We start from the raw sequence: 115,343 nt of genomic DNA on the forward strand, positions 1-115,343 counted from the left end.
CGACGAAATGATCGCCTTCATCGATAGGCATCGCGATCACTTCGGGGTCGAGGCCATCTGCCGCGTCCTGGGCGCGACGGAACGTGGGTTCCTCACCTCTCGCGGATACCGTGCCGCGAAGCAGCGCCCGGCATCGGCCAGAGCGGTCCGTGACGAGGTGCTCGTCGAAGAGATCCGTCGGATTCATGCCGAGAACTACGGCGTCTACGGGTATCGGAAGATGCATCACGCGATGCGCCGTGCCGGATGGGAAGTCGGCCGCGACCAGACCGCTCGGCTGATGAAAGCTGCTGGTCTGTGCGGGATACGCCGTGGTCGAAAGGTGTTCACGACGAGCCCTGCTGGTGGCCTGGACCGTCGTCCTGATCTGGTCGAGCGGAACTTCACGGCTGCCGGACCGAATCAGCTCTGGGTCGCTGACATCACCTACGTCCGGATCCCGTCCGGGTTCTGCTACACCGCGTTCATCACGGACGTTTTCACGCGAAGGATCGTCGGCTGGGCAGTGGCCACCAGCCTCCGCACTGAGGCACTGCCACTGCAGGCTCTCGAGCAGGCCCTCCAGACCTCCCCGGCAGAAGCGTCTCGGACTGGGCTGATCCATCACAGCGATAGGGGCAGCAACTACGTCTCGCTGGCCTACTCCGATGCGCTGATCACCGCCGGAGTCCAGGCCTCGGTCGGATCCGTCGGAGACAGCTACGACAACGCCCTGGCTGAGACCGTCAACGGCCTCTACAAAGCCGAGCTCATCCACCGACGCCGCACCTGGCCCTCAGCGACCGCCGTCGAGATCGCCACTCTGGACTGGGTCACCTGGTGGAACACGAAGCGCCTGCACGAAGCACTCGACTATCGCACCCCGGCCGAAGTCGAAGCGTCCTACACTCACCCCACGACGACCGCGCCCGCGACCGTCTAACCACGGAACGGAACCCAGGGCGCTTCAGTGTGAGTCATGGACATGTTGCGGTTCCTGTTCTGGAGCGGGTGGGCTGACTGCGGAAGTTCTGTCCTACCGCGACCGGGAAGACATTCTCCGATGGCAGGGAGGGATCACGTGTCCTCGTCGACGAGGCCCTCGAGTGCATTGTGAGCGGCATGCTCGCGCAGATGGTCCGCGGTGTAGGGGATGGTGAAGCGGACTTGTCCGTGGCCGGCCGACTCGATGATGCCGTCGCGGATGAGGCGTCGGCGGTACTCGCCGGCGTACTGGGCGCTCACGCCCATCCGCTCGGCGATCTTCCCTGTGCGGGAAGGGCCGTCGTCTTGGGCCATGGCGAGCAGGTAGGTGCGGTCGACGCTCGATAGCGGACGCAGGGCGGGGGTGTGGACGTGCCGGCCGAGGCGGCGTCGTGCAGCGGCGATTCCAGTGTCGACGTCCTCGGTAGTAATCGGGCCAGCGGTCGTGTGGGCCTTGAGGGTGTGGTAGCCCACGAGCTGGATCATGAAGGGATACCCGTCGACGGCATCGGCCGCCAGGTCGAGCCCGTGGACGTCGATCTCGTGCCCGCTGTCGGCGATCGTCCCCGCAAGTGCGGCTCGGACCTCTGCGCGGCTCACGCGGCCGATGGGGTGGTGTTCGGCGCGGCGCAGGAACGTCGCCCCTGGGTGGTCGAGCAGCTCTTCGATGGGAGTGGAGAGTCCCGCCGCTGCGAAGGCGAGCAGACGTTCCTCTCGGCGGCCGTACTGGATGATCTCGCCGAGCTTGCGGAGATCTTCGATGTCAGCGGCCTGGACCTCGTCGATGGTGATGACGAGGCCTTTCCCGTCGGCCTGGAGAGCGTCGGTGAGCTCGGTGATCTGCGATCGGAGCGTCGACTCTGCGGGGTAGCGCTCGGTCCACGAGGCGCTGCCCCCGAGGGGGCCGATCGTTCCGCTCGCGGACCCGAGCTGTGCCGGCGGCTTGCTGGAGTGCTCCTGGAGCAGGCGCGGCAGATGGTCATGAGTAAGGCGCTCCAGGAGTCCGCTGCTCGAGCTCTCGGTGATGACCAGCCATCCGGCGCCCTCGGCCGCTCGTCGGTAGGCGTCGAGCAGCACGGTCTTGCCCATCCCGCGCTGTCCGGACAGGAGGACCGTTAGGCCAGCAGGGTCTAGGATCCCGTCGAAGGTGTCCTCGAACTCGTCGATCAGCTGGTCGCGGCCGACAAGGAGGTGTGGGTAGGTGCCGAACGACGGCTTGAATAGGTTGCGTGGCATACAAAAAGTATAAAGGGCAGCGCCCACATCAAAAAGGATCAAAAGATCCTCGGACTACGTTCAGGCTGACGGGGCGGGTGACGAGCTATCCGGCGATCGCGGTAGAGGCCTCCTCGAGCTCCGCGGGCAGTGGCGCCTTCTGCTCAGCCCTGAGCTTGCTGGGGGAGAACCATTCCTCGAGCGTGCCCTCGGTCAGGAAGGCCAGTATCCGATTGTGAACCTCACCGCCAGCATCTCGCGCCTCACCAGCCCTCATCGGCCGCACAGATCCAGACATCCGAGAGGACGGCCGCCGTGGGCGAGGCTCTCGGCTGCATACCGCTCGCGCATCTCGCGATCGGATTCAGGCCCCGGCGCCGCCGTCGACGGGCACGATCGCGCCAGTGACATACGAGGCGCGGTCGCTGAGTAACCAGGCGGCGACCTCGGCGATCTCACGCGGCTCGCCGAGCCGGCCCAGGGGCACGGAAGCGGCAGTAGCCGCGAGGGTTCCGGGCGCCGCCTCCTCCCATATGTCCATCATCTCGGTGGCCGTGGCGCCCGGGGTGATGGCGTTGACCCGGATGCCGCCGGCCGCCCAGCTCACGGCTGCCGTCTCGGTCAGGCTGTTCAGGGCGCGCTTCATGGCGCCGTAGGCGGGCAGTGCCGGGCTCGCTCGGCGGCTACCGATGCTCGACGTGTTGACGATGGCGCCGCCGCCGTTGCTGCGCATGAGAGCGGCTTCGGCGTTCATGGCGATCCAGTGCGCGCGGAAGTTCACGGTGAACTGCTCGTCGATGTCGTGGTCGGTCGTGGTGTCGGCCGGACCGAACTGCTGCTGAGGGGCTGCACCGTTGTTGAACGCTCCGTCGAGGCGTCCGTGCAGCTTCTCGACACTGCCGACGACGGCGCGGATGCTCGACGGGTCGGCGAGATCGAGGGCGAGGGCGTCCGCAGTGCCGCCGGTTTCGCGGATCTCATCGGCGATGCGGTCGAGGGCTTCCGTGCCACGAGCGGCGAGGACGACCGAGGCGCCCTCAGCGGCGAAGAGGCGTACTGCGGCCGCGCCGATGCCGCGGCTCGCGCCGGTGATGAGAATGACCTTGCCGGCGAGCAGGCCGACGGGAGTGGTGTTGATGTTGTTCGTCATGGTGACAACTCTGCGCTCGGGCGAGCGCCAGATACAGGCACAGGCTGTACCAGGCTCACACTGACCCGGTCAGCGTCTGATTCTGACGGCTCGTCACTGTCGCGAGGCGGAGAACCGCTGAACCCCCAGCACGCCGAGCAGCCTGATCTTCTCCTCGTCCTCGCTGTGCGGTTCGGCGGTGAGAACCAGGAGCGCCTGCGACCAGTCCTCGGTGAACAGCGCTTGGCAGTCGACCTCGATCGACCCCACCTCGGGGTGGATGATCACCTTGTGGTCGGCGAAGCGCTGGGCGACCTCGTGCTGCTCCCAGAGTTCGACGAACTCCGCACTGCTCCCGTGCAGCTCCGAGACCAGCTCGGCGGCCCGCGATGAGGTTCCCATCGCACCGTACGCTGCGCGCAGACCGGCGACGAGGGTCCGACTGTGTCGAGCGTGATCGCTCTGCGGATAGTGCTGCCGGCCCGTTTCCGGGTGGACGAACCATCGCCACGACTCATACCTCTCCCACCCTGTCGCGCCAGCGTTATTGCCGAGCAGCGCCGCAGCGAGTCTGTTCTGCAACAGGGTCTCCCCGAGGGCGGAGATGATCAACGCAGGTGTGTCGGAGAGCCGATCGAAGACGCGGTGCAGCGCCGGTGCGACGTGCCCGGTGGCCCCCAGGCGATCGGGGACGGCGTGCCCCGCCGTGCGGTAGAGATAGTCGCGCTCGTCGGCCGTGAGCCGTAATGCCCGGGCGAGCGATGAGAGAATCTGAGTGCTCGGCTGCGGTCCGCGTTGCTGTTCGAGGCGCGTGTAGTATTCGGTCGACATGAGGGCGAGCTGCGCGACCTCTTCACGTCTCAAACCCGGCGCTCGGCGTCGCGGTCCTGATGTGAGGCCGACATCGCCGGGTTGCAGTTCACCGCGACGACGGCGGAGGAACTCGGCCAGGGCTTCACGATCCATGCCTCCATGATGCACGCACTGCGAGACGGCATCCAGGGATCGACGATCCCTCGATAAGCGGTCCCTGGTAGGGCTCTCCTGCGCGGCGGAGACTCTGAACATGCGAATCAACGGAAACACCATCTTCATCCCGGGCGCGACGAGCGGCATCGGCCTCGCTCTCGCCGAACGACTGCACGATGCGGGTAACACGGTCATCGTCGGCGGACGTCGCCGCGAGCTGCTGGCCGAGATCGCCGCCCGGCATCCGGGGATCGACACGGTCGTGATCGACACGACGGATGCCGCATCCATCGCGTCCGCAGCATCAGAGGTCATCGAGCGTCACCCCGACCTGAACGTTCTTGTGGCGATGGCGGGCATCATGCGCATCGAGGACTGGACCCGTCCGTCCGGTTTCGTCTCGACGGCGGAAGAGACCGTCACGACGAACCTGCTCGGCCCGATCAGACTCATCGGAGCGTTCATCGAGCACCTGCAGACTCGCGAGGATGCGACGATCATGACGGTCTCGTCAGGGCTTGCGTTCGCACCCCTGCGGGTGACCCCGACGTACAACGCCACGAAGGCCGCGATCCACATGCTCAGCGAGTCGCTCAGACTGCAACTCGCCCACACCTCGGTGCGGATCGTGGAGCTGGAGCCGCCGTCGGTGGCGACCGACCTGATGCCAGGTCAGAGCGAGAGCTCGTTCGCGATGCCGCTCGACGCGTTCGCCGACGAGGTCATCTCGATCCTGCGCGACGAGCCCGACGTGACCGAGGTGCAGGTCGAGCGTGTGAAGTTCCTGCGATACGGCGAGGCGCGCGGCGACTACGCCGAGGTCGTCAAGACCCTGAACGCGAGCGACCCGCACGCGGCGGAGTGATATGTAGTTCGTCAAGCGGGCAGGATGATGCGCCGCCAGGCCGGGTGCCGGGCGGCGCATCATCCTGCTTTCCGGGGGGCGTCCGCGCCAACCCGAGCCCCGTCCCGCGTCAGGACGCCGGGAACTCAACCCCGGCCAGACGCTCCGAGACATCCCAGATGCGCTTGGCATCTTCGGCTCCGCGCAGACGCGAGTACAGTCTCTGCTCGGCCGGTGCCCCTCCGAGATGGCCCGGGCCGCTCGGCCCGTACAGCGCGCCCGGCTTCGCCGCCGGATCGGTCGCCGCCGTGAGGGCGGGCATGCCCGCCGTCTCGACAGTGCCGAACAGGATGCCGCGCTCGGATAGCTTGCGGATGAGCCTGCGGCGTGGCGTCTCGCGAGAACGGCCGAGTTCCGGGCGAGCTGCCAGCAGATTGGTCGGAGCCACTCCAGGATGCGACAGGTTGCTGCTGATGCCCCAGCCGTTGGCCCTGCTGCGTCGATCCAGCTCGAGCCCGAACAGTCCGAACGCGATCTTCGACTGGCTGTACGCACGAGCACCGTTGTACGACCGCTCCCAGTTCAGATCGTCCCAGTTGATGGAGTTCTGATTCGCCGCGACACTGATCTGCGAGGTCACCCGTGCACGCCCCTCCTTGAGGAGCGGCAGCAGGTGCGCCACGAGCGCGAAGTGCCCGAGGTGGTTCGAGCCGAACTGCAGCTCGAGTCCGTCGGCGGTCTCCTGCCGTTCGGGCGGGGTCATCACACCGGCGTTGTTGATGAGGATGTGAATCGGCGCACCCTCATCACGCAGGGTCTCGCCGAGGGCGGCGACGGAGGCCAGTGACGAGAGATCGAGGTCGCGCAGCGACACGTCGGCCCCTGGAACGGCCTGCACGATCTTCGCCATCGCGGTGTCTCCCTTGCGGAGATTGCGGACCGGCATGATCACCTGGGCGCCGGCACGGGCCAGGCGGGTGGCGATGCCCAGGCCCATCCCGTCGCTCGCGCCGGTGACCACGGCGCGCGTACCCGACAGATCCGGGATGCTGATATCGACCTTCTTGCGTGCCATCTTCTCGCTCCTGACTCTCGACTCGACCAAGGTTCTCGCGGATGCTATTGGACGGCGCCGCCGCTGACGAGCAGCGCCTGTCCGCTGACCCAGGCGGCGAGGTCGCCGGCCAAGTACTCGGCGGCGTCGGCGACATCCTCCGGAGTGCCGGGTCGCCCGCCGAGCGGCCGCATCCCGGCGTTGACCTGATGGAACTCGTCGTCCTCGGTGACCTGTGTGAACACACCCGCCCCGGCGATCACCGTCGGGAGGATCGTGTTGACCGTGATGTTCCGCGGGCCCAGTTCGAGGGCGAGCACCCGTACGAGCTGGCGCGAGGCGGTCTTGCTCGACGAGTACAGACCGGTGCCGGGTACGGGGCTCACCGTCGAACTCGAGCCGATGTTGATGAGCCGGCCGCCGTCTGTCAGCAGTTTCGCCGCCTTCTGCAGCGTGAAGAACGCGCCCTTGGAGTTGATCGCGAACAGCCGGTCGAACTGCTCCTCCGTCGCGTCGAGAACCGGTTCATCGACGATCTCGACACCGGCATTGGCCACGACGATGTCGAGGCTTCCATACGTCTCGACCGCGGTTGCGAACAGCCTGTCGATCTCCGCCGGCGTCGCGATGTCCGCCTGCACGGCGATCGCGTCGCCCCCGGCCGCTTCGATCTCCTCGACGGTGCGGCGCGCGTTCTGCTCGTCGCTCGAGTAGTTGACGACGACGCTCGCGCCCAGGCGTGCGTACCTCTGGGCGATCGCCTTGCCGACGCCGCGGGCCGATCCTGTAACCACCGCGACCTTTCCAGCCAGATCCGACATCTTCTTCTCCTCTGCGAACTGTCTACGTGTGTGTATTGCTTACGTAGTTCAGGATCGCGCGGGCCCGCAGACCTAACCAGGGTCTGTCGATGCCTGGTATCGACGAGAAGCGAAACGAAGGGACGGCGCTGCCCGTTCCGGAGTGCGCCGCCTCGCAACGCGCCACAGGAGGCCGCATCAAGTCGGACTTGCGATTCTCTGCCACAGTCGTCTGGAGCAACCTGCCACTCCCGAACCCCACTGATCGTGTACGGCAGCAGATCATCGAAGCAGGCAAAGGCATTCTCGAGGCAAGGGCCCAGTACCCGGACCGCTCCCTCGCCGACCACTACAACCCACTCGCTATGTCCCCCGCCCTCATCAAGGCGCACGACGCACAGGGGACTGATGCGCGATCAGGTGTCAGCTGGGGTTAGGCCGCCAGACTGACGGTCGGGTTCATGATGGTCTCGTACTCGATGGGGGTCAATCGACCCAGTCGGGCCTGCCGGCGTCGGCGGTGGTAGGTGCGTTCGATCCAGGTGATGATCGCGGTCCGCAGCTCTTCTCTGGTCTGCCAGCGCTTGCGGTCCAGGACGTTCTTCTGGAGCAGGGCGAAGAAGGACTCCATGGCGGCGTTGTCACCGGCGGCACCGACCTGGCCCATCGAGCCGATGAGGTGGTGGCGGTTCAGAGCATGGACGAATTTCTTTGCTCTGAACTGCGAACCTCTGTCGGAATGCACGATGCAGCCAGCCGCATCTCGGCGCCGCGATACCGCGTTGCCCAGGGCGTTCACTGCGAGGCGAGCCTTCATTCGGGAGTCCATGGAGTAGCCCACGATCCGGCCGGAGAAGACGTCCTTGATAGCGCAGAGATAGAGCTTCCCCTCGTCGGTCCAGTGCTCGGTGATGTCGGTGAGCCAGAGTTCGTTGGCGTCGTCGGCGGTGAATTCGCGCTTCACGAGGTCATCGTGGACCGGTGGACCGGGCCGCTTTCCATTCTTGCCGCGCTTCTTCCCGAATACGGACCACCATTGGTTGTCCCGGCAGATCCTCCACGCCGTGCGCTCACACATCTCTACGCCTGCTGCTGCGGCTTCGCCGGCCAAGAAGCGGTAGCCGAACTCCGGATCGTCGCGATGGGCATCCAGCAGGGCATTGGCTCGATAGGCCTCGGTCAGCTCAGCTGCAGTGACCTGCTGGTGCAACCAGCGGTAGTAGGGCTGGCGGGAGAGCTTCAGGACCCGCAGGGACACCGCGACGGGAATGCCGTCTGCGGCGAGCTCGCTCACGAGCGGGTAGAACCTTTTCCCGGCAGGTTCGCTTGGGACAGGTAGGCGGCCGCGCGGCGCAGGACCTCGTTCTCCTGCTCGAGCAGCCGGTTCCGGCGACGCAGATCGCGCAGCTCGGTCGATTCCTCCCGAGTTTTCCCGGGCCGGGCACCGTCTTCGACGTCAGCCTGACGCATCCAGTTCGTCAGGCACGACTCGGAGATCCCGAAGTCCTTCGCGATCACGGCGAGCTTCTGACCAGGTTCACGGTTCCTCGCGACGCGGACGACGTCGTCCCGGAACTCCTGGGGGTAGGGAGCAGGCATGGTGCACATCCTTCCCTGCAACGCTCCTCAGCGCCACAGATCACGTGACACCTACCTGCGCATCAGTCCCCCCAGATTCCCGGGGCACGGCATCGTTCGGCCCTGCACTAATCCTGCGGTGGTGTTGCTCGGAGTTCCGGATAGGCACCCCAGGTCGCGTTCGTGCGAGCCGCGTGCCTGATGGCAGTGTTGATGCTGATGCCGAGGGTGTCCGCGACGATGCTGGCCGGTACCTGTTGGACGAGTTGGTCGATCCGTGCCTGCTGGGCCTTCCGGATCTGGATCCGGTGGCGGGCGAGATGTAGGGCGACGTTGGCTTCGCTGGTGTGGTGCTGGGGCGTGGCTCCGGGGAACAGCCATTCTGGTGCATCCCCCACGAACGGTCGGTGACCGCTCAGCTCCTCGAGATGTCGGCTAAGCAGGTCCGCGATGGCTTCGGGCAGCGTGAGCGGAGTCGTACCAAAGGCGATGCGAATGGTTCCATCGTGCGCCGTGATGTCGGAGAGGTGCAAGCGGACGCAGTCGGAGAGCCGTTGGGCGAACACGAGGGCGAGCAGGCCGATGATGCGGCTGCTTAGAGGGATGCTGTCGTCCTCGATGAGGAGGTCAACCTTGCTCCAGAGGGTGTCGTCCGGAACCGTAGTCGAGGGAATGGTAGGTGTGCGACGAGGCACGGTGACTGGGCCGGTTAATCCCCGGCGCACTGCCCAGTTCAGGAACGTTCCGACGGCAGCTTGCGAGCTATGGCCGGCGAAGTACCGATCCACCGTGGCCTGACTCAATGAGGGCAGGTCAAGACCGTGGTTGGTTATCCAGTACAGGAAGTTCGCGATCTTGCGCAGATCGGTGGCGCGTGTGTCGTAAGCGCCGGTCGAGAGAGTCCGCTTCGAGGATCGCTGGCGGAGCTTACGGAACACTTCCCAGTTGAAGTACTGGCCGACGATGGCCGCGTGTTCGGCAGGAAGGTCAGCGATGAACGTGGCGGCGAAGTTTTCGAGGTCGTTCAGTCGAACATCGATCGCGGGTAGCGTGCCGGCGCTGATGAGCATGCGTCGTAGGTAGCGCACTCGAGGCGAGGGGGGTAACGCGTCGAGCGTGGTGTGGCTGATCGGGGCTTGGTCTGTAGCCATTGCGCGCAGCGTCTCTCCGATGGGGTTCCGCCGTAGCCACCGTACGACCGAGCGTGGATCACGAGCCGTCAGGAGATGGTCGTACAGCGACGTCAGGCCCCGGTGAACGCCACCGTGACCGTCCGCAAGCACGTCACGGAGGCGAGCAGTCAGCCGGCAGGTGCCGCACTGCGAACCGGTGAGCTGCTCCTCGCCCCCACAGGTAGTACATGCGAATCGTGGCGGTACGCCAGCGCAGGCCGCACAGACGATCTGCCGAGATGGATCGTAGAAGGCAAGAACCTTGATGTAGCCGCAACTCGGGCAGCGACCGGGGTGCCGACGAAGCCTGGAATAGCAGGCGTTGCAGATGCGCTGCTCGAGGATCACGTACCGGGCCGCGACTTCTCGAGCACAGCGGTCACAGCCGATCTGAACCGTGACCTTCTGCCGACTCACTCGTTTGGGCGGTGCAGCCGAGGCCGGACGGGGCGCAGATCGCCTATCGTCGGCCCGGTGTGCTGCGCTGCTCCTGCTGCTCGGCGTGGTCGCTGGACCTGGACCTGGGGGATCTCGATGAGGTCGTTTGGAGTGCAGTCAAGGATTCGGCAGAGTGCGGCGAGCACTTCGACGTTCAATCGCTCGGGAGTCTTGGTCACGAGGCGGTAGATCTGTTCGCGGGAGAGCTGTACGCCTTGGTCTCGTAGGGGGTCGATCAGATCGGTGGTGTTGAACATCCCCGAGGTAGCCATGATCTGGCGCAGCTTCCAGGTGATCGGGGCGTCAGGTGTGGGAGTCGTCGGCATGGTTTCCTCCGTAGATGCGTGATAGTGCTTGGCTGATCATGCGGTTTTTGAAGTCGTCGCCGACAGAGGTGTATATCGCGGTGGTGGACGCGTAGGCGTGTCCGACCTGGTCCTGCACGAACTTTTCGGCGTACCCCCACTCGATGAGGTTCGTGACGTAGGTGTGGCGTAGAGCGTGCACGCTGAGCTCCCCGGGTAGCCCGGCTTCGTCACGGATCTGGGCGAAGCGAAGGTCGATGTAGCGCAACGAGACCCGAGTCCCTCGTTCGGTCAGCCACAGGGGGCCCGTTGATTCGGTAGTGAAGCGGGGACGAGCCTGGTCGATCCATTGGGCCAGACCTTCCGTGATCCAGTCGAGTTCGGGAAGTGTGCACCGAGCGGCGCCTTGGGCCCGATCCGTGAGCTCCCTTCCCCCAGCGCACCTCCACGGCTCCGAAGCGTCCGAACCGCGGGGCCGCACCGTTGGGCCTCAGGTCCGCTACATCTAGCCTTACCGCCTCGGCGCGACGCAGCCCGTATGCGTAGATGGTCTTGAAGATCTGGGAATCGCGCAGCGCCGCCAGGGCCCCCTTTCGACCGCGTCGGAGGATGACTTCGACTCGCTGGTCGGCCGCGGAGAAGAACGTCTCGAGCTCGTCGTAGGTCAGAGCGCGCCGCTGTGCGCGTCCTTCATAGCCGAGCAAATGTGCGAGCGTGTTCCACTCATGGCAGACCTGCTGCGGCGTCGTTCCGAACCGCTCCTCGCAATCCACCGACCACTGGTAGCGAGGGTCGGTGAGGTAGTCGCAGAACAGACGGATGATGGAGTGGTAGCCCCGGATCGTGGACCGAGCCGCCGGATGCGTCCGCGACATCACGCGCGTGGTGTAGTCCTCAAGATCTCCAGGAGACCACTCCCACGGGTATCGGCCAGCGAACTCCTCGAAAGACCGGACGACTCGCTCCCTACTCCCGATGGTCCGCTCGGAGAGCCCTCGGCTGCTCTGCTGATCCGCCCAACCGGAGAGCATCGCGTCGAACACGAAGCGATGCTCGTCCAGCGCACGCACGTTGCGGAGCTCGCGAAGCGGAGATACACCAGGGCGGTTCTGATCCACGACGCCAGTATTGCATCCGTTGCAACAATGATGCATCAAGCCTGGCCAGACGGGGGCAGATTCTGCCTTCGTCGACGTGCGCGGGGCTGGGGCTCTGCCAGCGGCGATGCAGCATCTGGATCTGCCCGGCGATGACGTGACTGATCGAGAGCCCCGACAGACCATTGAAAGGAACCCAGCCGAACCCTCATAGGCAGAAACAAGGTTCAGCCTGCCCTGTTGCGTCCGCTAAATAATGCCCAGTTGGCACAGCGACCACATCCGGCCGCACTCGGCCGGAGGACATACCTGCCTGGACAACGGGCAGGGACTCTGCGCGTACTGCAACGACAAGGAGAACCAGACCCGCAGCGTCGCGCGGGATCTCGACAGTCCTGGCCATCGCGTGAGATGGACCAGCCGCACCGGCACCACTCGCACCGTCGGCCCCACAGCCTTCACCACCCCCGAGCACGCGGTGCCCGACGGCGAGACCGAACGGGACCACACGACGCGAGGTGACACGAAGAGTGTTGGGGAGCCCAGGACATCGGGACCCCGCGCGGAGGGCGATGACTCCATCGCGGCGAGCGACGGCCACGACACGGAGCCGGCCATCGCTGCGCACGGCACGAGCCACGCCACGCGGGTACCGGACCTGCACACAGGCGGACCTGCGGCACCCGCGAGGCGACTCTCTCGCCGCCGCGGAGCACTGACCAGGCAGCCGGAGCCAGGTGCCCGGATCCGACCGTGCAGCGGTCGCCGTCCGGTCACCGCCCGGGCGAGAGCACCGCCCGGATCACGCCGAGGCGGCGGCCCTCGCGGCGCCCGGCAGCGCCGACGCGATCCGGTCCAGGACTTCCGGAGTGTGGGCGGTCGAGACGAACCAGGCCTCGAAGGCCGACGGCGGCAGGTAAACCCCCGCTTCGAGCATGGCGTGGAAGAAGCGAGTGAAGGCCTCGGTGTCCTGAGCCTTCGCGTCCTCGTAGCCCGTCACAGGCTGCTCACGGAAGAACACGGAGAACAGGGTCCCCGCCGTCTGGACGACGTGCGGAACCCCCGCCGCGGTGAGCGCATCGGCCACCAATTGCTGCAGCGCGCGCGAGGTCGAACCGAGCCGCGAGTACGCCGTCTCGTCGAGCCCGGCGAAGGTGGCCAGGCCTGCCGCCGTCGCCAGCGGATTCCCTGACAGCGTGCCTGCCTGATAGACCGGGCCGGACGGGGCCAGCAGACCCATCAGATCCCTCCGGCCACCGAAGGCCCCGACCGGCAGACCGCCACCGATCACCTTGCCGAAAGTCATCAGGTCCGGTGCCCAGCCCTCCCCGTCGACCCCGTAGTAGCCCTCGCGGCTCGCGCGGAAGCCGGTGAGCACCTCATCGCTGATCAGCAGCGCCCCCTCGGCGTGCGCCGTCTCGGACAGGAAGCGGTTGAAGCCGATCCCGTCCTCCTCCTGCGGCGGCACGACACCCATGTTGGCGGGCGCGGCCTCGGTGATCACGGCGGCGATCTCCCCACCACGCTCGGCGAACAGTGCCGTCACCGCGTCCCGGTCGCCGTAGGGAAGCACCACGGTGTCGCGGGCGGTCGCGGCGGTCACCCCGGCCGAGCCGGGCATCGCGAAGGTCGCCACCCCGCTGCCGGCTTCGGCCAGCAGGGCGTCGACGTGCCCGTGATAGCAGCCCGCGAACTTCACGATCACATCGCGGCCGGTCGCGGCGCGGGCCAGCCGCAGCGCGCTCATCGTCGCCTCGGTCCCGGAGTTCACCAGGCGCAGCTGCTCGAGGGGGCCGACCCGGGAGATGACCTCCTCGGCGAGCGTGACCTCACCGGCCTGCGGGGCCCCGAAGGACAGCCCACGCCCCGCGGCCTCGCGGACCGCCTCGACGACCCGCTCCTCGGCATGACCGAGGATCATCGGCCCCCACGACCCGACCAGGTCCACGTACTCGCGCCCGTCGGCGTCCTGCAGCAGGGCGCCCTTCGCGGAGGTGAGGAACGGCGGGGTCCCGCCGACGGAGCCGAAGGCACGCACCGGCGAGTTCACCCCCGACGGGATCACCTGCTGGGCGCGGGAGAACAGATCGGCGGACGAGGTGCTGGAGGTGCTGGTCATCAAGGGGGCTCCTTCGGGAAGTGCGGGGCGGGCTGTGGGGGTCACTGGAATTCGCGCAGGTGAGCGGGCAGCCCTTCCCGGTACCACCCGGCGACCTCGCTCGCGTAGTAGGTCAGCACGGTCGAGGCCCCCGCGCGACGGAACGCCAGCAGGGACTCCAGCACGGTGCGGTCGCGGTCGGTCCAACCGTTCGCGGCGGTCGCTTCGATCATCGCGTACTCCCCGGAGACCTGGTAGGCCCCCACCGGCACCGGAGAGGCCGCGGCCACCTCCCGCAGCACGTCGAGGTAGGGCAGGCCGGGCTTGACCATCGCCAGGTCGGCCCCCTCGGCCACGTCCAGCTCCAGCTCTCGCAGCGCCTCCCGGCCGTTGGCGGGATCCTGCTGATAGGTGCGTCGATCGCCCTGCAGCGAGGAATCGACGGCCTCGCGGAAGGGCCCGTAGAACGCCGAGGCGTACTTCGCCGTGTAGGCGTAGATCGCGGTCTCGAGGTGCCCGGCCGCATCCAGCGCCTCGCGGATCGCGGCGATCTGACCGTCCATCATCCCCGAGGGCCCCAGCAGGTGGGCGCCCGCCTCCGCCTGGGCCAGGGCCATCTCGCGGTATCGCACCAGCGTGGCGTCGTTGTCGACGCGCCCATCGGCGTCGAGCACGCCGCAGTGGCCGTGGTCGGTGAACTCGTCCAGGCACAGGTCGGCCATGATCACCGTGGAATCGCCCAGCTCGGAGCGCAGTCGGGCCAGAGCCTGGTTGAGGATGCCGTCCGGATCGGTCGCGCCGGAGCCGACGGCGTCCTTGTGCTGGGGCACGCCGAAGAGCATCACGCCGCCGACGCCGCGCTCGGTCGCCTCGGTCGCGGCGCGCACGAGGGAGTCCATCGTGTGCTGGAGGACGCCGGGCATGGAGGAGATCGGCGTGTTCTCCTGCGCGCCCTCACGGACGAACATCGGCAGCACCAGGTCCGCCGGACGCAGGGTGTGCTCGCGCACCAGGGAGCGCATCGCCGCGCTCGAACGCAGCCGACGAGGGCGGTCGATCGGGGTGGGGCCGAGGGGGTCCGGGACGGTCATGGTGAGCTCCTTGGGACGCAGGGATGGGGAGAGTCGAGGGCGGTCAGCACCGCGCGGACGAGCGCCTCGTCGGTGGGTTCGTCGGCCTGGACGGTGGTGAGGAGCCCGGCCGTGCGGGCAGCCTCCTCGGTGGGCGTGCCTATCGTGACCACGGCGGTCGAGGCGTGCACGCCGGTCCCGGCCGCGGCGCGGGCGATCATCGGACTGGTCAGCACGATCGCGGCGTGGCCACCGCTGCGCAGGGCCGTGGCGGTCGCGGCGGGCAGGGGGAGCAGCTCCGGACGGTACGCGGTGACCCGGTCGAGGCGGTAGCCCTTCGCGGCGAGCCCTTCGGGCACGGTCGGGGACGCGGCGGCCGACGCCGGGAACAGGACCGCGGTCTCCCCGTCGGCCGGGGGCATCGCCTCCACGAGCGCCGCACCGGAGCCCGCTGCGACCAGGTCGGCCGGGGCGCCGGCGGCGGAGAGGGCCTCGGCGGTGCCGGCGCCGACGGCGAGAACCCGGGTGGTCGCCGGGACGTCGAGGCGCGGCGCTCCCGGCGGGAGGGCCGCCAGCAGCGCCTCGACCGCGGTGCGGGAGGTGATCACCAGGTGCGTGTACGCACCGGCGGCGAGGTGCCCGCACGCCGCGGTCAGCTCCGAGCTGTCCTCGAGCGTGAGGCGGACCAGCGGCCGATGCTCGACGACCAGGCCCTGCTCCTCGAGCAGGTTCACCAGGGCGTCCGCGCGCCCGGCCGGTCGGGTGACCAGGACGGGCCGGCGCGTCGTCGGCATCGGCGCGCTCATCAGGCCTTCGCCTCGGCCAGGATCTGGCCGGCGCCGCGCTCGAGCAGGTCCGCGGCGAGCTCGGTGCCGAGCCGGAAGGGCAGCGATCCGACGCCCGAGGCCGGGTCCTCGTCCGGATCGAAGGCGACGCGCGCCGACCCCTCGACCACGTGGGAGCCGTCGGGCCGGATCGCGAGCGCCCGCAGCTGCAGCTCGCCCTCGAGGATCTCCCCGTAGGCCCCGACCGGGGCGGAGCAGCCCGCCTCCAGGGCCCGCAGCAGGGCCCGTTCGGCGGTGACCGCGGCGCGGGTGACGGGATCGTCGACCGCGGCCATCCGCGCTCCGAACCAGGCCGGGGCGGTGTCCGGCGTGGTGCCGTCGAGCGCGGCGACCGTGGCCTCGACGGCGAGGGCGCCCTGGGCCGGGGCGGGGAGCATGATCTCCACCGGCAGCAGCTGGCTGATCACCGCGTCGCGGCCCACGCGCTGCAGGCCGGAGGCGGCCAGCACCACGGCGTCGAGGTCCGCGTCCTCGCCGAGGGCCCGCGCCAGGCGGGTCTCGACATTGCCGCGGATGGCCCGTACGTCCAGGTCCGGGCGGGCGCGCAGCAGCTGCGCGGCCCGGCGCGGGGAGCCGGTGCCGACGCTCGCGCCCTCGGGGAGCCGGTCGAGGGTCAGCCCGTCGCGGGCGCAGAGGGCGTCGCGCGGGTCCTCCCGCGGCGGGATGCACGCCAGGCGGATGTCCTTCAGCGACGCGGTGGGCAGGTCCTTGCAGGAATGGACGACCACGTCGACCTTCTCGTCCAGCAGGGCCTGACGCACGGCGGTGACGAACACGCCGGTGCCGCCGATCTGCGCGAGCGGGCTGGTGCGGTCGACGTCGCCGTGCGTGCTCACGTGCACCAGCTCGACCTCACGGCCGGTGCCCTCGACCAGTGCCTCGCCCACCTGCCCCGACTGGGTCAGGGCCAACGAAGAGGCGCGGGTGCCGATCCGGAGCGGGGCCAGGCCGGCCGTCATGAGGGCGCTCCCGCCGTGGCCGCCTCCCGCTCGCGCAGGTGGGCCGCGATCTCCGGGAGGGTGTCCACGCTCTCCCCGGCCGGCACCGCGGTGTCCGCAGCGACCTGGCAGCAGTTGTGGCCGCACACGTCCTCGACCGCCCCGAGCTCGGTGACCGCCACCCGCTCGCGCCCGGGATCGAGGTGCTCGGCGACGATGTCCGCGAGCGCGGCGATGAAGCGTGGATCGGTGCCGGCGGTCGCCACGCGGCGGAAGGCCAGCTGGTTCTCCTCGGCGGTCTCCTTCGCCTCGGTGTCCAGGTCCCAGATCACCTCGACGTGGTCGCTGACGAAACCGATCGGCACCACGACCACCGCCTCGGCGGAATCGTCCTCGGCGACCCGCTCGATGACGTCGTTGACGTCGGGCTCGAGCCACGGGGTGCGCGGGGAGCCCGAGCGGGACTGGTAGACCAGCTCCCACTGGGGCGTCACGGGCAGGTCGTCGTGCAGCTGGTCCATGACGTAGCGGCAGGCGGCCAGATGCTGCTGCACGTACCAGTCGCCGGCGGTCGCCTGGTCCGGGGCGACGGGCCCGGAGGCGTCGTTCATCGCAGTGGGGATCGAGTGGGTCGAGAACAGCACTCGCACCTGGTCGGTGTCGTGCCCGGCGCGCTCGAGGTCGTTCAGCGCCGCCCGCACCCCGTCGACCATCGGAGCCAGGAAGCCCGGGTGGTTGAAGTAGGAGCGGGACTTCTCGATGGTGATCTCCTCCAGCAGACCTGCCTCGTCGAGCCGGCGCGCGAAGTCCTCGCGGTACTGGCGACAGCCCGAGTAGGAGGAGTAGGCGCTGGTGATCAGGGCGAGCACGCGACGGTGGCCGCCGGCGTGGAGAGAGGAGATCGCCTCGGCCGTGTACGGCTCCCAGTTGCGGTTGCCGAAGTAGATCGGCAGGTCGATCTCGCGGGCGTCGAGCTCGGTCTCGAGCGCCGCGATCATCGCGCGGTTCTGCGCGGTGATGGGGGAGCGGCCGCCGAGGGCGCGGTAGTGGCCGGCGACCTGTTCGAGGCGCTCATCGGGCACGCCGCGTCCGGCCGTGACGTTGCGCAGGAACGGGATCACGTCGTCCTGCCCCTCGGGGCCGCCGAAGGAGGCGAACAGGATCGCGTCGTACTGGGTGGTGGTCATCGAAGAATGTCCTCCGTGGACGGGGTGGGGTCTCGGGTGCTCAGGCGAGCAGGGCGGCGACGTCGTCGAGGGCGGGGAGGCGACGACCGGTGTGGAAGGGCAGCTCGTCGCGCACGTGCAGACGGGCATCGGAGTAGCGCAGGTGGCGCATCATGTCGACCAGGTCGTGGAGATCGTCCGCCTCGAAGGACAGCAGCCACTCGTAGTCGCCGAGCGCGAAGGCGGCCACCGTGTTGGCATTGACCTGCGGGAAGTCGCGTCCCAGCAGGCCGTGCTCGCGCAGCATCCGATTGCGCTCGTCCTCGGGCAGCAGGTACCACTCGTAGCTGCGCACGAAGGGGTAGACGGTGATCCACTGCTTGCGCTCGGCGCTGGGCACCATGAAGGAGGGCACGTGGGCGCGGGCGAACTCCGCCATCCGGTGTACGCCGACGGAGGCCCACTCGCGGTTCAGCCAGGTCCCGGGCAGGGAGTTCTCGAACTCGCGCAGCGCGGACTGCAGCGCCTCGGGCGCGTCGGCGGCGAGCCACAGCATCAGGTCGTCCTCGGCCCGGAAGCCGGAGACGTCGTAGAAGCCCAGGATCTCGGCTCCCTCGGCTTCCATCAGCGCGGTGACGTCGCCGAGCGCGGCGGTGATCTGCTCCGCGGTGACCTCGCCGTCCTCCGTCAGCCCGGAGATCCGGCGGAAGACGGTGTAGCTGGTGTAGCGGGTGTTCTTCGCGAGCTCTTCGGGAGAGGTCATGAGCGGGGTCCTTCCGTGGTGGATGAGTCGGCGCGGACGATCGCGTCGATGCCGGTGCCGGCCCGCCAGGAGCCGACGAGTTCGAGGGTGCCCGCGAACGACTCGGCGGCGAGCAGCCCGCCGAGGGCGTCGAGGGCGGCGCGGTGCCCGGGGAGGGCCTGCCGCATGGCACGGTCCCAGTCGATCACGCGCGCGTCGCGCAGGTGCTCACGGCCGAGGACGGTGCCGAGGATCCGGGAGGCGTCGGCGAGGGCAAGATCGACGATGTCCTCCCGCGGCGGCAGCTCCTCCCCGGGACGGCCGTAGGACAGCCGCACCACGTGCGGGCTCGCAGCCGACGGGAGGGCCTCGCGGGCCAGGTGCCGGACGTGCTCCCACTTGGCGCTGGCATGGGTCAGGGCCTTCGCGCGGATCCCGGCGGTGCCGGGCGCGACCAGGGCTCCGGTGCCGGAGGGGAAGGCGTCCAGCGCCGGGGCGTCGAGCACCAGGGCGACCAGTCGCACCGCGGCCGACGGGGCCTGCGGCACGGCCTCGGCGATCGTCGGCGCCGCATCGGCCAGCAGCGTGCGGGCGGTGTCGGGCGGGCAGGCGAGGACCAGGCGGTCCGCCGTGAGGCTCTCGCCGCCGTCGGTGCTGATGACCCAGCCGTCGTCGGTCCGGTCGACCGTCTCGACCCGCACACCGGTGCGGAGGATGCCGCCGGCGCCGAGGATCCGCTCCTGCAGCGCCTCGGGGAGCGCGGCCATCGTGGGGGTGAGGGAGTGCACGCGGGTGCCGGCACTGCCGGCAGTGGCGGTGCTGCCGCCGCGCAGTCGCCGCACGGCCCCGGTCAGCGAGCCGTGCTCGGCCAGCCCGGCCGCCAGCTGGGGGGAGGCGGCCGCGAACTCGACCGTCGCGGGATCGGCGGAGTGGACCCCGCCGACGATCGGGGCCACCAGGCGCTCCAGCACGGCCGGGCCCAGACGCCGGGTGACCACCTCGGCGACCGTGGCACCGGGGCGGGAGCCGACGGCGGCCGGCAGGAATCGTTCGAGGCTCGCACGAAGGGCGGCCCGGGTACCGAGCACCGCACGGACGTCGGCGGCCAGCGGACGGCCGGGGACGCCCAGCAGCGAGCCGCCCGGGGCGCGGTGCACACCGGCGTCGGAGACAACACGGCTGCCCAGTCCCTCGCGGGGGGAGACGACGCGATCGGCCAGCCCCAGCTCCTCCACCAGAGCGTCGACCGCGCCGGAGCCGGTCGCATACGCCTCGGCGCCCGCGTTCAGCGCGAGGCCCGCGGCTTCCGTGAGCTCGGTCGCCGCGATCGCCCCGCCGGCGGTCGTACCGGACTCGAGGAGCACCACCCGGCGGCCGGCGCGCTGATGACGTCGTGCGGCGAGCAGCCCGGCGAGGCCGCCGCCGACGACGAGGGTGCGTTCACTCATGCCCGCGGGACGCGCTGCTCGTGGAGGAAGCTGACCAGGTCGGTCAGGACCTGCGGATCGGTGTCCGGAGGCACGCCGTGACCGAGGTTGACCACGTGGCCGCTGGCCCGGGCGCCGGCTGCCAGCACGGCGCGGGCCTCCTCGTGACGGGCCGGCTCGGAGGTGAACAGCACGGCCGGGTCGATGTTGCCCTGGATCGGGGTGCCGGCGGGGAGGACCTCGAGCGCCCGGTCCAGGCGCAGGCGGTGGTCCACACCCATCACGGTCGCCCCGGCCTCGAGCATCGGCGGCAGCAGGTGCGCCGCGCCCACCCCGAAGTGGATGCGCGGCACGGGCAGGTCGGCCACGCGGGCGAGGGCGGCGGCCGAGTGGGGCCGGACGTGTCCGGTGTACATCTCGGCGCCGAGCGCCCCCACCCAGGAGTCGAACAGCTGCACCGCGGACGCCCCGGCGAGCACCTGGGCGCGCAGGAAGCGACCCGAGAGCTCGGCGACCCAGGCGGCCAGGCGGTCCCACACCTCGGGACGCGAGCGCATGAGCGCGCGGGTGCGCAGGTGGTCCCGGCTGGGACCGCCCTCGACCATGTAGCTGGCCACCGTGAAGGGGGCGCCGGCGAAACCGATCAGCGGCGTGGTGGCGAGTTCGTCGACGGTGAGGCGCACGGCCTCGCGGATCGGCTCGAGCGCGGCGTCGTAGTCGTCGCCGAGCGGGGGCAGGGCGTCGACGTCGGCCTCGGTGCGGATCGGGTGATCGAAGACGGGCCCGACGCCGGGCCTGATCTCCACGCCGAGCCCCGCCAGGCGCGCGGGGACCACGATGTCGGAGAAGAAGATGCCCGCGTCCACGCGGTGGCGGCGCACGGGCTGGAGGGTGATCTCGGCGGCCATGTCGGGGCGCACGCAGGAATCGAGCATCGTGGTGCCCTCGCGCAGGGACCGGTACTCGGGAAGGGAGCGTCCGGCCTGTCGCATGAACCACACGCTGGGGGTGTCTGCTCGGTCACCTCTGAGCTCCCGCAGGAGCGAGGCGTCGGCCACACCGCCGGCGGCGACGGGGCGCGTGGCGGGGTGCCCCTCCGGCAGCGCGGAGGCACTCGCGGGGGCCGACCCGGAGGGGGACGGGGAGGGTGAAGGCGCGGCCGCGGCGGAGTCGTCAGGGGTGCTGCCACCGTCCGGGCCTGCGGCGATCCCGGGTTCTGACACGCGTCGCGAAGGATCTGACGCGATGTCGGCAAAAGGTAGCTCTGACATGCTGTTCGGTGTCATGACGCACCCATTGTGCACATGCTTCCCGAAAGGTCGACCCAGCCGTCGCGGAGGGACGACCGATGGGCGGCGGACGCGCCGCGGGCGGGCCTAGACTGCGATCATGCTCGCCGCTCTCCGTGCCACCCACGAGCACCTCGACCTCGAGGTGCTGGACGCCCTCACGCGGGGCGCCGGCACCCTGCCCCAGGCGATCGACGAGCTGCAGACCGCACGGGCGCGCGAGATCGGTGCCGCCCCGGTGGTGGCCGGCCAGGTCGTGGTCAGCACCTGCAACCGTCTCGAGGTGTACCTCGACACCGACCGCTTCCACGAAGGCGTCGACCTGGTGATCGACGCGGTCGCCCGCACCAGCGGCCTCGAGCGGGACGTGGTCTCGCTGTGCTTCGACGCCGCGATGGACGTGCCCGTCCCGCAGCACCTCTACGAGGTCACCTCCGGGCTGCGCTCCCTGGTGATCGGCGAGGCCGAGATCGCCGGTCAGGTGCGCCAGTCCTACGAGAGCGCCCGTCGCGACGGGCGCACCACCTCCATGCTCCACGACCTCTTCCAGCACGCGTTCCGCTGTGCGAAGCGGGTCGCCACCCAGGCCCCCGTCGGCGCCGCCGGACGCTCCGGCGCGGCGGTCGCGGTGGACCGGGCCGGTCTCGAGCTCGGCGGCTTCGAGGGGCGCACCGCGCTCATCGTCGGCACCGGCGCCTACGCGCGCCTGGGCCTGGCCGAACTGGCCCGCCGCGGCCTCTCCGATCTGCGCGTGTTCTCGCCCTCGGGGCGCGCCGCCGGCTTCGCCGAGCGCCACGGCGCCGAGGTCGTCGCCGCCGAGGATCTCGATCACGCGCTGCGCGCGGCCGACCTCGTGCTGGCCTGCTCCGGTCGCGGCACCTCGCTGTTCCCCGAGCAGTTCCTCGGCGCCGGACGCACCGTCGTCCTCGACCTCGCCCTGCACTCCGACCTGCACCCGCTGGTGCGCCACCTCAAAGGCGTGAGCGTCCTCGGCCTGACCGACCTCAAGGTCGGGGTCGAGGCGACCGACGATCCGGCACTGACTGCGGCGCGCGAGATCGTCGAGGAGACCGTCGAGGCCTTCCGCGTGCAGCAGGAGGTGCGCCGCATCGACCCCGCGATGGCCGCCATGCGCCGCGAGGTCGCCGACGCCGCCGACGACGAGGTCGACCGGCTGCGCCGCGACGTCTCCGGGGAGACCGCCGACGTGCTCGAACGCAGCGTGCGCAAGATCCTCGCCAAGGTGATGCATCAGCCTGCCGAGCGGGCCCGGCACCTGGCCGAGACCGGCTTCGCCGACGCCTACGTCGAGGCCTTCCACACCATCTTCGGGATCGACATCTCCTCCGGGAGGGAAGCCGAGGAGACGCCGGAGTCCGAGGACATCGCCCCCGCCGGCTGGATGCGGGTGGACCGCACGGTGCCGCCGCGGCTGACCGGCCGCGCGCTCGGCGCCGACGCCGCACCCCGGGAGGCGGTCCCGGCCTCGACCCTCGCCCGGGCCGCGCTGCGCGAAGGGCAGTGCCCCGTCGGATTCGGCCCCGGGGGGACCGGGCGGATCAGCCCCGACGCCTGAACAGGCCCCATCGCCGGGCAGGACGATCGCGCTCCGCGGGGTCGGCGACGCTCTCCACGGCCGGCTCCGTCGACGGCTCCTCGATCCGCAGCCCGTCCTCGTCCACCCACTCGTCGGTCCAGCCGACGTCCGACTCGTCGCGCGGACGATAGTCGCGGCGCGGACCGAGAACGCTCCCGAGGTCCGTCGGCTCCTCCTGCGGAGCGGCGACCTCCTCACCGCGGTGCGGGACCGGGCAGGTCCAGAAGTACGGGCAGCCCGGACAGCCGGCGGTCTCCTCGTCCGGGGTCGCCTCGCGCTGCATCTGCACCCCGTCGATCTGCTGCAGCATGCGCAGACGCGACTCGTAGGGATTGATCTCCATGACCTGTTCAGACTACTGCCCGGGAGCGGATGGAGGCGGGCCGGGACGAACCGTAGGATCGGATCCATGATGAGCACCCCGCAGCAGCGCGTCCACGACGCCACCCGTCGTCTGCTCGACCTCCTCGAGTCCGGGCAGTCCCTCACCCCGGAGGCGATCGAGCTGCGGGCCGAGCTCGCCGAGGCCACGGCCGAGGCCAGGCACCTCGAGGACGCGTTCTACCAGGCCGAGGAGCTGCTCAAGGACGCCCAGCGCGAGCACGGCCCCGACCATCAGGCCGTGACGCGGGCTCGTGCCGCCCGGGCCGCGGTCGAGGAGATCGCGCGTCGCAGCGTCGAGGGGATGTGAGGGTCGCTCACCAGCGGAATCCGCTCTCGGCGAGCTGGTCGTCCACACCGTCCTGCATCGAGGTGGCGTAGGTGCCGGTGAGGTGGTCGCCGTCGAGGAAGACCCGCACCCTGCCGATGACCGGGGAGCACGTTCCCTCCGGGCAGACCAGCGGGTTGGGGTCGACCGGCACGGCCGCGTCCTCGGCCGTCGCGAGCAGCTCGGCGTCGGGCCGCTCGGCCGTCAACGGCTCGGGCAGTGGGAGCTCGCAGCGGTCGGAGTCGGCGCCGTGCTCGGCCGCGCACGCGGTGGGGTCGGTCCTCAGGCGCGGCAGAGCGCGCACCGCCAGCGCCGTCGTCCCGCGTCCGGTGATCCGGGGCAGGGTGGTGTCCATCCCCGGGGTGAGCGATTCGGTGCCGTCGCGACCGAAGGCGGTGGTCGCCAGCGCCACGGCCTCGGGATCGACCCGCTCGAGGTAGTCCGCGGAGGCGCGGGAGAAGGCGTCGCAGTCCGAGCTGATCTCGGCGTCCGGGGCGAAGGTGCACCCGCCCCTCCACAGTGTCACCAGGGTCCAGCCCTCGCGCTCCGCGAGTGCGATCAGGGACCCGGAGAACTGCTCCATGCGGGAGTCCCCGACGCTCACGAGCACGGGGGAGTCCTCGCTCGCCCCCGGCGCGACGCGGCAGATCGCTCCGAGCTGCTCGGTCTCCGATCCGGTGGGCGCGAGCTCGCCCGTGCACTCCTCCTCCGCGCTGACCCAGTCGTCCGCGACCAGTGCCTCGGTGGGGATCACGGCGGCGGACGGATCCGCGTCGGGGGCGGGCTCGAAGTCCGGGGCGAGGACCCGGGCACCGGGATTGTCGCTCGCGGCCTGGGCCTCCGCCGCGCGCTGGCCGGCCAGCAGGTACTGCTGGGCGCCGAGCACCGGGGCGAGGCCGAGCACCAGGACGACCACGGCGACCAGACCGGAGCGCCGCGCCCGGGCGCCCGCCCAGGGCCAGCGCCGGATCGGCGTGTCCACGAGCCGGGTCAGCAGCCAGGCCGTCACCAAGGAGGCCAGGATCAGCACGAGGCCGTCGAGCAGTCCGGCGCGCTCCTTCCCGGTGTGGGCCAGGTACAGGGTCAGCAGCGGCCAGTGCACCAGGTACAGACCGTAGGAGATGTCCCCGAGCACCTTCGCGGGGCCCGTCGCGAGCAGGCGGTCCACGGCCAGACGGTGCCCGGTGGTGCCGACGACGAGCACCAGGGCCGCGGCGGCCAGCGGCCAGATCGCGATCCAGCCGGGGAAGGCCCCCTCCACGTCGATCAGCAGCCCGCAGGAGACCAGTCCCGCGATGCCCAGCCACCCGGCCACCACCCGCGGCGCCACGGGCACGGGGGCCTCCGCGCGGCGCCGGCCGCGCCCGGCCCGGCGGGCGGCGCTGCGAGCCTCCCACCAGGGCAGGGCCAGGCCCAGCAGGCTGCCGGCGGCGAACTCCCACAGGCGGGCGAAGGTGTCGAAATAGGCGATCTGCTGCTGGGTGGCGGTCGAGTACACCGACCAGACGAAGGAGGCCACCATCACCGCGGCGAACACGACGGCGAGCACGCCGCGCACCGGACGGCCCAGCAGCCGCGCCACCACCACCGCCAGGGCGATCAGCAGCGGCCAGGCCAGGAACACCTGCCCCTGGATGGACAGCGACCAGAAATGCTGGAAGGCCGAGGGCCCGGCCTCATCGGCCGCGTAGTAGTCCACCCCGCGCCGGATCAGCACCCAGTTCTGCACGTGCAGCAGGGAGCCGGCCGCGTCGGTGAGGGCGGGCAGCCAGCGCTGCGGCGGCAGGATCGCGTACACACCGGCGAGGGTCGCCAGGGAGACCACCGCGGTCGGCGGCAGCAGGCGCTTGAAGGTGCGGGCCCAGTAGGCGAGGGGCCGGGTCGGCCCGCCCCGGTCGATGATCCGCAGGAAGGTGCCGACCAGCAGGAACGAGGAGATGAACAAGAAGACGTCGACGCCGCCGGAGACCCGGTCGAACCACACGTGGTAGAGGACGACGAGGCCGATCGCGAGGCCGCGCAGCCCGTGCAGCTCCGGCCGGAACCGGCCGGCATGGGTCGCGGCGCGGTCCGCCCCGGCAGCCGGGGAGGGCGTCGTGGCGTCGAGGACCATCGAAGAGCGGGCCCCGTCAGCCGCGCAGGAACGCGGTGCAGGCCTGCTGCAGCAGGAGCGGGTCCGCGGTCGCGCACATCTCCCGGGCGGAGTGCATCGACAGCAGCGTGAGGCCGACGTCGACCGTGGTCATCCCCAGGCGGGTCGCGGTGATCGGTCCGATGGTGGACCCGCAGGGCATGGCGTTGTTCGAGACGAAGGTCTGGTGGGGCACCCCGGCGCTCTCGCAGGCGGCCACGAAGGCGGCGATCCCCACCGCGTCGGTCGCGTACCGCTGCTGGGCGTTGATCTTCAGCATCGGCCCGTCGCCGAGGCGGGGGCGGGTCACGGGATCGTGGCGCTCGGGATAGTTGGGGTGGGCGGCGTGGCCGGCATCGGCCGACAGCACCATCGAGGAGGCCAGGGCCTGCCGCCGCGAGGCCTCGTCGCCGCCGAGGGCCGCGTGCATCCGCACCAGCACGTCCTCGAGGAAGGGACCGCCGGCCCCGGAGCGGGAGGCCGAACCGACCTCCTCGTGGTCGTTGGCGACCATCAACGCGATCGGGGCGGGATCCGCTGCCCGGTCCTCCGCGGCGACGGCGATCAGCGCCTGCAGCTCGGCGTGGACGGAGGAGAGATTGTCGAGGCGACCGGAGGCCAGGAACTCCTCGTGGGCGCCGAACAGCGCCGGGGGCTGGGAATCGACCGTGACCACGTCGAAGCCGACGACGTCCTCGGCGGCGACGCCGGCCCGCACAGCCAGCAGCTCGAGGACGTCGGTGTCGCCGAGACCGAGGATCGGCTGCAGATGGCGCTGCGGGTCCAGGCGCAGCCCGTCCTGGTTCACCGCGCGGTCCAGGTGCACCGCGAGCTGCGGGATGCGCAGGATCCCGGGGGTCTCCACCAGGACGGTGGTGCCGTCGGCCAGGGCGAGCCGGCCGGCCAGGCGCAGCTCGCGGTCCAGCCAGGAGTTCAGCAGCGGGCCGCCGTAGATCTCGACGCCCACCTGGGCCAGGCCCTCGGCGCCGAGCTCCGGGTTCGGCTTGAGCTTCAGGGCGGGCGAGTCGGTGTGGGAGCCGACGACGCGCCAAGGCGTGGCGGCCTCGGCGCCCTCCGGGGCGGACCAGGCGATCAGGGAACCGTCGCGGAGGACATAGCGGTCCCCGGCGACGTCCCCCGCCTCCCAGCGGGCGGTCTCGTCCAACTCGGTGAAACCGGCGGCGGCGAGCCGGCGAGCGCTCTCGCGGACGGCGTGGAAGCTCGAGGGGGAAGCGGTGACGAAGTCCCCGAGGTCCAGGGCGGTGGTGCGGGCGCGGGGCGAGGGGGCGGCTGCGGAGAACGAAGTCACCCGCTCATTGAACCATCACCTCAGCAGGCGGTGATCTCGTACAGGCGGGTGTCCCCGAGCTCATGGACGAGCTCGAAGCCGGGAGTGTCCTCGGTGATGCCCGCGAAGCCCAGGTATCCCGAGTCCTCGATCTCGTTGCCGCCGAGCCGGTGCTCCTCCAGGTCCAGGTAGTACAGGGGCCGATCCTCCGGGAGGGTGTCGCAGATCCGAGGATCCGAGGCGATGTCCGCGAAGTGGCGGTCGAGGTAGGCCTCCTCGTCGGTGCGCTTGACGGTCATGTAGATCCGGGAGACCTCGCGGTCGCCGAGGGCGTAGGCCAGCCCGCCGCCCTCCCACGGATCGGTGACGACGTACCCGTCCTCGGGGACGTGCTCGGGCAGGTCCTCGAACATCTCGAACTCCGTCCCCGAGACGAGGTCGGCGATCTCCCAGGTGCGATAGGCGTCGGCCGCGTCCGTGAAGCGCTCCCGGACCTGCGGGTCCGAGGAGATGTGCCAGGACAGCGCGGTCGAGGCCAGCACCCCGACCACGAGTGCGGCCGCGGCCGGCAGCTTGGCAGGCCCCCCGGCCGGGGTGGCCTCGTCACCGTCCCGGCGCGCCCGCCAGGCCGCGTGGGCGCGCCGCAGACCCCGCACGATCAGCTCGGCACCGGCCACGACCAGTGGCACGGCCGCCAGGGTGAGCGCCGCGGCGGTGCGGTAGTTGTCGCGGTAGAGGAAGCCCGAGAGCAGATTGCGCCAGGTCGCGTCCTGCGCGGCCGAGGAGGCCCAGTAGACCGCGACCGGGCCCAGCATCGCGAGCAGCACCAGGCGGTCTCGGCCGCGGCCGAGCAGGGCGCCGAGCAGTCCCAGCGCGCTGAGCACGACGATCACCGGGAGCGTGTAGCGGCCCATGGCCCCGCCCAGGAAGGCCTCACCGAGGGCCTGCGGCGTGGACTGGAAGGCTGTCCACGGGGCGGTGTCGGTGGTCGGGGCCATCGTCGCCCACACCGCCACGATGCCTGCCACCACCACCGCCAGCACGGCGGTGCGGGCGAGGTCCCCCGCGGGGATGCTCCGCAGGGAGGATCCCGAGGAGGCATGGCGCGAGGTGCTGCTGGTGGGCCGGCGCAGGGAGCGCAGCACCGAGCGGTCCAGGTGGCGCACCAGGGTGAGGAGTGCGATCGGCAGCGCGAGGATCAGCGCGGCCAGTGCGGCCCCCGGATGGGCGATGCCCACGCCGATGCCCATCGCCCCGATGATCGCGGCGATCCGCACCGGGGCCGCGAGCAGCTCGTGGTCGATCGCGAGATGGATGACCGCCGCCGCCAGGGCGGGAGCGGCCGCGAGAGCGAGGATCGTCGGGTACACCAGCCCCCAGTCCAGCAGCACCAGGGGGAAGCCGGCGAAGGCGAGGGACAGCGGGCCGGTGACCAGGCGGGCGATCGCCCCGGGTCGCACCAGCACCTCGACCAGCAGCCACATCGACAACGGCCAGACGCCGAGCACCGTCACCAGGGCCAGGGCGTGGACGCTCTGGGCGAGCCCGATCCCGCTGAGCTCCTGCACCAGCGCGGCGGCGGTGTGCCAGCTGTTGGGGTACACGGAGCCGCGCAGCAGCTGCCCGGTGTCGAAGGGGGTCGCCTCACCGGTGCGGATGATCGCCTCGATGGCGTTGAGGTGGAACGCGTTGTCGTACCGCTGGGCGATCGTGGTCGGCTCGACGAAGGCCGTCAGATACAGCGGCACCAGGAACACCAGGGCGATGACCTGGCCTACCAGGTACTGTCCGGCGGCCGCGGCCGACAGCGGCGACCAGCGCGGGATGCGTCGGCCCCAGGGCGTCGCCCAGGACCACAGCGCGCAGATCCCGATCCCGAGCACTGTGGTCCCGATCAGCCAGACCAGCCCCCAGTCAGAGCCGAGGAGGGCCGCCAGGAGAGTCGAGACGGCGAGGAGGGCGAGGGACATGGGCGGCGCGGCGACCAGCGCCGTCGGCCATGACACGCGGCAGCACAGGAGGACTGACGCTCCTGGCACCACGAACATCGCGAGGGCGACGGCCACCCCGGGGATCACGTCGGTCCACATATCTGCTCATCCTGTCATGCGGTGGGGGCCGGGAAACGCTCGTCGAGCTCCTCGGTCATCGGGCCGACGAGGACGGTCTCGACGAAGGTCCGGGTGAGATGGTTGTCGTCCATGTAGACGGAGGTCTCCCCGAGGATCGGTGAGCACCGTCCGTGGGGGCAGATCGTTCCGCTCAGATCGATCAGGGCCAGTGCGTCCTCCGCCCCGGGCAGCTCGGCGAGGCCGGCGGCGGGATTCTCGGGCGCCAGCTTCTTCTCGGCGTCGGCCCCGCAGGCCGCATCGGCGTCGGAGGGGGCGCCGCCGCCCTCGATCACCGCCTCCGCGCAGGCGAACTGGTCCTGCTCCCAGCGCGGGGTGTCGCGCACGCCGATCACGTGGGCGTCCCGCTCCAGCAGCGCACGGACCGCCGCCTCGGTGCCCGCGGGCACCGTCTCGTCCGCGCCGAGCCCGGTCAGGGTGACGGTGGTCAGCACCAGCTCGGGGGAGTGGGCCTCGACGTAGTCCAGGACGTACTGGTCGTATCCGCGGCAGTACGGGCTGGCCTCCACCTCGGTGGTGAATCCGCAGGCGTCCATGGAGAGGTTCACGATCTGGAGGTCGTGCGCGCTCGCGTACGGGATCAGGGCGGGGATGAACTGCCGGGCGTGCGAGCTGCCGACCACCACGATCGTCCCCTTCGCGGTGGCGTCTGCGGGCAGCAGCTGCTGGCAGTTGACGTGGTGGAAGTCCTCCGCCGGGGCCCAGGGGCCGCCGCAGCGCTCGGGCAGGTCCGGCCACTGCGAGCCGAGCTGCCAGCCGTGGGGGAGGATCTCGCGCGGGGCCTCGGTGGCGACCTCCGTGGCCGCCTCCTGGGTGGCCGGCTCCTGCGCGGCGGCGACAGGCGTCGGGGGCTCGGCGCGGGTGAGGCCGATCCACCAGCCGCCCGCGGCGGCGGCCACCAGGGCGAAGCTCGCCGCGACCGCGGTCAGCGCCCGGCGCGGACGGGCCTCGAGCCAGACCGAGCGGCGCACCGGCGCGTCGACCGCGCGGGTGATCAGCCAGGCCAGCAGCACCGAGCCGACCAGGATCACGAGACCGTCGAGCAGCCCGGCGCGCTGGCGGCCGCTGTGGTGCAGCCACATCACCAGCACCGGCCAGTGCACCAGGTAGAGGGCGTAGGAGATGTCCCCGACGAACGCGGCCGGCCGCGTCGACAGCAGGGCGTCCACGCCCCAGCGGCGTCCGGAGTGGCCGGCGATCACCACGGCGCCGGCGGCGGCCAGCGGCACGCTCGCGATCCAGCCGGGGAACATGGTCGACACGTCCAGCACGATGCCGCAGGCCAGCAGCGCGCCGATGCCCGCCCACCCGATCAGGGCGCGCCCCGTGCGCAGCTGCGGGACCTGGCCCTCCTCGGGTCGACGAGCGCCCGTGAGGCGGTCGATCGCCGGCAGGGCGAGGGCGAGCAGGGAGCCGGCGGCGAACTCCCACAGCCGGGCGGCGGTGTCGAAGTAGGCGACCTGCTGCTGGGTCCCGGTGCTGATGATCGACCAGGTCAGCGAGGCCGCGCCGAGGACGAGCAGGAGCACGGAGAGCGGGCGGCGCACGTTCCGGCCCGCTCGTGCGCGGCGCACCATGAGCAGGAACAGCAGGGGCCACACCACGAAGGCCTGCCCCTGCACGCTGAGGGACCAGAAGTGCTGCAGCGGGGAGGCACCGCCGGCGTCGCGGGCGTGGTAGTCGACCTGCAGGAACACCAGCAGCGCGTTCTGCAGGTAGGCGGCCGAGGCCACCGCCTCCTGCATCACCGCGGGCCACAGCGAGGAGGGCAGGAAGGCGGCCGTCCCGGCCAGGGTCAGCAGGATCGTCACCGCCGCGGGCGGCATCAGGCGTTTGAAGGTGTGCAACCAGTAGCGAGGCACCCCGAGGGGCCGCCCGCTCTCCAGCCGGCGTACGAAGGTGCCGGTGAGGAAGAAGGCCGAGAGGAACAGGAAGACGTCGACGCCGCCCGAGACCCGTCCGAACCAGATGTGGTAGATCGCGACCAGGCCCAGGGCGACCGCGCGCAGACCGTGCAGCTCGTGGCGGAAGGCGGGCCCGACGCGCGGCGGGGCTCCCTCCTCGGTGACGCGGGCCCCGCCGGTCCCGGCCGGCGCGGCGCCGGCCGAGACCGAGCCGGCGGTGGACCAGGCGTCCTCCGCCTCCCGCTCGGCGCGGGCCTCCCTCGGGCCCTGCAGCCAGTCGTCGAGGGAGGAGGCGGTCGACGGCAGGGCACCTGCGGTCCACGCCGCCAGGCGGGGACGGGCGGGAGGCGCCGGCTCGGTGTCCTGGGTCCAGTCCTCGAGGTCGTCGCCCGGCTGCTCCCAGGCGGAGGCGCGCGCGAGAGCGCGCTCGCGGGCGAGCTCCTCCCCGCTCAGCGACCGCGCCCGTCGGCCGCCGCGGGAGGATCCGGAGCGCGGGGAGGGGGGATCACTGGGCGAGCTGATCGTGGTCCCCTCCCGTCGCTGTCGGCCCTGCCGCGGAAAGGCGGGAGCCATGCCGCCCTCGCGGTGCTGCGCTGGATCCTAGTGGATCGAGGTGGATGCGGAGAGGGCCGGCACCGCGGACGGCGGGCGGGGTCATGGGATCATGGGCCGGTGACCGCTCAGAGTGCCGACCCCTCCGCCGCCCCTGCACCGTCGGAGACGGGCTTCGAGATCCTCGCCCGGGCCGGGGACAAGGCCCGCGCCGGTGTGGTCGCCACTCCGCACGGACAGATCGCCACGCCCGCCTTCGTGCCCGTGGGGACCAAGGCCACGGTCAAGGCGGTGCTGCCGGAGTCGATGAGAGAGCTGGGGGCGCAGGTGCTCCTGGCCAATGCGTACCACCTCTACCTCCAGCCCGGCCACGACCTGGTGGACTCGGCCGGCGGGCTCGGGGCGTTCATGAACTGGCCCGGCCCTACCGTCACCGATTCCGGCGGTTTCCAGGTGATGAGCCTGGGCGCGGGCTTCAAGAAGGTGCTCTCCAGCGAGTTCTCCGGCGGGGAGAAGGCCCGCACCTCCTCCGGGGAGGACGACGCGGTGGCCGAGGGCAAGGAGCGCCTCGCGCACGTCGACGACGACGGCGTCACCTTCCGCTCCATCATCAACGGTGACGAGCACCGCTTCACGCCCGAGATCTCCATGCAGATCCAGCACGGGCTGGGGGCGGACATCATGTTCGCCTTCGATGAGCTGACCACCCTGATGAACTCGCGGGGGTACCAGGAGCAGGCGCTCGAGCGCACCCGGCTGTGGGCGATGCGCTGCCTGGCGGAGCACACCCGCCTCACCGCCGAGCGCAGCCACCGGCCCTACCAGCAGCTGTGGGGCGTCATCCAGGGCGCCCAGTACGAGGACCTGCGCCGTCGGGCCGCCCGGGACCTCGGCGCGATGGACGTCGACGGGCAGGTCTTCGACGGATTCGGCGTCGGTGGGGCGTTGGAGAAGGAGAACCTCGGCACCATCGTCGGCTGGGTGACCGATGAGCTGCCCGAGGACCGGCCCCGCCACCTGCTAGGCATCAGCGAGGTCGACGACCTGTTCGTCGCGGTCGCCGCCGGGGCGGACACCTTCGACTGCGTCTCCCCCTCCCGGGTGGCGCGCAACAGCGCCGTGTACACCGCCACCGGGCGCGTGAACCTCACCGGCTCGAGGTACCGCCGGCAGTTCGCCCCGATCGACGAGACCTGCGACTGCTACACCTGCACCCACTACACCGCTGCGTACGTCCACCACCTGTTCCGCGCCAAGGAGATGCTCTCCTCCACCCTGTGCACGATCCACAACGAGCGTTTCGTGGTGCGCCTCGTGGACCGGATCCGTGCCTCCCTGCTCAGCGGCGACTTCGAGGCGCTGCGGGAGGAGACGACCGGCGCGTACTACGGCTCCCCGCGGTGAGCGCGCGATGAGCGAGGAGTCCGAGGCCTCGGGGGCCACCACCGCGATCGGACTGGCCGTCGTGCTGCTCTGTCTCGCCGGCATCGCCGCGCTGGTGGGCGAGCAGTTCCTGATCGGGGCGCTGCGCCTGGCCGCCGGGATCCTGACCGGTGCCGGAGTCGGACTGCTGCTGCTCGCGCTGCTCGGCGCCCGTGGGAGCCGGCGCCTGCGCCGCCTGCTCGCGGGGACGCTGGCGCTCGCCGTCGCCCTGGCCCTCACCGTGCCCGCCGTGATCGCCACCCGCGTCCCACCGCCGGCGGACGCCGCCTCGGCGAACGTGCCGGCGCTCGGCGAGGGGGACGACGTGCATTCCGTGCCCGCCGCCGGGGCTCCGGTGCTCGTGCGGCGCGCCGACGGCTCGGCGCAGCTGCTGCCGCAGCAGGGGCAGCCGGTCGCCGTCCCCGCGGCCCCCGAGGACGTGGTGGCGCTCTCCGCCGACGGCACCCGGGTGATCACGGTCGGCGGCGGCGGGACCACCGTCGCCGCCGTGACCGACCCCGGCGCGGAGGAGGTCGGCGTCGAGGGGATCCCGCTCGCCCTGGCGGGGGACCTGCTGGTGGTGCGGCAGTGCGACGAGGCCGGCGCCGGGACGTGCACCCTCAGCGGCTATGACCTCACCGACCCGGAGCGGCCTCGGTGGACCGTCTCCGCCCCCGGCGAGGACGAGGCCCGGGGTATCGACCCCGCCGGTGTCGAGCTGACGGCGATGCCGGAGGCGGCGGCGGGGCCGCTCGACGCCGTGCGCGCGAGCGGGGTGCTGCCCGCGGTGCCGCTGCGCTTCGACCCCGCCCAGGGCTGGTTCCAGCTCGACCCGGCCACCGGGTTCCCCGTCGGGAAGGTGCTGGCCGAGGCGGACCAGCGGTGCCGGCTCGCGGTGACCGGCCGGGCCCCGCGGACCGACGACCCCGTCGTCCTCACCGTCTGCTCCGCGGCCGACGGGGCCCTCACGGCCACCGCGCACGTGCGCGGGGAGGTGCTGTGGACCTCGGAGCCGTCACCGGCGGGACGGTGGAGCGTGCGGATGGACCAGGGCCGGGTGCTCGCCACCGGCACCGAGGAGGGGACGGACACGGCCGGCGAGATCGTCGCCTCCGAGCTCCGGGCGGCGTGGACCGAGCCCGGGGCGGGCGCGCTGGACGAGGCCGTCGACGCCACGGCGCGGCTCGGGATCGACGGCTCCCGGATGGTCCTGGCCAACACCTCCGGGCAGCTGGTCGCCTACGACACCGCCGACGGCACGAACACCTGGACCCTGCCGCTGTCGGCTCCCGACGCTCCGGTGCACGGCACGCTCGAGGCCGACACCGCCGTGGTGCTCGATCCCGCTTCGCGCACCCGCTCCCTGCAGCCGCGAGGAGCGCAGCGCCTGCGGGTCGTCGACGCCGGGACCGGCACCGTCACCGCGGACGCGGTGGTGACCGGTGAGGTGCGCGGCGTGCGCGGCGTCGGGGACGGCCGGGCGCTCGTCACCCTCGGCGAACGGACGCTGCTGCTGGGGCGCTGACGCGACGCGACGGACGGGCAGGAGACTTCCGGTCAGGCGTTCTGCGTCGCCCAGCGCCGGGCCATCACGGCGCCGACGATCAGGGCGGCGAAGATGACCAGGGAGCGGATGACCTCGAGGACCCCGTAGACGATGGCGATGACCCCGTAGGTGGACGGGTCCCCCACGCCGCTGATCACGGCGAAGTAGATGCCGTAGAGGATCCAGTAGAGGATGACCGCGAGGATCACGGCCCCGGCGACGATGATCGCGCCGGTGCGGCCCCGCCCGGTGGCCTGGACCGCGACCCAGATCGCGATCACCAGCAGCGCCAGGCTGACGACGATGTTCAGCAGCAGGAACAGGATGCTCAGCACCCCGCCGACGCCGGCGACCGCCATCCCGCTGTCCGCCGACCCGCCCGAGGCGGCCATCCCGGTGAGGAATCCGGCGCCGAAGGTGATGATCCCGCGGACGATGCGCACGAGGATCACGACGATCACGACGTACATCATCCAGCGGGCGAGCTTGCCCGCGGTGGACGTCCCGCCGGTCGCTGCCGGGGCGGCGTATCCCGAGGCACCCGGGTAGGCCGCCCCGCCCGGCGCGGCGCCGGGGGCGGGGGGAGCGGCCGGGGACGCCTGGCTCCACTGCGGCGGGGCCGCCGCCGGGCTGGCCTGTCCCCACTGGGAGGGGGACTGCGCCGGCGGCACGTCCTGCTGCGGGGGCTGTCCCCACTGGGGTGCGGCGGGCGGCACGTTCTGCTGCGGGGGCTGGCCCCACTGCGGCTGCGCGTTCTGGTCTCCCTGACCCCACTGGCCCTGCTGTCCGTCGTGCGGTCCGTACCCCTGAGTCATGCGTCTCCCTCTGGCCTGCGTCGAACGGACACCGCGCGGCGCCCCGGACCAGGTTACCGGTCCGCGGCTCAGGGCCGCTGCGCCTCCAGCCGGAAGGAGAAGGTCTCCTCGCGCGCCGGGAGCACGTACTGCGGCAGCGGAATCGGGCCGCAGGCCGCCGAGCCCACGCCGTGCAGCGCCGCGGAGAGCGTCACCCAGGTGCGGCCGTCGGGACGCAGTGCCCCGTCGTGCGCGCGCTCGTCGAGCTCCGCGCTGGACCACGGTCGCACCGCGAGCCCCAGCCCCGCCGCGGCCCGCAGGCCGAGAGAAGGCCCGGAGCCGCCGCTGAGGCAGGCGCGGACCACGCCGGCGCGGTTCCCGTTCTCCTGCGGGAACACATAGGGCACCTGGAGGTCCGCGAGCGAGGAGTGCCAGGTGGCGAAGGTGGTGCCGCCGCCGGTGTCGGGATAGGACTCGTGCGGCCCGTACCCCGTGTACTGGACCTGGTCCGGCCGGGAGGGCAGGGCGAAGGTCCACCCGATCCGCGGCAGCGGCAGGTCCTCGGGCCAGAACGCCGACGGCGTCACCGTCACCTGCACGTCCGCACCGGAGGCGTCACCGCGCCAGCGCTCGGCGACGTCCGCGCCGAGGGCTGAGCCGTCCAGGCCGAGGCGGGTGCGGATCACCAGGGCGTCACCTTCTGCCTCGATACCGACCAGGCGGCGCCGTGCCACGTCCAGCCCGATCCGCTTCCAACGCGCCTCGAGGGGATACCGGGTGCGGGCGCGCTCGTTGTCGACGGGGGCCCGGTACAGGTCCGCGCCGGCGCTCTCGACCTGCAGGTCACCGAGAGCCACCAGGCGGCCCAGGTCGTCGAAGCGGGCCGGGCCGAGAATCCAGGAGCCGTCCTCGCCCTGCGTCGGAGCGAGGGGCTCGGCGACGGGCGGCGTGAGCCCGCTGCGCAGTCGCTCGGCATCCACGTGGTCCGCGGAGACGATCAGGTGACCGGCCGGGACCGGACCCTGCTCCTCCCGGGTGGTGAGCCGCACCGTGGTGGTCGCGCCGTCGTGCACCGGAAGTGGCACCTCGGCGCTCCCGCCCGGCGCGGTCGCCGGCAGCTCGAGCTCCTGCCAGCTGCTCTGTGCATCCAGGGACACCTCGGCCCGCAGGTGGGTCAGGTCGCTGAAGGCGTAGCGGTTGGTGACGCGCACCCTGCCCGGCCAGACCTCGAGGCCGACGGGGGAGTAGTGGTGCTTGGCGTCCAGCAGCGCCGGGGACGGAGTGCGGTCGGGCAGCACCAGGCCGTCGGCCACGAAGTTGCCGTCGTGCAGGCGCTCGCCGAAGTCGCCGCCGTAGCCGTGGATGCGGTTGCCCTCGGCGTCGGTGGTCTCCAGGCCGTGATCGATCCATTCCCAGATGAACCCGCCGTGCAGCGCCGGGTAGCGCTCGGTGAGCTCCATGTACTCCGCGAGCGAGCCTGCGCCGTTGCCCATCGCGTGGGCGTACTCGATCCACAGGAACGGCTTGGACAGCGCCGGCGGGCTCGCGAAGTGGCCGTCGGGCACGTCGAGCGCGAAGCTGCGCAGCATGCGGGTGAGCTTGTCCTGGTACCCGGGGGACAGCTCGCGCCTCCCGATCTGCTCGGTATCCCCGACCGTGGAGTACATCAGGGAGAACACGTCCACGTACTCCGCGGCGTAGTCCTGCTCGTAGATCACCGGGCGCGTGGGGTCGATCTCGCGCACCCGGGCCACCATCGCCTCGGTGACCGGGCCGGAGGCGGCCTCGTTCCCGATCGACCACATCACGATGGAGGCATGGTTGCGGTCGCGGCGCACGAAGCGGTCCGAACGCTCGAGGAGGGACTCCTCGAACAGGGGGTTCTGCGCCGGGCCCTCGGCGGCGCCGGTGCCGTCCTCGCCCCCGGTGGAGTCGGCGTGGAAGCCGTGGGTCTCGAAGTCGCCCTCGCAGATCACGTACAGCCCCGCCTCGTCACACACCTCGAGGAAGCGCTGGTGGGGTGGGTAGTGGGAGGTGCGGACCGCGTTGAGGTTGTGCTGCTTCATGAGCGCGACGTCGAGGTCCTGGTTGCCCGCGTGCTGGGCGCGGCCCACCACCGGATCGGCCTCGTGGCGGTTCACGCCGCGGAAGACGATGCGCTCGCCGTTGACGCGGAAGATCTCCCCGTCGACCTCCACGCGGCGGAATCCGAGCCGCAGACTCACGGTCTCGCCCGCGGTGCGGACGGTGGCCTCGTAGAGGTGCGGGTCCTCCGCGGACCACGGGCGCACCTCGTCCGCCACGAGCATCTCCTCGCCGGTGGAGGCGGACAGGCCGAGGGCGGGGATCTCGACCCTCGCCTCGAGCGGCGAGCCGCTACGGTCGTAGGCGGCGGCGCGCAGGCTGCCGCGACCGGTGGCGGGGTCGTAATCCGCGACGGTGACCAGGTCGTGGATGCCGTCGGCGGGGCGCAGCAGCAGGTCCACGCTGCGGAAGATCCCCGAGGCCCACCACATGTCCTGGTCCTCGACGTAGGTGTTCACCGACCACTGCACCACCCGTACGTCCAGCCGGTGCTCCCCGGGGCCGGCCAGCGCCTCGGTGACGTCGAACTCCTGGGTGAGGCGGGAGCCTGCGGTCACCCCGATCTCGGCGTCGTCGATCCAGACCTTCGCCGCGGAGTCCACGCCCTGGAAGCGCAGCAGCACACGCGCGCCGGCGGCGAGGTCCTCGGCCCAGCCGGCGGGGACGGCCACGGTGCGGGAGTAGTGCCCGGTGGGGTTCTCGTCGGGCACGTGGGGGACGTCGCGGGGGATCGGGTAGACGACGTTGGTGTACTGCGGAGCGCCGTGACCCTGCAGCTGCCACAGTCCCGGCACCTCGATCTCGGCACGCTCGCCCAGGTCGGAGCCGTCGGCACGCGACCCGTACCGGAACTCCCAGATGCCGTCGAGACGCAGCTCGGGCGCGTCGGAGTGCAGGTGGGCGCGGCCGCGCAGCCGGTTCCGGCCGGCGGGCAGCTCCTCCCACCAACGGTCGGTCCGATCGGGGGTGGGCAGGGAGGTGGTGGACATCCGGCAGGGCTCCTCGGCGAGTTTCGTGAACGTTCCCGAACCCAGGTTACCCGGCGCATCCGGCGCCCGGGCCCCCGGACCGGGGTGCGCCGGTAGACTCCCCCCTCGTGACCACGACCGAGCCGAACCGGTGGACCGACCGCCGCAGCGACGCGGTGTCCGCGCGCAAGGAGGCCTACGAGCAGCTGCGCCGAGCCAGCACCTGGCGACTGCTCGCCGCGACCAAGGCCCCTGCCGTCCTGGCGATCCTGCAGTCCGTCTTCCCGGCCGGTGATCGTCGGCTGCCGCGCAGTGAGCTCGTCGCCCGGGTGGGCGCGCATCTGGCCCTGCTGCACGACGACGAGCAGGCCCCTTCCGGCAGGGACGAGGACGCCGACGGCGGTGAAGGTGGTGGCCGCGGCGGCCGCACCTCGGTCGAGTACGTCGACACCTGGGTGCGCGAGGGCTACCTCACCCGCCGCGACGACCCGCAGCGCACCGAGACCACCTTCGAGCCCTCGCCCGCCACGATCGACGCGATCCAGTTCATCGCGTCCCTCGAGGAGCACCGGCCCACCACCACCGAGTCGCGCCTGACCCTGGTCGTCCAGCAGTTCGAGCGACTCGCCCAGGAGACCGAGACCGACCGGGACGTGCGCCTGGCGGACCTGCAGCGCCAGCGCGAACGGGTCGAGGCGCAGATCCGGGAGCTCGCCGAGGGCGAGCTCATGCTGCCCAGCGAGGAGGCCTCCACCGACCGTCTGCGCGACATCCTCCAGATCGCCTCCGAGCTGTCGGGGGACTTCCTCCAGTACCGCGAGGACCTGCGCGGCGTCGACCTGCACCTGCGCGAGCAGATCCTCTCCCCGGAGACCTCCCGCGGTGAGATCCTCGAACAGCTGCTGGCCGGGGACGACCTGCTGGGGCAGTCCAGCGTGGGCCGCACCTTCACCGCGTTCTTCCGGATGCTCAACGACCCGGCCCGGACCCGCACCGCCCAGGAGCTCGTGGACCGGCTGCTCGAGCGCGACTTCGCCCGCAGCCTCAGCCGGGACGAGCGCGAACGCCTCGCCAACGTGTTCAGCGACCTCTACGAGCCCGCCCAGGAGGTGCTGGACGTCAAGACGGACCTGTACCGCTCGCTGGCGCGTTTCGTGCGCTCCCAGGACTTCCGTCAGCACCGGGTGCTGCTCGAGGCGCTGCAGGAGGCGCAGGGCGTCGCCCTGGCGCAGAAGGACGAGGTCCCCACCCGCACCTCGTTCCCGCTCGACCTCGAACTCTCCCGGGTGCTGCTGTCCTCGGTGGCCCAGCACCGGCTCAAGGACCCCACCGACCCCGGTGCACCCGCCGAGGCCGAGGTCCACGACGCCACCGCGCTCAGCATCGAGGTGCTGCAGGACCTGGTGCGCACCCACGACATCGACGTGGTGGGTCTGACCGGCCACGTCAACGACGTGCGGGGCCGCTCCGGGCAGGCCTCGATCGGCGACGTGCTGCGCGAGAACCCCGCCCAGCAGGGACTCGCCAGCGTCATCGGCCTCATGTTCCTGGCCACCTCCCATGCGCAGGAGCGCGAGGGATCCACCGAGATCGTCACCTGGCGGGAGCTGGACGGGAACGACTACGCCGCGAGGATCCCCTCGTTCTACTTCCTGGACGACGTGCCGGTGGAGTGAGGCGGGCCGTGCCCCTCCGCTGTGCGTCGACGAGGTGGTCGAGGACCAGTTCGTCCGATTCCGTCGATTCCCGAGCACTTTCGGACAGGTGTCGATATGGTGTGGGTCACGCGACTCGTCCGATATGTCGCCCGGCGCACCGCAGCGCCGACGGGGCCCATCGGGCACAGGGGGCACCAGACCGATGCGCACCGTCTTCCTCGTCCTCCATTCCCTCGGACGCGCGGGGCGTTCGGCGGCCGTCATCGAGCAGTGCCGGATGTTCCTCGCTCTGGGCTTGAAGCCCGTCATCGTGACTTTCACCTACGAACCGCGTTTCACGTCGGGGCTCGCCGCGCGGAAGGGCGACTTCGCCCTCCCCGCCGGGGTCGAGGTGCGCAACATCTTCCACGATCTCCAGCAGGCGGCGACGCAGGACCAGGACGCCGACTGGTCGCGCGAGCAGGACCTCGACCGGGAAGGCCTCCTCGTGAGCACGATCCGGATCGAAGGCGGGGAGCGCTCGGAGTACTTCGACCGCGCCGGACGCCTCGTGAAGCGTCGGGAGGTCAAGGACGGGCGCACGGCGAGTCTCGCGCTCTTCGAGCACGCCCGGCCGGTCGTGCGCCGCGAGTACGAGGACTCCGGGGCGTGCGGCCGGGAGCGCACGCTCGATCCCGCCACCGGTGCGACGATCGAGGAGCGGTACTTCACTCCTGACGGGATCTGCTACGTCACCCGGTATCTCGAGCCGGCCTCGGGTCGCCAGCTCGGGGCGTACGTGCACCACGCGACCTCCGGTCAGAGCGTGCGCTACTCGCACAACACGCCGTGGCACGCGGCGTGGCTGGATCAGGTCCTCGCGGCCGAGAGCCCGCGGCCCCTCGTGATCGCCCAGCATCCCACCGCGATGACCAAGCTCCTGGACACCGACCCGGCGCACTCCAGCCGTCTGTTCCTCTCCCACGTCAACATCTACCAGGAGCCCTACGGCCCCGGAGCCCCCTTGCGCACCGATTACGCGCAGCCCTTCCGACGGGTCGAGGAGATGCCGGTGGTCCTCTCCCTCACCGAGGCCCAGGCGCGCGACATGAGGACGACCTTCGGTCCGGACCGGTGCGATCCGCTCGTGATCCCCAACGTGGTGCGCGACCGCCGGACCGACACGTCCATCGCGACCGTCAGCGGAAGGGTCGGGATCGTGTGCCGGTTGAGCGCCACCCAGAAGAGGGTCGACCACCTGCTGTGCGCCTGGCCGAGGGTGGTCGCCGCAGTGCCGAGGGCGCACCTGGAGATCGGTGGTCACGGCGGGGCGCGCCAGGACCTCGAGGAGCTCTCGGCAACGCTTGGGATCCGTGACAGCGTCACCTTCCTGGGCTGGCTCGACGACAGCGTCGACCTCATGGCGAGCTGCGTGCTCACCGTCTCGACCGGCCGCAGCGAAGGGTTCGGCCTCTCGATCGGGGAATCCCTCGCGGCCGGGACCCCCGTGGTCTCCTACGACATCGACTACGGTCCCTCCGACCTCATCCGGGACGGTGTGGACGGCGCACTGGTCCCCGACGGCGACCACGAAGCGCTCGCCCGGGGAATCATCCGACTGCTGCGGCGCGAGCGGCGCGCCGCGAGGGCGGGACGGAGCGCTGCCGAGCGCATGGCGCGGGAGTTCTCGCCGGAGGTGCTCGCCGCGCGGTGGAGCACTGCCTTCGCGCTCGCCGACACCCGGAGCTGAGCGCCGCCGCCTGCGTCGGTGGAATCGCTCGCGCTCCCGGTCCGCATCGCGAGGACGTCGAACCCCGGGGATCACTGCTCCGTCCCGTCGGCGGAGGCCCCCTGCCCTCCCGCCGTCAGCTCCGCGAGGCCCGCGCTGCTGTCCTCCCGCAGTTGTTCGAGGTCCGCGCCGAAGTCCGCCATCCGGCATCCCTGGCCGTTGGGCTTGACCACGATGCCCTCCGTCTCCCAGTGGGGGAGCGTGCGGGCGAGCAGCGGATGGTCGCCGGAGGCATTGGTGACGCGCCACCACGGAACCCCGGAGCCCCAGGTGCGCAGGATGCGCCCGACCAGACGGGGCCCGACGCCGACGACGGCGCCCACCTCGCCGTAGGCGGCGACCCGGCCCGGTGGGATGGCCTCGACCACGCGCAGCACCCGCTCGACCGTGAGGTCGTCCATCCGGGTGTGGGGGCGTTCGAGGGGCATGGGGCAATTCTGGCACTCGGCCGTCGTGTCCCCCGTGACACCCGGGTTCCGCTTATGGAGCACATTAGTTAGCGTGTCGGGATGATCCTCACCGGCCTCGTCCTCGGCGCCGCGCTGGGCTATGTCCTCCAGCGCTCGCGCTTCTGCGTCACCGGCGCCTTCCGCGACCTGTACATGGCGCGCTCCGCCCGATACTTCATCCCGTTCCTGCTGGCCATCGCCATCCAGGCGATCGGTGTGGGCGTCCTGACGGGCCTCGGCGTGATCGCCCCCGAGCCCGCGAGCTTCGCCCCGCTGGCAGTCATCGGCGGAGGTCTGCTGTTCGGCGTGGGCATCATCATGGCCGGCGGCTGCGCCACCGGCACCTACTACCGTGCCGGCGAAGGCCTGCTCGGCTCCTGGGTCGCCCTGATCTTCTACGCACTGTTCGCCGCGATCATGAAGTACGGGCCGCTGGCCGGATTCAACGAGGCCGCGCGCGCTCGCACGGTCGGCGACGCGACGCTCCAGGAGACCCTCGGCGTGAGCGTGTGGGTCCCCATCGTCGTGTTCGCCGCGATCGTCGCCGTGCTCGTGGTCCGTCAGGTCCGTCGCAACGCCCGGCACCGGACCGCGACGCTGCCGGCCCGCCGCTCCGGCCTGGGCCACTACCTCGCCGACGTCGCCTGGAGCCCTTGGGTGGGCGGCGTGCTGCTGGGCCTGATCGCCCTCGCCGCCTGGCCGCTGTCCACCGCGGCCGGACGCAACGGAGGCCTGGGGATCACCACGCCGTCGGCCAACATCGTCACCTTCCTGACCACGGGCGACGTGACCCTCGTGGACTGGTCGATGATGCTGGTGCTGGGCATCCTGCTGGGCTCCTTCGTCGCCGCCAAGCTCTCCGGCGAGTTCCGCTGGCGCGTGCCGGATGCGTCCACGATGCTGCGCAGCGCCGGCGGCGGCGTGGCGATGGGCATCGGCGCCTCCCTCGCGGGCGGTTGCACGATCGGCAACTCCCTCGTGGAGACCAGCCTGTTCAGCTACCAGGGCTGGGTGTCGCTGATCGCGATCATGCTCGGCACCTGGGGCGCCGCCTGGGTGTTCCTGGTGCGCCCCCAGAAGGCCGCTGCCGCGAACCGTCCCGCCCCGGTGCTCACGCCCGCCGCCTGAGACTGGCCCGCACCGGCCGGCCTCCCAGATTCCGCAGACCACCACCCGACAAGGAGTCCTCATGACCGCCTACACCCTCGAGACCAACGGGGCCGTCTGCCCCTTCCCGCTGATCGACGCGAAGAGCGCGATGGAGCAGCTGAGCTCCGGTGATGACCTGGTCATCGGATTCGACTGCACCCAGGCCACAGATTCCCTGCCCCAGTGGGCCGCGGAGGACGGCCACGAGGTGGTCGCCTTCGACCGGGTCGGGGACGCCGGCTGGTCCATCACCGTCCGCAAGGGCGTCTGAGCGTCACGACCTCGCACGCCAGTGCCCGGGGCCCCGCATCGGGGCCCCGGGCACTTTCGTCATCGGCAGCCGTCAGCGGCGCGGCTCGGTGCCGTCCTCCGGGGTGCCTCCCTCGGCGGAGTCGTCTCCCGGGGCCCGGAACTCCGGCGGCCGCGGCGCGAGGTCACCGCTTTCGTCGGTGAGCGGCTCCTCGCCTCCCGGCTGCCCCTCCTCCTCGCCCTGCAGACGCTGCTCGTAGCCGTCCTGCCGGAACTCGTCGGGCTCCGCGCCGTACTGGCCCTCACCATAGGGAGAGGTTCCGGTACGGGCGGCCTGGGAGTAGCCGCCCGCGGGGCCCGCCTCCGGGCCGGACCGGTTCTGGCCCTCCGGCTCGGTGCGGGCCGTGCCGGTCGCCGGATCCTGCGCCCCGGACGGGCCGTCGCTCCCGAGCGGCCTGGCGCCGCCCTCCTGCGGAGAGCCGGCCGTGTCGCCGGAGACGGGCACCCCCGGAGAGCCGACGATGTCCTCCTCCCGGCTCACCCCACGGGTCCGGCGCTCCTGGTCGGAGGGCTGCTCGGGAGCGGTGGCGCCACCCGGATCCGACGAGCGCTGGACCGGACGCCCGGTGTCCTGGATCCGGTGGTCCTGCTCGCTCCCCGCCTCACCGTGTGCGACGGGTGCGTCGAAGGCTTCCTCGTCGAGGGGGTCCTCGGTGATCGTGGCGCCATCAGTCTGGTCGGGCCGCTTCGTGGTGTCGTGGACCGGTGTGGCGGTGCCGGCGTCGTCCTGGGGCGCCGAACGGTCCGCGGCGAGGTCCTCGCCACCGGGACGTCCGCGGTCGGTGTCGGGCTGTTCCCGGTTGTCATTCCCGTGCACTGAGGCGGCTGCGGCGCCGGTGCCGACGCCCGCTGCGCCGGCGACGCCCGCCGTGGCGGCGCCGGATCCGGTGCCGCGACGGTCCTCGCCGCCCCGGGTGTCGTGGCCCTCGTGCTGCGGGGCGTCTCCGTCGCGGGCAGGGCCGCCGGTGTCCGATCGAGCGCCGGTGTCCTGGTTCCGGGGTTCCTGTGCGGTCTCTTCCTCGCCCTGTGCGACGCGGTCCTGGAGGGTCTCCTCGTCGAGGGGCTCCTCGGTGATAGTGGCGCTGTCGGTCTCGTCCCTGGGGGAGGAACCCTCCGTGGCGGGGTCCTCGCCACCGCGACGTCCGTGGTCGGTGTGGGCCTGCTCCTGGTCGTCGTTCCCGTGGGCGGAGGCGGCTGCGGCGCCGGTGCCGACGCCTGCTGCGCCGGCGACGCCCGCCGTGGCGGCGCCGGATCCGGTGCCGCGAGGGTCCTCATGGGCGCCGGTGTCGTTCCCGCGCGAGGCTTGCTCCTGACCGACGGGACGGTCTCCGGCGTGCTCTCCGGTGGTGCGCTGGTCCGCGGTGCGTCCGTCCTGCGGGGAGACCCCTGGATCGACCTGATCGTCGCGGTGCGAACCCGTGTGGGCGTCCTGCGGAGCGGCCGTGCCCGCTCGGGCCGCTTCCTCCCGCGGGGTCTCGGCGGCCTCGCCGCGGTGCGCGGGGGCTTCGTCGGCCGCGGCATGGTCCTGCCGGGCGCCGGGCTCCTGGGTGACATCACGCGTGGACGACTGCTCCCCGCGCGAGCCCTGGTCCTTTCCGTGGTCGTCGTCGCGTCCGTGCGCCGACGCCGCGGCGGCCCCGCCGCCGACGCCGGCAGCCCCGGCGGCACCGGCCGCGGCCGCGCCGCTGCCGGAGCCCTCCTTCTCGCGACCCTCGTGGTCATCCCGACGGGTGGGGGCGGCCGAGCCGTCCTCGTCGGCACCGACCGGTCCGCGTCCGTCATCGGGGGTGTCGGGATCGAGACGGTCGGCTTCGTCGCGACGCTGCTGGACGTCGTGGCGATCCTCCTCGACGGCGGAGCGCTGCTCCTCGGCCTGGGCGCGTCGGCGCTCGGCGGCGAGCTGCTCCTCCTCCGCCTCCGTGGCCTTCTGGTCGGCCTGCAGACCGGCGCGGTCGGCCTCGAGCTCGCTCTCCTTGGCCGTCAGATCGCGCTGCTTGACTGACTTCTCGTCTTTCTGCGCCTGCTCGCGGAGCTCGGCGGCTCGCCGCCGGTCCTCCTCCTGCTGGCGGGCCTTGCGTCTCTTCGACGACAACACCCCCGCCACGATCAGCACGATCAGTATGACGAGGACCACCACGATGATCCCGATGAGGAGAGGGGTGGAGATCGGAAAGTCGTTCATGGTCGGCTCCTTGCATCTGGGACAGGGCCCTGACAGACCGGATGTGATCCGGCTCTCACGGGTGATTCCACCAGATGTGCGGTCGCGATGGTGACATTTCCGCAACGATCGACCATTCGGACGGGTCCGGGCGGCAGTGGCAGACGCTTTCCCGAAGCGGCATCGCGGACGCCGGTAGGGTGTGTCCCCGTGACCAGCTCAGTGCCCCGTACCGAAACCGATGACGCCCGGGAGGCCGGTGTCGAGGACGCGACGTCGCTGCCCGGCACCGCGCTGGTCGAGGATTCCCGCCGGGTCCTCGTGCACCTGCTGCAGGGTCCGTTCCTCGACGGTCGCCGCGACCCCGCGCGCTATGCCCAGCTGCTGCGCGATCGCGCGGGCATCGAGGCCCGCCTGGCGGATCTCTTCCTCGAGCTCGTGGTCGACGACGACGCCCAGGTCGCCTTCGTGCGCCAGAGCGAGGCCGACCCCGACGCCCCCAAGCTGCTGCGCCGGCTGACCGGACTGAACCGCCTCGATTCGGTGCTGCTGCTGGTGCTGCGCCAGATGCTGCTGACCCAGTCCTCCCGCGGGCAGCGCACCGTGGTCTCCGAGGCAGAGGTCCAGCAAGCGCTGGCCGCCTATCGCCGCACCACCTCGACCGATGAGGCCGGCTTCGCCAAGGAGGTCCGCGCCTCGATCGCCAAGATCCAGCGCGCCGGACTGCTCGACGAGCAGGGCGACGACTACGAGGTCTCCCCGGTGCTGCGCCTGATGATCGGCCCCGACACCGCCCGCGAGTTCATCGCGCTGTACCGCCAGGCGGGCGTCGGCGGCCTCGAGGATCCGACCGATGACGGCGCCGACGGCGAGGACGAGGGCGCCGGCACCGCCGGTTCCGGCGGGAGCACCGAGACGGACTGACGGATCAGTTTCCCGACCGAGCGGTAGGGCCTCGACAGGTGAACAGGGCCCACCTGGGGCGGGACCGCTGCCGTCGCGGTGCTCCTGCGGCACGGGGATTGCCTGATCGCTCGCCGTATGAGGGCATACCCTCATGCGGCGTCCAGCAGGGGTGATGCCGCGCGATCCGTGAAGAGTCGACGGGGGCGCGGATCCGAGGAGGTTCTCGACGTGGGCCAGCACAGTGACGTGGGCCAGCACAGTGACGAGCGCCCGCTCGTGTCGCTCGTGATCCCGGTGTACAACTCCATGCCGTATCTCCTCGAGACGCTCGACGCGATCCCGGGGCAGGGGTTGAGTCCGGCGGCGCTCGAGGTGGTTCTGGTCGACGACGGCTCGGACGACGGCTCCGAGAGGGTCCTGGCCGAGTACACGGCGAAGAACCCGAACTACCGTCTGCTGGCCCAACCCAATTCCGGCGGCCCGGCCGACCCCTGCAACAAGGGGGTCGCCGCCGCACGGGGGAAGTACTTCTTCGTCCTCGGCTCGGACGACGTGCTCACCCCCGGGTCGCTCGGTGAGCTCGCGGCCTACGCGGAGGCGGAGGGGTCCGACATCGTCCTGGCGAAGATGGCAGGACTGAACGGCCGTCATGCTCCGGGATCGATGTTCACGAAGTCCACGGCCGATGCGCACCTGGTCAAGGACCGTCTGTTCAACTCGCTCACCGCGATCAAGCTGTTCCGCACCGACCTGGTGACGAAGACCGGAGCCCACAATCCGACGCACCTGAGGATCGGCTCGGACCAGCCGTTCACGGCGGCCTGCTATCTCGTGGCCCGGAAGATCAGCGTGCGCGCCGATCGGGACTACGTGCTCATCCGGAAGCGGGACGACGGCAAGAACGTCACCTCCACCCCCCGGACCTCGAGGGAGTACGCGGACCTGCTGGCCGCCACCGTCGAGGTGATCGTCCGCTGGAGTGAGCCGGGTGAGCTCCGCGACGGCGTGCTCCACCGGCCCGTCCACGGGGCGCTGCGCAAGACCCTCCTGCCGCGCTTCCTCGACCTCGACGAGGACGAGCAGGACGCGGTGGTGTCCGAGATCCGAGGGGTGATGACCCCGGTGTTCTCCCCGCGGGTGGCCGGGCATCTGGGTTCCCTGGACCGTCTGAAGGTGCGCCTCGCCCTGGCAGGGCGCACCGACCTGCTGCGGAGGCTGATCGGCTGGGAGCAGCAGGGCGGCACGGACAGGCTCGTCCACGACGAGAACGGCTTCCGTCTGGACCTGCCGACGGATCTCGTCGCGTCGATCGGGCCGGAGCGGCTTCGCGACGTCAAGGTCGTCGGCGTCGCGACCCTCGAGGACCTCACCGTCGAGGGCGGGGTGCTCCGGCTCGAAGCCAGCGCGCACGTCCGCCACGGCGTCGACCCGCCGGACTCCGTCGCGCTGCGGCTGCGCCGACGGGGGAGCGAGGACTGGTTCGATGTGCCCGCCGCCCCTCTGCGCATCATCGGGCGGGGCGGGGCCAGGGCTCTGTCCTTCCGGACCCACGTCGAGACCGGGCGGCTCGACCGGGGGATCTGGGACCTGTCCGTCCTCCAGCGGTCCGGGGACGACGAGCTCGAGAACCGGCTCGGCCGCAACCGGTCCGATCGGGTCCCGGGGGACCGTCGGCGCCTCGTCGACGACGACGCGCCGCGCGAGATCGGTGTCGCCTACTTCACGCAGGGCTATGGCAACCTGTCGCTGGACATCGGATTCACCCTCCAGCCGCGAACGGGCCCCGAGGTGAGCCTCCTCGCCCTGCTGCGGACCGGCTCCGGCGCCCGAGTGGCTCTGCTGCGCCTCATCACGACGGAGCCCGTCACGCTCACCGCGCTCCTGCCCGGTGCCTCGGGACAGGCAGGAGTGGAGCTCCCTGCCGTCCAGGTCGGGGATGGTGTGCTCGCCGTCCATCTGCCCAGGAATCGTGACCAGGAGGAACGGCGGATCCAGGTGGAAGATTCCCTGGGTGCGGCCGTGCTCCGTCTCCCCGAGGCCGTCGAGGTCCCGGGCCTGGGGTCGCCGGAGGAGGCGCTCGCGGCAGGGGCACGAGCGGCCCGCGGTCTCGCCCGCCGCGCGGGTCTGCGACGTCCGCACCTGCTCTCGCGCCCCGCCCTGGGTGCCCGCCGATAGCTCTGGGCGTGGCAAGATCGTGCGGTGCCCCGTGCGATGACGGGACACGTCCCCCTGCCCCAGGAACGAGAGGTGCGACGGCGTGAAGGTGATCAGTGCGCAGAAGGCCGCGGAGATGCTGTCCCTCTGGTCCGTCGTCGTGAACACCCTTGCGGTGCTCTCGATCGTCGTGGTCGTCGGCCTGGGCGACCAGCGGCTCGCCGTGATCGCCCCGCTCGTGCCGCTGGTGATCATCCTGGTGCGCCAGCGCCGCGCCCTGACACGTCCGCCGCGCGGCATCGGAGGCATCGGGCGGTACCTCACCGCCCGCTACCTCCTGGTCGCGACGGCAGCGGTGCTGCTGTACACCGTCGGCGACCTGCGGACCTTCGAGATCCTCGTCGCCGTCCTCGCGATCGCCGCCCTCACCCTCGAGCCGATGCTGCGTTCCCTGAACGGCGTCGCCGTGCCGTACGCGGCGAACTTCCCGGGCCACGAGGCTCGTCAGCGGGCCTCGTTCCGCTACGGATGGATCTTCCCGCTGAACCTGCTGGGGCTGCTCGCACTCACCCTGACCGCCCTCGCTCCGACCGTCCTGCTGCTGGTCGCAGCGCTGATCTCGCTCGCCTCGCTCGTGACCTCCCTGCTGGCGATCGTGGACATCCTCGGCCGGATCCGGGAGCGTCGCCGCTTCCAGGCGCAGCTGCCCGAGACCCTCGAGGCGATGGAGCCCGGGTTCTACGTGTACTGGCACGCGCCGCCCCGCTCGGCCTTCCAGGTCACCATGTGGCTGCCCTACCTCGAGCGGCTCGGCGTGCCCTTCGTCCTGGTCGTGCGCACCGCCGCGAACTTCCGCCAGCTCGCCGACGTGACCGACCACCCGGTGCTGCTGCGGCGTTCCCTGACGGATCTCGACGACCTCATCGTGCCGTCCGTCCGTGGGGTGTTCTACGTGAACAACGCCATGCGGAACAACCACATGGTGCGTTACGCCGAGCTGACCCACATCCAGCTCCTGCACGGGGAGTCCGACAAGGCCTCCAGTGCCACGCCGATCATCCGCATGTACGACCGGGACTTCGTGGCCGGACAGGCCGCCATCGACCGCTTCGACACCTTCGGCGTGCCGATGCGTCCCGAGATCTTCCGGATCGTCGGCCGCCCCCAGGTCGAGCACGTCGAGGAGGCGCGCGGCCAGATCGGCCGGCTCGAGGACCGCTCCGTGCTGTACGCGCCCACCTGGCTGGGCTACCAGGCCGAGACCAACTACTCCTCCCTGCCGATCGGACCCGCGATCGTGCGGGCCCTGCTCGAGCGAGGCTGCCGGGTGGTCTTCAGACCCCATCCCTACAGCTCGCGGTCCCCGGAGCTGCGGGAGTCCTGCCGGGAGATCCGCGAGATGCTCGCGGCCGACGCCGCCGCCACCGGCCGGGAGCACCTCTACGGCGACCTCGCGGAGACCGAGATGAGCATCGTGGACTGCTTCAACGCCTCCGATGCGATGATCTCCGACGTCTCCGCCGTGGTCGGGGACTTCCTCCACTCGGGCAAGCCGCTGGCCATGGTCTCCCCGCGCACCGGGGCGGCGGAGTTCACCCGTGAGTTCCCGATGGCCCGCGCCGCCTACGTCCTGGTCTCCCAGGGCACCGAACCGACCAACCTCGACGAGGTGCTCGAGAACCTCACCGGCGCCGATCCCCACGAGGCCGAGCGGAAGCGGTGGGCGACCTATTACCTCGGCGACATCCCGCGCGAGAGCTACGCCGAGCGCTTCGTCGACGTCGCCCGCGAGGAGCTCGGCCTTCAGGCGCCCGCCCCCCGCGGCGCGTCCGACGCCGCCCCCACCCCTGAACGCACGGTTCACGGGCGTCGCCGGAGACCGTGAGGCGTGTCCGACACCGCCCCCCGCCCCGGTCCCACCCGTCCTGATCTGCGCCGGGGCCGGTGCTACGCTTCCCGCCAGCGACAGCCCCGGCGGTCGGGGACGAGGACCGAGCGTTCAGCGGCGCTCGGCCGGTACGAGCCCGACCGCCCCGAGAGATGAGGTCCCATGACCCCCCAGGTCTCCGTGATCGTCCCGGTGTACAACTCCGTGGACTACGTGCGTGAGGCGATCCAGTCCGTGCGTGAGCAGACCATCGATCCGGATGCCGTGGAGATCCTCGCCGTCGACGACGGTTCGACCGACGGCAGCGATGCGGTGCTGGCCGAGCTGGCCGCCGAGGACCCCCGGATGACGGTGATCACCCAGGAGAACTCCGGGACCCCGGGCGGCGGGCGCAATCCCGCGATCGGGCGGGCCACGGGAGAGTTCGTCTTCTTCCTCGACTCCGACGACCGGCTGACCCCCGATGCGCTGCGCCGCATGGTCGAGGTGGCCCGCACCGAGAACTCCGACGTCGTGCTGGGCAAGCTGACCAGCACCGACAAACGGCAGGCCCCCAGCACCATGTTCACCCGGACCATCCTGGACGCCGACCTGGTGCAGAACAAGGTCTTCAACACGCTCGGGCCGACGAAGCTGATCCGTCGCGAGATCATCGAGCGCCTCGGCCTGCGCTTCCCGGAGGATCAGAAGGTCGGCGAGGACCAGCCGTTCATGGCGGCCGTCTATCTCAACGCCCGCAAGCTCTCGATCCTCTCGGACATGGACTACTACGTCATCCGGCACCGGACCGACGGCAGCAACCTGACGCTCGTGAAGCAGAGCTCCGAGTCCCAGTTCGCGATCGCCGTGCGTCTGAGCCAGGTCATCGAGCAGTACACGGAGGTGGGCGACACCCGCGACGCGCTGCTCAAGCGGCCGATGGGCTGGACCATGAAGCGTGCGCTCGATTCCCGCTGGCAGGGCGTGGACCGCGCGGAGCAGGAGCAGCTGGCCGAGTTCTTCCGCTCCGAGATCGGCCACCTCTACACCGAGGGCGTGCGCCGCGTCATCGAGGACGACATCCGCTCCGAGCTGGATCTGCTGATGGCGGGGGACCTCGACGGCCTGCAGGCGTACTCCTCCTATCTGGCCGGGAAGCCGACCCGCCGGCTCACCTTCCGCGACGGCGAGTTCCGTCGTCACCTGCCCGAGAGCGTCGCCCACCTGGTGCCGCCCGAGGAGCTCGTGGTCGGCCCGCCGAAGATGACCTGCCGCCTCGAGGACGTGAGGATCGACGGCGAGCGGGTGAGCGTCGCCGCGACCGTGCGCATCGCCGACCTCGACGGCGCCCCCGACGCCCTCGTGCTGCGGGCGCGCAAGCGCAACGACGAGCAGGAGGTCGCGGACTTCCGCGTCGTCTCCGAGGACCTCTCCGCGGGAGCCCCGACCTTCGCGCTCAGCGCCGAGCACGACGGCCTGGACCGCGGGGTGTGGGACCTCTTCGTCGTCGCCCGTTTCGGCGACTTCGAGAAGCCGATCCGCCTCGGCGCCGACCGGGCGCGCACGATCGAGCCCGAGGGCGTCTCCAACCTCGGGGAGGACCCGGCCCCTCAGGACCGGGTGATCGCCTACTTCACGCAGGGGCACGGCAACCTGTCGATCGACCGCGGCGGTGTGATGCACCGGAAGCTGGCCGGAGCCCGGGCGATCGGACTCACGCTCGACGAGAACGGTCGCGCGGTGATGCTCGTGGCCACCACCAGCGAACCGACTCCGCAGGACGAGTACTTCGGGCACCTCGAGGGCACGCCCCAGCACGGGGGCCGTCAGCTCCTGCCCCTCACCCGCCTCGGCGAGCGTCTGATCGGGCTGCGCCTGCCCCTGACGGCGCAGATGGTCGGTGCGAGGCTGAGCGTGACCGCCGTGCTCGGCGGTGGGAAGACGCCCCTGCGGGCGAGCGGCACCGAGTTCTGGCCCGCCCGCGCCGCTGGATTCGGCCTGTCCCTCGACGAGGACGGCGCGCTCCGGGTCACCGCTCCGCACGAGAGCGGCCGCAACCGGCTGCCGCTGCCCACCTTCGACCCGCGCACCCGCTCCGAGCGGCTGCGGACGGTCCGGGACCGGGCGGCCACCGCCGTCTCCGGGGCCCCCGTCGTCGGCCCCGTGCTGACCCGCGCGGTGCGCCGCGTGCGGAGGTGGCGCTCGTGAGCGCCCCGATCAAGACGTTCTGGTGGCGATGGAAGTATCCCCATCGACTGAACTTCGGGGACGAGCTCACCCCACCGTTGGTCGAGCGCCTCACCGGACGACGGGTCACCTGGGCGTCCCCGGAGAAGTGCGATCTGGTGGGCGCCGGCTCGGTCGTCCAGATGATCCTGCGACGTCAGAAGCAGAACCAGCCCCGGGTCTGGGGCAGCGGCTTCATCCGTCCTGCGGCCGAGGGGGAGGAGCGCGCCCGGCTCGACGCGCTCGCGGTGCGGGGCCGCTCCACCCTCGGTCGCGTCGAGAACCTCTCCTCGCGCGAGATCGCCCTCGGCGACCCCGGGATCCTGGCGCCGCTGCTCGTGGACGGCACCGTGAAGAAGCGCTACACGCTCGGAGTGATCCCGCACTACCACGACGTCACCTCGCCCGTGGTGGAGCAGATGAGGGCCCTGGGCTCCGGGGTGCGGGTGATCGACGTGGCGTGGACCCCGCAGGAGGTCGCCCGGGAGATCGCCGCCTGCGACGCGGTGATCTCCTCGAGCCTGCACGGGCTGATCTTCTCGGACGCCCTCGGCGTGCCGAATGCGCACATCCGCCTGGGCGACAAGCTCAAGGGCGGGCTGTACAAGTTCCACGACTACTACTCCGCCTATCCTGTCGCGGACCGCTACCGCGAGTACGCGCTGCCGACCGGGGGACCGGAGTCGCTGCATGCCGTCGTCGACACCGTCATCGACGGCTATGCCGAACCCGTGGGCCTGCGCGACCTGCAGGACGGTCTGACCCGGGCGCTGCGCGAGATCTGAGCGCCCACAGGGGGCGTGCGTCACCGCGTCTGTGCTGTGAGGGCGCACCGCCGTACAGTGGACCCTCGCGTACGTCGGGGTCCCTCAGGGCGACCACCCGCGTCGCTATCATGAACGACAGCCCGAGGACCGACAGTCGCGGGAGAACGACCCCCGGCGAGATGGGAGCAGCGTCTTGACGAACGCCCAGTCAGGGCCCGCCACGGCACCGACGGTGCCGCCACCGCTGGAGCGCACCTTCTCCCCGGCCGCGGTGGACGCCGCCGTCCGGGATAACGCTCTGGATCGGATCGGGGTCCGGCCCCGTCTGGGGACTTACTTCAAGGAGCTCTGGGAGCGCCGGGCGTTCATCCGGGTGCTGGCCGTCTCCAAGGCGTACGCCGAGAACCAGAGCACCTATCTGGGGCAGGTCTGGACGCTGATCTCCCCGATCATCAACGCCTCGGTGTACGTGCTGATCTTCGGGTTCCTCCTGCAGCTCGGCAGGGCGGGCATCGAGAACACGATCGCGTTCATCGTGGTCGGCGTGTTCATGTTCCGCTTCTTCGAGCGCTCGGTGATGGCCGGCGCCCACTCGTTGAAGAACAACATGAACCTGGTGCGGTCGGTGCAGTTCCCCCGCGCCGTGCTCCCGATCTCGGGCGTGCTCTCCGAGCTCACGGTGCTCGGACCGGCCCTGGTGGTCATGTGCGTGATCTCGTACCTCTCGGGATTCTTCCCCTTCGCCGGGACCGTCACGATCGACTGGTACTGGCTGCTGCTGATCCCGGCCGTGATCCTGATGTGGATCTTCTCGACGGGCTGCGCCTTCATGGCGGCCCGCTGGGTCGCCATGACCCCGGACCTCGACAACCTGCTGCCGCACTTCATGCGGATCCTGATGTACGCCTCCGGCGTGATCTTCTCGATCGACAGGTACCTGGGCCAGTTCAGCTGGGGCTGGCTGATGGAGTACCAGCCCGTGGCCGTGTACCTCTACCTGGTGCGATCCTCGATCCTGAACGAGCCGGCCTACACCCCCGACGCCACGATGTGGCTGCTCGGGGTCATCTGGGCGGTGCTGTTCAGCGTCATCGGCTTCTTCGTGTTCTGGGGTGGAGAGGAGCGATACGGACGTGACTGACATCGACGACGACGAGATCGATTTCGAGATCGACCCGGAGGACCTCGGGTCGACACCGGTCGAGCAGGCCCCCTCGGAACAGCTCTCCCTGCTGGTCAACGACCTGCACGTGTCGTACCGTGTGTTCGGTGCGAAGAAGGTCGGGCACGGCCCCGGCCAGAAGACGAGCCTGCTGGGCCGCCTGGCCCGCCGTGGCGCCGCGGACCCGCCGGTCCGCGAGGTCAAGGCGGTGCGCGGGATCTCCTTCGCCGCCCGTCACGGCGAGGCGATCGGCATCATCGGCGTGAACGGCTCGGGGAAGTCGACCCTGCTGCGCGCCATCGCCGGCCTGGTCCCGCCTGCCGCGGGAACGGTCCACGTGGCCAGCAACCCGTCCCTGCTCGGGGTCAACGCCGTGCTGATGAAGGACCTCACCGGCGAGCGCAACATCATGATCGGCGCGCTGGCCAACGGACTGACCATCGAGGAGACCCGGGAGCGCTACCAGGAGATCGTCGACTTCGCCGAGATCGGCGACTTCGTGAACCTGCCGATGAAGGCGTACTCCTCCGGGATGGGGGCGCGGCTGCGCTTCGCCATCTCCGCCTCGGCGGTCCCGGACATCCTGATGATCGACGAGGCACTGGCCACGGGCGACGCGCACTTCCGCGCCAAGAGCAAGGCCCGGATGGACGAGATCCGCCAGTCCGCCGGCACCGTGTTCCTGGTCAGCCATTCCCTGGCGACGGTCCAGTCCATGTGCACCCGCGTGCTGTGGGTGCACGAGGGCAAGCTCGTGATGGACGGCGACCCGCGCGAGGTGTGCCAGACGTACAAGGAGTACGTCCACGCCAAGAACGCGCTGCGCAAGAAGGCCGCCGCCACGGGCGGCACCTCGGCGCCCTGAGGCCGTCACGGCCGCCGAGGGTGGTGGTCGTACCCGGCAGCGTCCGCAGGACTCCCGGACGACAGCAGGGCCCGTGCACCCTCGGTGCACGGGCCCTGCGTCAGGAGCACTGCGGCGTCATTGGCGCACGACGATGTTCTCCGAGTCGATGAAACGTCCCACCGGCGAGGACATGGTGTTGATGACCTGGGCGACGTGCTCGGGCTGCATGATCGTGCTGGGATCCTCGTCCGGGGCGAGGGTCTTGCGCAGATCGGTCGCCGTGCGACCGGGCGAGAGGCACACGACGCGAGTGCCGTAGATCGACAGCTCCTCGCGCATCACCTGGCTCATGTTGATCACGGCGGCCTTGGAGGCCGAGTACGTGAGCCAGCCGGAGCGGCCGTTGATGCCCGCGGTCGAGGCGATGTTGACGATGAGATCGAAGCGGTTGCCCCGGTTCAGCAGCGTCTTGACGATCGTGAACGGACCGTAGAGGTTCACGTTGATCGTCTTCTCGAAATCGGCCATCTTGACCTGCTGGAGCGGCACCGGGTTGGTGTACCCGGCGTTGTTGACCAGCACGTCGATGTTGCCGACCTCGTCGTGGGCCTGCTTGATCGCCTTCTTCAGGGCGGAGCGGTCGCCCACGTCGACCTTCATGGGTACGATCCGGCGCCCGACGGGCAGCTCCTTCTCGAGCTCGGCGACGTTGGTGTCGAAGTCCTCGGAGTCACGCGCGAACATCACCACCGTGGTGATCTCGTCGTTGTTGAGGATGAATCGACGGGTGGTCTCGAGGCCGATGCCTCGGGATGCTCCGGTGACGAGCGCGGTCTTACTCATCGTCGTCCTCCTCGGGTCGCAGGAGGAATCCTGCCATCTTCAGATCGGTGCTGGTGGTGACCTTGAAGTTGCGGTCCGAACCGTCGACGAAGTGGACGGGGAAGCCGCTGTCGGCGACGAGCGTGGCGTCCTCGGTGTACTCCGTCTTCTGCTCGAGGGCGCGGGAGTGCGAATCCTGCAGATCGGACTTCGAGAACTTCTGGGGCAGCTGCACGTTGCGCAGCCGGTCGCGCTCGAGCGAGCCGGTGACCTCGGAGGTCTTCGGGTCGACCGGGGCGACGGTGAAGGAGATCTCGGACATCAGCGAGACGTTGCGGAACTGCGAGTCGATCAGTCGCTGGAAGTCGGAGGTCTGCACCAGGGGTCGGGCCGACTCGTGGATGATCACGTCGTCGTTGGTGCAGTGCGGGAGCATCGCGGCGACCGAGGAGTGCCGGGAGTGCCCGGCCTCCACCAGCGTCACCGGCGTCGAGATCGCGTAGGCCTCGAGGACCTCCTCGATCTTCTCGCGCCAGTCGGGCGGGTAGTTCACGACGATCTGCGAGATGTGCTCGACGCGATCGGCGGTGACGAGCGCGTAAACCAGGATCGGTATCCCGCGGAGTTTGAGGAGCTGCTTCGGCTGGTTCGCACCTGTGCGACTGCCTATCCCACCGTTGAGGAGGATGAGTGAGTACATATGGGTTCCTTCGTGCGGGGTGGCGGGACTGCCCCGGAGGTGACGTGTCACATGGTCACAGGCCCGCATCCGTCGAGTTCACGGGGCTGTCACCAGGACGGCCCGTGGCGTTCACTGTACAAGCCCGCCTCGCCTTTCCCGAGCGGCACGCGGAGGCGGGAGTTTTCCCTCACTCGCCGCCCGGGGCACGAGGCGGCCCGGACCAGGCCGGATCGCGCGCCCGCTGCGCCGGCCGCTCAGCCCGCCTCGGTGGGCGTGACCGGCGGGGGGCCCGTGATCCCCTCGTTCGCCTGGATCCGGCTCCACAGCTCGTCCCGTCGGGCGGCGAGGTGGCGGCAGGCGTCGAGGAACCGCTGCAGGGAGGCGCCGGGGGTGGTGTCCCCGAGGTAGTACTCGGTCAGCTCGATCCGCTTCTCCCGCAGCGGGTCGTGCTCGATCAGCTCGCGCGCCGTCCGTCCGGCCCCGGCCGTGTCGTCGGCGGCCAGGCGCGGCACGACGCCGAGCAGCTCGGTGCCGGCGTCGTGCGCCTGGGGGTCGGTGGACCGGGTGATGATCAGCGGCCTGCCGGTGGGCAGCCAGTCGTTGGCCACGGCGGAGACGTCGCACAGCAGCAGGTCCGCGTCGGCGAAGTCCTGCGGGAGGGAGCGGTCCGTGCTGACCAGGGAGCCGGCGGCCTCCACTTGCGCGCGCAGCGCGGCGTCGGCCTCGCCGTACGCGGGCACCCGCACCCCGGTGAGGGGGTGGGGGCGGTAGATCACCTCGAGGCCTTCCTGGATCAGTGAGCGCACCGTCGGTTCCGCGTGGGTGAGCAGGGAGCAGTACCCGACGGAGGCCTGACCGCCCTCCCAGGTCGGCGCGTACAGCACCACCGGGCGGTCGTCGCTGCGGGGGGTGCGGGGCACGGAGTCGGTGTCCAGCGAGGGGCGGCCCACCGGGATGCAGCGGGCGCTGGCGTCGAACAGGGAGGTGTACCGCTCCAGCCGGTCGATCGCGGCCTGCCCCGCGACGAAGGAGTAGTCGTAGGCCTTGACCTGGTTGGAGACCGAGACCGACTTGTCGGAGTCCCCGTGCAGGAGGGAGACGTGGATTGCCGAACGGGAGCGCAGGGCCGCCGTGTTGAGCGGGTTGAAGTTGACGTACAGCACCAGTTTCGTGCCGCTGCGCAGGATGATCGCATCGAGTGTGGCGTCCAGGGCGATGGTCACCACGGGCAGCGCGCTCTCCTCGCGGAGCGCGGCCGCGGTGCGGGAGTCCATGCAGACGACGGTCACTCCCTGGGTCCGGTGCAGCTCGCGCAGCGGTCCGTACCAGCTGCGGAGTTGGTAGAGGCTGTCGACCGTGTCGGGGAAGTACACGATCACCTCGCCGTCCAGGGAGGCCTCCCGCAGTGCCTCGTCGTCGCCGAGGCCGTCGGGCATGCCGCCCGGCAGCAGGCGGTAGCGACGCAGCAGCTTGCCGCCGAGGCTGCGCACCCTGCGGCGGAGGGCGTTCCCGCGTGCCGCCATGATCACGTCCTCCTGGTCGACGGGGTCGGGCTGGTCAGATCCGGGTCGCGGTCCGAGCCGAACAGGGCCGCCCAGGAGTCGGCGGTGGTGTGCCGAGGGAGGGCCCGTTGGTATCGGCGGCGCAGCCTCCCCCAGTGGAGGGCGAGGTCGACGTGCGAGCGCACGGTCCCTGCCAGGGCGCGCCGGGCGTCCGAGCCGCGCACGGTGAAGGCCGTCAGCGGGCGGCCGCCCTCGGTGATGATCACCGTGTCGGCCCCGATGGTGGTGCGCCAGTGCATCTCGTCGGCATCGACGCTCACCACCACCCGGGGCGGGGCGTCGCCTCGCAGCATCCGCACCGTCGCGCGCAGCACGGCCGGCACCAGGGGCAGCGGTGCATCGCGGGTGGGGCTCGGGGTCCCCTCGACGTCGTGCTCGGCGTGCCAGCGCTCCACCACGCGGGAGCCGTCGGTCCGGGCGCTGCGCAGATCGCTGCCCAGCCAGCCCTCGGGGCCCGACCGGAACGCCGTGATGCCCTCCTGCCAGAGCTCGGCGGTCAGCAGATGGCCGGCCAGGACGTGCTTGGTCTGGTGCAGCAGCGAGGAGACGATCACGCCGGGGCCGGCCCCGTAGGCGGCGGCGATCGCGAGCCGGTTGCGATGCAGGACGCGCGCGGTCCACGTCATCTGCGTGCGATAGGCGTTCCACGGCGGGTGGTGCACGGAGGTCCCCGGCAGGACGACGTGCGCGTAGCCGCGGGCGGTGGCGCGCAGACCGTACTCGGCGTCGTCCCACTTCAGGAACAGCGGCGCGGGCAGTCCCAGGTCGGCGGCCGTGCCCGGCGGGAACAGGGTGCCCCACCAGCCCGTGTAGTTGGGGGCACGGCCGGGGGAGAGGAAGGACCACTGGGCCGGGGTGGTGCCGGCCAGGTCGACGCCGTCGCCCAGGCGATCGGCGGGCTTCCACTGGAAGATGCCGGTGCGCACCGCCTCGGCGTGCGCGATCAGCCGGGTGGGGACGTTCGAGGAGAACAGCGGCGAGCCGAGGATCGTGGGGCGGTCCGCCAGCGCCTGATAGGTGAGCATCCGACGCAGCGACTCCTCGCTGAGGACGGCGTCGTCGTCGGAGAACAGCACGGCGGCCGCGGGGTCCTGGGCGGCTTCGAGCATGCCCCGGGCGTACCCGCCCGAGCCGCCCAGATTCTCCTGGGACACCAGGACGATCTCCTCGGTGGAGGCGCGCAGGAGGTCGAAGGCGGGGTCCGTCGCGAGGGTGTCGCCCTGGTCGATCACCACCACGGTGGCCACGACGTCCATGGCGGCGAAGCGGCGCGCCTGCTCCGTCGCGTCCGCCTCGCGCCGATAGGTGGGGACCACCACCGTCACCGGAGCGAGAGCGACCTCGACGGTGACGCTCCAGGTCACGGTGCGGGCATCGCCCTCGACCCAGAGCCAGTCGACGTCGAGTTCCTCGCCGGAGAGCTCCCGGCCACCGTCCGTGATCGGGCCCAGTCGCAGCGTGTGGCCGTCCCGGGCGCCCCGCAGGGTGGCAGCTCCGCCCTCGACGCTCACGGAGACGGGGTGCCCGTTCAGGACGGGTCGCCACCAGGCCGCGGGGAAGGCGTGGTCCCACAACGGGGTGGAGGGGCCGACAGGGGAGGTCTGCAGGGTCAGCGGGGTCGCTCCGGCCGAGAGATCGGCCGGTCGGTCCCGGCCGGTCGGGTCCGGCCGGCGCGCGCCGGTCCGCAGGTCCTGCATCGATACTCCTCGCCGTCGTCGGGCAGATTCCGCACCCGGACGCCGTAGGTGGCGGAGCGGGGAGGCGGTCGAACGGGGCCGGTCGCCGCGGTGGTGCGACGGCGGCACCTCGTTGGGTTCGGGACTATATCAACGTGAACGACGGGTGAACCGGACCCGTGCGCGTGGCGCGGCCCGGGTTCCCGTGCTGGTCGCGTGGGGCGGCAACGCGCCCACGACGGGCGTCGGGACGGGTGCGGTCCCGGTGGGGGCGCGGACGTGATGCCTGTCGCATCTGGCATGATCCTCCCTCCTGCGGCGTGCACCGACGCGCAGCGACACCCGAGCGGGCATGAGAGGCAATTGCGCGCCGCGCGGCTTGCGGAATAAGGTCAGGGTCACCTCACCACCCCAGGCCCGGTGGTGCCACCCCAGGAGGACCCGCCGTGACGCTCACATGACGTGCACCCGCGACCCCCGCCCGGCGCGCACGGAGGCGGAGGCGGCCCCGTCCCCGGCGCTCCTCGAGGCACGCCATCTCCACCTGGCCTACGACCGCCACGAGGTCGTCCACGACCTCAGCCTCTCCCTGCCCGAGGGGCGCATCACGATCGTGGTCGGCGCCAACGGCAGCGGGAAGTCCACCGTGTTGCGCGGACTGTCACGGCTGATGACGCCCCGACGGGGCAGCGTCCTGCTGGACGGTGAGGACATCCACTCCCTGGGCGGCAAGAGCCTCGCCCGCCGCCTCGGCCTGCTCCCGCAGTCCCCGCTCGCCCCGGAAGGCGTCACCGTGCGCGAGCTCGTCTCCCGCGGCCGCTTCCCCCACCAGGGCCTGGTCCCGCGGTGGAGCGAGGACGACGAGTGGGCCGTGCAGGACGCCCTGGCCGCCACCCGCACCGAGGAGCTGCAGGGCCGCCCCGTCGCCGAGCTCTCCGGCGGGCAGCGCCAGCGGGTCTGGATCGCGATGGCGCTCGCCCAGGAGACCGAGGTGCTGCTGCTGGACGAGCCCACCACCTACCTCGACGTGACCCATCAGCTCGAGGTGCTCGACGTCGTGCGCGACCTCAACCGGCGCCGCGGCACCACCGTCGGCATCGTCCTGCACGACCTCGGACTCGCCGCCCGCTACGCCGATCACCTGGTCGCGGTGCGCTCCGGCGAGATCCACTCCGAGGGCGCCCCCGCCGACGTGATCACCGCGCAGATGGCCCGTGAGGTCTTCGACCTCGACGCCCTCGTGGTGCCCGATCCCGTCACCGGCACCCCGATGGTGCTGCCGCTGGGCCGTGACACGCCGGGTCCTCGCGACACCTCCGACGACATCGCAGACGACATCAGGACGGAAGCCCCGTCCGCCCCCGACGACCTCCAGGAGGACGCCATGACGACGACCACCCAGGCCACCGCGGCAGCGACCGCGGCACACGGTGCCGCGGCGGCGACTGCCGCCCGAGCTGCTGCGGCCGCGACGGACACCACCACGGTGCCCACCCTGGCGCCGGCGCTCGAGACCAGTGCTCAGCTCGCCTTCGAGCTGACCGTCGGCGCCGTCGCGCCGCTCGGGAAGAACCTGGTGAGGATCACCTTCACCTCTGCGGACCTGGTGCACTTCGGTGCCGGCGGGCACCCGCTGGACATGCGGATCAAGATGATCATCCCCGGGCCCGAGTGCTCCGGCGACCACTTCGCCACCGTCCGTCCCGGCGCCCTGCTCGACCCGGAGCAGCACGCCGAGTGGTACCGCAACTGGCTGCAGATCGACCCCGCGGACCGCGGCTGGATGCGCACGTACACCGTGCGCGCTCAGCGCGGGGCCGGCCATCCCGGCAACCTCACCGAGCACCCCGAGCTCGACATCGACTTCGTCCTCCACCTCGACCCGGAGGAGATCCCCGGCAGCGGCGTCGCCGCCCGCTGGGCCCGCGACGCCCGGGTGGGCGACACCATCTCGATGCTCGGCCCCAACCGGCACGTCGTCGGCCCCGGCTACGGAGGCATCGAGTTCCGCCCCGGCGAGGCCCGGACCGTGCTGCTGGTCGGCGACGAGACCGCCGCCCCCGCGATCTGCTCGATCCTGGAGGCGCTGCCCGAGGCGATCGCCGGGCACGCCGTGATCGAGGTGCCCGACGCCTCCGACCAGCAGCAGGTGCTCACCCGCTCCGGGGTCCAGGTCACCTGGCTCACCCGCGGCGAGCGGCCTCATGGCGAGCTGATGAGCGCGGAGGTGGAGCGGCTGATGTGCGACAGCGCCCAGGCCTTCCGGATCGAAGGCGGCCTCGGTCCCGAGGGCACCGGCGGCGCCCCCGAACGCGCCGAGCTCGAGGACGTCGACATCGACTCCAGCATCCTGTGGGAGACCACCACCGGCCACGGTGCCTTCTACGCCTGGCTCGCGGGCGAGGCCGGCACCATCAAGTCGCTGCGGCGCCACCTCGTCTCCGAGCTCGGGATCGACCGCCGCCAGGTCTCCTTCATGGGGTACTGGCGGAAGGGCCGGCCGGAGGGTTGAGCCCTCTCACCCCGGGTTCGCCCCGGGTGCGCGGCCGTCTTCACGACTCGTGCCCCGTGAAGGCCGTGCTCCTTAGTAGTCTCTACGCGTGACTTCCGCGACCGACACCGCCCAGGACGGCCTCGCCCTGCCGGGCATGCCCGAGGCCGATGAGGCCGACGAGACCGCTCCGCGCGATCCCGACCACCCGCATCCGGGCCAGTGGCGCCTGACCGACGTGCAGGTCTCGAACTGGGGCACCTTCCACGGCACCCACGACCTGGCGATCTCGCCCAAGGGCTTCTTCCTCACCGGCGGCCCCGGCACCGGCAAGTCGACCCTGCTGGACGCGATCAGCGCCCTGCTCACCCCACCGCGCTCGCTGCAGTTCAACGCGGCCGCCTCCGACGCCGGTCCGGCCCGCTCGAAGTACCGCCGCACCGTGGCCAGCTACGTGCGAGGCGCCTGGGCGATGCACTACGACCAGGCCACCGGCGAGTTCAGCCAGGAGGTGCTGCGGGAGAAGACCACCCTGTCGGTGCTCACGCTGCGCTACGGCGACGGGAACGGCGGCACCGTCCAGCTCTCGCGACTGCTCCTGCTGCACGCGGGCCACAGCGCCGACTCCGACGTCAAGAGCCTGTACGTGATCGCCCGCACGCCGCTGGACGTCACCGACCTGCGGCAGTTCGTCTCCTCCCAGATCGAGGGCAAGGCGCTCGAGGCCGCCCATCCCGGCACCCAGACCTTCCGCCAGTTCCGCGAGTACCGCGCCGCCTTCTGCCAGCTGCTGGGCATCCCGGACGAGAAGGCGCTCGGCCTGCTGCACAAGATCCAGTCCGCCAAGGAGCTCGGCGACGTCAACGCCCTGCTGCGCGACTACATGCTCGATGCGCCGCGCACCTTCGAGCTCGCCGACCAGGCGCTGGCGAACTTCCAGAACCTCTCCGAGGTGTACGAGGCGCTGGTGACCGCCCGTGAGCAGCGGGACCTGCTGCGCGGCCTGCGCGGCAACCACGAGGACTGGACCGCGATGTGCGAGCGCGGCGGTGAGCTGGTGGACCGTCGGGCCGACATCGACGTCTACGCGGCCCAGCACCTGGTGCGTCTGCTGGGGGAGGAGACCGACCGTCTCCAGCTCGAGCGCGACCGGCTCGGCGCGCAGCAGCGCCGCCTGACCCAGGACGTCACCGAGGCTCGCTCCGACCTCGCCCAGCTCAAGGAGCAGCGCAAGCGTGCCGGTGGTGGGGAGATCGACGATTGGAAGCAGCAGATCGCCGGCCTCGAGGTCGAGCGGGACCGGCGCCGCGAGCGCGGCACCGAGTTCGCTGCGCAGCTTGCCACCGTCGAGCTGCGCACCCCCGCCGGGGAGGACCTGTTCCTCGCGCTGCAGCGGGAGGTCGAGGCCCTGCGTGAGTCGCTCGAGACCGAGGAGAAGGGCGCCGATTCCGCCCGCTGGGAGGCCGAGGCGACCGTCCGCGAGCTGTCCGCGACCCTGACCCGCACGCGCGAGGAGCTGGCCTCGCTGACCTCACGGGCCTCGAACCTGCACTCCGAGGACGTCGCCCTCCGGGACCACATCGCCTCCGAGGTGGGCATCGCCCCCACCGAGCTTCCCTTCGCCGCCGAGCTGCTGCAGGTGCGCACCGGCGAGGAGGAGTGGACCGCTGCCGCCGAGCAGGCGCTGCGCGGCCTGGCCCGCTCGATCCTGGTGCCCGACCGCGTCTACCGCGAGGTGGCCTCGGTGATCGACCGCACCAAGCTGCGTCGCCGCATCTCCTACAACCGGGTCAACACCGACCTGCGCCGTCCGGCGAAGAACGTCGACGAGCGCTCCCTGGCCGCCAAGCTCGACGTCAAGGACGGCGAGTTCCACGTCTGGCTGAGCCACGAGATCGCCTCCCGCATGGACTACACCTGCGCGGAGTCCCTCGAGGAGTTCACGAAGCTGAACCGGGCGGTGCTGCGCTCGGGGCAGATCAAGCACTCCGCGACGCGGCACGAGAAGAACGCCGACCGGCAGATCAACGACCGCTCCCAGTGGGTCCTCGGCTTCGACAACCGGGCCAAGCGCGCGGTGTTCGACGCCGAGCGCACCCGCGCGGAGCAGGAGCTGTTCGAGGCGCAGGCCCGCCGCAAGGACGTCGAGACCGAGCGCGAGCAGCGGCGGGAGCGGCTCTACGCCCTGCAGTCCATCAGTGCGGTCGAGTGGGACGACATCGACGCCGCCTCGGTCGCCCGGCGGATCGCGAACCTGCGCGACATGGTGCGCGCCGCGGAGGACGGCTCCGCCGCGCTCAGCGAGCTGGCCCGGCAGATCGAGGAGGTCGAGAGCTCCATCGCCGCCTCCGACGAGGAGCTGCTGGAGGTGGTGCGCACGGCCGGCAAGCTCGGCGAGCAGACCGAGCGGGCCGAGGAGCGCCTGGTCGAGGCGACCGAGCGGGTGGCGGAGTCCAGCCTGGACCCGGAGGTCGAGGCCGAGATCGCCGAGCGTTTCACCGCGATCGCCCCGAGCCTCGTGATCGGCAACATCGACCAGGTCACCAAGGACGCCTCGGCGACGCTGGACGCCGAACTGATGGCGTTGACCCGGCGCACCTCCCGCGCCGAGGAGGACATGCGCACGGCGATGCGCGAGTTCTCCCGCCGCTGGCCCGCCCAGGCCGGGGACACGGCCCCCACCCTCGAGGCGGCCGACGACTTCCTGGCGATCCTGCAGCGGATCGAGGAGGAGAAGCTGCCCGAGGTCGAGGACCGCTTCTTCGAGTTCTTCACCGGCAACACCCTCGGCGACGTGCAGGCGCTGGCCACCGCCATCGCCCGCGAGCCCGCCGAGATCCGCAAGCGCCTGCAGCGCATCAACGCCCTGCTCGCCCAGGTCGAGTTCCACTCCGGCCGCTACCTGCAGCTGTCGATGCGCCCGGTGCACCTGGCGGCGCTGGACGAGTTCAAGCAGGCCCTCGAGGACGCCGTGGCGGACACGGCGCTGAACGACATCAGCCGCGACCGTGACCTGGCCGAGGAGCGCTTCCTCTCGCTGCGCCACCTCATGGACATGGTCGGCGCGGCCCGCACGCGCGACGACCAGGTCTCCCGGGTCATCCTCGACGTGCGTCGCCACGTGCACTTCCATGCCGAGGAGATCGACGCCGAAGGCGCGGTGGTCCATGCCCACGAGTCCGGCGGCCCGCTCTCGGGCGGCCAGAACGAGCGACTGGCCACCTTCTGCCTCGCCGCGGCCCTGCGCTACCAGCTGGCCGGTACCGGCCACGAGGTGCCGCGCTACGCGCCGATCATCATCGACGAGGCCTTCTCCAAGGGGGCCGGCAAGTTCATCACCGCCGCCATGGAGTCCTTCCGTCACTTCGGGTTCCAGGTGATCCTGGCCAACCCCGGGAAGAACCCCCAGGCCCTGGCCCCGTTCATCGGGGGCGTCGGGGTGGTGTCCATCCGCCAGGACCGCTACTCCTCGGTGGCCCCGGTGAAGTTCGTCCCGGTGGAGGAATGAGCTCGACGGCGGTGCGACCGAGGATTACCAGGAGGTAGCCTGGGGTCGACATGGGGAGTTCTCCCCATCGGCAGGCCGGCGACGGGCCGGTAACCTGTTCCGGATCCGCCCGCGTCGGGCGGAGACGGTCGGGTGCCGTCAGGTCGGGCAGGGCGAGATGCGTGAGGTGGACAGCGATGTCAGCTCTCCCCACCGGACCGACTCCGCAGATCGCCGGCCAGGACGAGACCCACGCCCGCATCCACGCCCTGCTGACCGCCGTCACGGCCGCCCTCCTCCAGGAGCAGCCCGACCTGAACGGCTTCCCGGATCATCGGCCCCAGCGCGACCGCTCCTCCGGGGTGTCCTGGCGGGGTCTGGAGACCTACTGCCATGTCAGCGCGCTGCTGGCCAGCTCGGGAGTTCCCGGCCGGGCCGACGGAGGCGCCACTCGCCTGCTGACGGCCGCCGACGAGGTCGCCACGACCCGTGGGATGCGCCGGCGCTCCGAGAGCGATGCCCACGGGATCTGCGGCGCCACCTGGACCGACGCCACCGGTGATCTGCTCGAGGTGATCGTGGGGGTGCGGGTCGCGGTGCGCGCCGTCAGCGCCCCCTTCCTGCCAGGATCGCTGCGCCCGGTGGGCTCGACCAGTCCGCCGTCGCCGATCAGTCCGCTGACCCCGCCGCCGCGGATCGTGCGCTGATCCGTCCCAGCGCCGCCAGCGGGATCTCCGCCCGGTCCAACCGGCGGCGCGCCTCGTACAGCGCGTCGAGGGCACCGGGGCCGCCGCGGCGGCGAGGACGGCTCGGTGGCGTCGAGGGTCGCCTTGTTACCCTGGCGAGGTGCCCGAGCAGACCCCGTGTCCCCGTTCGCGCGCGGGCCTGAGGACGGCCCTCGCGCGCGCGGCCGCACTGGCCGCCTCCGGGGCACTGGCCGTCTCCCTGGCGCTGCCGGCGGCGGCCCTGGGAGAGGACGGACCCTTCCCGTTCCCGGCCGAGACCGAGTCCCTCGCCATGATCCCCGGCGCCGTCACGAGGGTGCCGCTGGACTCCCTGGTCGAGGACAACGCAGACGACCAGATCGAGCTCGAGACCGCACGCCTGGTGGTGCCGCAGGCGGTGGACGGCGGCGATCCGGACCGGATGACGCTCGGCGAGGACGCCCGGAGCATCACCGTGGCCGGCGAGGGCACCTGGTCCCTGATCGGCAACGACCTGGTGTTCACCCCGCTCAGCGGCGTCGAAGGGCCCACCACCCCGGTCGCGCTGACCGTCGGGAGCATCCATGACACGAGGTCCGTGCCCGAGGTGTTCACCCCGGAGGTGCTGGAGCTCGAGGAGATCGCCGCGCGGGGATCCGCCGGGGAGACCACCGACATCGCTCTGGACGACCGGGTCCCCGAAGGCGGCACGGTCCGGCTCGAACTGGCCGGGCTGCCCGCCGGATCCACACTGGTGGCCGACGGGAGCCGGGCGACGGTCCCGGAGCAGGGGGTCTGGCAGCTCTCGGCCGACGGCAGCACTCTCAGCCACGCCCCCGCGGCGCCGGGCCTCGGGCGGCAGCTGGATCCCGTCCGAGTCGTGGTCGAGGACGCCGAGGGCACCGTCGTCCGGGCCGGCGAGGTCGAGCTCACGGTCCCGATCATCTCCGACCTGGACTGGTCGGCACCCTACGGAGAGGACATCCTGTTCGTGGTGGGGGAGGGGCAGCAGTACGTCGAACCCGAGACCCTGCACCTGGTGCCGCTGGCCGGCGAGGAGGGGGTGAGCGTCTCCGAGGACGGCACCGAGGTCGACGTCCCCGGGCAGGGCTCCTGGGTGCTGGACCGTGACCGGGCGACCGTGCGATTCTCGCCGGAGAGCGCGGAGGTGCAGATGACCGCGCCGATGGGCATCGCCGGCGGGGACGGTGAGGGGGCGACGTCCGGGACCGCGCTGCTCAGCACCGCCTATCCCCTCCTGATGGACCAGGCGGCCGCCGCCGTGCCCGGCTCCGAGGTGCACTTCGACCTGACCACCACCGGGATCCGGGACGTCCGCACGGACTCGCTGCGGTTCGACCGCGAGGCCCTGCCCGAGGGAGCACAGCTCTCCGAGGACGGCACCGAGGCCGTCGTCGAGGGTGAGGGCACCTGGCAGATCGACGTCGCCTCGCGCACCGTGACCATGACGCCCCAGGAGTCGTTCCGAGGCACATCCTCACCGGTGGGCGTCACCGCGCAGGGCGTGTACGCGGACAACCGGGCCGATGCCACGTTCCGGGCCACCATCTCCCCGGTGATCGCGACGATGCGCGATGACGAGCAGCGCACCGCCCCGAGCACCCCCGTGACCGTCGACCTCCTCGGCAACGACACCGCAGGCAGCGGCTCGCAGCCCCTGGAACCCGAATCGCTCGAGATCTCCTCGCTGACGGCCACCAACCTCAGCGAGCTGGAGGACGGCCGCGGCAAGCGCCTGGTGATCCCGGGGGAGGGGACGTACACCGTCGGCAAGAACGGGGCCGTCACCTTCGCCCCGTCCGAGGGCTTCGTGGGTCGCACCACCCCGATCACGTACCACGTGGAGGACAGCGCCGGGGTCCCGACCTCCGCCAGCCTGGTCATCGAGGTCGACCGCAACCTCACCGGCGCTCGGGAGCAGGGGCCCGAGGTCAGCGGGATCAACAGCCTGCTGGCCGGGCTGATGCCCTCCGCCCCCTCCACCGCGATGGTCTTCGGCACCCTCGTGCTGCTGCTGCTCTTCGGCGGCGGAGTCGCGCTGTGGATCGGCACCCGCATGGAAGCCGACAAGCGGGACTGGGAGGACTGAGCTGCGTGCTCCGGGCCGCCCGTCCCGGTCACCTCAGCAGGCTCAGCACCCCTCGGGGATCTCGACCGGCTGCTCGAGGGCGGCAGCGGCCTTCGAGTTCGCCGCCAGCTCCGTGAACCCCCTGCCGAGCAGCAGGGACACGGAGGCGTCCTCGCGCTCGTCCATGGTCAGCTTCCCCTCCGGGAGCTGGGCCAGGACGGACTGGGCGGCCAGGTACCCCTTGGGGCCGTAGACGATCGTGGCCGGACCGCTGGACTCACGGGTGTTCCCGGGATCGCCGACGGTGTACCCGCGCTCGCCGAGCTGCTCGGAGGTCTCCCCGGCGAGCCCGCTGCGACCCGTGCCGTTCAGGACGGTGACGGTGACCTCGGCGGGGGAGAGCGGCACGGCGTCCGGCTCCGGGCAGGCCAGCTCGGCCTCTTCCTCACCGGCGCCCTTCGGCGTGATCACGCCGGGTTCCTCGACCGGTGCACGGAACTCTCCCACGGCGTACGCGCCGACCCCCACGAGGACGATCGCGACCACCGAGAAGAACGCCAGCTGCGTCGCGCGCAAGCGGCGTGTCCGGCGCGCGCGCTGGTCGCGGCGTCGAACGTCGTCGGCCGACCGTCCGTAGGGGTGGGCGTCGTGGTGGGAGGAGGGCATGTCAGTCCAACGGGCGGTAGCGGATGCCGAAGGCGTCGAGTCGGGGGAGGTGGCCGCGCAGCCTCTCCTCGAACTCCTCCCAGCTCTGCGCGGGCGAGCCCCAGGCCCGTTCGGCGAGGGCGCACATGCGCGGGAAGGCCATGTACTCGACCTGGGCCGCGGTGGGCGTGTACTCGGACCACAGCTGGCCCTGCACACCGATCAGCAGTGATGTCTGCTCGTCGGTGAGCTTGGGCGGGGTGAGCGTGGCCGTGTAGACGTCCTCGACCGTGGTCAGGCCGCCGATGGCGAGCGGCTCCTGCTTCGGGTCGGCCTGGTACTGGTCGAAGTAGGTGTGCTCGTGGGTGGCGATGATGGTCTGGAAGCCTCGGGCGGTGGCGGTCTTCAGGCCGTTGGCGTGACGCCAGTTCATGATCACGGTGTCATCGGGCAGATGGCTCTCGAGGACCTCGTCCCAGGCGATGATGCGCTTGTCCGCCCCGGCGAGGACGTCGGCGGCGAACCGGGTGAAGCGCCCTTGGATCTCGGAGACCCGGGTCAGGCCCCATTCGTTCATCCGGGTGCGCGCCTCGGCCGAGCGCTCCCACTCCACGTGCGGGCACTCGTCACCGCCGATGTGGACGTAGGGGGCCGGGAAGATCGCCGCGACCTGGGTGAGCACGTCCCGCAGGAAGTCGAAGACCTCGTCGGAGACGCCGAGGACGTGGTCGGAGATGCCCCAGACCTCGCGCACGCCCACCTGCTGCTCCGGGAAGTTCCCGAGATTCGGATAGGCGGCGACGGCGGCCTGCATGTGTCCGGGCAGGTCGATCTCGGGCACGATCATGATGCCCCGACGGCGGGCGTACTCGACCAGACCCCGCAGCTCCTCCTGGGTGTAGAAGCCGCCGTGGGGGGTGCCGTCGAACTCCCAGGTCTCCGCATCCCCGCTCATGTGTCCGACCAGGGTCTGCCCGCGCCGCCCCCCGACCTCGGTGAGCTTCGGGTACCCCTTGATCTCCACGCGCCAGCCCTGGTCGTCGGTCAGATGCAGGTGCAGGACGTTCAGCCGGTGCAGCGCCATCGCATCGATCAGCGTCTCGACCTCGCTCACGGTGCGGAAGTGGCGGGAGACGTCCAGGTGCATGCCGCGCCAGGCGTACTGCGGGTAGTCGCTGATGGTCACGCAGGGGATGGCTCCGCCCGCGCCGGTGACGATCTGGGCGAAGGTGTTGCGGCCGTCGGCCAAGGCGGCCTCGCTGCCGGCGGTGAGGCTGGCGCCCTGCGGGGAGATCGACAGCGCGTACTCCGTGCGCGGGAGGTCCTCGGTGAGGCCGACGGAGAGCCCGTCCCAGGGGGCGCTGGTCTCCCAGACACCCTCCGACCAGATGACGGACCGGGGGAGCGGGACGAGGGCGATGGGATCGGGCATCAACTTCTCCTGGACGTCGACGTCGTGTGTCGCACCCAGTTTGCCATGAGGCGCGCGTCACGGTGGGCCCTGCGAGCAGGGCGGACCGAGCGGTTCCGCGGGTGACGTCGCGGAGAGCCTGCGGTCCTGGCCTTCGACGCACAGGAGCCCGGCCGGCGGTGCCGACCGGGCTCCTTCACGGCGTCCTGCTCCTTCCCGTTGACGCTGTCGCGTCGAGCAGGTCGTCGTGGCTGGGGACGTCCTCTAGCCGATGATCCGGGGATCAGCGGTAGGAGACGAAGACGTGCGGGGCGCCCCAGATCGAGCGCTCGACGACCTGCTGGCGGGAGCCGGAGGCGTCGATGATCTTCCCGCCTCCCACATAGATGCCCATGTGGCCGTAGTCGTTCCCGGTGAACGCCACGAGGTCCCCGGGCTGCGCCTGGGACTGGGGGATGATGTTCCCGCCGAAGACGTAACCCTTGGCGGTCTTGCGCGGCAGGTCGATGCCGGCCTGGTTGTACGCGTAGTGCACCAGACCTGAGCAGTCGAACCCGGTGGAGGGGGACTCCCCGCCCCACTGGTACCGCACCCCGATCTGCGAACGGGCCGCGTTGATGACGGCCTGCCCGTTGACCGAGGTGCCGCTGGAATCCCCGTTGCCGCCACCCTCGGAGATCCGGACGTCGCCGTAGACGGCGTTCCAGGTCTTCGACCCGACGACGGTGTCCACGCTGATGCCGGCGGCGGACTGCAGCGCGCGGACCGCCTGGGCGGTCCTGCTGCCGAAGATGCCGTCGACCGTGAGCGAGGCCCCGCTGTCGTTGAGCTGGGACTGGAGGGTCCGGACAGCGGCTCCGCGATCGCCCTGGCGCAGCGTGGACTGCGGGGACGAGGAGGAGCTGCCAGCGAGCGCGTTCCAGGTCTTGGGACCGACCACGCCGTCGACGGTGATGCCGGCCGAGGACTGGACGCTCTTCACGGCCTGCAGGGTCTTGGACCCGAACACGCCGTCGACCTTGAGGGAGGCGCCGTCGGCGGTGAGCTCGCGCTGGAGGTGCTTGACGGCGTCACCTCGAGCACCGAGGCGCAGCTTGACGCCGGCGAACTTGGACTGGGGGGCGGCAGGAGCGACCGACGGTGCCACGGCGGGAGCCGCGGAGCGGACGGCGCCGACGGCCGCCGGCGAGGGGCTCTGAGCCGTGGCGGACTGGGCGCCCGTGAGAGCGGCAGTGGCGGAGACGGCACCGATGGCGGCGACGCCTCCCACGCCTCGACCGACCGGGGCGGCGAGGCCCCGGTAGTCGATCACGGCACGGCCGGTCGCCCGGTGTGTGCCTCGAGTTGCTGTGCGGAACATTGTCGGTGATCACTTTCTCCGTCGCCCCGCGGGCCCCGTACACGACGCGTGCGCGAGGCCTGCGCCCGTCACCCAGGGAAGTGGAGGAAGCAACCGGGCCGGTGACGGGAAGGCGGCGACACGGTCGGCGCCCCCGATCATGGGGCACCGCTGGTCACTGTATGTGCAGGTCGCTTCCAGCACCCAGGGAGCTTTACCGACCACATCCCATTGCTTTACCAAGGTTTTACTTGAATTCGGACAATTACCCCGTGTTGCGACGGGTGTTCAGATAATGGCTGTGCTAATTACGCCGTTGTCATTCAAGGATTCCGGCGGCGAGGGATCGGCGGTGAATCGTCTGTAAGTGTTCGTGGTGGCCGGCCCGGGGCTGGCTGGCAGAGTTGGTGCTGGTAGCCCGGCGCCCGTCGTGACTCCTGAATCGGCTGACCCCTACGGGGTGTCATTCCCGGGATCTGTCCGGCGGGGGCCGGGTGCCGGCGCCAGCCCTGGCCCACCACGATGGCTTGATCAGAAGCATGTCCACCGCCGGAATCACGATCCCGGCGGCGTGGCTCATTACAGGCCCGCCTCGTAGTGACTCTCATCCTGGGCCGACGCCGGCAACGACGTCCCGTCCCAGCGATTCGAGAGGAACATCGTCATGAACAGTCTGCCTGCCACCGTAGGGGACTTCTACCGATATGTCGTCGGAGTCGACACCCACGCCGCAACCCACTCCTACGCGATCATCAAGGCCCCGAACGGCGGTCTCATCGATCAGAACGTCTTCCCGACCAGCCCTGCAGGGCTGCGACGCGCACGAGACTGGATCTCACGCCGAACCGAAGGCGACCTCGACGATGTGCTGATCGCCGCGGAAGGAACTGGCTCCTACGGGGCAGTTCTCAGCGACGTGCTGCAACAAGCGGGGTACCGAGTCGTCGAGGCACCGACCCCGCGTCGTGCACGAGCCCGAAGCAAGACTGACGCCCTCGACGCGATGCTCGCCGCCCGATCGAGTCTCGTCATGCCGTTGACGAAGTTGCGAGATCGTCGCGCCGGTGAGCTGCAGTCGGCGCTTCAGGTGCTCACGGGTGCCCGCGACCAGCACAACGCCGACAGATTGCGGTGCATCAACGCGCTCACCGCCCTCGTTCGGACCCACGACCTCGGCATCGGCGCCCGCCGAGCCTTGACCGGAACGCAGATCGCGACGATCGTGAGCTGGCGTCGCCGCGAGGAAACACTCGGCGCAGCAACCGCCCGCGCTGAAGCGACACGCCTCGCGAAGCGGATCACGACGCTCGAGAACGACCTCGCCGAGAACCGTGAACAGATCACTCGCATCGTGGAGACCACGGCTCCCGAGTTGCTGGACTTGCCAGGAGTCGGCGCGGTTACCGCAGCCGTGATCTTGACGGTCTGGTCGCACCCCGGGCGAATACGCAACGAGGCCGCATTCGCCATGATCGGAGGAATCTGTCCGATCCCGGCTTCCTCGGGCAACACCACGAGGCATCGCCTCAACCGCGGTGGGGACCGACGGCTGAACCGCGCGCTGAACACCATCGTGCTCACCAGGATGCGCACCGACCCTGCCACCCGCGCCTACATCGAACGGCGCCAAAGCGAGGGCAAGACATCCAGAGAGATCCGACGCTGCCTCAAGCGCTACATCAGCCGCCAGATCTTCCGATCGCTCGCAGTTGCCCACCCCGCCCCGGACGCCGCCGCCGCGGCTTGACACAACATAGAAGCATCCCGGGCGACGGTGGGTCCGTCGGCAGAAGTCCGGGAATGCGGCGACGGGCCGGAGCCGAAGCTCCGACCCGTCGTCGGTGACACCCTCAAGGTGCCGGTGGTCGGGGTGACAGGATTTGAACCTGCGACCTCCTCGTCCCGAACGAGGCGCGCTACCAAGCTGCGCTACACCCCGGTGATGCCCACCGAAGTGGTGCACCGAGGAGCAACTTTAGCAGGGGTTCGGAGTGCTCAGGACCCCCGGCCCGGACCTCGGGGCGCGCAAAGTGAGCAACGTCGCCTCGGGAGGGGTGAACAGGCGGTAGTCGGAGTACGGGCTCGCCCCCATGCCGGCACTGACGTGCAGGGGGACGCCGTGCCAGTCGGACAGCCCGCGCGCCTGCTTCCGGGGCAGGTCGCAGTTGGTCACCAGCGCGCCGATTCCCGGTACCCGGAGCTGTCCGCCATGGGTGTGGCCGGCGAGGAGCAGATCCGTCCCGTCGGCCACGAAGGCGTCCAGCACCCGCCGGTAGGGCGCGTGAGCGACCCCGAGCCGCAGGACGTTGCCGTGCGGGGGAGCAGGTGGGGCGGGCTCGGCGACCGGGGGCATCTCGTCACGGTCCAGGTGCGGGTCGTCGACCCCCACCAGGCGCACCTCCAGCCCGTCCAGCTCGATGCTCGCCCGGGCATTGGTGAGGTCCTTCCAGCCGTGCGCCGACAGACGCCGTGCGAGCTCCGGCGTCGGCAGGGTGAGTTCCGTGCGCTCGGTGAGCCCCTCGGGGCGCGCGTCGGGCAGCAGGTAGCGGGCCGGGTTCTTCGGTGCCGGCTCGTACATGTCGTTCGACCCCATCACGAAGGCGCCCGGCCGACGCAGCAGGGGATCGAGGGCCTGGGCGAGCACCGGCACCGAGGCGGCCGAGGCGATGTTGTCCCCGGTGTCGATGACCAGGTGCGGGCGAAGGGCGGAGAGGTGCTCGAGGAAGGCCAGCTTGCGGTCCTGGTCCGGCATCAGGTGGATGTCGCTGAGGTGGAGCACGCGGACGGTGCGGGTGCCGGGCGGCAGGATGCGCAGCTCGAACTCGCGCAGCGTGTACCGGTGGATCTCGACGTGCCGGGACCAGAGATGAGCGGCCGCGCCGGCACCGAGGCCCGTCAGGCCCACTGCCGCGGAGGCGGCGAGGAGCGGGCGCATCTCAGCCCTGTCCGTTGGACTGGCGGATGACCACGGTCTCGTCCTCGGGCAGCTTGGACCCCGGGCGGGGCTCGGTGCCGATCACGTACCACTTGCCGACCGAGCCCGAAGGCTCCTGCTTGACCTCGTGGGAGTATCCGGCCGCCTCGAGCGCGGCCTTGGCCTCCGAGAGCACCATCCCGGAGACGTCCGGCACCACGCCCTTCTGCACGGCCTGGTTCGCAGCGCTCTTGGTCTCGTCCTTGGGCTTGGCGGGGAACGGCTCGCTGGGCAGCCCTTCGTGTGCCTTGGCCATGTACTCCTGCCAGGTGGGCAGCGAGACCGTGTTGCCCCATACCTTGCCGCTGTGAAGCGCCTCCCCGTCGACGCTGAAGCCGCCGGGACGGACATTGCCGTTCGGGTGGCCGAACCACACGGCAGTGGACATCTGCCGGGTGAAGCCGACGTACCAGGTATGGAACTGCGACCCGGAGGTACCGGTCTTGCCACCCGCAGGGTGCCCCGGGATCACCTTGCCCTTGCCGGTGGCCTTGGGGTCCTCGAGATCCTGCTGGAGCGTCCAGGTGATCGCGTCGGCGACCTCCTTGTCGACCGCCTGGTGGCACTCGGCACCGGAGGTCTCCATCGCGTCGCCGTTGCGGTCGACGACCTCGGCGATGGCCTGCGGCTTGCAGTAGGTGCCGCCGGCGGCCCAGGTCGCATAGGAGTTCGCCATGTCGAGTGCGGAGATGCGCACCTCGCCCAGGACCACCACGGCGGGGGCCAGCTCGGAGCCGTAGACGTCGGAGATGTCGTTGTTCCAGGTCGCCGGATCGAAGGGGTTGTGGGTCGCAGGGACCACCCCGATATCGCGGGCGCCCTCGGCGATCTTGCACAGGTCGATCTGGCGGGCCATGTTGGCGTAGGCCGTGTTGATGGAGAACTTCGTCCCGTTCAGGACGGTCTCCATCGGCGAGATCGGCACGGAGACCGCGTTGTCCGGGTTGTACCCGGGCTCCTCGTACCAGCGCCCGCGCGGGAGGCACTGGGCGGGGAAGGTCTTCATCGTCTCGCGACCGGTGCTGACCTTGTCGTAGATGCTGTGGCCGCTCTTGAGCCACTGCTGGAGCACGAAGGGTTTGAACGTGGAGCCGACGGGGAAGCCGCTGCTGCCGCCGAGGGTCCGCGGGACGTTGTAGTTGATCGCCGTCTCGCCGGGCTCGACCTCCGCATGCGGGTTGAACTCTCGGTTCTGCGCCATGGTGAGGATGTTGCCGGAGCCCGGCTCGACGGTCACGATCGAATGGCCGAAGCCGCTCTCGGAGTCTCCGGGCACCCTGCGCTGGAGGACCTCGTTGGCGGTCTTCTGCTTGGCCGGATCCAGCGTGGTCTTGATCGTGAGACCGCCGCCGTACAGGAGCTTGCGCCGCTCCTCGTAGGTCGGGGCGAACTCCGGATCGTTCAGCAGCGACCGTGTGACGTAGTCGCAGAAGAACCCGTTCGCGCCCGCGGACGTGCAGCCCGCTCGCACGTTCTGGATGTCGAGCATGTCCTCGACCGGCTGCGCCGTGTAGTTGTCGTACTCCGCCTGGCTGATGAAGTCCTGGCCCAACATGTCGCGCAGCACCTCGTTGCGGCGCTTCTGGCCCGCCTCCGGATGGGAGACTGGGTCGTACTGGTTCGGACCGTTGGTGATGCCGGCCAACAGGGCGGCCTCACCCGGGTTGAGCTCCTCGGCGTGCTTGGAGAAGTAGTGCCGGGCTCCGGTCTCGACGCCGTACTGCGAGGGACCGAACTGGGCGACGTTGAGGTAGGCGTTGAGGATCTCGTCCTTGCTCCACTGCTTCTCGAGCGAGAGGGCCAGCTTCGCCTCGCGTGCCTTGCGGCCGTACGTCTGCTCGGTCGCCTCGATCTGCTCCTCCTGGTCGTTGCGCTGGACCGCATCCATGAGCAGGGCGTTCTTCACGTACTGCTGGGTCAGCGTCGAGGCGCCCTGGGTGTCGCTGCCGGCCGCGTTGCTCGCGAAGGCGCGCACGAGCCCCCGGGGGTCGACGCCGCCGTGCTCGTAGAAGCGGCGGTCCTCGACGGCGATCACGGCATGCTGCATGTGCGGCGAGATCTCCTCGAGCGGCACCATGATGCGGTTCTCGGTGTAGAACGTCGCCAGCAGCGACCCGTCGGCCGCCTCGATGCGGCTCGCCTCGTTCAGGGGGTCGACCTCGAGCTCCGAGGGGTAGGACTCGAACAGCGCCACCCCGTCCTTGGCGACGGCCGAGGAGGCGGAGACCGCCGGCAGGAAGAACGCCGTCAGGAGGACCCCGGCCAGGGCGGAGACGGCGAGCATCCCCAGCATCAAGTACAGGGACTGCGCCAGGGCGAGGGGAAGGGAGCGTCCGGGAGCGGAGCTGGACGAAGTGCGGGCCATGCTCCAACAGTACGGCGGAGGGGTGAGCGAGACCATGAGGCGGGTCCGTGGCCGGGGAATCTTCACGAACCCGATGCACGGTTGTGACCGGCCGCGACGTGAGGCGACCAGGGGGAGCGCCGGCTCCGGGGCATTATCACGGGTTGGTCTCGGGCGCCGGAGAATTTGGCACTGTGGCGAGGGTCTCCTTACAGTGGTCGCAGAAATCGGGTCAACGAGGATCTGGAAAGAGGTTGCATATGACCATCGGGGGTACTCCCATCACCGCGGACTCGAGCTGGGCCACACGCGGTGCCTGCGTGACCATGGACCCGGACGGGTTCTTCGTCCAGGGGGCGGAGCAGCATGCCGTGAAGGCGGCCTGCGGGGCGTGTCCGGTGAGGACCGAATGCCTCGCCGACGCCTTGGACAACCGGGTCGATTTCGGGGTGTGGGGCGGGATGACCGAGCGGGAGCGTCGACGGCTGCTGCGACGGCACCCCGACGTCACGGACTGGTCCACGGTGCTGCGACGCGCCTCGCAGGAGGCGGTCGGCAGCTGACGCAGCTGACCAAGAGGTGGTCGAACGGGCCCCGAGGTCGCTCGCGGACGGGACCCTCGGGACCGCTCAGGAGCAGGGTGGGGCCGGTAGGCTCGCCCCATGAGCACAGTCACCCGCTGGGAATACCTGACCGTCCCTCTGCTGATCCACGCGACCAAGCAGATCCTCGACAACTACGGCGAGGAGGGGTGGGAGCTGGTCCAGGTCGTGCCCGGACCGAATCCCGAGAACCTGGTCGCCTACCTCAAGCGCCCCAGCACCGAGGGCTGAGCGGATGGTCACCACAGGGCAGGAGCCCGGGTCGCGGGTCCGCGCGCGACTGGCGGAGCTCGACCTGAGCCTGCCCGCCGTCGCCGCGCCGGTCGCCGCCTACGTGCCCGCCATCGCCTCCGGACCCCATGTCCACACCTCCGGGCAGCTGCCCTTCGTCGACGGCGCCCTGGCGACGACCGGGAAGGTCGGTGCCGAGGTCGGCCCCGAGCGAGCCGCCGAGCTCGCCGCGACCTGCTGCCTCAACGCCCTGGCAGCGATCGAGGACCTGGTCGGGGACCTCGACCGGGTGGTGCGCGTCGTCAAGCTCACCGGGTTCGTCGCCTCCGACCCCTCCTTCACCGCTCAGCCGGCCGTGATCAACGGGGCCAGCACGCTGCTCGGCGAGATCTTCGGGGACGCGGGGCGCCATGCGCGCAGCGCCGTCGGCGTCGCCGTGCTCCCGCTGGACGCACCCGTCGAACTGGAGCTGGTGGTGGAGCTGGACGGCCCGGCCGTCCCCGCGCCCGCCCCGGCCGGCTGAGGGGCGCCGTGTCCGACCAGGCTCCGCAGCGCGATCCCGAGGCGCCCGCGGTCGAGCTGATCGCGGTCCGGGCGGACAATCCGGGGCCGATGACGCTGCACGGCACCCGCAGCTACGTCCTGCGCGACGGCGAGCAGGTGTGGGTCGTCGACCCCGGCCCCAAGGACGCCGAGCATCTCGCCGAGCTGCTGGTGGCCTGCGGCGAGGGGGTGCGGCCGATGGGGGTGCTGGTGACCCATCGCCATCTCGACCACACCGCGGGGGCGGCGACCCTGGCGCGGCAGCTCGGCGCCCGTGGTGGGGTCGAGGTGCCGCTGTGGGCTGCGGACCAGCGCGCCCTGCCCGGGTCCCGACCGCTGCCCTCGACGCTGGAGGGCGATCACGGGGTGGTCGGACACGTCATCCATCTGCCCGGCCACACCTCCGACTCGGTCGGCGTGCTGGTGGACGGCGGACGGCTGCTCAGCGGCGACACGCTGCTGGGCGGTTCCTCGACGGTGATCGTGCCCGACGACGGCGGTTCCCTCGCCGACTACCTCCAGTCCCTCGCGATCCTGCGGGCGATGGCCCTGGACGGTCGGATCGGCTCGATCCATCCCGGGCACGGCAGGCCCTACGAGAATCCGCTCGAGGCCCTGGCGGCGCTCGAGGAGGCGATCGAGCATCGGCACGAGCGCATCGAGCAGGTGCGGCGCGCGCGGACGGCGGGCGTGCTCACCCTCGAGCGCCTGCTGCGGGCGGTCTACGGTCCGGACCTGTCCGAGGACCTGGAGAAGGCCGCGCGCTGGAACCTCCGCGCGACGCTCGAGCACCTCGCCCAAGGGCACTGACAGGCGTGAGGGCGCCGAGCACTCCGTAGGGGTCCTGCCTCTGCGGAGCACGACGAGACCCTCGATCCGCTGCCGAGAGGGTGCGGATCGAGGGTCCCGTCCGGCGTGCCGGAGTGCTCGCCCCGGGGTGGGAGCTCCGGGCGTGCCGGAGCGCCCCGCCAGGAGTCAGCGGGCGCGGCGGCGCAGGCGCTCCACGTCCGAGATCAGGACGGCGCGGGCTTCCAGCCGGATCCAGCCGCGCGAGGCGAAGTCCGCGAGCGCCTTGTTCACGGTCTCGCGGGAAGCGCCGACCAGCTGGGCCAGCTCCTCCTGGGTGAGGCCGTGAGCGACCATCACGCCGTCGTCGGTCTGGCGGCCGAACCGCTGCGCGAGATCGAGGACATTCTTGGCGACGCGCCCGGGGACGTCGGCGAAGACGAGGTCGGCGAGCGACTCGTTGGTCTTGCGCAGACGACGCGCGAGCGAGGCGAGCAGGTGACGGGCGACCTCAGGACGCTGCGCGAGCACCCGGTACAGGTCCTGCTGCGTCAGCGAGTAGAGGGTCGACTCGGCGACCACGGTCGCCGTCGCGTTGCGCGGCGCCGGATCGAACAGTGACAGCTCGCCCAGCGTCTCGCCCGGGCCGAGCACGGCCAGGAGGTTCTCGCGGCCGTCGCCCGAGGCGTGACCGACCTTGACCTTGCCCGATCCGATGATGAAGAGCCGATCGCCCGGATCGCCCTCGCGGAAGATGATGGCGCTGCGGTGATAGTCCTCCTGCTTCATCGACGCCAGCACGGCCTGCTTGCCGTCCTCGTCGAGCGCAGCGAACAGCGGCGATGACCGTACGATGTTCTCGTCCACGGAACCTCCTGATGGTGGGGTCCCGAATTCCGGGACCGTGCTGTGCTACCCATGGTGACCGATGCCACGAACTGCGGTGGCAACTGTCACATGATGAGGAAACACTATCGCGCCGAAGCCGCTGAGGCCCGCCAACCCCTGCACGAGGAGCTCGCCGAATGCCCACGTCGACCTCCCGAGCTGCCGCCGAGGAGCCTCGTGTCGGCCCGGCGGACGCCGCCGTCGTCGCCTCCCGGCTCGCCGCTGTCCACGTCGGGGCGCGCACCGAGCTCGACCATCGTGACGCCTTCGAACTGCTGGTCGCGACGGTGCTGTCGGCCCAGACCACCGATGTGCGCGTCAACCAGGTCACGCCCGATCTCTTCGCCGCCTGGCCCGATGCGGCCGCGCTCGCCGGAGCAGACGAGACCACGGTCACCGAGGTGGTGCGACCTCTCGGAATGGGCCCCACCCGGGCGCGTCGGATCATCGGACTCGCCCGCGGCCTGGTGGCCGACCATGACGGCGAGGTCCCCGACGACCAGGCGGCGCTCGAGGCCCTGCCCGGGGTGGGGCGCAAGACGGCGCACGTCCTGCGCGGGGCCTGGTTCGGGCACTCGCTGCTCGCCGTGGACACCCACGTCGGTCGTCTCGCGCGGCGCCTGGGCTGGACCACGAGCTCGGACCCCCGCACGGTCGAGGAGGACGTGATCGCCCGCCTCGCCGCCGACGGGGACGGCAGCCCCGCGGAGGATCTGACGCTCCTGGGCCTGCGGCTCATCCTGCACGGTCGCCGCGTGTGCACGGCGCGGGCGCCGCGCTGCGGGGACTGCGTGCTGGCCGACGTCTGCCCTAGCGCGGGTGCGGTATGACCGCCGCACCGCCGCCGGCCGGGTCCCTTCCCGACTTCATGAACCCGCTCTCCGAGCGCGCCCGGCGCGGCGAGGTGCTGGTCCGGCGCGGCGAAGACCCGCGCGATCCCGGCGGCGGCCCGGAGGCGGTGCGGCGCAGCGCAGTGCTGCTGCTGATCACGGGGACCAGCTTGGGCGAGGCGGAGGTGGTGCTCGAGGAGCGCGGGCACGCTCTGCGCTCCCAGCCGGGGCAGTTCTCCCTGCCCGGAGGTGGTGCCGACCCCGGTGACCGCGACGACGTGCACACCGCCCTGCGCGAGGCGCAGGAGGAGACCGGCCTGGACCCCCGCCAGGTGCAGGTGCTGGGCGCCTTCGCGCCGATCCCGATGCCGTGGCGCGTCCAACGGGTGACCCCGGTGCTGGGCTGGGCGCCGAGCCCGCTCCCGCTCGGGGTGCAGGACCCGGTCGAGGTGGAGCGCGTGGTCTGGGCGCGGCTGACCGGGCCCGGTTCGCTGACCGATCCGGCCCACCGGCGCCGGGGCCTGCTGCGTGGCCAAGGGGTGGGGCCCGTGTTCGAGCTGCCCGAGGACGCCTTCGTGTGGGGGTTCACCGCCATGATCCTCGAGCAGATGCTGGTCGGGCTGGGGCTGGACCCGGCACCGCCGGGCTCCCCTCCGCGGGAGATCCCACCCGAACGGCGCCGTTGAGAAGCGGTCCCAGGCAGGTGGCGGGGGCTCGAGAACGCCCCTGAGGAGAGGGCGGCGAGCGCCCGCGCCGCTGCCGCTGCCCGACCTGCCGGTGGCCGCGGTCACGAACGAGAAATGCGCTCGCCACACGGACGGTTCCGCACGATAGACTCCATCGTTGCCGGACGGACTCCGGCACCCGCGGGGCACAGCAATCCGTCGGATCCGCAGCGGGTCCGTGAGCTCCCGGGCCCCGACCCAGCGGACCGCCATCAGCAGACAAGGAATGGGATCCACGTGCCACGCGGCAAGGTGAAGTTCTACGACGCCGAGAAGGGCTTCGGCTTCATCCTCGATGACGAGGATGGTCAGAGCGTGTACGTGCACGCCTCCAACCTGCCCGAGGGTGCCAACGCCCTGCGTCCCGGTGTGCGGGTCGACTTCGACATGGTCGACGGTCGCCGGGGTCCCCAGGTGCTGTCCCTGCGCCTGATGGAGCCGGCGCCGTCGGTCAGCCGTGCGCGCCGTGCCAAGCCCGGGGAGATGGCGGATATGGTCGAGGACCTGATCCGTCTGCTGGACGACGCCTCCAACGGGCTCCGCCAGGGTCGCTATCCCGATCGCGAGCACTCGCAGAAGATCTCCACCGTGCTCCGCGCCGTTGCCGACAATTTCGAGGCCTGAACATATGACGCAGCCGACCACCGCCCCCCGCCGCACCCGCACCACCCGGCCCCGGCTGGACGCCGTGGCGGCCGACGCCGTCGAGCTCGCCCGCGAGGCGCTGCTCGAGGTCACCGAACCGGGGCAGGTCGGTGAGCACCAGCGCGTCGAGGTCAGTGGGGAACGGCTGGTCACGCACGTCTTCGAGTGCACCATGCCCGGGTACCGCGGCTGGTCCTGGACCGTCGTGCTCGCTCGTGCCTCCCGCGCGAAGGTGCCGACCGTCGCGGAGACCGCATTGCTGCCGGGCGAGGAAGCGATCCTCGCTCCGGAGTGGGAGCCGTGGTCCGAGCGGCTGAAGCCCGGGGACATCGGGGCCGACGACCTGCTGCCCTTCCACGAGCAGGACGCGCGCCTCGAGCAGGGCTACGAGGCCACCGGCGACGAGGACGCCGACCGGGTCGCGCTCTGGGAGCTCGGCCTCGGCCGATCCCGCGTGCTGTCCCCGCTGGGGCGCTCCGAGGCGGCCGAGCGCTGGACCGAGGGCGATTTCGGCCCCCGCCAGATCTCCGCCCGCGGCCGTCGCGGCACGGTCACGGCCAGCTGCTCCAGCTGCGGTTTCCTCTCGAAGCTCTCCGGGTCACTGCGCGGCGAGTTCGGCGTGTGCACCAACGAGTGGTCCCCGGCCGATGGCCGGGTCGTCCATCTCGGCTACGGCTGCGGCGCGCACTCCGAGACCGGCCAGCAGGACGACCAGCGCGAGATCCCGCGCGGCGCCGGCGTGGTGGTCGACGAGCTCGAGGTCGACATCCAGCGCAAGCCCGAGACGGGGGAGCCCGCCGACGAGGCGAAGCCCGCCGATGCGGTGAAGATCGCCGCCGAGGCCGAGCCGACCGACCGTGCCGCCGATCCCGCAGCTGTCGAGCCCGCACCGTCCGAGGCGCAGGGAGAGTCGGCCATCGAGGTGCCCGAGGCGGACTCCGCACAGGACGTGACCGCTGCACCCGAGAGCGGGACGGCCACCACGAGCGAGGACGAGAAGCCCGGTCCGCTCGAGGCCTGAGGCCACTTTCCCGCCAGTGCCCTGCCAGTGATCAGCGCTGTGCTTCCCCGCACAGAAGCACGGCGCTGATCACTGTGTGGTCACCGACCGGGATGCGACGGCCGCCGGGAACGGGCACCGGGACCGGCCGACGCCGAAGTGGGCCCGTCAGCGCTGGCAGATCGCGATACGGGCCAGGAGGGCCTCGATCGCCAGCAGCGGGGGCACGTTGCCGCTGATGCGGCTGCGCGCCTCCTGGACTGCATCGAGCAGCTGCAGAGTGGTCGTGCCGGTCCCGTTCGTGGCGGCCTGCTCGATCTCCCCGGCGATCTCGATGTTGACCAGCTCGCTGCCGGCGTCCAGCTGACGGCTCAGCACATCGCGCAGCACCGAGTGCACGTCGAGCAGGTACCGGTCCAGCACATCGCGCACCAGTCGTGTCTGGCGCCGCTTGGCGTCCTCCTCGAGCTGGCGCACCTGGGAGCGCAGCGACGGCGGGACCTTGCCGTCGTCGATCCCCGCGGAGCGCAGGAAACGCTCCTTCTCCTCGCTGGCGACCGCATCGGCATGCTCCTTGGCCTCTGCAGTGGCACGGTCCACCAGAGCCTGTGCCGCGAGCACCGCCTGGCCCGCTCCCCGCAGGGACAGCAGAGTGCGTGCGGAGTCCTCCCGGGCCGCCAGGGCGCCCTCCTGCGTCGCGTACCGCAGGGCGAGCCCGATGTGCCCCTGGGCGGCGCGAGCGGCCCGCAGGGCCAGGCCCTCGTCCACCCCGTCCCGACGGCGCAACAGGCCCGCGACCACCTCCGAGGACGGGACCGACAGCGTCACCTGGCGGCACCGCGACCGGATGGTCGGGGCGAGGTCCTCGGCCGACGGGGCGCACAGCATCCACACCGTCGACGGCGGCGGTTCCTCGATGGACTTCAGCAGCACGTTGAAGGTGCCGGCGCTCATGCGGTCCGCGTCCTCGACGATCAGCACCCGGTGCCGCCCGGTGGCCGGCGCCCGCTGCGCGGTCATCACCAGGGCGCGCACCTCGTCCTTCGCGATCGACAACTTGTCGGTCGCGACGACGGTGACGTCCGGATGGGTGTTCGCGAGGACGGTGCGGCAGGCGCGGCAGTGCCCGCAGCCGGTGCCCGTCTCGCACTGCAGCGTGGCGGCGAAGGCACGGGCGGCCGTGGAGCGCCCGGAGCCGGGAGGGCCCGTGATCAGCCAGGCCTGGGCGAGAGAGGCCGGGGACGAGGCGGCGCGACGGAACTGGGCGACCGCGGCGTCCTGGCCGACGACGTCGCTCCACGCCCCGACGGCCTCGTCCGTCGCCGCTCCGGCGCCACCCGGATCGACGGTCGTCACAACTCGTCCCGGTGCTTGGTGGGCGGAGCCGGTTCGAAGGTCGGGTCGAACAGGTCGAGCACCTCGCCGACGGCCTCGAGCACCTGGGCGTGCACGACCTCGCGCGGCTGCATGCCGTCGATGACGGCGAAGCGCTCCGGGTCGGCCTCTGCGAGATCGAGGAACTCCTGACGCACCGTGGCGTGGAATTCGCCTCCCGCGCTCTCGAGACGGTCCTGCCCGGTGGCACGGCGCTCGTCGAGGGTCTCCGTCGGGACGTCCAGCAGGATCGTGCGGTGGGGGAGCAGGCCGCGGGTCGCCCACAGCGAGAGAGAGCCGATCTCGTCGGGCTCGAGCTCGCGCCCGGCTCCCTGATAGGCGATCGACGAGTCCAGGTAGCGGTCGCCCAGCACCAGCCCGCCGCGCACCAGATGAGGTCGCACGAGGGTGGCGATGTGGTGGGCGCGGTCCGCGGCGTACAGCAACGCCTCCGCGCGAGGGTCGACGTACTCCCCGTGCAGCAGCAGCTCCCGCACCGACCTGCCCAGCTCCGTCCCTCCCGGTTCGCGGGTCGTGAGGATGAGGTCCTCGGCGACGGAGCGCTCGGTGACGAGGTGGTCGCGCAGCATCTGCATCTGCGTGGTCTTGCCGGCGGCCTCACCCCCCTCGAAGGAGATGAACACGCCGCGCTTGGGCGGGTGCGGGGAGGGGATACGCAGGCCGCGCGCCGATTCCAGGATGCTCACGCGGATTCCTCCCCGGGGTAGACCACGCCGAGCTCGGCGCGCACGGCGTCCATCGTGTCCATCACGCTGAGCGTGTCCGCCCAGCTCATCAGCGGCGACTCGAGATCCCCCGCGCCGATCCGGCGCGCGGCCTCCGCGATCTCGTAGGCCATGCCGTCGCCCGGTTCGCCGACGTGCCTGAACGAGGCCGAGCGGCCGTCCAGCAGCGTGACCGTGAGCGTGCCGGGGGCGAAGAACGCCCCGGACAGCCGGGCCACCCCGGCGGTCCCGTTGACCACGGCCTCGGCAGGCGTGCGGGCGAGCAAGGTGGAGGACACCACGGCCCGACCGCCCTGGGACCCTCGGGCGAGCAGGCCGACGTAGGCGTCGACCCCGGTCCGGGTGAGGTCGCCCCGGACGGCGAGGTCATCGAGGTCTCCGAGCACCATCTGGGCGAAGGAGAGCGGGTAGACGCCGAGGTCCAGCAGCGCACCGCCGCCGAGCTCCGGCGCGTACATGCGGTGGGCCGGGTCCTCCGGGAAGGACTGCCCGTGGTCCGCGGTCACCTCGATGATCTCGCCGAGCACACCGGAGGCGACCACCTGTCGCAGCACGTCGTACTGCGGCAGGAAGCGCGCCCACATCGCCTCCATGGCGAACACGTCGCGCTCACGGGCGAGGTCCAGCAGGTCGCGGGCCTGGGCGCCGTTGAGGGTGAAGGCCTTCTCGACGAGCACCGGGATGCCCGCCTCGAGCACCGGGCGGGCCAGCTCATGGTGCTGGGCGTGCGGGGAGGCGACGTAGACGGCATCCAGACCGCCGGCGGCGAGCATGTCCGTCACCGAGGAGAAGGCCTGCTCGATGCCGTGCTCTGCGGCGAAGTCCTCGGCCCGCTGCTGGGAGCGGGAGACCACGGAGACCACGCGGGAGGCGGTCGCCCGGTGCGCGGTGGCCGTGAACTGGTCGCCGATATGGCCTGGGGAGATCACGCCCCAGCGCAGGCCCGGTGCTGTGGCCGGGTCGGGAACGGTGGAGGCAGGCAGCGCCAGTGTCGGCTCGGCTGCCTCGCCCCGGGGCTCGTCGGTCTCGCTCATGGGCCCCAATCTACCCAGCACCCCCGACACCATGGCGAGGTCGGGGACGTTAGGGAGAAAGGTCAGCCGTCGGCTGAATCAGGGGCCGACCCCTCGGTCGGTCCCGGGCCCCTGTCCCCGGGGCGTGCCTCCCCTGTGCTGCCGTCGCCGTACGCGTCACCCCATGCCATGGGTCACACACTTTCCACGATGCAGGCGGGTGCGTGCAGGAACGTGGCCGACCGGTCCCGCTCTCGCGTGCCGGCCCGGAGGCTCATGGAGAGCTCAGATGCGGCAGGCCTGGATCGCGGTGACCAGGATGGCGCGGGCGCCGGCGTCGTAGAGGTCATCCATCATGCGGTGGGCGGAGCGGGCGTCCACCATCGCGCGTACGGCTGACCATTCTCCGCCGTGCAGCGGTGAGACCGTCGGGGACTGCAGACCGGGGGTGATCTGCACGGCGCGCTCGAGCAGGGCGGAGGGGATGTCGTAGTCGAGCATCACGTACTCGCGGGCGACCAGCACGCCGCGGATGCGCCGGGCGAGCACCTCGAGGGAGTGGGTGCCCTTCTCGTCGAGCTCGAGCCCGGGGCGGGAGAAGAGCACGGCCTGGCTGGTCATGATCGGCTCACCGAAGGGCTCGAGTCCCGCCGCACGCAAGGTGGTGCCGCTCTCGACCACGTCGGCGATGACATCGGCGATGCCGAGCCGGATCGAGGATTCGACCGCACCGTTGAGGTGGACCACCTCGGCGGTGATGCCGCGCCCGGTGAGAAAGTCCTCGACAAGGTTCTCGTAACTGGTGGCGATGCGGGTGCCCTGGAGCTCGGAGACGTCGCTGCGGGTGCCGGCGGGGGCCGCAAAGCGGAAGGTCGATCCGGCGAAGCCCAGCGGCAGGATCTCGTCGGCCGGGGTGCGGGAGTCCAGCAGCATGTCCTGGCCGGTGATGCCGACGTCCACGGCCCCGGAGCCGACGTAGACCGCGATGTCGCGGGGACGCAGATGGAACAGTTCGACGTCGTTCTCCTGGTCGACCACCACGAGCTCTTTCGCCATGCTGCGGCCCCGATATCCGGCCTCCCGGAGCAGGTCGACGGCTGGGTCGGACAGGGCGCCCTTGTTGGGGACGGCGATGCGGAGCACGGATCCTCCTCGGCCGCCGCGGCGGCCTCGAGACGGGGTGGGACGAAAAGGGTGGCGAGTGCGCCGCCGGCTCAGTGCTGACGGAAGACGTTCGCGAGGGAGATGTTCTTGGCGACCATCTTCACCTGCAAGTGATGGAGCAGCTGGCTGATCTCCATCGCGGCGTCGTCCTTGGACTCGTCCTCGCAGGCCATCCGCACCTCGGCGGCCCTCACCACGAATCTCTTGCCGATCTGATGGACGACGCCGTCGAGTTCGCGGACGGTGCCCGACCCCTCGGGTCGGGCGTGGGCCTTCTCGGTGAGCACGGCGAACAATGCCTCGACATCCTTCACCCCGACAGGGTACGCGTCCCGGCAGGAGGCCTGGTGCGTCGCCTGCCGGTCGCCACGGAGTCGGCGCCTCCGATCAGGGATGGACACCGAAGCTCTCGGTACGAGGCGCGCTGTGAACGGCCGGTGCAGGTGCTGGCCTGCACAGCTAGCTGTGACGGGTCGTGACGTCATGGTCATCGCGCGAGGAGACGCGGCCGGTCGACCATCGATGGCGGAGCCGCGAGCAACTCGCGACTGTGCACACCTGGCGAGTCGCTCATGCACTTAGTATACTAAGTGCATGTCTATCGCTTCGACGCCGCCCCCTCGCTCTCAACGGGCCCTGTACCGCCTGGTGCAGTCGGACCTGCAACGGCAGATCCTTTCCGGGGATCTCCAAGCTGGCGACTGGCTGCCTTCAGAGGCGGCGCTGTGTCGGGAGTACGGCGTCTCGGCGACTTCAGTGCGACGGGCTCTCCTCGAGCTCAAGCGTCTTCGCCTGGTCGAGCGGTACCAGGGTCGGGGCAGCGTCGTCACGGCCAATGAGTTCCGCGCGGTCAGCCCGATGCTCGGACTCGGGCGCGAGTTGCGCCACCGGGGGTTCGAGGTCAAGCCCGAGGTGCTGTGCAACGACATCGAGGCTGCGGACGCAGAGGTCGCAGCGCCGCTCGGCATAGACGCCGGCGAGGCGGTCCGACATATCCGTCGGCGTTATGTGGCCGACGGCGAAGCGATGGTTCTTCTCGACCACTACCTGGTGGCGCAGCCGAAGGTCGACTACTCCGAGTTCACCGGAGACTCGCTGTACGCGTTTCTCGCCGTACGAAACGCTCTCCCCGCCCATGCTCGGGAGCAAATCACTGCGATCAACCTCTCCAACGGCCTTCCCTCTTTGCTGGACGTCCCGGAGGGGCAGGCCGCCCTGATGAGGGAACGCACGTCCTTCTCGGCCGAGGGCAAACCGGTCGAGTTCACGCGCTACTTCTTTCGCACTGACCGCTACTTCCTGGAGCTGGATCTGGAGATGCAGGAATGACGTCCGAGTTCGACGGCGGCCTGACGGTCGTAGGCGACGCGAGCATCGATCACTTCGTCCAGGTGCCTCACATCGCCCAAAGCGACAACAAGGCGATCGGACAGTATCTCGGCAGCTTCGGCGGTGGCATGAGTGCCAACTTGGCCGCTGCAGCTGCCGCGCACGGCGTATCGTCCCGCCTGGTCACGTCGATCGGCGACAACGAAGAGTCCGCTCAAGCATTGGCAGCGCTGCAGAAGCTGGGCGTCGACGTCGGCAGTGTGCAGCGGGTCGCGGGCCAGCGCACCTGGATGTGTTTCATCCAGCTCGACGACAGCGGCGAGAAGGCCCTCATCGGCGCCGACACAGGGATCAAGCTTCCCGAGGCAGGCCGCATCGGCAAGGGCATCCTGGCGGGTTCTCGGATCGTGGCTCCGCTGGCCGATGATTTGGGCTGGGCACTCGAGATCGCTCAGCAAGCCCGAGCAGTGGGAACCAAGGTGGCGATCGATCTTGAGCCCGATGCATTCGAACCGGGCGCCTCGTTGCTGTGCGATCTCCTCTCGCACTCGGACCTGGTTTTCATGAACACCGACTCGGCAGCCAAGCTCTCTGGCCACACCGGCACGGACGCCCACATAGATGCGGCTCGCGCCTGCCACGAGCGAGGAGTATCCACCGTGGTCGTCGGCCGAGGTCGCAACGGCGCATTCTGCTCCACCCTCCATGAGGGCACGTGGAGAGCCGAGGCTGACGTCACCCCAAGAGTCGTCGACACCACCGGGGCTGGAGACGCGCTGGCCGGAGGGTTCCTCGGCAGCCTGCTGCGCGGTCTCCCCAGCGAGGAGTCGTTGGGTCGCGCCGTCTCGCAGGCGACGGCCAGTACGGAACATCTCGGCTCACGCACGTACTTGGAGAACCTGAACGACATCGAGGCCCTCCTGCAGCAATACCCCATCACGATCGAAAGGATCCCCCATGACTGACCTGCTTTCCCGATTCCGCGGCAGCCTTGGCGCAGCGTGTATCGCAGACGCGCTCGGAGCACCCACGGAAGAGCTCAGCCGACGCCAGGTTCGTGCCGCGTTCGGCGCGTACGTCACCGAATTTCACGCACCCCTCCCCGGAGCGCCGTATGCCCACGGTCGCTCGGCCGCTCAGATCACGGACGACTCCAGCCAGATGCTCATGCTGTCTGATCTTCTCGCCCGCACGGACGGCAAGATCACTGCAGAGAACATCACCAGCATGCTCATCGAATGGTCCGGCGATGAGCGGTACTTCCCGCACTTTGCAGGCCCGACCACCCGAGCGGCGATAGACGCACTCGCCGGTGGAGCGGACCCGTGGGACGTCGGCAGGGCCGGGTCGATCATGACCCAGGGAGCCAGCAATGGTGCCGCGATGCGCATCGTGCCCGTCGGACTGTTCCACCACGGCGACGTCGACGCAGCAGTGGAGACTGCGTTCATCACGTGCGTTCCCAGCCACAACACCAGCCTGGGCGTCTCCGGAGCCGCAGCGATCGCCGCGGCGGTCGCGGTTGCCTGCACGGATGGAGCGACTGTTCAGGACGTGGTGGAGGCGGCGAAGGAGGGGGCCGAGCTCGGTGAGGAACGTGGCCGAAAGGACGGCCGTGACGTCCCCGGACCGAGCATCGCGCGCCGCATCGACCGGGCCATCACTCTGGGGGCCGCCTCGGACAGCGACGACGAGATCATCGCCGACATCGAAGCGGAGATCGGCGTCGGCCTCCCCGCTGCCGAAGCCGTGCCGGCAGCCGTCGGGTTCTTCGCGGCCGCCGGCGGAGACCCCGTCCGGACTGCCCAGCTTGCCGCGAACGCCGGCGGGGACAGCGACACCATCGGGTGCATGGCCGCCGGTATCGCCGGCGCCCACTGCGGATACGAGGCCCTGGACGAGGCCCTGGTCGGCGAGGTCGAGAAGGCGAACGACATCGACATCACGGCAGCTGCTCGCCTTCTGCTGACAGCAGCCGAGCGCTGAGACCGGGTCGCCCCGCGCGTCGGACGGTGCCCGGGGCGACCCCGTCCTCTTCTCGAAGAAAGGTCTCAAGGATGAGTTCCACAATGCAGAGCAACGGCGAGTACGTGAAGGTGGGGACCACCGAGAGGCTCTCTTTCGGAGCCGGTGATCTCGCCACCAACATCGCCTGGGGAGCGATGTCCACCTACATCGTCTTCTTCTACACCGATGTGCTGGGCCTGGCGGCCGCCGCGATCGGAACGATAATGCTGCTTTCACGGTTCCTCGACGGAATCTCCGACGTCGCCATGGGAGCGGTCGTCGACCGCACCCGTTCGAAGCAAGGGAGGGCGCGGCCCTGGCTGCTGTGGCTCGCGATCCCGTTTGCCATCAGCCTGGTCCTGGTCTTCACCGTCCCGGACGTCTCGAACGCATGGCGAATCGCCTACATCGCAGTGTTCTACAACGTCCTGGTTCTCGTGTTCACGGCGATCGTCATCCCCTACGGGACCTTGAACACCCGTATGACCCGTGACTTCCAGCAGCGGTCATCGCTGAACGTCACCCGCATGTTCGCGGCTACGGCCGGAACGCTTCTCGTCACCGTCGCAACGATCCCGCTCGTCAACGCCCTCGGAGGGGATCAGCGAGCGTGGATCCTCTCCTTCGTCGTGTTCGGGGCGATCGCAGCCGGTCTCTTCTTGACCACCTACCGCAACACTCGCGAGCGGATCACGGACCCACTGGCCGCCACTCAGCAGCCCTCCCTCAAGGACAGCCTGAAGGCGGCGCTGAGCAACAGATACTGGGTGATCCTGTTCCTGGTGTTCCTCGTCTTCAGCGTCGCGGAGTCCCTGTACACAGGTGCGTCCGCCTATTACGCGCGATACATCCTCGGCGACACGAACTTCGTCGCCCTGGTGTCCTTCCTGCTGTACATCCCCGCTCTGATCGGCATGCTGATCATGCAGGGGATCTACCGGCGGTTCGGGAAGATCACACCGATGATCATCGGTGCCGCGATCTTCGTCGTCGGCTCCGTCATCATCGCCATCGACCCGTCCAACATCAACCTCGCCATCATCGGCACGCTCGTGCGAGGCGTGGGACGCATCCCCATTTTCGGAGCGATCTGGGGAATGCTCCCGGACACCATCGAGTATGGCGAGTGGAAGACCGGTCGTCGCATCGAAGGGGTTCTCTACAGCGCCGGCAGCATGGGGCAGAAGGCCGGCTACGGTGTGGGGGCAGCCGTGCTCGGCTGGATCATGAGCGCCGCCGGTTACAGCGGCCTGCTCGCCACGCAGCCAGACACCGCGATCACCGCGATCACTGCGATCTTCATCTATGTGCCGGCAGCTCTCTTCGTGCTGCTGATCGTCCTGTTCCTGCTGTACCGACTCGAGCGCATCTATCCCACCGTGGAATCGGACCTGGCCGCCCGGCACCGGGCATCCGAGACCGGAAACGCCCCGGAGTAAGTAGTGGACGGCCGCGTGCGGGCCCACTGGCCAGCTTGCGAGGCGCTCACGGTGCGAGACCACCATCGAACGCACCGCTGAGGAGATGCAGAGCCGCTGGACCACGTTCCGGGCACGATGGGCTGAAACCCCGAACCCTTAGTGGTCTCATTCACTGTGACACCCTCCGGCCAACTCACACTTCACACTTGACACATGAAGGAGAACCCACGATGATGCAATTCGATCCGACCCTCATCGGATGCCGCGGCGGCTGGAAGAAGTACGAGGAGAACCCCGTCTTCGGGGAGCACAACGACTTTCGCTTCGATGTGCACGTCCTCAAGGTGGGCGGACTCTACCGAATGTATTTTTCATGGAGAAAGCATTACAGCATCGCTGTGACCGAGAGCCCTGACGGGGTGCACTGGTCCGAGCCGAAGCTCGTGCTCGAGCCGCGACCGGAGACCGGCTGGGAGGACGACGTCAATCGCCCCGCGGTCGTCCACAAAGACGGGATGTACCACATGTGGTATTCCGGTCAGACCGCGGGCCGGGAGTTCTCGTCCACGGAGTGGACCCAGGTGTACGTCGAAGCGGCCTCGAACGACAAGGGCACCTCGGACATCGGGTACGCCGTGAGCCGTGACGGGTTGACCTGGGAGCGGCGGGACGAGCCCGTTCTGCGACCCACCCAGGAATGGGAGCAGTCATCTCTCATGTGCCCGACTGTTCTGTGGGACGAATCCGAAGGCAGGTACACGATGTGGTACTCCGGCGGAGGATGGTTCGAACCGGACTCCCTCGGCGTCGCCACCAGTAAGGATGGTGTGACCTGGGAGCGCCCCCTGGGGTCCCCGATGTTCACGGCCGAGCCGAAGAACATCTGGGAACGCGAGCGCGTGGCAGGCGCCCATGTCGTCCACCACGAGGAGTGGTACTATCTCTTCTACATCGGATACGAGGACATGTTCAAGGCACGTATCTGCATCGCCCGATCACCCGACGGGTTCTCCTCGTGGGAGCGGCATCCCGAAAACCCGATCCTGTCGGCCGGAGTCCCGGGCGGCTGGGACTCGGAGTCGATCTACAAGCCGTTCGCCATGTACGACGAGGTGGATGATCGGTGGACCATGTGGTTCAACGCCCGCACGGGAACGACCGAGCAGATCGGTGTGGCATACCACGACGGAGCGGACCTCGGCTTCGATTCCTAGGCCGTATCTCTTAGGGGTATACCCAGTGCGACAGAAGTGTCGCAAGAACAACGACGTGAACCCTATTGGCAACCGTGAACTACGGTCCCGTAACTGTCTTGCTGGAGCCCCCTGCGTGGTGCGTACCTTGGGGGTCGGCGGTGTTGAGCTCGCAACTCTCTCTGGCGCTCTGGGTGCGTGGTCCCGCCTCCCCGGCAACCAGAACTACCTCGAGAGCTCAGCGCTCTCGACGGCGTGCCGACGGCGCTTCTCGAGCTGCCAGACGATGATGACGGCCAGAGCTTCGGCTGCCAGGACGATGAGAAGGTAGGGGCCGGCCGAGCCAGCGCCTCGGTCTTGGCTGATACCGCCGCCCTCGGCGAAGAGCGCACCGATCGTCATGGCAAAGACGTTGTTCATGACATGGAAGGCGATTGGCGCTTCGAGCCCTCGACTGATGAGGGCCATGATCGCGGTGCTCGCACCAAGGCCGAGGTAGTTCATGATCATCCACGGATCGGTACTGACGTGCAGCACGGCGAAGAGGGTGCTGGAGCAGATGATGCCCACGACAACTGCAGGACGTGCGGCGCGAACCCAGGACGCATAGGAGGCGGTGAGCACGCCGCGGAAGGCGATTTCTTCAGCGGCGGCCTGAAGCGGTGTGGTCAGGACGATGACTATGAGGAGGGCGATGGTAGTGCCGGAGATGGCGAACAGCGACATCGGTGAGGGATTCACGAGATGGATGGTCACGTTCGTGACGACCATGAGCCCTGAGAAGAGGCCCAGATACGCTGCGAGTCGCCGCCATCGGAAGCTTCGTCCGGTGCTGAACGCGGACCGCCATGGCACCTTCCCAACGCGCGCGAGAAGCAGGAGCGACAGAGGCGCGATCGACATGATGGCGATGTTGCTCGCAAGGTAGGTCAGAGGAGTAAGTGATTCATCACCTGGCTCCTTGAGGGATAGGGCGACCTCGACGATCGTGGCAACGACGACGAATAGCGTCTGCAATAGATTGGCCGCAACGATCACAGCGATGGTGATCACCAGCGGTACCCACCATCGCATGGAGAGGTGCGCGCCGAAGGGGCGCGCCAGGTCAACAGCTGCGCGGGAACTCGCCTCAGCAGGTCGGGAAGATTCAGTCATTCGAGACATCGTGCTCCTCAGGGTCGTGAGCGATTGTGATGGGCACATCGGAGCTTGCAATTCGTCAGATGGCGCCGAACAGGCGGCCGATGGAGCCGCTCAGCGTGGTGATCACTCGATCCTGGCCATGCCTCAGAGGGCTGGCCGAGTCGAGTGCGCGGCTCAGGCACGCCGACGCGGTTGTCGCGGGAGAACGCGATGAGCAGGACGGCCCTAGCTGCATCGCACCCTTGTTGATCTCAGACATCGGAGGAGAGGTCCTGTCCCGCAGGGGCTGTCAGCACTGCATCTGCCGCAGCGTGCAAGACGTCTGTTGCGGTCGAAGCGGTGTGCTCGCCATGGGGAAGTGCGCGCGTGACCGAGACTCCGAGAGCGACGGTGAGGAGGGCGCGGGCGGTCCGCGCATGATCGCCGGCCGGAACGGCTCGCTCGCGGTGCAGGGCGATGAGGCACTGCTCGATGCGACGGCAGAGCTCGCGTTCGATCGCGGAGTACTCCATCCGCGCGTCCTCGGAGGCTTCGGGACTCAGGTACCGCTCGTAGGTGACCTGCCACGCCTGGCGCGGAGGGACGTCGACACCGTTCGGGGACACGACCTGTTCAAGACAAGAGATCAGGCGGTCGCGCGCTGGGACTGAGGTGTCCTCGAGGTAATCCGACGGCAGGACCGTGTCGTACACGACCGTCATCACCTCGTCCACTAGATCCTGCTTGGCAGGGAAGTGGTGCTGCAGCGCTCCGGTGCTCACCCCGGCCCGGGCGGCGATCGCTCGCACGCTCGCAATGGATCCCGCGCGCTCACCGAGCAGCGTCAATGCGGCCCACAGGATCTTCCCGCGCGTGCTGCTTCCCTCTGGTGGGGCACTCGTCATGACGACCTCCAATACAACGTATCGCCAACTGTGCCACAGGCCGCAGCGACATGTAATACGCCGTACTGGGAAATCTGCACTTGAGGTGCTCTCCCGGGATGTGGGTCGCTCAACTCTCCTTCGAGTGGCTTGAACAGAAAGCCACGAGGCGTGCGGTGATGAGGAAGGTCCCTACGATTCCGGCGATGAGGATGAAGGTCGTGGCGGCCGGCCAGAGCGCGAAGGCGTCCAGGGGTGTGGCGGGATTCCTGGCGCCGGCGGTGAGCCCGAAGAAGACGAAGGCTGCGAGCGCTGGCATCACGGCCTGAGGGAGAAGGCGGAGCAGCCTGCGCCACCACCGGTGAGAGCGTCGCTCCCGAGCCCACACGCGTGCTCGCATGATGCCTCGCATTCCCAGCGCTGCGACGAGCAGGGTGGCCACGGCGATGGCGAGGTCGATGATCGTCGACGTGGGTGCACGTACCGAGGGCGTGTGGCCCTCGCTGATGTCGATCAGGCCGGTGCTGATCTCGAAGGGGTGGGAGATCGTGGGCGTGAACGTATTCAGTAGCACGGCGGTCGCGTACCCGTTGGAGGGGACGAGGTCCTGCCTGGCGCTGTATTTCGTCAACTCGCCGTCGTGCCCGATGCGCGCTGGATCCGTCGTGCTGGTGTGCTGCCATCCCATGGCATAGGTCCCGGCGTGGGGCTGCTTCTCGTGCGACTGCTCGACGAGGTCGGTGGAGAGCAGACGCGTTCCGTCGGCAGTGATTCCGCCCGCTTGCTGTACTGCGAGCCACGACCCCATGTCCTCGGCGGTGCTGATGACGCCTCCCGCTCCGCCCACGGAAGCTTTCAGCTCGGGCAGGTGCACTGCGAACCCGTACGCGGACACCGACCCACCGTCGAGACCTTGCCGGTCCGACACTGTCAGCACGGACGTCGTGTGGTCCATGCCCAGTGGAGTGAAGATGTGCCTGTCGAGGTACTTGTCGAAGGGTTCGCCCGAGACCGTCTGCACCAACAGTGCGAGTGTCCGATAGTTCAGATTGCTGTAGAGGTAGCTCGTTCCCGGGGTCGAGGCCGAGCTCAGATCGGCGATCCCCGCGACATCACCGGCGAGGGTGCCCGTGGGCTCGAGCACGAGGGGATTGGGCAGGCCCGAAGTGTGGTCCAGGAGCATCCGCACCGTGATTCTCGAGGGGTCGGCGCCGAGCACGCTGAAGTTCGGCAGGTAGTCGGTGATCGAGGCATCGAGCTCGATCTTCCCTCGGTCGACCTGCTGCAGGACCGAGAACGCGGTGAAGGATTTCGACAACGATCCGATCGACATCGGAGTGTCGGGCTGCACGTCTCCCGCCGCGCCCGTGGTGACGACATCTCCGTCCTCGACCACGACGTACGCCGCCCCGGCGAGACCGTTGCGCTCCGCGTACGACGACACGAAGTGCTCGGCGGCTGCGGCGTCGTAGTCGCGGGCCCCCGGATCCGCCTCGACCCGCGGCGCCGCGAGCATCGAGGTGCCGAGGAGACAGGCGATCACGATCGAAAGCACGAGGATTCGCCGCACGAGGGACAGTTGCCGGTACGGCCCAGCGATCAGATGCATGGAAGCATCCTGTCTGACGCTGGTCGTGCATCTCGAGGGGGAATCCCGTCGAGACGTTTTCGGGGTTCCTCCCCTTGCGCCGCGTGGTCGTGTTGACGGAGGCGCTACAGCTGGTCGCCCAGGGGTGGCCCGATGACGACCAACGGCCCTTCATCAGTGCTGGGCACCTCGAAGCGATCGAAGTACTCCGCAGCCACGGCCGGGTCCAGCGTGAAGTCGTCCCCGTGCTCCTCACGTCGGTGCTCAACTCGAGCCAGGCATGTTCGGCGATCGGTCGCCAGGTAGATGGTCTCCGGAACCACGCCGAGTCGTTGAAGCTGGGGACTGTTGCGCGATCAGGTGTCAGCTGGGGTCAGGCTGACGGTCTGGTTCCTGGTGGTCTCGTACTCGATGGGGGTCAATCGGCCGAGGCGTGTCTGTCGCCGGCGTCGGTGATAGGTCCGCTCGATCCACGTGATGATCGCGATCCTCAGCTCCTCTCGAGTCCGCCAACGTCTGCGGTCCAGACGTTCCTCTGGGGCAGGGCGAAGAACGATTCCAAGCCGCGATGTCGCTCGCAGCACCGACCTGCCCCATCGAGCCGATGAGGTGATGACGGTTCAAGGCATCGTGGAAAAGCTCTGATTGATGCGCACGAGGTTGCCGGCCGGATCACGGAAGGCGCAGTCCCTGACGCCGTAGTCCTGGTCGGTGGGTTCCTGGACGACCTCGGCACCGGCTGCCTGCATCTGGTCGAAGAGGGCGTCGACGTCATCCGTGGCGAGGGTGATGATGGCGTAGCTTCCCTTCGCCATGAGGCTCAGAACGGCTCGTAGTTCTTCTTCGCTCACCCCAGGGTCGAGTACGGGCGGGTGCAGGGCGATGGAGGTCTCGGGTTGCCCCGGGGGGCCTACGCGCAGCCACCTCATGTCGTCGTAGGCGTCGTCCTGGCGGACCTCGAAGCCGAGGCCGTCTCGGTAGAACGCCAACGCGGCATCGGCATCGGTATGTGGCAGGAAGCAATCCTGAATCATGATCTGCATGCTCGAAGGGTAGCCCTGCCCGACCTGAAGTCGCTTATCGATTCCTGACCGGTCTGCTCGCGATTTTCGCGACGCACGGTCGAAGACCCGGCGCTCTCGCGCTATCGCGATACTCGCTCGGTGGCATGCCGACCAACTCGTTGAAACGTGTGCTGAACGTCGGCACCGAGGAGAAGCCGACCAGGTGAGCAGCTTCGGTGACACGTAGATCGCCGCGTCGCAGCAGTGTCATCGCACGCTCGATACGTCGCGTCATCAGGTAGGAGTACGGCGGCTCGCCATACACACGAGAGAACTCACGGCTGAGGTGCCCGGCGGACATGTGCACCTGCCGAGCCAGAGCCCCCACGTCCAGGGGCTCGGCGTAGTAGCGGTCGATCCGGTCCCGTACACGCCGCATCCGCGTCAGAGCGGAGAGGTCCTGCTCGCGCTGAGGCTGCACCCCGCGATTGTCCCATCCCGGGCACGACATGGAGCACGAGAAGGATTGAGGTGCGGTGCGACCTGCGAAGGGCCCGAACGGTCCGTAAGGATCCCTGGCGGAACCCGAGTCCCACGTTCGTCGGTCACCCCTTGACGGAGCCGGCTGTCATGCCCCGCACCAGGAAGCGCTGCAGGGCGAAGAAGACGATCATCGGGATCACCATCGAGATGAAGGCGCCGGCGGTGAGGAGCTCGGCGCCCTGCCCCTGGGTGCCCAGCATCTGCTGCAGGTTCACGATGATCGTCTTGTTCTCGCCGCCGCCCAGGAACAGCTTGGCGATGAGCAGGTCGTTCCACACCCACAGGAACTGCAGGGTGGCGAAGGCTGCGATCGCCGGGGAGGACATCGGCGCGACCAGACGCCAGAACGTCTGGAAGTGCGAGGCGCCGTCGATCTTCGCGCTCTCGACGATTGAGCCCGGCAGGGTGGTCATGTAGTTGCGCAGGATGTACACCGCCAACGGCATGCCGAAGCCGGTGTGCAGCATCCACACCGCCACGAACTGCCCGTTGATCCCGAGTCCGCGCGGGCCCAGCAGATCCAGCATCGGCTGGAAGGACACCTGGATCGGGACCACCATCAGCGCGACGATGAGGATGAACAGCACGTCCTTGCCGGGGAAGCTGATGAACGTGAATGCGTAGGCGGCGAAGGCCGCGAACATGATCGGCAGCACCGTCGCCGGGACCGCTACCACGACCGAGTTGATCAGCGAGCCGGTCACGGTGGGATCCGTGAGCACCTGGGCGTAGTTCTCCAGGGTCCAGCCGCCCTTCCACAGGCCGGTCCACCAGCCGGTGCCGGCCGCCGCTTCCCGGGAGCGGAAGCTCGTCACCAGCAGACCGATCGTGGGGATCGTCCACAGGATCACGAGGATCGGCATGATGATCATCGCGACGGGGGAGCGCTTGCGCCCGTCCTTCATGGTCCCTCTCGCCGCCCCGTTCATCGGTTCGCCTCCTGCTGTCTGAAGCTCCTGACCTGGTAGACGAGGATCGGCAGGACGAGGATCAGGAGCACGACCACGATGGCCGAGGCCTGCCCGGCCTGCTGATCGGTGAACAGCTTCCGGAAGAAGAGGTTCGCGATCACGTCGGAGTCGTACAGACCGTTGGTCGTGACGTAGATGAGGTCGAAGACCTTCAGCACCAGGATCAGCACCGTGATCAGCACGGCGATGAGCGTGGGCCTGACCTGGGGGAACACGATCTGCCAGAAGATTCGGATCTCGCTGGCGCCGTCCACGCGACCCGCCTCGACCGTGTCCTCGGGGACCCCCTTGATCGCCGAGCTGATCAGCACCATCGCGAAGCCGGTCTGCAGCCATATCAGGATCACCATGAGCGCCAGCGAGTTCAGCCGGGCGGTGTCGATCTGATACCAGGGCTGGGGCTCGCCGCCGACGGCGGTCACGATCGCGTTCAGCAGGCCCGTCTGGGCCTCACCAGGGGAGTTGTAGGCGTACACCAGTCCCCAGATCGTCGCGGCGCCGACGAAGCTGATCGCCATCGGCAGGAAGATCATCGACTTCCCGACGTTCTCCCCGGCGGGGGAGAGCTTGTCTGCCAGCACCGCGACGGCGAGGCCGAAGGCGACCGTGAGCACGGGGACGATGAGGATCCACAGGAAGTTGTTCAGCAGGGTGGACCAGAAGTGGGCGCTGGAGAAGATGGCCCGGTAGTTCTCCAGTCCCACCCAGCCGGTGGAATCGTCGTTCGCGAAGGAGTACACGATCGTCTGCACCGTCGGGTACAGCAGGAAGATGCCGATCAGACTGAACCCCGGCAGCAGGAACGCGTAGGGGATGAGGCCGGCGGCGAACCTCGCGGGGAAGCCCTCGATGCAGATGTTCAGGAAATAGAAGAACACCAGGGAGCCGAGGATCCCGACGACCAGGCCCAGGATCCCGATGAGGATCCCGGAGCTCGCGAACCACTGCGGGTAGTAGGCGAAGGCGAGGAACGCGTTGCAGACGAACCAGGCCGTGATCGCCATGCCGAGTGCCCCGACGATCACGCGCACGGGGCGGGCCGTGCGACGCGGCTGCTCGTCCGTCCCCGTGGGGGCGGGACCGTCCGGTTCCTGCCGCGTGCGGGTCGCGGTGGTCATTGCGGCCACCCGTTCTCGATCTCGTCGCAGACCTCCTGGGAGGTCTTCGAGCCCTGCAGCCACTGGACCATGCCGGTCCAGAAGGAGCCGCCGCCGACCGCCGTCGGCATCAGGTCCGAGCCGTCGTACCGGAACGCCGCCGCCTCCGAGGCGATCGCGGCGATCTGCCGGGTGATCTCGGAGGAGTACAGCGACTGGTCGAAGGTGCGGTGGGGGCTCAGCCAGCCGCCGGCTTGCGCCCACTCCTTCCCGAACACGTCCGAGGTCAGGAACTCCATGACCTTCACGGTGTCGTCGTTGAGGGCGAACAGCGTGGCGAGGTCTCCGCCGCCCAGGATCGGCTGGCCGTCGAAGCCGCCCTCCCAGGTGGGCATCGCGTAGACGCCGACCTCCTCGTCCATGTTCGCCTGGACGTCCTCGGGGAAGAATCCGGTGACGAAGTTCCCCTGGCGCACGAGCATCGCCGTCGGCGGGTCGTCGAACAGGGGCAACGGGGCCTCGGAGAAGGGGGTGTTGATGATGGCGTCGGTGCCTCCCAGCACGTTGCCCTCGCCCTTGAGCAGGTCACCGACGAGGTCGAAGACGTCCACCACCTCCTTCGCGTTGAAGGGGATACGGTGCTGGACCCAGTCGTCGTAGACCACAGGGCCGTGGACGCGGAGCATGAACTCCTCGATCCAGTCGGTGCCCACCCAGCCGGTCGACTGGTCGGCACCCCAGCCGTCGGACCACGGCGCGATACCGGAGGCCTTGATCTCGTCGGTGATCTGGTAGAGCTCCTGCATCGTGGCGGGCTTGTCCGCGTAGCCGCCCTCCTCGTACGCCTGCTTCGGGTACCAGATCAGCGACTTGCAGGCCATGCGCATCGGAGCGCCGTAGACGCGCCCCTGCAGTCGGGCCGAGTCCAGGAACCCGGGGATCAGGGTCGAGTTCAGCCGGTCGTAGTCCAGGTACACGTCGATCGGGGTGATCATGCCCTTCTCCGCGAGGTCGAACATGCCACCGGGCTGCGGGAACAGTGCGATGTCGGGCGGATCGCCCGCCCCGGCACGCTGCTGGATGGTGTTGGTGAAGTCCGAGTCCGGCGTGTAGTTGATGGTGATCCCGGAGTCGGACTGGAAGGTCTCGAGCGCGGCGAGGAAGCCGTCCCGCTCCTGGCCGCCGAACTGACCGAGGACGGACACCGTCCCGGAGCCGGGGGTGTCGCCCGGGGTGTACCGCTCGACGGGCCCGCCGCCGTCCGTGCCCCCTGGATCCGGGTTCTGCAGGCATCCGGTCATCCCGAGAGCCGCGGTGGCCGCGGCCCCGGACATGACCGCCCGCCGACTGAGACGTCGATCCATGATCACTCCTTCGTGAGTCAACAACGAGCTCCTGGTCACACTCTAGGCGGACGGTTTCCCGACCCGAGGTGCGAGGCCCTCTCGGGACCGACTCGATGCCTCCCCGTGACCTGCGGTGGCCGGAGGGGACGGGATGTGACCGGAGGCGTCCGCCTACTCGCAGGATACGCGCACCTTGTCGGATTTGTCCGCTCCTGCGGGCGGGGAGGTGACGACCGCCCGCGGGAACCGCGTCACTCGGCATGCGACAGGGGCACGGACCAGGCGATGGTCCGTGCCCCTGAGGCGTGGTGGATCCGGCCCTCACGGGGCCGGTGGTCTCACTTCTTCGTCGTCGTGGTCTTCTTCCGCGTGGTGGTGCGCTTGGCGGGAGCCTTCTTCGTCGCCGGAACCTTCGCCCGCTTGTCCGCGAGCTTCTCGATGGCGACCTGCTCGGTGATCTCCTCGACCGACTCCGTCGCCCGGAGGGAGACGTTCGTGGCCCCGTCGGTGATGTACGGGCCGAAGCGGCCGTCCTTGATCACGATCGGCTTCTCGCTGGTCGGGTCGGTGCCGAGCTCCTTCAGCGGAGGCTTGGCGGCGGCGCGGCCGCGCGTCTTGGGCTGCGCGTAGAGCTTCTCGGCCTCCTCCATGGTGACGGTGAACAGCTGCTCCTCGGACTCCAGAGAGCGGGAGTCCGTCCCCTTCTTGAGGTAGGGGCCGTAGCGACCGTTCTGTGCTGTGACCTGCGTGCCGTCCTCTGTCGTGCCCACCACGCGCGGTAGGCTGAGAAGCTTCAGGGCATCCTCGAGGGTGACGGTGGCCAGATCCATCGACTTCAGCAGGGAGCCGGTGCGGGGCTTGGGCTTCTTCGACCGTGCCGAGGGCTTCTGCGTCGTGTCCCCGTCGTCGTCCGGCAGCACCTCGGTGACGTAGGGACCGAAGCGGCCGTCCTTGGCGACGATCTCGTGACCGGTCCCGGGGTCGGTGCCCAGCACTCGCCCGTCGTCCTTCGCCCGCTCCAGCATCTCCTTCGCCGTGGCGACGGTCAGCTCGTCGGGGGCGACGTCGTCGGGGACGGAGGAGCGCTGCGGGGCGGCATCCTCGATCAGCTCCCCGTTCTCGTCACGCGCCGCCCTTTCGACATAGGCGCCGTAGCGGCCCACGCGCAGCGTGATGCCCTCCCCGATCTCGATGCTGTTGATCGCGCGGGCGTCGATGTCGCCCAGGTCGTCGACCATGCGCTTGAGGCCGATGGGACCGTTCTCGCCGTCCCCGCGGTAGAACTCCTCGAGATACTGCTTGCGACCCAGCTCGCCCTGGGCCATGCGGTCCAGCTGCTGCTCCATCTGGGCGGTGAAGTCGTAGTCGATGAACGCCCCGAAGTGCTCCTCCAGCAGCCGCACCACGGCGAAGGCGGTCCAGCTGGGCACCAACGCGCTGCCGCGGCGCAGCACGTAGCCGCGGTCCTGCACGGTCGCGACGGTGGAGGCGTAGGTCGAGGGACGGCCGATGCCACGCTCCTCCAGCGCCCGCACCAGCGAGGCCTCGGTGAAGCGCGGCGGCGGCGTCGTGGAGTGGCCGTCCGGCGTCAGCTCGCGGGTGTCGAGCGCCTGACCCTCCTCCATCTGCGGCAGACGCTTGTCGCCGCTGCCCTCGGCGTCCTCGTTGCCGTACCGGGTGGCATCGCGGCCCTCCTCGTAGGCGGCGAGGAAGCCGCGGAAGGTGATCACGGTGCCGGCGGCGCGGAAGGTCGCGGTCCGCCCGGACTGCTCCAGGGAGAGCTCGACGGTGGAGGTGGTGCCCTTGGCATCGGCCATCTGCGAGGCGACGGTGCGCTTCCAGATCAGCTCGTACAGGCGGAACTCGTCGCCCGAGAGCTGGCCGGCCACGTCGGCGGGGGTGCGGAAGCGGTCCCCGGCCGGGCGGATCGCCTCGTGCGCCTCCTGCGCGCTCTGGGACTTGGTCTGGTAGTAGCGCGGCTTGTCCGGCACGTACTGGGAGCCGTAGAGCTCGGCAGCCTGACCGCGGGAGGCCTTGATCGCTTCCCCGGAGAGCGTGACCGAATCGGTACGCATGTAGGTGATGTAGCCGTTCTCGTACAGGGACTGCGCGACGCGCATCGCCTGTCGCGCCCCGAGGCGGAGCTTGCGCGAGGCCTCCTGCTGCAGCGAGGAGGTGGTGAACGGCGCGGCCGGCCGACGGGTGTATGGCTTCGACTCCAGAGCCGTGACCGTGGCCGGGGCAGCGGTGAGGGCCTCGACGAGAGTCTTCGTGGACTCCTCGGTCAGCACGGTGGCGGCCTGCGCCTTCGGCTTCAGGGTGCCGTTGTCGGCGAAGTCGCTGCCGGTGGCGACGCGGGCACCGTCGACGGTGGCGATCTTGGCGGTGAACTGCCCGGACTCCGCGGCGAAGGTGCCGGTCACATCCCAGTAGTCGGCGGCGACGAAGGCCATCCGCTCGCGCTCGCGCTCGACGACGAGGCGGGTCGCGACCGACTGCACGCGCCCGGCCGACAGGGACGGCTTGATCTTGCGCCACAGCACCGGGGACAGCTCGAAGCCGACCAGGCGATCCAGGATGCGCCGGGTCTCCTGCGCATCGACCAGGTGGGAGTCGATCTCGCGGGTGTTCTCCAGTGCGCCGCGGATCGCATCCTGCGTGATCTCGTGGAACACCATGCGCTTGACCGGCAGGGACTTCTTGGGCTTGAGGGTCTCCAGCAGATGCCAGGCGATGGCCTCTCCCTCGCGGTCCTCATCCGTGGCGAGGTAGAGGGTGTCGGCGTCCTTGAGGGCCTTCTTCAGGTCCGCGACGGTCTTCTTCTTGTCGGGGCTGACGATGTAGTACGGGTCGAAGCCGTCCTCCACGTCGACGCCGAACCGCCCGTAGGGGCCCTTCTTCATCTCGGCAGGCAGATCACGCGGCACCGGGATGTCTCGGATGTGTCCCACCGATGCCTGCACGATGAAGTCGTCGCCCAGGTACCGGCCGATGGTGCGGGCCTTCGCAGGGGACTCGACGATCACCAGATGCCGTCCGCCAGTCACGTTGATATGTCCTTCCTCGCCGCGTCGCGTCGCGGCCCGTCCGCCGTAGCTGAATGCCGTGGTCCGGGGTCCGCCGGACGCTCCCGAGCGCTCGGCGATTGCTCACGGTACACGGTCACCGGAGCGACTCCTGTGTGAGATCGGCGTGCGCAGCAGGAGCACCAGCGCCATCCACGCCGTCGTGCCGCCGCCGATCAGCGACGCCGTGGCGAGGAAGGATCCCAGCTGCTGGTCGACGTCCTCGAGGTCCAGCGGTCGTTGCAGGGTGCCGAGCTCGAAGGCGCCGTAGGCCAGACCCGCGAACCCTGCCAGTACCAGTACCGCGGCGATCACCGCATCGGGACGTGACATGCGCAGACGCTGCGGAGCGCCGGCGTCGGCGGTGCCCGGGCCCTCGCGGCGCCGCCGGCCGTGCCCGGGGGCGGGTGCGGCGCGGGTGAGGCGATGGCGGGTGTGGAGGCCGTCGAGGAACAGGACCAGGAAGGTCCAGGCGGCGACGATCACGATCGCGCCGACGACGTCGCTGGGACGGTGCCAGCCCAGCACCAGCGTCCCGATGCCGGCCGCGGCGGTCCACACCGCACCCAGCGGGGCCAGGACCACGCGCGCCCGGCCCGAGGCGAGCACGACGGCGACCGTCGCCGCCGCGGCGAGGGTGGTGTGCCCGGAGGGGAAGGAGTTCGGGGTGATGTCGATGCCGGGCCCCAGCGCTTCGCGGGAGACCACCAGGTGCTTGACGATCTGGGTGGTGACGTTCGCGCCGATGGTCAGCAGCGCCAGCGGGAGCAGCAGCGCGAGGCGCCGGCGCAGCAGCACCAGCACGACGGAGGCCGCGAGCAGGCCGGCCATCACCGGGGTGCTCACCGTGCCCACGGCGGTCGCCGCGTACCGGGCCAGGGTCCCCTCCTCGTCCTGGGCGCCCGAGAGGATCAGCTGGTCCAGGCGCTGTCCGCTCGCAGTGCCCACCGCGGTGCGGGCCAGCAGCACGATCAGGGTGGCACTGACGGCCGCGGCCAGCAGTGCGAGCAGCGGACGGGCGGTGGCGCCGCGAGGTCGCGGTGACGGCGACGCGGCCCGGGTGCGGGAGGGATCGCTCACAGGCTCACCATCCCGGTGACCACGAGATCCCGCACGAGCGGCAGCACCCGTTCGCGGGCCTGGTCCGGGTCGTCGTCGGTCAGGGCGCACACCGCGGCGAGCACCTGGCCGAGGGTGAGGGTGCCGTCGAGGGCGCCGACGGTCGCGGCCAGGACCTGATCGGCGCGGACCACCCGGGCGAGACCAGCACCCTGGGCCAGCTCGATCAGCATCGGATCCCAGGCACCGGGCGTGAGATGACGGCGCTCGAGCACGTCCGCGGCGCGCACGAGCCGGCGCGCCTCGAGCGACTCGTCGTCGAGGTCCGCGAGGACGTCGAGTGCGGTCAGGCCGTCGGCGAGGTGGGTGGCCAGCGACCCCGTGCCGGTGCCGGTGGCCACCTCGGTGCGCAGCACACCGCGCCGGAAGGAGGTATCGGTGCCGGGCGCGGCCGGGGAAGCGTGCGGGGCCCGGCCGGGGCGACGCAGCAGGAGGTAGCCGAAGCCGATGCCGTCGACGTCGCGAGCGGCGAAATCCTCGAGCCAGGAGCCCAGCAGCGTGGCCCACCGGGGGTCGCGGTCGGTGATGCCGGCGTCGCGGGCCCACGTCTCCGCGTACTGCGCGGGGTCCTCCTGCTCGCGCTGGATCACCCAGGTGTCGACCCCGTCGGCCGCGGCGGTCTCCGACCAGGCACGGGGGTGGGCGTCCCAGGCGGCCCCGTCGGTGATCTCCCAGTTGCCGAGCAGGACGGCGCGGCCGTCTGCGGCGAGGTGCCCGGGCAGGGCGGTCAACAGCTCTGCCAGCAGGGTGTCGCCGGCGCGGCCGCCGTCGCGGTAGGTCCACACCGTGGGGTCGTGATCGGCGGAACGGACCGAGTTCCCGCGAGGGGTGATGACGAAGGGCGGGTTGGAGACGATCAGGTCGAAGGTCTCGCCGGCGACCGGCTCCAGCAGGGAGCCCTGGCGCAGCTCGAGGTCGATCCCGTTGAGCGCGGCGTTGAAGGCGGCGAAGGCAAGTGCCCGTGCGGACAGATCCGTGGCGACCACCCGCTCGGCGTGGCGGGTGGCGTGCATCGCCTGGATCCCACCGCCGCAGCCGAGGTCCAGCACCGACCCCACCGGCTGGCGCGGCGTGATCCGTGCCAGGGTCAGCGAGGCGCCGCCCACGCCCAGGACGTGCTCGGGCCCCAGTTCTCGGCCGGTCGCCAGTTCCGAGAGGTCCGAGGCGATCCACCAGGTGATCTCGCCCGCATCGTCGCTCGCGGAGTAGGGGGACAGGTCGATCAGGGCGCGCAGCGGGGTGTCGGGGTCGTCGTCGGTGTGGTCCTCGCCCCCGGACGGCCCTGGAGCGGAGGCGGGGCCGAGCAGCCCCAGCTGCAGGGCGCCCTCGACACCGAGCGTGGGCAGAGCTCGCTGCACCAGTGAGCGCGGCACCAGGACGCCCAGGGTGAACAGTCGCAGCAGCACCGCGGCGGGCTCGCGCAGAGGAGCCAGCACGCGGCGGGCCGGGACCGCGTTCTCCCGGGCCAGTGCCGAGGCGGCGACGGGGCCCAGCAGGGCCTCGGTGGCCTCGCTCGTGTACGGAGCGGCGAGCAGATCGGCACGCAGGGCGGCGATCTGCGACGGCAGCGTCCTCGGGGGAGCCGATGGTGCGTCGGGTGGCATGGCTACGATTGTGCCCCAGCCACCTGGCGCGGACCGGGAGACCGGGTGTGCACCATGGAGAGGGATCGAGGAGCGGATGCGGGCAGGCAGAGCGGCCGACCTCCTGGCCGACCTTTCGCAGCCGCTGATCCGCAGGACGTGCCTCACCCATGTCGAGGAGCGCCCTGCGCGGGCCGGCCGCCGAGGCAGCTTCCCCGACTGGGTGGACCCGCGCCTGCTCGAGCATCTGGGGGAGCGGGGGATCACCGCGCCGTGGACCCATCAGGAGCAGGCGGCGCAGCTGGCGCACGAGGGGACGAACGTGGTCCTCGCCACCGCGACCGCCTCCGGCAAGTCGCTGGCCTACCTCCTGCCGGTGCTCACCGCCGTCGGTGCCCGGGAGCTCGACCCCGCGGCGCGTCGTGCCACCGCCCTGTACCTCTCCCCGACCAAGGCGCTGGCCGCTGACCAGCTGACCAACATCACTGCGATGTCCGACGGGGCGGGGATCCGCGACGCCCGGATCGCGGTCTACGACGGCGACACCCCGAGCGAGCAGCGGCGCTGGGTGCGGCGTCACGGCACGGTGGTGCTGACCAACCCCGACATGCTGCACTTCGGGATCCTCCCCGGGCACGAGCAGTGGGCGAGCTTCTTCCGGGCGCTGCGCTACGTGGTCATCGACGAGTGCCACAGCTACCGGGGCGTGTTCGGCGGTCACGTGTCGATGGTGATGCGGCGACTGCGACGGATCGCGGCGCACTATCGCGCCGAACCCACGTTCATCCTGGCTTCCGCCACGACCGCGAATCCCGAGCTGTCGGCGAGCCGACTGATCGGTCAGGACGTCACCCCGGTCACCGAGGACGCCTCGCCCCGCGCCGGGCTGACGGTGGGCCTGTGGGAGCCGGGCACCCGTACCCGGGTCGACGGTCGAGGCCCGGGCGGCGCGCCGGAGACCCCTTCCGGTCCGGCCGCGACTGCGACGGCGGATCCCGACAGGGCCGGGGACGATGCCGTGGGGGTCGGCGCCGTCGACCCCGGAGAGGCCGGGGGAGAGGGCGGAAGCATCGGCGGCCCGGGGAGCCGTCCCGATGCCGAGGAACCGCTGCGCCGCTCGGCCACCAGCGAGGCCTCGGCCCTTCTCGCCGACCTCGTCGAGCAGGAGGTCCAGACCCTCGTCTTCGCCCGTTCCCGGCGCGGGGCGGAGCTCGTCTCGAGCGGGGCACGGCGCCTGCTCGAGCAGAAGTCCGAGCGCTCCCACTCCCCGCAGCTCGCCGATCGGGCGCAGCGGGTGGCCGCCTATCGCGGCGGCTACCTGGCCCGGGAGCGCCGGGAGCTCGAGGACGCACTGCGCTCCGGGGAGCTCAAGGCGCTGGCCTCGACGAATGCGCTCGAGCTGGGCATCGACATCGCCGGACTGGACGCCGTGGTGATCGCCGGCTGGCCCGGCACCCGCGCCTCCCTGTGGCAGCAGTTCGGCCGTGCCGGGCGCCGCCAGGAGCGCGGCGGCGACGCGCTGGCGCTGTTCGTCGCGCGGGAGGATCCGCTGGACACCTATGTCGTCCACCATCCCGAGACCGTGTTCGGCGCGGAGGTCGAGGCGGCGGTCTTCGACCCCTCGAATCCCTACGTGATGACGCCCCACCTGTGCGCCGCGGCCTCCGAGCTCGCGATCCGCGACGGCGAGGAGGAGATCTTCGGACCCACCGCGCGGGAGCTGCTGTCCACCCTGGCCGCCCGGGGCGTGCTGCGTGCGAGACCGACCGGCTGGTACTGGACCTTGACCGAGTCCGCGCACGAGCTGACCGACCTGCGCGGCAGCGGCGGTGAACCGGTGCGGATCGTCGAGGAGTCCAGCGGCACCCTGCTCGGCACCGTCGACGCCGCCAGCGCCCACACCCAGGTCCACGACGGCGCCGTCTACCTCCATCAGCGCACGAGCTACGTCGTCCGCCACCTCGACGTCGAGCGCGCGGTCGCCTTCGTCCGCCGCGAGGACCCGCTGCACTCCACCCACCCGCAGTCCTCCTCGACCATCCGCATCCGCCAGACGGACCGCGAGATCGCCTGGTCGGGCGGCGTGCAGCTGTGCTTCGGCACCGTCGACGTCACCGACCAGGTCACCGGTTACCAGGTGCGTGACGTGTTCACGCAGACGGTGCTCGCCCAGCACCCGCTCGACCTGCCTCCGCGCACCCTGACCACGAAGGCCGTCTGGTGGGTGATCCCCCGAACACGGACCGACGGTGCGGAGATCCCCGGCGAGGAGCTGCCCGGCGCCCTGCACGCGGCCGAGCATGCGGCGATCTCGATGCTGCCGCTGCTGGCGACCTGCGACCGCTGGGACATCGGCGGGGTCTCGGCCGCCCAGCACGAGGACACCGGCGAGCCGACGATCTTCGTCTACGACGGCGCCCCGGGCGGTGCCGGATTCGCCGAGCGCGGGGCGGACGACGCCGAGGCGTGGGTGCGGGCGACCGCCGACATGATCGCCGAGTGCGGGTGCGAGGCGGGCTGCCCCGCCTGCGTCGTCTCGCCCAAGTGCGGCAACGGCAACGAGCCGCTGTCCAAGCCGGAGGCCCAGAAGCTGCTGCAGCTGCTGCACCCCTGAGCTCATGGGAGTTCCTCGGGCCCGGGGCCGGCCCGGGCCCTGGCACCCGCCGGCGGCAGCGGCGAGGCATCGACCTCGACCCGCACCAGCACGTCCCAGTCGCGACGCTCGCAGCTGGTCAACCGGGCACCGTTGCGGGAAGCGACTTCGGCCGCCACCGTGCAGGGCTGCGTGCTCGCCGCGGCGAGGGCGTCGGCCCCGGCGAGGGCGGCGAGGTCCGCGGCAGTGGCCGCCTGCGAGGTCGCCAGCACCCCTGTGCCCAGCAGCGACAGGCCCGCCACGGCCGCGGTCGCGGCCCCGGTCCAGGCCAGTACTCCAGCGGCCCCGGTGCTCACGGTCCACCGCCGGCGATCAGATGCGGTTCCCGTCGCGCCTCGGCGTCGGCCGACAGCTCCCAGTGCGCCCCCGCCAGCGGACCGGTGGGGGCTTCCAGGGATCGGGTGACGTCCACCCGCACCCAGACCCCGGTGCCCGAGACCTGCACGTGAGTGCCCTCGCCGCCTATCCGCTGGGCGATGGCGATCGCGGCAGAGGCGTCCTCGCCCCGAGCCAGCTCGCGGGCGGCGCCGCGGGCCGCGCTCTCGAGCCGGACCTGGGTGCCCAGACCGACGCCGGCGAGCAGGATCACGAGCACCATCACGACCACCACGGGCAGGACGATCGCCGTCTCCGCCGTGGCGGACCCCCGGTCGTCCCACCAGGGGGACGACCGGGCGGACCGCGTCATCACGAGCCCATCGACAGGGCCGAGGTGATGATGCCGAGCAGGAGCTCTCGCACCTCGCCGGACGCCAGCAGGGCGACCAGGACGGCGGCGAAACCACAGGCGGCGAGCACCGTGATGGCGTACTCGGCGGTGGATGCCCCGGTCTCGTCCCGCATCACGCGGTCGAGGCCGCGGTGCAGCCGGTTCTTCGTGACGGACATGGAGTCCTCCTTCGTGTCGTGAGCGGCGCAGGCCGCCCGGTGCAGGAGCGGCGATCTGCCGCCCCGGTGGGGACGGCGCTCGCCGTCCTGATGTGGCGGCCGGAGCCGCCGCGCGCCGACCAAGGGGGGCGGTCGGCACTCCCGGAGACCCGGGCCCGCCGGCAGGCGGGGCGCGGGCCGTTCCGCCCGAGGCGGACCGGGAGTTCCGGCTCGACCTCGGGGCAGTGGACCGCAGGGGCATCGCCGGCATATTGCGGCCGGTCGCGGGGGCGAGCCCGGACAGCACGGTGGTCATGTCATCGCCGCCCCGCCCGAGGTGAGTGCGAAGGTGCCGCCGAGCAGGGAGATCACGGTCGGGATGATCCCGAGCACCACGAAGGCGGGCAGCAGCGTGATCCCGGTGGGGAGCACCAGGCGCACGGCGAGCTGGGCCGCCCGCGCCTCGGCGTCACGAGCCCGCCCCCGTCGCCCGTCCCGAGCCGCGGAGCGCAGCACCCGGGCCAGATCCGCCCCGGCCGATTCCGCGAGGACCGCGGACTGCCCGAGCGGGGCGAACTGGGGTGGAAGGTCCCCAGCGGCGAGCGCTGCGGGCAATCCGGCCTCGAGCGCGGTGGCCAGCCGCCCCAGCACCAGGGCATCCGGTCCCGCGGGCAGGGCCTGTGCGACTGCGGAGACGGAGCGGGCCAGGGGCAGACCGGACTCGAGAGCCCCGGCGATCAGCTCCAGCACCACCGAGGGGTCGACGTGGCTGCCCGCGGGCGGGTCCGCCTGGTGGATCAGGCGCCGCATCCACCACCAACCTGCCGCGGTCAGCACGAGACCGAGGACTCCCAGCAGGTTCCCGCCCGGCGAGGTGAGCAGCAGACGCAGCGGGTCCCCGCCCAGCAGCATCCCCAGCCCGAGCCCGGCCAGCGGCAGCACCAACAGGATCCGGGCGGTCGAGCGGGGACCCGCGAAGGCGGTGCGCCGGGCCAGGGAGGCGTCGTGGAGATCGCGCAGGGCATCGGCGAGTCCCTGCAGCATTCCGGCCGTGGGCGCTCCGGTGCGTTCGCACACGGTGAGTGCGGCGCCGAGAGAGCTGATCGTCTCTGAGCCGCGCAGGGGTCCCGGGGCCGCGCGCCGCGGATCCGCCCCGGCGGCCGCGGCCCGCGCCAGCTCGCTGAGCTCGCCCCCGGGCAGCGAGCGGGCGACCGCGTCCCAGGCCCGGCGGATCGAGGCCCCTGAACTGATCACGGTGGCCAGCTGCTCCACCATCCGAGCCACCTCGAGGGTGGTCGCGGCCGAGCGCTTGGTGCGCGGGCCCGCACGGTGGGCGACCTCAGGGAGCGCTGGCGGCGCCACCACCCACGCCAGGCACAGCGCGGCCAGGAGCGCCATGAGGATCATGCCGCTCGCCTCCCCGCCGCGGGCGCCGCCGTCGTCGCCGGGAGGGGCGCGGAACGGGAGCCGCGCTCCAGCCGCTCGGCGAGGGCGGCGGCGGCCGGACCGTCGCGCAGACCGTCCTCATCGACCCGCAGCGCCGTGGTCGCGCGCAGCATCCCGTCACGATCACGGTGGAGCAGCGCGATCTCCTCGAGCGCCCGCACGCCGTCGCGTCGACCGAGGTGCACCACGACCTCCAGCGCGCTGGCGACCTGTGCCGCGAGCGCGCCGCGATCGAGACCGCCGAGGGCGCCGAGAGCCTCCAGCCGGGCCGGCACATCGGCCGCGGTGTTGGCGTGGACGGTGCCGCAGCCGCCCTCGTGGCCGGTGTTCAGCGCCTGCAGCAGCTCACGGATCTCCGCGCCGCGGCACTCGCCGAGCACGATCCGGTCCGGTCGCATCCGCAGGCTCTGCCGCACCAGGGTGGTGAGGTCCACGGCGCCGGCGCCCTCGCTGTTGGCGTGACGGGACTGCAGGTGCACCACGTGCGGGTGGTCCACGGCGAGCTCGAGGACGTCCTCGACCACCACGATCCGCTCGGTGGGCGGGGCCTCACGCAGCAGCGCCGCGAGCAGGGTCGACTTGCCGGTCCCGGTGCCGCCGGTGACCAGGAACGGCACCCGGGCGCCGACCAGGGCCAGCAGCACCGTGCGGGCCTGCTGCCCGAGGGCGCCCAGCTCGCCGAGGGCCTCCAGGTCGAGGCTCTCGGCGGCGGGCAGGCGCAGGGAGAGGACCGCCCCGCCGGGGGACAGCGGTGGCAGCACGGCGTGGACGCGGATCCCCGAGGGCAGATGCGCATCTGCCCAGGGGACCGCGTCGTCGAGCCGCCTCCCGCCCGCGGTCGCCAGGCGCACCGCGAGGTCGCGTGCCTGTGGCGGGCTCAGATGCACGGCGGTGGGTCGCAGCCCGTCGGAGTCGTCGACCCAGACCGACCCGTCGTCGTTCACCAGCAGGTCGGTCACCCCGGGGCCGACGAGGGACTGCAGAGGGCCGAGGCCGTCGAGGTGATCACGGATCACGGCGGTGACCTCGAGGGTCGAGGCGGCGCCGAGCACCCGCCCCTGGCGACGCAGCACCCGGGCGATCCGCGGCACGTCGACGGGGCCGGGCGAGCGGATCAGGTCCTCGCGCACGAGATCAAGGAGCGTCGAGAGGTCCTCGTCCCCGGCGGCCCTCGACGCCGTCATGAGGAGTGCTCCGTGCACAGGCGGGCCATCAGGTGGCGGGCGGCGCGGTCGGCCCCGCGTCGGCGCACATCGAGCAGGGGGACCGCCCCGCGGGGACTGTCGCGGAAGGAACCGGCCAGCGGGAGGGCAAGGTCCTGGCAGATGTCTGCCGGGCTCAGCGGTCCCCGTCGGCGCGCCACGACCTGGACGGGGGCTTCGAGGTGATGCCAGCTGCGCAGGCGGCGGGCGGCGGCCCGCACCGCATGATCGGTGGTGGGGACGACCACGAGGAGCTGGTCGGCGTGCTCCGCCGCGGCGGGCACGAGGTCGGCGGCCAGGTCCACGACCACGGTCCCACCCAGTCGCGAGAGCGCCGAGATCACCTTCGAGAGCGAGGACACGTCGGGACCCACATGGTCTCGCGCCACCAGCAGGGAGACCTCATCGACCCGGGGCAGTCCCGCTCGCAGGGCCTCGCCGTC

The 115,343-nt window shown here is 70.7% G+C and carries 97 protein-coding genes, 1 tRNA gene and 2 pseudogenes (1 of these 100 running past the window's edge); 38 read left to right on the forward strand and 62 right to left on the reverse strand.

Annotation, left to right across the window (positions count from 1 at the left end; genetic code table 11):
- A partial coding sequence (locus JOF43_RS14145) for an IS3 family transposase (RefSeq protein WP_209903353.1) occupies positions 1–922 on the forward strand: 922 nt, incomplete at its 5' end.
- Between the two features lie 134 nt (positions 923–1,056).
- Here the strand turns inward: JOF43_RS14145 and JOF43_RS14150 are convergent.
- The 4 genes from JOF43_RS14150 to JOF43_RS14165 all read right to left on the reverse strand — a co-directional run bounded on the left by JOF43_RS14150 (position 1,057) and on the right by JOF43_RS14165 (position 4,273).
- Complete coding sequence (locus JOF43_RS14150) at positions 1,057–2,199, reverse strand: AAA family ATPase (protein ID WP_209897649.1); 1,143 nt, start codon at positions 2,197–2,199, stop codon at positions 1,057–1,059.
- Between the two features lie 85 nt (positions 2,200–2,284).
- Positions 2,285–2,455 carry a hypothetical protein gene (locus JOF43_RS14155; protein ID WP_209897647.1) on the reverse strand — a complete coding sequence of 57 codons (171 nt, stop codon included), beginning with the start codon at positions 2,453–2,455 and terminating at the stop codon, positions 2,285–2,287.
- A gap of 87 nt (positions 2,456–2,542) precedes the next feature.
- Positions 2,543–3,328 carry an SDR family NAD(P)-dependent oxidoreductase gene (locus tag JOF43_RS14160; protein ID WP_209897645.1) on the reverse strand — a complete coding sequence of 262 codons (786 nt, stop codon included), beginning with the start codon at positions 3,326–3,328 and terminating at the stop codon, positions 2,543–2,545.
- A gap of 93 nt (positions 3,329–3,421) precedes the next feature.
- Positions 3,422–4,273 carry a helix-turn-helix transcriptional regulator gene (locus tag JOF43_RS14165; protein WP_209897643.1) on the reverse strand — a complete coding sequence of 284 codons (852 nt, stop codon included), beginning with the start codon at positions 4,271–4,273 and terminating at the stop codon, positions 3,422–3,424.
- 100 nt (positions 4,274–4,373) lie between these two features.
- Between JOF43_RS14165 and JOF43_RS14170 the strand changes: the two genes are divergently transcribed.
- On the forward strand, positions 4,374–5,141 hold the full coding sequence (locus JOF43_RS14170) for an SDR family oxidoreductase (protein ID WP_209897641.1): 768 nt from the start codon (positions 4,374–4,376) through the stop codon (positions 5,139–5,141).
- A gap of 109 nt (positions 5,142–5,250) precedes the next feature.
- Here the strand turns inward: JOF43_RS14170 and JOF43_RS14175 are convergent, their stop codons facing one another.
- Both JOF43_RS14175 and JOF43_RS14180 read right to left on the reverse strand, forming a co-directional pair.
- Complete coding sequence (locus JOF43_RS14175; RefSeq protein ID WP_209897638.1) at positions 5,251–6,195, reverse strand: SDR family oxidoreductase; 945 nt, start codon at positions 6,193–6,195, stop codon at positions 5,251–5,253.
- A gap of 44 nt (positions 6,196–6,239) precedes the next feature.
- Positions 6,240–6,995, reverse strand: coding sequence for an SDR family NAD(P)-dependent oxidoreductase (locus JOF43_RS14180; RefSeq protein ID WP_209897636.1), 756 nt, complete (start codon positions 6,993–6,995; stop codon positions 6,240–6,242).
- Positions 6,996–7,084: 89 nt separating this feature from the next.
- On the opposite strand from JOF43_RS14180, the gene JOF43_RS23185 reads away from it, so the two are divergent.
- Positions 7,085–7,411, forward strand: a complete 327-nt coding sequence (locus JOF43_RS23185) for a type IIL restriction-modification enzyme MmeI (RefSeq protein ID WP_342592048.1) — start codon at positions 7,085–7,087, stop codon at positions 7,409–7,411.
- Here JOF43_RS23185 and JOF43_RS14185 read toward each other — a convergent pair.
- The 4 genes from JOF43_RS14185 to JOF43_RS23190 form a co-directional block, all read right to left on the reverse strand.
- A protein-coding gene (locus JOF43_RS14185; protein ID WP_245353964.1) for an IS3 family transposase occupies positions 7,408–8,573 on the reverse strand; the annotation gives its coding sequence in 2 pieces (ribosomal slippage) (positions 7,408–8,286 and positions 8,289–8,573; 1,164 coding nt in all). The two genes, JOF43_RS23185 and JOF43_RS14185, sit on opposite strands and share 4 nt — an antisense overlap.
- Before the next feature lie 107 nt (positions 8,574–8,680).
- Positions 8,681–9,622 carry a site-specific integrase gene (locus JOF43_RS14190; RefSeq protein WP_209897634.1) on the reverse strand — a complete coding sequence of 314 codons (942 nt, stop codon included), beginning with the start codon at positions 9,620–9,622 and terminating at the stop codon, positions 8,681–8,683.
- Between the two features lie 515 nt (positions 9,623–10,137).
- The gene (locus JOF43_RS14195) at positions 10,138–10,488 is read right to left on the reverse strand and encodes a helix-turn-helix domain-containing protein (protein WP_209897632.1); all 351 of its coding nucleotides are present in this window, start codon (positions 10,486–10,488) and stop codon (positions 10,138–10,140) included.
- Entirely contained in the window at positions 10,466–10,948 is a 483-nt protein-coding gene (locus JOF43_RS23190) for a tyrosine-type recombinase/integrase (RefSeq protein ID WP_342592047.1), read from the reverse strand. Before JOF43_RS23190 ends, JOF43_RS14195 begins: the two co-directional genes overlap by 23 nt.
- Positions 10,949–11,820: 872 nt before the next feature.
- Here JOF43_RS23190 and JOF43_RS23015 point away from each other — a divergent pair.
- Positions 11,821–11,916: pseudogene (locus JOF43_RS23015) on the forward strand (HNH endonuclease); the annotation flags it as partial.
- Between the two features lie 450 nt (positions 11,917–12,366).
- On the opposite strand, the gene hemL reads toward JOF43_RS23015, so the two are convergent.
- From hemL to hemE, 8 genes are read right to left on the reverse strand one after another with little or no spacing between them, the layout of a single operon-like run.
- Positions 12,367–13,683: a glutamate-1-semialdehyde 2,1-aminomutase gene (gene hemL, locus JOF43_RS14210; RefSeq protein WP_209903355.1), complete on the reverse strand. Its 1,317-nt coding sequence runs from the start codon at positions 13,681–13,683 to the stop codon at positions 12,367–12,369.
- Positions 13,684–13,724: 41 nt separating this feature from the next.
- Positions 13,725–14,753 carry a porphobilinogen synthase gene (gene hemB, locus JOF43_RS14215; protein ID WP_209903356.1) on the reverse strand — a complete coding sequence of 343 codons (1,029 nt, stop codon included), beginning with the start codon at positions 14,751–14,753 and terminating at the stop codon, positions 13,725–13,727.
- Positions 14,750–15,526 carry a uroporphyrinogen-III synthase gene (locus JOF43_RS14220; protein ID WP_209903359.1) on the reverse strand — a complete coding sequence of 259 codons (777 nt, stop codon included), beginning with the start codon at positions 15,524–15,526 and terminating at the stop codon, positions 14,750–14,752. The genes hemB and JOF43_RS14220 overlap by 4 nt, the downstream gene beginning before the upstream one ends.
- 11 nt (positions 15,527–15,537) lie before the next feature.
- Positions 15,538–16,536, reverse strand: a complete 999-nt coding sequence (gene hemC / locus JOF43_RS14225) for a hydroxymethylbilane synthase (protein WP_209903361.1) — start codon at positions 16,534–16,536, stop codon at positions 15,538–15,540.
- Positions 16,533–17,702: a ferrochelatase gene (locus JOF43_RS14230; protein WP_209903363.1), complete on the reverse strand. Its 1,170-nt coding sequence runs from the start codon at positions 17,700–17,702 to the stop codon at positions 16,533–16,535. The genes hemC and JOF43_RS14230 overlap by 4 nt, the downstream gene beginning before the upstream one ends.
- Positions 17,703–17,742: 40 nt before the next feature.
- Positions 17,743–18,444, reverse strand: a complete 702-nt coding sequence (gene hemQ, locus JOF43_RS14235; RefSeq protein WP_209903365.1) for a hydrogen peroxide-dependent heme synthase — start codon at positions 18,442–18,444, stop codon at positions 17,743–17,745.
- Positions 18,441–19,871 carry a protoporphyrinogen oxidase gene (gene hemG / locus JOF43_RS14240; protein ID WP_209903367.1) on the reverse strand — a complete coding sequence of 477 codons (1,431 nt, stop codon included), beginning with the start codon at positions 19,869–19,871 and terminating at the stop codon, positions 18,441–18,443. The genes hemQ and hemG overlap by 4 nt, the downstream gene beginning before the upstream one ends.
- Complete coding sequence (hemE, locus tag JOF43_RS14245) at positions 19,868–20,908, reverse strand: uroporphyrinogen decarboxylase (protein ID WP_209905320.1); 1,041 nt, start codon at positions 20,906–20,908, stop codon at positions 19,868–19,870. Before hemE ends, hemG begins: the two co-directional genes overlap by 4 nt.
- A gap of 331 nt (positions 20,909–21,239) precedes the next feature.
- On the opposite strand from hemE, the gene JOF43_RS14250 reads away from it, so the two are divergent.
- Positions 21,240–22,715: a glutamyl-tRNA reductase gene (locus tag JOF43_RS14250; RefSeq protein WP_209903368.1), complete on the forward strand. Its 1,476-nt coding sequence runs from the start codon at positions 21,240–21,242 to the stop codon at positions 22,713–22,715.
- On the opposite strand, the gene JOF43_RS14255 is transcribed toward JOF43_RS14250, so the two are convergent.
- Entirely contained in the window at positions 22,699–23,079 is a 381-nt protein-coding gene (locus JOF43_RS14255) for a hypothetical protein (protein ID WP_209903370.1), read from the reverse strand. The two genes, JOF43_RS14250 and JOF43_RS14255, sit on opposite strands and share 17 nt — an antisense overlap.
- 66 nt (positions 23,080–23,145) lie before the next feature.
- Here JOF43_RS14255 and JOF43_RS14260 point away from each other — a divergent pair, with 66 nt between their 5' ends.
- Positions 23,146–23,427, forward strand: a complete 282-nt coding sequence (locus tag JOF43_RS14260) for a hypothetical protein (protein ID WP_245354557.1) — start codon at positions 23,146–23,148, stop codon at positions 23,425–23,427.
- 7 nt (positions 23,428–23,434) lie between these two features.
- Here the strand turns inward: JOF43_RS14260 and JOF43_RS14265 are convergent, their stop codons facing one another.
- From JOF43_RS14265 to JOF43_RS14280, 4 genes are read right to left on the reverse strand one after another with little or no spacing between them, the layout of a single operon-like run.
- On the reverse strand, positions 23,435–25,558 hold the full coding sequence (locus tag JOF43_RS14265) for an acyltransferase family protein (protein ID WP_209903372.1): 2,124 nt from the start codon (positions 25,556–25,558) through the stop codon (positions 23,435–23,437).
- Positions 25,559–25,574: 16 nt separating this feature from the next.
- Positions 25,575–26,885 (reverse strand): M18 family aminopeptidase, encoded by a 1,311-nt coding sequence (locus JOF43_RS14270; RefSeq protein WP_209903373.1) that lies wholly within the window; start codon positions 26,883–26,885, stop codon positions 25,575–25,577.
- A gap of 20 nt (positions 26,886–26,905) precedes the next feature.
- Positions 26,906–28,954: a DUF6541 family protein gene (locus tag JOF43_RS14275; protein ID WP_209903375.1), complete on the reverse strand. Its 2,049-nt coding sequence runs from the start codon at positions 28,952–28,954 to the stop codon at positions 26,906–26,908.
- A 14-nt stretch (positions 28,955–28,968) separates the two neighbouring features.
- Entirely contained in the window at positions 28,969–31,470 is a 2,502-nt protein-coding gene (locus JOF43_RS14280; RefSeq protein WP_209903377.1) for an acyltransferase family protein, read from the reverse strand.
- Positions 31,471–31,569: 99 nt separating this feature from the next.
- Here JOF43_RS14280 and tgt point away from each other — a divergent pair, with 99 nt between their 5' ends.
- Together tgt and JOF43_RS14290 are read left to right on the forward strand one after the other, a co-directional pair.
- Positions 31,570–32,853, forward strand: a complete 1,284-nt coding sequence (gene tgt, locus JOF43_RS14285) for a tRNA guanosine(34) transglycosylase Tgt (RefSeq protein ID WP_209903379.1) — start codon at positions 31,570–31,572, stop codon at positions 32,851–32,853.
- Between the two features lie 7 nt (positions 32,854–32,860).
- Positions 32,861–34,396: a PQQ-binding-like beta-propeller repeat protein gene (locus tag JOF43_RS14290; protein ID WP_209903380.1), complete on the forward strand. Its 1,536-nt coding sequence runs from the start codon at positions 32,861–32,863 to the stop codon at positions 34,394–34,396.
- A gap of 32 nt (positions 34,397–34,428) precedes the next feature.
- Here the strand turns inward: JOF43_RS14290 and JOF43_RS14295 are convergent, their stop codons facing one another.
- Together JOF43_RS14295 and JOF43_RS14300 are read right to left on the reverse strand one after the other, a co-directional pair.
- Entirely contained in the window at positions 34,429–35,232 is an 804-nt protein-coding gene (locus JOF43_RS14295; protein WP_209903382.1) for a hypothetical protein, read from the reverse strand.
- Between the two features lie 68 nt (positions 35,233–35,300).
- Positions 35,301–38,285, reverse strand: coding sequence for a glycoside hydrolase family 2 TIM barrel-domain containing protein (locus JOF43_RS14300; protein WP_209903384.1), 2,985 nt, complete (start codon positions 38,283–38,285; stop codon positions 35,301–35,303).
- A gap of 107 nt (positions 38,286–38,392) precedes the next feature.
- Between JOF43_RS14300 and JOF43_RS14305 the strand changes: the two genes are divergently transcribed.
- Positions 38,393–39,940 carry a DUF3375 domain-containing protein gene (locus tag JOF43_RS14305; RefSeq protein ID WP_209903386.1) on the forward strand — a complete coding sequence of 516 codons (1,548 nt, stop codon included), beginning with the start codon at positions 38,393–38,395 and terminating at the stop codon, positions 39,938–39,940.
- Between the two features lie 184 nt (positions 39,941–40,124).
- Entirely contained in the window at positions 40,125–41,651 is a 1,527-nt protein-coding gene (locus JOF43_RS14310; RefSeq protein WP_209903388.1) for a glycosyltransferase, read from the forward strand.
- 71 nt (positions 41,652–41,722) lie between these two features.
- Here the strand turns inward: JOF43_RS14310 and JOF43_RS14315 are convergent, their stop codons facing one another.
- Positions 41,723–42,118, reverse strand: a complete 396-nt coding sequence (locus tag JOF43_RS14315) for an MGMT family protein (protein WP_245354558.1) — start codon at positions 42,116–42,118, stop codon at positions 41,723–41,725.
- Between the two features lie 81 nt (positions 42,119–42,199).
- Here JOF43_RS14315 and JOF43_RS14320 point away from each other — a divergent pair, with 81 nt between their 5' ends.
- Together JOF43_RS14320 and JOF43_RS14325 are read left to right on the forward strand one after the other, a co-directional pair.
- Entirely contained in the window at positions 42,200–43,267 is a 1,068-nt protein-coding gene (locus JOF43_RS14320) for a YeeE/YedE family protein (RefSeq protein WP_209903390.1), read from the forward strand.
- Positions 43,268–43,328: 61 nt separating this feature from the next.
- Positions 43,329–43,559 (forward strand): sulfurtransferase TusA family protein, encoded by a 231-nt coding sequence (locus tag JOF43_RS14325; protein WP_209903392.1) that lies wholly within the window; start codon positions 43,329–43,331, stop codon positions 43,557–43,559.
- A 72-nt stretch (positions 43,560–43,631) separates the two neighbouring features.
- On the opposite strand, the gene JOF43_RS14330 is transcribed toward JOF43_RS14325, so the two are convergent.
- Positions 43,632–45,779: a hypothetical protein gene (locus JOF43_RS14330; RefSeq protein ID WP_209903394.1), complete on the reverse strand. Its 2,148-nt coding sequence runs from the start codon at positions 45,777–45,779 to the stop codon at positions 43,632–43,634.
- Positions 45,780–45,968: 189 nt separating this feature from the next.
- Here JOF43_RS14330 and JOF43_RS14335 point away from each other — a divergent pair, with 189 nt between their 5' ends.
- The 7 genes from JOF43_RS14335 (at position 45,969) to JOF43_RS14365 (ending at position 55,705) form a co-directional block, all read left to right on the forward strand.
- Entirely contained in the window at positions 45,969–46,682 is a 714-nt protein-coding gene (locus JOF43_RS14335; RefSeq protein WP_342592190.1) for a DUF4194 domain-containing protein, read from the forward strand.
- Positions 46,683–46,892: 210 nt separating this feature from the next.
- On the forward strand, positions 46,893–48,839 hold the full coding sequence (locus JOF43_RS14340; protein WP_209903397.1) for a glycosyltransferase: 1,947 nt from the start codon (positions 46,893–46,895) through the stop codon (positions 48,837–48,839).
- An 82-nt stretch (positions 48,840–48,921) separates the two neighbouring features.
- Entirely contained in the window at positions 48,922–50,703 is a 1,782-nt protein-coding gene (locus tag JOF43_RS14345) for a CDP-glycerol glycerophosphotransferase family protein (protein WP_342592191.1), read from the forward strand.
- Positions 50,704–50,868: 165 nt separating this feature from the next.
- The gene (locus JOF43_RS14350) at positions 50,869–52,893 is read left to right on the forward strand and encodes a glycosyltransferase family 2 protein (RefSeq protein WP_209903398.1); all 2,025 of its coding nucleotides are present in this window, start codon (positions 50,869–50,871) and stop codon (positions 52,891–52,893) included.
- Positions 52,890–53,696 (forward strand): polysaccharide pyruvyl transferase family protein, encoded by an 807-nt coding sequence (locus JOF43_RS14355; protein WP_209903400.1) that lies wholly within the window; start codon positions 52,890–52,892, stop codon positions 53,694–53,696. Before JOF43_RS14350 ends, JOF43_RS14355 begins: the two co-directional genes overlap by 4 nt.
- Before the next feature lie 175 nt (positions 53,697–53,871).
- The gene (locus JOF43_RS14360; RefSeq protein ID WP_245354560.1) at positions 53,872–54,819 is read left to right on the forward strand and encodes an ABC transporter permease; all 948 of its coding nucleotides are present in this window, start codon (positions 53,872–53,874) and stop codon (positions 54,817–54,819) included.
- Positions 54,812–55,705 carry an ABC transporter ATP-binding protein gene (locus JOF43_RS14365; RefSeq protein ID WP_209903402.1) on the forward strand — a complete coding sequence of 298 codons (894 nt, stop codon included), beginning with the start codon at positions 54,812–54,814 and terminating at the stop codon, positions 55,703–55,705. The genes JOF43_RS14360 and JOF43_RS14365 overlap by 8 nt, the downstream gene beginning before the upstream one ends.
- A 117-nt stretch (positions 55,706–55,822) precedes the next feature.
- Here JOF43_RS14365 and JOF43_RS14370 read toward each other — a convergent pair whose 3' ends face one another.
- The 4 genes from JOF43_RS14370 to JOF43_RS14385 all read right to left on the reverse strand — a co-directional run bounded on the left by JOF43_RS14370 (position 55,823) and on the right by JOF43_RS14385 (position 60,450).
- A complete protein-coding gene (locus JOF43_RS14370; RefSeq protein WP_209903404.1) occupies positions 55,823–56,530 on the reverse strand; it encodes an SDR family NAD(P)-dependent oxidoreductase in 708 nt (235 codons plus the stop codon).
- A complete protein-coding gene (locus JOF43_RS14375) occupies positions 56,523–57,209 on the reverse strand; it encodes an IspD/TarI family cytidylyltransferase (RefSeq protein WP_209903406.1) in 687 nt (228 codons plus the stop codon). The genes JOF43_RS14370 and JOF43_RS14375 overlap by 8 nt, the downstream gene beginning before the upstream one ends.
- A gap of 236 nt (positions 57,210–57,445) precedes the next feature.
- Positions 57,446–58,714, reverse strand: a complete 1,269-nt coding sequence (locus JOF43_RS14380; RefSeq protein ID WP_209903408.1) for a CDP-glycerol glycerophosphotransferase family protein — start codon at positions 58,712–58,714, stop codon at positions 57,446–57,448.
- Between the two features lie 2 nt (positions 58,715–58,716).
- Positions 58,717–60,450: a glycosyltransferase gene (locus tag JOF43_RS14385; protein ID WP_209903410.1), complete on the reverse strand. Its 1,734-nt coding sequence runs from the start codon at positions 60,448–60,450 to the stop codon at positions 58,717–58,719.
- 436 nt (positions 60,451–60,886) lie between these two features.
- Between JOF43_RS14385 and JOF43_RS14390 the strand changes: the two genes are divergently transcribed.
- From JOF43_RS14390 to JOF43_RS14405, 4 genes are all read left to right on the forward strand, one after another.
- Complete coding sequence (locus JOF43_RS14390; protein WP_209903412.1) at positions 60,887–62,941, forward strand: SIP domain-containing protein; 2,055 nt, start codon at positions 60,887–60,889, stop codon at positions 62,939–62,941.
- Between the two features lie 88 nt (positions 62,942–63,029).
- Entirely contained in the window at positions 63,030–66,428 is a 3,399-nt protein-coding gene (locus JOF43_RS14395; RefSeq protein WP_342592192.1) for an ATP-binding protein, read from the forward strand.
- 176 nt (positions 66,429–66,604) lie between these two features.
- On the forward strand, positions 66,605–67,114 hold the full coding sequence (locus tag JOF43_RS14400) for a hypothetical protein (protein ID WP_209903414.1): 510 nt from the start codon (positions 66,605–66,607) through the stop codon (positions 67,112–67,114).
- Positions 67,115–67,253: 139 nt separating this feature from the next.
- Complete coding sequence (locus tag JOF43_RS14405; RefSeq protein WP_209903416.1) at positions 67,254–69,221, forward strand: Ig-like domain-containing protein; 1,968 nt, start codon at positions 67,254–67,256, stop codon at positions 69,219–69,221.
- A gap of 42 nt (positions 69,222–69,263) precedes the next feature.
- Here JOF43_RS14405 and JOF43_RS14410 read toward each other — a convergent pair whose 3' ends face one another.
- The 3 genes from JOF43_RS14410 to JOF43_RS14420 form a co-directional block, all read right to left on the reverse strand.
- Positions 69,264–69,866 carry a LytR C-terminal domain-containing protein gene (locus tag JOF43_RS14410; protein ID WP_209903417.1) on the reverse strand — a complete coding sequence of 201 codons (603 nt, stop codon included), beginning with the start codon at positions 69,864–69,866 and terminating at the stop codon, positions 69,264–69,266.
- Position 69,867: 1 nt separating this feature from the next.
- Positions 69,868–71,277, reverse strand: a complete 1,410-nt coding sequence (locus JOF43_RS14415; protein WP_209903419.1) for a beta-N-acetylhexosaminidase — start codon at positions 71,275–71,277, stop codon at positions 69,868–69,870.
- 262 nt (positions 71,278–71,539) lie between these two features.
- Positions 71,540–72,616 carry a C40 family peptidase gene (locus JOF43_RS14420; RefSeq protein ID WP_209903421.1) on the reverse strand — a complete coding sequence of 359 codons (1,077 nt, stop codon included), beginning with the start codon at positions 72,614–72,616 and terminating at the stop codon, positions 71,540–71,542.
- 643 nt (positions 72,617–73,259) lie between these two features.
- Here JOF43_RS14420 and JOF43_RS14425 point away from each other — a divergent pair.
- The gene (locus tag JOF43_RS14425) at positions 73,260–74,342 is read left to right on the forward strand and encodes an IS110 family RNA-guided transposase (protein WP_209901461.1); all 1,083 of its coding nucleotides are present in this window, start codon (positions 73,260–73,262) and stop codon (positions 74,340–74,342) included.
- Between the two features lie 115 nt (positions 74,343–74,457).
- Here the strand turns inward: JOF43_RS14425 and JOF43_RS14430 are convergent.
- The 3 genes from JOF43_RS14430 to JOF43_RS14440 form a co-directional block, all read right to left on the reverse strand.
- A tRNA-Pro gene (locus JOF43_RS14430) sits at positions 74,458–74,534 on the reverse strand.
- A gap of 36 nt (positions 74,535–74,570) precedes the next feature.
- Positions 74,571–75,530: a metallophosphoesterase gene (locus tag JOF43_RS14435; protein WP_209903423.1), complete on the reverse strand. Its 960-nt coding sequence runs from the start codon at positions 75,528–75,530 to the stop codon at positions 74,571–74,573.
- Between the two features lies 1 nt (position 75,531).
- Positions 75,532–77,934, reverse strand: coding sequence for a transglycosylase domain-containing protein (locus JOF43_RS14440; RefSeq protein ID WP_209903425.1), 2,403 nt, complete (start codon positions 77,932–77,934; stop codon positions 75,532–75,534).
- Between the two features lie 239 nt (positions 77,935–78,173).
- Here JOF43_RS14440 and JOF43_RS14445 point away from each other — a divergent pair, with 239 nt between their 5' ends.
- The 4 genes from JOF43_RS14445 to JOF43_RS14460 all read left to right on the forward strand — a co-directional run bounded on the left by JOF43_RS14445 (position 78,174) and on the right by JOF43_RS14460 (position 80,099).
- Entirely contained in the window at positions 78,174–78,476 is a 303-nt protein-coding gene (locus tag JOF43_RS14445; protein ID WP_209903426.1) for a WhiB family transcriptional regulator, read from the forward strand.
- A 99-nt stretch (positions 78,477–78,575) separates the two neighbouring features.
- A complete protein-coding gene (gene sp36 / locus JOF43_RS14450) occupies positions 78,576–78,746 on the forward strand; it encodes a Sp36 family protein (RefSeq protein ID WP_209903428.1) in 171 nt (56 codons plus the stop codon).
- A gap of 4 nt (positions 78,747–78,750) precedes the next feature.
- A complete protein-coding gene (locus tag JOF43_RS14455; protein WP_209903430.1) occupies positions 78,751–79,269 on the forward strand; it encodes a RidA family protein in 519 nt (172 codons plus the stop codon).
- An 8-nt stretch (positions 79,270–79,277) separates the two neighbouring features.
- Positions 79,278–80,099, forward strand: coding sequence for an MBL fold metallo-hydrolase (locus tag JOF43_RS14460; protein WP_209903432.1), 822 nt, complete (start codon positions 79,278–79,280; stop codon positions 80,097–80,099).
- 165 nt (positions 80,100–80,264) lie between these two features.
- Here the strand turns inward: JOF43_RS14460 and JOF43_RS14465 are convergent, their stop codons facing one another.
- Complete coding sequence (locus JOF43_RS14465) at positions 80,265–80,942, reverse strand: Crp/Fnr family transcriptional regulator (protein WP_342592193.1); 678 nt, start codon at positions 80,940–80,942, stop codon at positions 80,265–80,267.
- Between the two features lie 158 nt (positions 80,943–81,100).
- Here JOF43_RS14465 and JOF43_RS14470 point away from each other — a divergent pair, with 158 nt between their 5' ends.
- From JOF43_RS14470 to JOF43_RS14485, 4 genes are all read left to right on the forward strand, one after another.
- Positions 81,101–81,793, forward strand: a complete 693-nt coding sequence (locus tag JOF43_RS14470; protein ID WP_209903433.1) for an endonuclease III domain-containing protein — start codon at positions 81,101–81,103, stop codon at positions 81,791–81,793.
- A complete protein-coding gene (locus JOF43_RS14475) occupies positions 81,790–82,479 on the forward strand; it encodes an NUDIX hydrolase (protein ID WP_209903435.1) in 690 nt (229 codons plus the stop codon). The genes JOF43_RS14470 and JOF43_RS14475 overlap by 4 nt, the downstream gene beginning before the upstream one ends.
- Positions 82,480–82,755: 276 nt before the next feature.
- Positions 82,756–83,142, forward strand: coding sequence for a cold-shock protein (locus JOF43_RS14480; protein ID WP_209903437.1), 387 nt, complete (start codon positions 82,756–82,758; stop codon positions 83,140–83,142).
- A gap of 4 nt (positions 83,143–83,146) precedes the next feature.
- Entirely contained in the window at positions 83,147–84,184 is a 1,038-nt protein-coding gene (locus JOF43_RS14485) for a DUF3027 domain-containing protein (protein WP_209903439.1), read from the forward strand.
- Between the two features lie 147 nt (positions 84,185–84,331).
- Here JOF43_RS14485 and JOF43_RS14490 read toward each other — a convergent pair whose 3' ends face one another.
- From JOF43_RS14490 to hisE, 5 genes are all read right to left on the reverse strand, one after another.
- Positions 84,332–85,519, reverse strand: coding sequence for a DNA polymerase III subunit delta' (locus JOF43_RS14490; protein WP_209903441.1), 1,188 nt, complete (start codon positions 85,517–85,519; stop codon positions 84,332–84,334).
- Positions 85,516–86,244, reverse strand: coding sequence for a dTMP kinase (gene tmk, locus JOF43_RS14495; protein ID WP_209903443.1), 729 nt, complete (start codon positions 86,242–86,244; stop codon positions 85,516–85,518). Before tmk ends, JOF43_RS14490 begins: the two co-directional genes overlap by 4 nt.
- Positions 86,241–87,317 carry a Gfo/Idh/MocA family protein gene (locus JOF43_RS14500; protein WP_209903445.1) on the reverse strand — a complete coding sequence of 359 codons (1,077 nt, stop codon included), beginning with the start codon at positions 87,315–87,317 and terminating at the stop codon, positions 86,241–86,243. The genes tmk and JOF43_RS14500 overlap by 4 nt, the downstream gene beginning before the upstream one ends.
- A gap of 264 nt (positions 87,318–87,581) precedes the next feature.
- Positions 87,582–88,439 carry an ATP phosphoribosyltransferase gene (gene hisG / locus JOF43_RS14505; RefSeq protein WP_209903446.1) on the reverse strand — a complete coding sequence of 286 codons (858 nt, stop codon included), beginning with the start codon at positions 88,437–88,439 and terminating at the stop codon, positions 87,582–87,584.
- A 71-nt stretch (positions 88,440–88,510) separates the two neighbouring features.
- Positions 88,511–88,774: a phosphoribosyl-ATP diphosphatase gene (hisE, locus tag JOF43_RS14510; RefSeq protein ID WP_209903448.1), complete on the reverse strand. Its 264-nt coding sequence runs from the start codon at positions 88,772–88,774 to the stop codon at positions 88,511–88,513.
- Between the two features lie 280 nt (positions 88,775–89,054).
- Here hisE and JOF43_RS14515 point away from each other — a divergent pair, with 280 nt between their 5' ends.
- From JOF43_RS14515 to JOF43_RS14535, 5 genes are all read left to right on the forward strand, one after another.
- Positions 89,055–89,789 carry a GntR family transcriptional regulator gene (locus tag JOF43_RS14515; RefSeq protein ID WP_209903450.1) on the forward strand — a complete coding sequence of 245 codons (735 nt, stop codon included), beginning with the start codon at positions 89,055–89,057 and terminating at the stop codon, positions 89,787–89,789.
- Positions 89,786–90,754, forward strand: a complete 969-nt coding sequence (locus JOF43_RS14520; protein ID WP_209903452.1) for a carbohydrate kinase family protein — start codon at positions 89,786–89,788, stop codon at positions 90,752–90,754. The genes JOF43_RS14515 and JOF43_RS14520 overlap by 4 nt, the downstream gene beginning before the upstream one ends.
- Positions 90,747–91,775 carry an ADP-ribosylglycohydrolase family protein gene (locus tag JOF43_RS14525; protein WP_209903454.1) on the forward strand — a complete coding sequence of 343 codons (1,029 nt, stop codon included), beginning with the start codon at positions 90,747–90,749 and terminating at the stop codon, positions 91,773–91,775. Before JOF43_RS14520 ends, JOF43_RS14525 begins: the two co-directional genes overlap by 8 nt.
- A gap of 71 nt (positions 91,776–91,846) precedes the next feature.
- Positions 91,847–93,235: an MFS transporter gene (locus JOF43_RS14530; protein WP_209903456.1), complete on the forward strand. Its 1,389-nt coding sequence runs from the start codon at positions 91,847–91,849 to the stop codon at positions 93,233–93,235.
- A gap of 212 nt (positions 93,236–93,447) precedes the next feature.
- A complete protein-coding gene (locus JOF43_RS14535) occupies positions 93,448–94,431 on the forward strand; it encodes a family 43 glycosylhydrolase (RefSeq protein WP_209903457.1) in 984 nt (327 codons plus the stop codon).
- 204 nt (positions 94,432–94,635) lie between these two features.
- Here the strand turns inward: JOF43_RS14535 and JOF43_RS14540 are convergent, their stop codons facing one another.
- From JOF43_RS14540 to JOF43_RS14600, 13 genes and pseudogenes are all read right to left on the reverse strand, one after another.
- Entirely contained in the window at positions 94,636–95,565 is a 930-nt protein-coding gene (locus tag JOF43_RS14540) for a CPBP family intramembrane glutamic endopeptidase (RefSeq protein WP_209903459.1), read from the reverse strand.
- 239 nt (positions 95,566–95,804) lie between these two features.
- On the reverse strand, positions 95,805–96,437 hold the full coding sequence (locus JOF43_RS14545; RefSeq protein WP_209903461.1) for a TetR/AcrR family transcriptional regulator: 633 nt from the start codon (positions 96,435–96,437) through the stop codon (positions 95,805–95,807).
- 109 nt (positions 96,438–96,546) lie between these two features.
- Positions 96,547–98,025, reverse strand: a complete 1,479-nt coding sequence (locus JOF43_RS14550; RefSeq protein WP_209903463.1) for a serine hydrolase domain-containing protein — start codon at positions 98,023–98,025, stop codon at positions 96,547–96,549.
- Between the two features lie 104 nt (positions 98,026–98,129).
- Complete coding sequence (locus JOF43_RS14555; protein ID WP_209903465.1) at positions 98,130–98,327, reverse strand: P-loop nucleotide/nucleoside kinase family protein; 198 nt, start codon at positions 98,325–98,327, stop codon at positions 98,130–98,132.
- A gap of 33 nt (positions 98,328–98,360) precedes the next feature.
- Positions 98,361–98,652: pseudogene (locus JOF43_RS14560) on the reverse strand (IS3-like element ISAar45 family transposase); the annotation flags it as partial.
- Positions 98,625–99,047: a VOC family protein gene (locus JOF43_RS14565; protein WP_209903467.1), complete on the reverse strand. Its 423-nt coding sequence runs from the start codon at positions 99,045–99,047 to the stop codon at positions 98,625–98,627. The gene JOF43_RS14565 and the pseudogene JOF43_RS14560, both read right to left, overlap by 28 nt.
- A 34-nt stretch (positions 99,048–99,081) precedes the next feature.
- Positions 99,082–99,447 (reverse strand): helix-turn-helix transcriptional regulator, encoded by a 366-nt coding sequence (locus tag JOF43_RS14570; protein WP_342592264.1) that lies wholly within the window; start codon positions 99,445–99,447, stop codon positions 99,082–99,084.
- Positions 99,448–99,613: 166 nt separating this feature from the next.
- Entirely contained in the window at positions 99,614–100,480 is an 867-nt protein-coding gene (locus tag JOF43_RS14575; RefSeq protein ID WP_245354561.1) for a carbohydrate ABC transporter permease, read from the reverse strand.
- Positions 100,477–101,640, reverse strand: a complete 1,164-nt coding sequence (locus JOF43_RS14580) for a carbohydrate ABC transporter permease (RefSeq protein WP_209903471.1) — start codon at positions 101,638–101,640, stop codon at positions 100,477–100,479. Before JOF43_RS14580 ends, JOF43_RS14575 begins: the two co-directional genes overlap by 4 nt.
- Complete coding sequence (locus JOF43_RS14585) at positions 101,637–102,983, reverse strand: ABC transporter substrate-binding protein (RefSeq protein WP_209903473.1); 1,347 nt, start codon at positions 102,981–102,983, stop codon at positions 101,637–101,639. Before JOF43_RS14585 ends, JOF43_RS14580 begins: the two co-directional genes overlap by 4 nt.
- A gap of 320 nt (positions 102,984–103,303) precedes the next feature.
- Entirely contained in the window at positions 103,304–106,012 is a 2,709-nt protein-coding gene (gene topA / locus JOF43_RS14590) for a type I DNA topoisomerase (protein ID WP_209903475.1), read from the reverse strand.
- Between the two features lie 102 nt (positions 106,013–106,114).
- Positions 106,115–107,110, reverse strand: a complete 996-nt coding sequence (locus tag JOF43_RS14595) for a phosphatase PAP2 family protein (RefSeq protein ID WP_209903477.1) — start codon at positions 107,108–107,110, stop codon at positions 106,115–106,117.
- Positions 107,107–108,753, reverse strand: a complete 1,647-nt coding sequence (locus JOF43_RS14600) for a DUF7059 domain-containing protein (protein WP_209903479.1) — start codon at positions 108,751–108,753, stop codon at positions 107,107–107,109. The genes JOF43_RS14595 and JOF43_RS14600 overlap by 4 nt, the downstream gene beginning before the upstream one ends.
- Positions 108,754–108,829: 76 nt before the next feature.
- On the opposite strand from JOF43_RS14600, the gene JOF43_RS14605 reads away from it, so the two are divergent.
- Positions 108,830–111,346, forward strand: coding sequence for a DEAD/DEAH box helicase (locus tag JOF43_RS14605; protein ID WP_209903481.1), 2,517 nt, complete (start codon positions 108,830–108,832; stop codon positions 111,344–111,346).
- A 2-nt stretch (positions 111,347–111,348) separates the two neighbouring features.
- Here JOF43_RS14605 and JOF43_RS14610 read toward each other — a convergent pair whose 3' ends face one another.
- From JOF43_RS14610 to JOF43_RS14635, 6 genes are all read right to left on the reverse strand, one after another.
- Positions 111,349–111,681, reverse strand: coding sequence for an Rv3654c family TadE-like protein (locus tag JOF43_RS14610; RefSeq protein ID WP_209903483.1), 333 nt, complete (start codon positions 111,679–111,681; stop codon positions 111,349–111,351).
- Positions 111,678–112,073 (reverse strand): TadE family type IV pilus minor pilin, encoded by a 396-nt coding sequence (locus JOF43_RS14615; protein WP_209903485.1) that lies wholly within the window; start codon positions 112,071–112,073, stop codon positions 111,678–111,680. Before JOF43_RS14615 ends, JOF43_RS14610 begins: the two co-directional genes overlap by 4 nt.
- Positions 112,073–112,273: a DUF4244 domain-containing protein gene (locus JOF43_RS14620; RefSeq protein WP_209903487.1), complete on the reverse strand. Its 201-nt coding sequence runs from the start codon at positions 112,271–112,273 to the stop codon at positions 112,073–112,075. Before JOF43_RS14620 ends, JOF43_RS14615 begins: the two co-directional genes overlap by 1 nt.
- A 291-nt stretch (positions 112,274–112,564) precedes the next feature.
- A complete protein-coding gene (locus JOF43_RS14625; protein ID WP_209903489.1) occupies positions 112,565–113,659 on the reverse strand; it encodes a type II secretion system F family protein in 1,095 nt (364 codons plus the stop codon).
- A complete protein-coding gene (locus JOF43_RS14630) occupies positions 113,656–114,882 on the reverse strand; it encodes a TadA family conjugal transfer-associated ATPase (RefSeq protein ID WP_209903490.1) in 1,227 nt (408 codons plus the stop codon). The genes JOF43_RS14625 and JOF43_RS14630 overlap by 4 nt, the downstream gene beginning before the upstream one ends.
- Positions 114,879–115,343, reverse strand: the 3' end of a protein-coding gene (locus JOF43_RS14635) for a CpaE-like family protein (RefSeq protein WP_245354562.1). 705 nt of this gene lie beyond the right edge of the window; 465 of the gene's 1,170 nt are visible here — the last part of the coding sequence; its start codon lies off the right edge, out of view — the gene reads right to left on this strand; it ends in the stop codon at positions 114,879–114,881. The genes JOF43_RS14630 and JOF43_RS14635 overlap by 4 nt, the downstream gene beginning before the upstream one ends.

The sequence above is a fragment of the Brachybacterium sacelli genome (assembly GCF_017876545.1).
GTDB lineage: Bacteria > Actinomycetota > Actinomycetes > Actinomycetales > Dermabacteraceae > Brachybacterium > Brachybacterium sacelli.

Excerpts from the sequence above, each read along its gene's own strand:
- JOF43_RS14150 (WP_209897649.1), bottom strand. The coding sequence starts at position 2,199 with ATGCCACGCAACCTATTCAAGCCGTCGTTCGGCACCTACCCACACCTC.
- hemG (WP_209903367.1), bottom strand. The coding sequence starts at position 19,871 with ATGAGTGAACGCACCCTCGTCGTCGGCGGCGGCCTCGCCGGGCTGCTC.
- JOF43_RS14380 (WP_209903408.1), bottom strand. The coding sequence starts at position 58,714 with ATGGCGGCACGCGGGAACGCCCTCCGCCGCAGGGTGCGCAGCCTCGGC.
- JOF43_RS14400 (WP_209903414.1), top strand. The coding sequence starts at position 66,605 with ATGTCAGCTCTCCCCACCGGACCGACTCCGCAGATCGCCGGCCAGGAC.
- JOF43_RS14515 (WP_209903450.1), top strand. The coding sequence starts at position 89,055 with ATGTCTATCGCTTCGACGCCGCCCCCTCGCTCTCAACGGGCCCTGTAC.
- JOF43_RS14600 (WP_209903479.1), bottom strand. The coding sequence starts at position 108,753 with ATGCCACCCGACGCACCATCGGCTCCCCCGAGGACGCTGCCGTCGCAG.
- JOF43_RS14170 (WP_209897641.1), top strand. The coding sequence starts at position 4,374 with ATGCGAATCAACGGAAACACCATCTTCATCCCGGGCGCGACGAGCGGC.
- JOF43_RS14620 (WP_209903487.1), bottom strand. The coding sequence starts at position 112,273 with ATGTCCGTCACGAAGAACCGGCTGCACCGCGGCCTCGACCGCGTGATG.
- JOF43_RS14570 (WP_342592264.1), bottom strand. The coding sequence starts at position 99,447 with ATGCGGCGTGTACGGGACCGGATCGACCGCTACTACGCCGAGCCCCTG.
- sp36 (WP_209903428.1), top strand. The coding sequence starts at position 78,576 with ATGAGCACAGTCACCCGCTGGGAATACCTGACCGTCCCTCTGCTGATC.
- JOF43_RS14415 (WP_209903419.1), bottom strand. The coding sequence starts at position 71,277 with ATGCCCGATCCCATCGCCCTCGTCCCGCTCCCCCGGTCCGTCATCTGG.
- JOF43_RS14485 (WP_209903439.1), top strand. The coding sequence starts at position 83,147 with ATGACGCAGCCGACCACCGCCCCCCGCCGCACCCGCACCACCCGGCCC.
- JOF43_RS14425 (WP_209901461.1), top strand. The coding sequence starts at position 73,260 with ATGAACAGTCTGCCTGCCACCGTAGGGGACTTCTACCGATATGTCGTC.
- JOF43_RS14500 (WP_209903445.1), bottom strand. The coding sequence starts at position 87,317 with ATGAGCGAGACCGACGAGCCCCGGGGCGAGGCAGCCGAGCCGACACTG.
- JOF43_RS14260 (WP_245354557.1), top strand. The coding sequence starts at position 23,146 with ATGATGAGCACCCCGCAGCAGCGCGTCCACGACGCCACCCGTCGTCTG.
- JOF43_RS14585 (WP_209903473.1), bottom strand. The coding sequence starts at position 102,983 with ATGGATCGACGTCTCAGTCGGCGGGCGGTCATGTCCGGGGCCGCGGCC.
- JOF43_RS14605 (WP_209903481.1), top strand. The coding sequence starts at position 108,830 with ATGCGGGCAGGCAGAGCGGCCGACCTCCTGGCCGACCTTTCGCAGCCG.
- JOF43_RS14255 (WP_209903370.1), bottom strand. The coding sequence starts at position 23,079 with ATGGAGATCAATCCCTACGAGTCGCGTCTGCGCATGCTGCAGCAGATC.
- JOF43_RS14155 (WP_209897647.1), bottom strand. The coding sequence starts at position 2,455 with ATGAGGGCTGGTGAGGCGCGAGATGCTGGCGGTGAGGTTCACAATCGG.
- JOF43_RS14420 (WP_209903421.1), bottom strand. The coding sequence starts at position 72,616 with ATGTTCCGCACAGCAACTCGAGGCACACACCGGGCGACCGGCCGTGCC.
- JOF43_RS14175 (WP_209897638.1), bottom strand. The coding sequence starts at position 6,195 with ATGGCACGCAAGAAGGTCGATATCAGCATCCCGGATCTGTCGGGTACG.
- hemC (WP_209903361.1), bottom strand. The coding sequence starts at position 16,536 with ATGACGGCCGGCCTGGCCCCGCTCCGGATCGGCACCCGCGCCTCTTCG.
- JOF43_RS14625 (WP_209903489.1), bottom strand. The coding sequence starts at position 113,659 with ATGATCCTCATGGCGCTCCTGGCCGCGCTGTGCCTGGCGTGGGTGGTG.
- JOF43_RS14385 (WP_209903410.1), bottom strand. The coding sequence starts at position 60,450 with ATGCAGGACCTGCGGACCGGCGCGCGCCGGCCGGACCCGACCGGCCGG.
- hemB (WP_209903356.1), bottom strand. The coding sequence starts at position 14,753 with ATGACCGTCCCGGACCCCCTCGGCCCCACCCCGATCGACCGCCCTCGT.
- JOF43_RS14320 (WP_209903390.1), top strand. The coding sequence starts at position 42,200 with ATGATCCTCACCGGCCTCGTCCTCGGCGCCGCGCTGGGCTATGTCCTC.
- JOF43_RS14440 (WP_209903425.1), bottom strand. The coding sequence starts at position 77,934 with ATGGCCCGCACTTCGTCCAGCTCCGCTCCCGGACGCTCCCTTCCCCTC.
- JOF43_RS14275 (WP_209903375.1), bottom strand. The coding sequence starts at position 28,954 with ATGTGGACCGACGTGATCCCCGGGGTGGCCGTCGCCCTCGCGATGTTC.
- JOF43_RS14545 (WP_209903461.1), bottom strand. The coding sequence starts at position 96,437 with ATGACGAGTGCCCCACCAGAGGGAAGCAGCACGCGCGGGAAGATCCTG.
- JOF43_RS14180 (WP_209897636.1), bottom strand. The coding sequence starts at position 6,995 with ATGTCGGATCTGGCTGGAAAGGTCGCGGTGGTTACAGGATCGGCCCGC.
- JOF43_RS14250 (WP_209903368.1), top strand. The coding sequence starts at position 21,240 with ATGCTCGCCGCTCTCCGTGCCACCCACGAGCACCTCGACCTCGAGGTG.
- JOF43_RS14350 (WP_209903398.1), top strand. The coding sequence starts at position 50,869 with ATGACCCCCCAGGTCTCCGTGATCGTCCCGGTGTACAACTCCGTGGAC.
- hemL (WP_209903355.1), bottom strand. The coding sequence starts at position 13,683 with ATGACCAGCACCTCCAGCACCTCGTCCGCCGATCTGTTCTCCCGCGCC.
- JOF43_RS14190 (WP_209897634.1), bottom strand. The coding sequence starts at position 9,622 with ATGCTCATCAGCGCCGGCACGCTACCCGCGATCGATGTTCGACTGAAC.
- JOF43_RS14310 (WP_209903388.1), top strand. The coding sequence starts at position 40,125 with ATGCGCACCGTCTTCCTCGTCCTCCATTCCCTCGGACGCGCGGGGCGT.
- JOF43_RS14315 (WP_245354558.1), bottom strand. The coding sequence starts at position 42,118 with ATGCCCCTCGAACGCCCCCACACCCGGATGGACGACCTCACGGTCGAG.
- JOF43_RS14540 (WP_209903459.1), bottom strand. The coding sequence starts at position 95,565 with ATGACTGAATCTTCCCGACCTGCTGAGGCGAGTTCCCGCGCAGCTGTT.
- JOF43_RS14630 (WP_209903490.1), bottom strand. The coding sequence starts at position 114,882 with ATGACGGCGTCGAGGGCCGCCGGGGACGAGGACCTCTCGACGCTCCTT.
- JOF43_RS14520 (WP_209903452.1), top strand. The coding sequence starts at position 89,786 with ATGACGTCCGAGTTCGACGGCGGCCTGACGGTCGTAGGCGACGCGAGC.
- JOF43_RS14330 (WP_209903394.1), bottom strand. The coding sequence starts at position 45,779 with ATGAACGACTTTCCGATCTCCACCCCTCTCCTCATCGGGATCATCGTG.
- JOF43_RS14390 (WP_209903412.1), top strand. The coding sequence starts at position 60,887 with ATGACGTGCACCCGCGACCCCCGCCCGGCGCGCACGGAGGCGGAGGCG.
- JOF43_RS14435 (WP_209903423.1), bottom strand. The coding sequence starts at position 75,530 with ATGCGCCCGCTCCTCGCCGCCTCCGCGGCAGTGGGCCTGACGGGCCTC.
- JOF43_RS14470 (WP_209903433.1), top strand. The coding sequence starts at position 81,101 with ATGCCCACGTCGACCTCCCGAGCTGCCGCCGAGGAGCCTCGTGTCGGC.
- JOF43_RS14615 (WP_209903485.1), bottom strand. The coding sequence starts at position 112,073 with ATGACGCGGTCCGCCCGGTCGTCCCCCTGGTGGGACGACCGGGGGTCC.
- JOF43_RS14580 (WP_209903471.1), bottom strand. The coding sequence starts at position 101,640 with ATGACCACCGCGACCCGCACGCGGCAGGAACCGGACGGTCCCGCCCCC.
- JOF43_RS14265 (WP_209903372.1), bottom strand. The coding sequence starts at position 25,558 with ATGGTCCTCGACGCCACGACGCCCTCCCCGGCTGCCGGGGCGGACCGC.
- JOF43_RS14410 (WP_209903417.1), bottom strand. The coding sequence starts at position 69,866 with ATGCCCTCCTCCCACCACGACGCCCACCCCTACGGACGGTCGGCCGAC.
- JOF43_RS14220 (WP_209903359.1), bottom strand. The coding sequence starts at position 15,526 with ATGCCGACGACGCGCCGGCCCGTCCTGGTCACCCGACCGGCCGGGCGC.
- JOF43_RS14535 (WP_209903457.1), top strand. The coding sequence starts at position 93,448 with ATGATGCAATTCGATCCGACCCTCATCGGATGCCGCGGCGGCTGGAAG.
- JOF43_RS14550 (WP_209903463.1), bottom strand. The coding sequence starts at position 98,025 with ATGCATCTGATCGCTGGGCCGTACCGGCAACTGTCCCTCGTGCGGCGA.
- JOF43_RS14445 (WP_209903426.1), top strand. The coding sequence starts at position 78,174 with ATGACCATCGGGGGTACTCCCATCACCGCGGACTCGAGCTGGGCCACA.
- JOF43_RS14370 (WP_209903404.1), bottom strand. The coding sequence starts at position 56,530 with ATGAGTAAGACCGCGCTCGTCACCGGAGCATCCCGAGGCATCGGCCTC.
- JOF43_RS14295 (WP_209903382.1), bottom strand. The coding sequence starts at position 35,232 with ATGACTCAGGGGTACGGACCGCACGACGGACAGCAGGGCCAGTGGGGT.
- JOF43_RS14160 (WP_209897645.1), bottom strand. The coding sequence starts at position 3,328 with ATGACGAACAACATCAACACCACTCCCGTCGGCCTGCTCGCCGGCAAG.
- JOF43_RS14475 (WP_209903435.1), top strand. The coding sequence starts at position 81,790 with ATGACCGCCGCACCGCCGCCGGCCGGGTCCCTTCCCGACTTCATGAAC.
- hemQ (WP_209903365.1), bottom strand. The coding sequence starts at position 18,444 with ATGACCTCTCCCGAAGAGCTCGCGAAGAACACCCGCTACACCAGCTAC.
- JOF43_RS23185 (WP_342592048.1), top strand. The coding sequence starts at position 7,085 with ATGCCTGGTATCGACGAGAAGCGAAACGAAGGGACGGCGCTGCCCGTT.
- JOF43_RS14565 (WP_209903467.1), bottom strand. The coding sequence starts at position 99,047 with ATGCAGATCATGATTCAGGATTGCTTCCTGCCACATACCGATGCCGAT.
- JOF43_RS14300 (WP_209903384.1), bottom strand. The coding sequence starts at position 38,285 with ATGTCCACCACCTCCCTGCCCACCCCCGATCGGACCGACCGTTGGTGG.
- JOF43_RS14325 (WP_209903392.1), top strand. The coding sequence starts at position 43,329 with ATGACCGCCTACACCCTCGAGACCAACGGGGCCGTCTGCCCCTTCCCG.
- JOF43_RS14375 (WP_209903406.1), bottom strand. The coding sequence starts at position 57,209 with ATGTACTCACTCATCCTCCTCAACGGTGGGATAGGCAGTCGCACAGGT.
- JOF43_RS14575 (WP_245354561.1), bottom strand. The coding sequence starts at position 100,480 with ATGAACGGGGCGGCGAGAGGGACCATGAAGGACGGGCGCAAGCGCTCC.
- JOF43_RS14530 (WP_209903456.1), top strand. The coding sequence starts at position 91,847 with ATGAGTTCCACAATGCAGAGCAACGGCGAGTACGTGAAGGTGGGGACC.
- JOF43_RS14195 (WP_209897632.1), bottom strand. The coding sequence starts at position 10,488 with ATGCCGACGACTCCCACACCTGACGCCCCGATCACCTGGAAGCTGCGC.
- JOF43_RS14290 (WP_209903380.1), top strand. The coding sequence starts at position 32,861 with ATGAGCGAGGAGTCCGAGGCCTCGGGGGCCACCACCGCGATCGGACTG.
- JOF43_RS14230 (WP_209903363.1), bottom strand. The coding sequence starts at position 17,702 with ATGACCACCACCCAGTACGACGCGATCCTGTTCGCCTCCTTCGGCGGC.
- JOF43_RS14525 (WP_209903454.1), top strand. The coding sequence starts at position 90,747 with ATGACTGACCTGCTTTCCCGATTCCGCGGCAGCCTTGGCGCAGCGTGT.
- JOF43_RS14165 (WP_209897643.1), bottom strand. The coding sequence starts at position 4,273 with ATGGATCGTGAAGCCCTGGCCGAGTTCCTCCGCCGTCGTCGCGGTGAA.
- JOF43_RS14455 (WP_209903430.1), top strand. The coding sequence starts at position 78,751 with ATGGTCACCACAGGGCAGGAGCCCGGGTCGCGGGTCCGCGCGCGACTG.
- JOF43_RS14280 (WP_209903377.1), bottom strand. The coding sequence starts at position 31,470 with ATGGCTCCCGCCTTTCCGCGGCAGGGCCGACAGCGACGGGAGGGGACC.